Origin of the sequence: Pantoea piersonii (assembly GCF_003612015.1) — a bacterium.
GTDB classification, from domain to species: domain Bacteria; phylum Pseudomonadota; class Gammaproteobacteria; order Enterobacterales; family Enterobacteriaceae; genus Pantoea; species Pantoea piersonii.
This window is the reverse complement of the sequence record NZ_RARB01000001.1, coordinates 225,949-338,765: the sequence shown is the minus strand read 5'-3', so window position 1 is coordinate 338,765 and position 112,817 is coordinate 225,949. Positions and strand designations below refer to the sequence as shown.

The 112,817-nt window shown below is 57.5% G+C and carries 111 protein-coding genes, 8 tRNA genes, 1 pseudogene and 1 other annotated feature (2 of these 121 only partly in view); of the genes and pseudogenes, 74 read left to right on the top strand and 46 right to left on the bottom strand.

Features of this window, described 5'->3' with window-relative positions; translation table 11 throughout:
- The 3 genes from D7S44_RS01670 to nagE form a co-directional block, all read right to left on the bottom strand.
- A protein-coding gene (locus D7S44_RS01670; protein ID WP_120451431.1) for a hypothetical protein crosses the window boundary here: on the bottom strand, positions 1-187 show its start. It extends 209 nt beyond the left edge of the window; 187 of the gene's 396 nt are visible here — the first part of the coding sequence; its start codon is at positions 185-187; the stop codon falls past the left edge of the window.
- A gap of 237 nt (positions 188-424) precedes the next feature.
- Positions 425-2,092, bottom strand: coding sequence for a glutamine--tRNA ligase (gene glnS, locus D7S44_RS01665; RefSeq protein WP_120451429.1), 1,668 nt, complete (start codon positions 2,090-2,092; stop codon positions 425-427).
- Between the two features lie 163 nt (positions 2,093-2,255).
- Positions 2,256-4,286: an N-acetylglucosamine-specific PTS transporter subunit IIBC gene (nagE, locus tag D7S44_RS01660; RefSeq protein ID WP_120451427.1), complete on the bottom strand. Its 2,031-nt coding sequence runs from the start codon at positions 4,284-4,286 to the stop codon at positions 2,256-2,258.
- 331 nt (positions 4,287-4,617) lie between these two features.
- On the opposite strand from nagE, the gene nagB reads away from it, so the two are divergent.
- The 12 genes from nagB (at position 4,618) to D7S44_RS01600 (ending at position 11,470) form a co-directional block, all read left to right on the top strand.
- Positions 4,618-5,418 carry a glucosamine-6-phosphate deaminase gene (nagB, locus tag D7S44_RS01655; protein ID WP_120451426.1) on the top strand — a complete coding sequence of 267 codons (801 nt, stop codon included), beginning with the start codon at positions 4,618-4,620 and terminating at the stop codon, positions 5,416-5,418.
- Between the two features lie 57 nt (positions 5,419-5,475).
- Entirely contained in the window at positions 5,476-6,624 is a 1,149-nt protein-coding gene (nagA, locus tag D7S44_RS01650; protein ID WP_120451424.1) for an N-acetylglucosamine-6-phosphate deacetylase, read from the top strand.
- Between the two features lie 7 nt (positions 6,625-6,631).
- Positions 6,632-7,852 carry a DNA-binding transcriptional regulator NagC gene (gene nagC, locus D7S44_RS01645; RefSeq protein WP_120451422.1) on the top strand — a complete coding sequence of 407 codons (1,221 nt, stop codon included), beginning with the start codon at positions 6,632-6,634 and terminating at the stop codon, positions 7,850-7,852.
- Positions 7,853-7,872: 20 nt separating this feature from the next.
- Positions 7,873-8,625, top strand: coding sequence for an HAD-IIA family hydrolase (locus D7S44_RS01640; RefSeq protein WP_120451421.1), 753 nt, complete (start codon positions 7,873-7,875; stop codon positions 8,623-8,625).
- 298 nt (positions 8,626-8,923) lie between these two features.
- A complete protein-coding gene (gene asnB / locus D7S44_RS01635; protein WP_120451419.1) occupies positions 8,924-10,591 on the top strand; it encodes an asparagine synthase B in 1,668 nt (555 codons plus the stop codon).
- A gap of 215 nt (positions 10,592-10,806) precedes the next feature.
- Positions 10,807-10,883: transfer RNA gene (locus D7S44_RS01630), tRNA-Met, on the top strand.
- A 10-nt stretch (positions 10,884-10,893) separates the two neighbouring features.
- Positions 10,894-10,978, top strand: a tRNA-Leu gene (locus tag D7S44_RS01625).
- A gap of 21 nt (positions 10,979-10,999) precedes the next feature.
- Positions 11,000-11,074, top strand: a tRNA-Gln gene (locus tag D7S44_RS01620).
- A 34-nt stretch (positions 11,075-11,108) separates the two neighbouring features.
- A tRNA-Gln gene (locus D7S44_RS01615) sits at positions 11,109-11,183 on the top strand.
- Between the two features lie 27 nt (positions 11,184-11,210).
- Positions 11,211-11,287, top strand: a tRNA-Met gene (locus D7S44_RS01610).
- Positions 11,288-11,293: 6 nt separating this feature from the next.
- A tRNA-Gln gene (locus tag D7S44_RS01605) sits at positions 11,294-11,368 on the top strand.
- A 27-nt stretch (positions 11,369-11,395) separates the two neighbouring features.
- Positions 11,396-11,470: transfer RNA gene (locus tag D7S44_RS01600), tRNA-Gln, on the top strand.
- 263 nt (positions 11,471-11,733) lie between these two features.
- Here the strand turns inward: D7S44_RS01600 and ubiF are convergent.
- Positions 11,734-12,906, bottom strand: a complete 1,173-nt coding sequence (ubiF, locus tag D7S44_RS01595) for a 3-demethoxyubiquinol 3-hydroxylase (protein WP_120451418.1) — start codon at positions 12,904-12,906, stop codon at positions 11,734-11,736.
- A gap of 239 nt (positions 12,907-13,145) precedes the next feature.
- On the opposite strand from ubiF, the gene miaB reads away from it, so the two are divergent.
- The 9 genes from miaB to D7S44_RS01550 all read left to right on the top strand — a co-directional run bounded on the left by miaB (position 13,146) and on the right by D7S44_RS01550 (position 22,414).
- A complete protein-coding gene (gene miaB / locus D7S44_RS01590; RefSeq protein ID WP_179256419.1) occupies positions 13,146-14,567 on the top strand; it encodes a tRNA (N6-isopentenyl adenosine(37)-C2)-methylthiotransferase MiaB in 1,422 nt (473 codons plus the stop codon).
- 204 nt (positions 14,568-14,771) lie between these two features.
- A complete protein-coding gene (locus D7S44_RS01585) occupies positions 14,772-15,833 on the top strand; it encodes a PhoH family protein (protein WP_120451414.1) in 1,062 nt (353 codons plus the stop codon).
- A complete protein-coding gene (gene ybeY, locus D7S44_RS01580; protein WP_120451412.1) occupies positions 15,830-16,303 on the top strand; it encodes an rRNA maturation RNase YbeY in 474 nt (157 codons plus the stop codon). The genes D7S44_RS01585 and ybeY overlap by 4 nt, the downstream gene beginning before the upstream one ends.
- Before the next feature lie 81 nt (positions 16,304-16,384).
- Positions 16,385-17,266, top strand: a complete 882-nt coding sequence (gene corC, locus D7S44_RS01575) for a CNNM family magnesium/cobalt transport protein CorC (protein WP_120451410.1) — start codon at positions 16,385-16,387, stop codon at positions 17,264-17,266.
- A 4-nt stretch (positions 17,267-17,270) separates the two neighbouring features.
- Positions 17,271-18,794 (top strand): apolipoprotein N-acyltransferase, encoded by a 1,524-nt coding sequence (gene lnt / locus D7S44_RS01570; RefSeq protein WP_120452833.1) that lies wholly within the window; start codon positions 17,271-17,273, stop codon positions 18,792-18,794.
- A gap of 421 nt (positions 18,795-19,215) precedes the next feature.
- Entirely contained in the window at positions 19,216-20,115 is a 900-nt protein-coding gene (locus tag D7S44_RS01565) for a glutamate/aspartate ABC transporter substrate-binding protein (protein ID WP_120451408.1), read from the top strand.
- Between the two features lie 155 nt (positions 20,116-20,270).
- Entirely contained in the window at positions 20,271-21,011 is a 741-nt protein-coding gene (locus D7S44_RS01560) for an amino acid ABC transporter permease (protein WP_120451407.1), read from the top strand.
- Positions 21,011-21,688, top strand: coding sequence for a glutamate/aspartate ABC transporter permease GltK (gene gltK, locus D7S44_RS01555; protein WP_120451405.1), 678 nt, complete (start codon positions 21,011-21,013; stop codon positions 21,686-21,688). Before D7S44_RS01560 ends, gltK begins: the two co-directional genes overlap by 1 nt.
- Positions 21,689-22,414 (top strand): amino acid ABC transporter ATP-binding protein, encoded by a 726-nt coding sequence (locus D7S44_RS01550; RefSeq protein WP_120451403.1) that lies wholly within the window; start codon positions 21,689-21,691, stop codon positions 22,412-22,414.
- Positions 22,415-22,593: 179 nt separating this feature from the next.
- On the opposite strand, the gene D7S44_RS01545 is transcribed toward D7S44_RS01550, so the two are convergent.
- Positions 22,594-23,082, bottom strand: a complete 489-nt coding sequence (locus D7S44_RS01545) for a zinc ribbon-containing protein (RefSeq protein WP_120451401.1) — start codon at positions 23,080-23,082, stop codon at positions 22,594-22,596.
- Positions 23,083-23,306: 224 nt separating this feature from the next.
- On the opposite strand from D7S44_RS01545, the gene leuS reads away from it, so the two are divergent.
- The 13 genes from leuS (at position 23,307) to lipA (ending at position 36,781) form a co-directional block, all read left to right on the top strand.
- Positions 23,307-25,889, top strand: a complete 2,583-nt coding sequence (leuS, locus tag D7S44_RS01540) for a leucine--tRNA ligase (protein ID WP_120451399.1) — start codon at positions 23,307-23,309, stop codon at positions 25,887-25,889.
- 14 nt (positions 25,890-25,903) lie between these two features.
- Positions 25,904-26,497 (top strand): LPS assembly lipoprotein LptE, encoded by a 594-nt coding sequence (gene lptE / locus D7S44_RS01535; RefSeq protein WP_120451397.1) that lies wholly within the window; start codon positions 25,904-25,906, stop codon positions 26,495-26,497.
- On the top strand, positions 26,494-27,525 hold the full coding sequence (holA, locus tag D7S44_RS01530; protein WP_120451395.1) for a DNA polymerase III subunit delta: 1,032 nt from the start codon (positions 26,494-26,496) through the stop codon (positions 27,523-27,525). The genes lptE and holA overlap by 4 nt, the downstream gene beginning before the upstream one ends.
- Positions 27,518-28,162 carry a nicotinate-nucleotide adenylyltransferase gene (gene nadD, locus D7S44_RS01525; protein WP_120451393.1) on the top strand — a complete coding sequence of 215 codons (645 nt, stop codon included), beginning with the start codon at positions 27,518-27,520 and terminating at the stop codon, positions 28,160-28,162. Before holA ends, nadD begins: the two co-directional genes overlap by 8 nt.
- A 119-nt stretch (positions 28,163-28,281) precedes the next feature.
- The gene (gene rsfS / locus D7S44_RS01520; RefSeq protein ID WP_120451391.1) at positions 28,282-28,599 is read left to right on the top strand and encodes a ribosome silencing factor; all 318 of its coding nucleotides are present in this window, start codon (positions 28,282-28,284) and stop codon (positions 28,597-28,599) included.
- A gap of 3 nt (positions 28,600-28,602) precedes the next feature.
- Positions 28,603-29,073 (top strand): 23S rRNA (pseudouridine(1915)-N(3))-methyltransferase RlmH, encoded by a 471-nt coding sequence (gene rlmH, locus D7S44_RS01515; protein WP_033751828.1) that lies wholly within the window; start codon positions 28,603-28,605, stop codon positions 29,071-29,073.
- Positions 29,074-29,107: 34 nt separating this feature from the next.
- Positions 29,108-31,012, top strand: coding sequence for a peptidoglycan DD-transpeptidase MrdA (mrdA, locus tag D7S44_RS01510; protein ID WP_120451389.1), 1,905 nt, complete (start codon positions 29,108-29,110; stop codon positions 31,010-31,012).
- An 8-nt stretch (positions 31,013-31,020) separates the two neighbouring features.
- A complete protein-coding gene (mrdB, locus tag D7S44_RS01505) occupies positions 31,021-32,133 on the top strand; it encodes a peptidoglycan glycosyltransferase MrdB (protein ID WP_048783134.1) in 1,113 nt (370 codons plus the stop codon).
- Positions 32,134-32,143: 10 nt separating this feature from the next.
- A complete protein-coding gene (rlpA, locus tag D7S44_RS01500; protein WP_120451387.1) occupies positions 32,144-33,205 on the top strand; it encodes an endolytic peptidoglycan transglycosylase RlpA in 1,062 nt (353 codons plus the stop codon).
- 124 nt (positions 33,206-33,329) lie between these two features.
- Positions 33,330-34,541, top strand: coding sequence for a D-alanyl-D-alanine carboxypeptidase DacA (gene dacA / locus D7S44_RS01495; protein ID WP_120451386.1), 1,212 nt, complete (start codon positions 33,330-33,332; stop codon positions 34,539-34,541).
- A 100-nt stretch (positions 34,542-34,641) separates the two neighbouring features.
- The gene (ybeD, locus tag D7S44_RS01490) at positions 34,642-34,905 is read left to right on the top strand and encodes a DUF493 family protein YbeD (RefSeq protein WP_033751835.1); all 264 of its coding nucleotides are present in this window, start codon (positions 34,642-34,644) and stop codon (positions 34,903-34,905) included.
- Positions 34,906-34,986: 81 nt separating this feature from the next.
- Positions 34,987-35,646, top strand: coding sequence for a lipoyl(octanoyl) transferase LipB (gene lipB, locus D7S44_RS01485; protein WP_120451384.1), 660 nt, complete (start codon positions 34,987-34,989; stop codon positions 35,644-35,646).
- Positions 35,647-35,815: 169 nt separating this feature from the next.
- Complete coding sequence (gene lipA, locus D7S44_RS01480) at positions 35,816-36,781, top strand: lipoyl synthase (RefSeq protein WP_120451382.1); 966 nt, start codon at positions 35,816-35,818, stop codon at positions 36,779-36,781.
- Positions 36,782-36,887: 106 nt separating this feature from the next.
- Here lipA and tatE read toward each other — a convergent pair whose 3' ends face one another.
- The 3 genes and pseudogenes from tatE to D7S44_RS01465 all read right to left on the bottom strand — a co-directional run bounded on the left by tatE (position 36,888) and on the right by D7S44_RS01465 (position 38,298).
- Positions 36,888-37,091 carry a twin-arginine translocase subunit TatE gene (gene tatE, locus D7S44_RS01475; protein ID WP_033751842.1) on the bottom strand — a complete coding sequence of 68 codons (204 nt, stop codon included), beginning with the start codon at positions 37,089-37,091 and terminating at the stop codon, positions 36,888-36,890.
- 104 nt (positions 37,092-37,195) lie between these two features.
- Positions 37,196-37,444, bottom strand: a pseudogene (locus D7S44_RS01470) (ectoine/hydroxyectoine ABC transporter ATP-binding protein EhuA); the annotation flags it as partial.
- A 59-nt stretch (positions 37,445-37,503) separates the two neighbouring features.
- Positions 37,504-38,298 (bottom strand): deaminated glutathione amidase, encoded by a 795-nt coding sequence (locus tag D7S44_RS01465; protein ID WP_120452831.1) that lies wholly within the window; start codon positions 38,296-38,298, stop codon positions 37,504-37,506.
- Between the two features lie 203 nt (positions 38,299-38,501).
- Here D7S44_RS01465 and D7S44_RS01455 point away from each other — a divergent pair, with 203 nt between their 5' ends.
- Positions 38,502-38,759: a hypothetical protein gene (locus D7S44_RS01455; protein WP_147402078.1), complete on the top strand. Its 258-nt coding sequence runs from the start codon at positions 38,502-38,504 to the stop codon at positions 38,757-38,759.
- Here D7S44_RS01455 and D7S44_RS01450 read toward each other — a convergent pair.
- The 3 genes from D7S44_RS01450 to pagP all read right to left on the bottom strand — a co-directional run bounded on the left by D7S44_RS01450 (position 38,743) and on the right by pagP (position 40,456).
- Positions 38,743-39,168, bottom strand: a complete 426-nt coding sequence (locus D7S44_RS01450; RefSeq protein WP_120451378.1) for a GNAT family N-acetyltransferase — start codon at positions 39,166-39,168, stop codon at positions 38,743-38,745. The two genes, D7S44_RS01455 and D7S44_RS01450, sit on opposite strands and share 17 nt — an antisense overlap.
- Before the next feature lie 355 nt (positions 39,169-39,523).
- Positions 39,524-39,733, bottom strand: a complete 210-nt coding sequence (gene cspE / locus D7S44_RS01445) for a transcription antiterminator/RNA stability regulator CspE (RefSeq protein ID WP_033751857.1) — start codon at positions 39,731-39,733, stop codon at positions 39,524-39,526.
- A gap of 150 nt (positions 39,734-39,883) precedes the next feature.
- The gene (pagP, locus tag D7S44_RS01440; protein ID WP_371315519.1) at positions 39,884-40,456 is read right to left on the bottom strand and encodes a lipid IV(A) palmitoyltransferase PagP; all 573 of its coding nucleotides are present in this window, start codon (positions 40,454-40,456) and stop codon (positions 39,884-39,886) included.
- Between the two features lie 384 nt (positions 40,457-40,840).
- Between pagP and D7S44_RS01435 the strand changes: the two genes are divergently transcribed.
- Positions 40,841-41,053, top strand: coding sequence for an ECs_2282 family putative zinc-binding protein (locus D7S44_RS01435; RefSeq protein WP_120451377.1), 213 nt, complete (start codon positions 40,841-40,843; stop codon positions 41,051-41,053).
- Between the two features lie 17 nt (positions 41,054-41,070).
- On the opposite strand, the gene D7S44_RS24190 is transcribed toward D7S44_RS01435, so the two are convergent.
- Positions 41,071-41,154 carry a small membrane protein YohP gene (locus tag D7S44_RS24190; RefSeq protein WP_019105993.1) on the bottom strand — a complete coding sequence of 28 codons (84 nt, stop codon included), beginning with the start codon at positions 41,152-41,154 and terminating at the stop codon, positions 41,071-41,073.
- A 256-nt stretch (positions 41,155-41,410) separates the two neighbouring features.
- On the opposite strand from D7S44_RS24190, the gene D7S44_RS01430 reads away from it, so the two are divergent.
- Both D7S44_RS01430 and D7S44_RS01425 read left to right on the top strand, forming a co-directional pair.
- Positions 41,411-41,656, top strand: a complete 246-nt coding sequence (locus tag D7S44_RS01430; protein ID WP_120451375.1) for a hypothetical protein — start codon at positions 41,411-41,413, stop codon at positions 41,654-41,656.
- 114 nt (positions 41,657-41,770) lie between these two features.
- Positions 41,771-42,853, top strand: coding sequence for a malate/lactate/ureidoglycolate dehydrogenase (locus D7S44_RS01425; RefSeq protein ID WP_120451373.1), 1,083 nt, complete (start codon positions 41,771-41,773; stop codon positions 42,851-42,853).
- A gap of 35 nt (positions 42,854-42,888) precedes the next feature.
- On the opposite strand, the gene gntT is transcribed toward D7S44_RS01425, so the two are convergent.
- Positions 42,889-44,205 carry a gluconate transporter gene (gene gntT, locus D7S44_RS01420; protein WP_120451372.1) on the bottom strand — a complete coding sequence of 439 codons (1,317 nt, stop codon included), beginning with the start codon at positions 44,203-44,205 and terminating at the stop codon, positions 42,889-42,891.
- Between the two features lie 288 nt (positions 44,206-44,493).
- Between gntT and D7S44_RS01415 the strand changes: the two genes are divergently transcribed.
- A complete protein-coding gene (locus D7S44_RS01415) occupies positions 44,494-45,645 on the top strand; it encodes an iron-containing alcohol dehydrogenase (protein ID WP_120451370.1) in 1,152 nt (383 codons plus the stop codon).
- 25 nt (positions 45,646-45,670) lie between these two features.
- Here the strand turns inward: D7S44_RS01415 and D7S44_RS01410 are convergent, their stop codons facing one another.
- The 5 genes from D7S44_RS01410 to D7S44_RS01390 all read right to left on the bottom strand — a co-directional run bounded on the left by D7S44_RS01410 (position 45,671) and on the right by D7S44_RS01390 (position 51,474).
- Positions 45,671-46,495 carry a Cof-type HAD-IIB family hydrolase gene (locus D7S44_RS01410; protein ID WP_120451368.1) on the bottom strand — a complete coding sequence of 275 codons (825 nt, stop codon included), beginning with the start codon at positions 46,493-46,495 and terminating at the stop codon, positions 45,671-45,673.
- A 160-nt stretch (positions 46,496-46,655) separates the two neighbouring features.
- Positions 46,656-47,123, bottom strand: coding sequence for an RcnB family protein (locus D7S44_RS01405; RefSeq protein WP_120451366.1), 468 nt, complete (start codon positions 47,121-47,123; stop codon positions 46,656-46,658).
- A gap of 833 nt (positions 47,124-47,956) precedes the next feature.
- Positions 47,957-48,658, bottom strand: a complete 702-nt coding sequence (locus D7S44_RS01400) for an EAL domain-containing protein (protein ID WP_120451365.1) — start codon at positions 48,656-48,658, stop codon at positions 47,957-47,959.
- 316 nt (positions 48,659-48,974) lie between these two features.
- The gene (locus D7S44_RS01395) at positions 48,975-50,069 is read right to left on the bottom strand and encodes an ABC transporter substrate-binding protein (RefSeq protein WP_120451364.1); all 1,095 of its coding nucleotides are present in this window, start codon (positions 50,067-50,069) and stop codon (positions 48,975-48,977) included.
- Between the two features lie 109 nt (positions 50,070-50,178).
- A complete protein-coding gene (locus tag D7S44_RS01390; protein WP_120451363.1) occupies positions 50,179-51,474 on the bottom strand; it encodes an HAAAP family serine/threonine permease in 1,296 nt (431 codons plus the stop codon).
- A gap of 360 nt (positions 51,475-51,834) precedes the next feature.
- On the opposite strand from D7S44_RS01390, the gene D7S44_RS01385 reads away from it, so the two are divergent.
- The gene (locus D7S44_RS01385; RefSeq protein WP_120451362.1) at positions 51,835-52,959 is read left to right on the top strand and encodes an AI-2E family transporter; all 1,125 of its coding nucleotides are present in this window, start codon (positions 51,835-51,837) and stop codon (positions 52,957-52,959) included.
- Positions 52,960-53,157: 198 nt separating this feature from the next.
- Here D7S44_RS01385 and D7S44_RS01380 read toward each other — a convergent pair whose 3' ends face one another.
- From D7S44_RS01380 to D7S44_RS01355, 6 genes are all read right to left on the bottom strand, one after another.
- Positions 53,158-53,724, bottom strand: coding sequence for a UPF0149 family protein (locus D7S44_RS01380; RefSeq protein WP_120451361.1), 567 nt, complete (start codon positions 53,722-53,724; stop codon positions 53,158-53,160).
- Positions 53,725-54,191: 467 nt separating this feature from the next.
- Positions 54,192-54,464, bottom strand: coding sequence for a hypothetical protein (locus tag D7S44_RS01375; RefSeq protein WP_126690534.1), 273 nt, complete (start codon positions 54,462-54,464; stop codon positions 54,192-54,194).
- A gap of 101 nt (positions 54,465-54,565) precedes the next feature.
- Positions 54,566-55,711 carry an NADH:flavorubredoxin reductase NorW gene (gene norW, locus D7S44_RS01370; protein ID WP_120451359.1) on the bottom strand — a complete coding sequence of 382 codons (1,146 nt, stop codon included), beginning with the start codon at positions 55,709-55,711 and terminating at the stop codon, positions 54,566-54,568.
- 4 nt (positions 55,712-55,715) lie between these two features.
- Positions 55,716-57,185, bottom strand: coding sequence for an anaerobic nitric oxide reductase flavorubredoxin (norV, locus tag D7S44_RS01365; protein ID WP_120451358.1), 1,470 nt, complete (start codon positions 57,183-57,185; stop codon positions 55,716-55,718).
- A 220-nt stretch (positions 57,186-57,405) separates the two neighbouring features.
- Positions 57,406-57,639 (bottom strand): DUF2526 family protein, encoded by a 234-nt coding sequence (locus D7S44_RS01360; RefSeq protein WP_120451357.1) that lies wholly within the window; start codon positions 57,637-57,639, stop codon positions 57,406-57,408.
- 4 nt (positions 57,640-57,643) lie between these two features.
- The gene (locus tag D7S44_RS01355) at positions 57,644-57,901 is read right to left on the bottom strand and encodes a hypothetical protein (protein WP_120451356.1); all 258 of its coding nucleotides are present in this window, start codon (positions 57,899-57,901) and stop codon (positions 57,644-57,646) included.
- Positions 57,902-58,052: 151 nt separating this feature from the next.
- Here D7S44_RS01355 and norR point away from each other — a divergent pair, with 151 nt between their 5' ends.
- The 7 genes from norR to D7S44_RS01315 all read left to right on the top strand — a co-directional run bounded on the left by norR (position 58,053) and on the right by D7S44_RS01315 (position 66,103).
- Positions 58,053-59,573, top strand: coding sequence for a nitric oxide reductase transcriptional regulator NorR (gene norR / locus D7S44_RS01350; RefSeq protein WP_120451355.1), 1,521 nt, complete (start codon positions 58,053-58,055; stop codon positions 59,571-59,573).
- Between the two features lie 210 nt (positions 59,574-59,783).
- Positions 59,784-60,407 (top strand): pyridoxamine 5'-phosphate oxidase family protein, encoded by a 624-nt coding sequence (locus D7S44_RS01345; RefSeq protein ID WP_120451354.1) that lies wholly within the window; start codon positions 59,784-59,786, stop codon positions 60,405-60,407.
- A gap of 179 nt (positions 60,408-60,586) precedes the next feature.
- A complete protein-coding gene (locus D7S44_RS01340; protein ID WP_158591208.1) occupies positions 60,587-61,765 on the top strand; it encodes a serine hydrolase domain-containing protein in 1,179 nt (392 codons plus the stop codon).
- Entirely contained in the window at positions 61,749-62,663 is a 915-nt protein-coding gene (locus D7S44_RS01335) for an alpha/beta fold hydrolase (RefSeq protein ID WP_120451352.1), read from the top strand. Before D7S44_RS01340 ends, D7S44_RS01335 begins: the two co-directional genes overlap by 17 nt.
- A 658-nt stretch (positions 62,664-63,321) precedes the next feature.
- Positions 63,322-63,834, top strand: a complete 513-nt coding sequence (eco, locus tag D7S44_RS01325; RefSeq protein WP_120451351.1) for a serine protease inhibitor ecotin — start codon at positions 63,322-63,324, stop codon at positions 63,832-63,834.
- 383 nt (positions 63,835-64,217) lie between these two features.
- Complete coding sequence (locus D7S44_RS01320) at positions 64,218-64,997, top strand: MBL fold metallo-hydrolase (protein WP_120451350.1); 780 nt, start codon at positions 64,218-64,220, stop codon at positions 64,995-64,997.
- Positions 64,998-65,122: 125 nt separating this feature from the next.
- Entirely contained in the window at positions 65,123-66,103 is a 981-nt protein-coding gene (locus D7S44_RS01315) for a GlxA family transcriptional regulator (protein WP_120451349.1), read from the top strand.
- Positions 66,104-66,412: 309 nt separating this feature from the next.
- On the opposite strand, the gene D7S44_RS01310 is transcribed toward D7S44_RS01315, so the two are convergent.
- A tRNA-Arg gene (locus D7S44_RS01310) sits at positions 66,413-66,489 on the bottom strand.
- Between the two features lie 181 nt (positions 66,490-66,670).
- Here D7S44_RS01310 and folD point away from each other — a divergent pair.
- Both folD and ybcJ read left to right on the top strand, forming a co-directional pair.
- Positions 66,671-67,537: a bifunctional methylenetetrahydrofolate dehydrogenase/methenyltetrahydrofolate cyclohydrolase FolD gene (gene folD / locus D7S44_RS01305; protein ID WP_120451348.1), complete on the top strand. Its 867-nt coding sequence runs from the start codon at positions 66,671-66,673 to the stop codon at positions 67,535-67,537.
- Positions 67,537-67,749 (top strand): ribosome-associated protein YbcJ, encoded by a 213-nt coding sequence (gene ybcJ, locus D7S44_RS01300; protein ID WP_120451347.1) that lies wholly within the window; start codon positions 67,537-67,539, stop codon positions 67,747-67,749. Before folD ends, ybcJ begins: the two co-directional genes overlap by 1 nt.
- Before the next feature lie 31 nt (positions 67,750-67,780).
- On the opposite strand, the gene D7S44_RS01295 is transcribed toward ybcJ, so the two are convergent.
- Together D7S44_RS01295 and cysS are read right to left on the bottom strand one after the other, a co-directional pair.
- Complete coding sequence (locus D7S44_RS01295; protein ID WP_120451346.1) at positions 67,781-68,878, bottom strand: AAA family ATPase; 1,098 nt, start codon at positions 68,876-68,878, stop codon at positions 67,781-67,783.
- A gap of 58 nt (positions 68,879-68,936) precedes the next feature.
- Positions 68,937-70,322 carry a cysteine--tRNA ligase gene (cysS, locus tag D7S44_RS01290; RefSeq protein WP_120451345.1) on the bottom strand — a complete coding sequence of 462 codons (1,386 nt, stop codon included), beginning with the start codon at positions 70,320-70,322 and terminating at the stop codon, positions 68,937-68,939.
- 216 nt (positions 70,323-70,538) lie between these two features.
- On the opposite strand from cysS, the gene ppiB reads away from it, so the two are divergent.
- From ppiB to purK, 4 genes are all read left to right on the top strand, one after another.
- The gene (gene ppiB, locus D7S44_RS01285; RefSeq protein ID WP_120451344.1) at positions 70,539-71,033 is read left to right on the top strand and encodes a peptidylprolyl isomerase B; all 495 of its coding nucleotides are present in this window, start codon (positions 70,539-70,541) and stop codon (positions 71,031-71,033) included.
- Positions 71,033-71,749: a UDP-2,3-diacylglucosamine diphosphatase gene (gene lpxH / locus D7S44_RS01280; protein WP_120451343.1), complete on the top strand. Its 717-nt coding sequence runs from the start codon at positions 71,033-71,035 to the stop codon at positions 71,747-71,749. The genes ppiB and lpxH overlap by 1 nt, the downstream gene beginning before the upstream one ends.
- A gap of 131 nt (positions 71,750-71,880) precedes the next feature.
- Complete coding sequence (purE, locus tag D7S44_RS01275) at positions 71,881-72,390, top strand: 5-(carboxyamino)imidazole ribonucleotide mutase (RefSeq protein WP_120451342.1); 510 nt, start codon at positions 71,881-71,883, stop codon at positions 72,388-72,390.
- The gene (gene purK / locus D7S44_RS01270; protein ID WP_120451341.1) at positions 72,387-73,451 is read left to right on the top strand and encodes a 5-(carboxyamino)imidazole ribonucleotide synthase; all 1,065 of its coding nucleotides are present in this window, start codon (positions 72,387-72,389) and stop codon (positions 73,449-73,451) included. The genes purE and purK overlap by 4 nt, the downstream gene beginning before the upstream one ends.
- Before the next feature lie 209 nt (positions 73,452-73,660).
- Here the strand turns inward: purK and ybbP are convergent, their stop codons facing one another.
- Positions 73,661-76,078 (bottom strand): putative ABC transporter permease subunit YbbP, encoded by a 2,418-nt coding sequence (ybbP, locus tag D7S44_RS01265; RefSeq protein WP_120451340.1) that lies wholly within the window; start codon positions 76,076-76,078, stop codon positions 73,661-73,663.
- Entirely contained in the window at positions 76,075-76,761 is a 687-nt protein-coding gene (ybbA, locus tag D7S44_RS01260; RefSeq protein ID WP_120451339.1) for a putative ABC transporter ATP-binding protein YbbA, read from the bottom strand. The genes ybbP and ybbA overlap by 4 nt, the downstream gene beginning before the upstream one ends.
- Between ybbA and tesA the strand changes: the two genes are divergently transcribed.
- From tesA to D7S44_RS01235, 5 genes are all read left to right on the top strand, one after another.
- Positions 76,729-77,352 carry a multifunctional acyl-CoA thioesterase I/protease I/lysophospholipase L1 gene (gene tesA, locus D7S44_RS01255; RefSeq protein ID WP_147402077.1) on the top strand — a complete coding sequence of 208 codons (624 nt, stop codon included), beginning with the start codon at positions 76,729-76,731 and terminating at the stop codon, positions 77,350-77,352. The two genes, ybbA and tesA, sit on opposite strands and share 33 nt — an antisense overlap.
- Before the next feature lie 32 nt (positions 77,353-77,384).
- Entirely contained in the window at positions 77,385-78,158 is a 774-nt protein-coding gene (locus D7S44_RS01250) for an SDR family oxidoreductase (RefSeq protein ID WP_120452825.1), read from the top strand.
- A 68-nt stretch (positions 78,159-78,226) separates the two neighbouring features.
- Positions 78,227-79,084 carry a co-chaperone YbbN gene (locus D7S44_RS01245; RefSeq protein ID WP_120451338.1) on the top strand — a complete coding sequence of 286 codons (858 nt, stop codon included), beginning with the start codon at positions 78,227-78,229 and terminating at the stop codon, positions 79,082-79,084.
- A gap of 62 nt (positions 79,085-79,146) precedes the next feature.
- The gene (locus tag D7S44_RS01240; RefSeq protein WP_120451337.1) at positions 79,147-80,061 is read left to right on the top strand and encodes an SPFH domain-containing protein; all 915 of its coding nucleotides are present in this window, start codon (positions 79,147-79,149) and stop codon (positions 80,059-80,061) included.
- Entirely contained in the window at positions 80,061-80,507 is a 447-nt protein-coding gene (locus D7S44_RS01235) for an NfeD family protein (RefSeq protein ID WP_120451336.1), read from the top strand. The genes D7S44_RS01240 and D7S44_RS01235 overlap by 1 nt, the downstream gene beginning before the upstream one ends.
- On the opposite strand, the gene cueR is transcribed toward D7S44_RS01235, so the two are convergent.
- Entirely contained in the window at positions 80,504-80,920 is a 417-nt protein-coding gene (gene cueR, locus D7S44_RS01230; protein ID WP_120451335.1) for a Cu(I)-responsive transcriptional regulator, read from the bottom strand. The two genes, D7S44_RS01235 and cueR, sit on opposite strands and share 4 nt — an antisense overlap.
- 136 nt (positions 80,921-81,056) lie before the next feature.
- Between cueR and copA the strand changes: the two genes are divergently transcribed.
- The 3 genes from copA to ybaK all read left to right on the top strand — a co-directional run bounded on the left by copA (position 81,057) and on the right by ybaK (position 85,089).
- Positions 81,057-83,570, top strand: a complete 2,514-nt coding sequence (gene copA / locus D7S44_RS01225; protein WP_120451334.1) for a copper-exporting P-type ATPase CopA — start codon at positions 81,057-81,059, stop codon at positions 83,568-83,570.
- Positions 83,571-83,638: 68 nt separating this feature from the next.
- Complete coding sequence (locus D7S44_RS01220; protein WP_120451333.1) at positions 83,639-84,439, top strand: TraB/GumN family protein; 801 nt, start codon at positions 83,639-83,641, stop codon at positions 84,437-84,439.
- Positions 84,440-84,609: 170 nt separating this feature from the next.
- Positions 84,610-85,089 (top strand): Cys-tRNA(Pro)/Cys-tRNA(Cys) deacylase YbaK, encoded by a 480-nt coding sequence (ybaK, locus tag D7S44_RS01215; RefSeq protein WP_120451332.1) that lies wholly within the window; start codon positions 84,610-84,612, stop codon positions 85,087-85,089.
- Here ybaK and D7S44_RS01210 read toward each other — a convergent pair.
- Positions 85,086-85,955 (bottom strand): LysR family transcriptional regulator, encoded by an 870-nt coding sequence (locus D7S44_RS01210; protein ID WP_120451331.1) that lies wholly within the window; start codon positions 85,953-85,955, stop codon positions 85,086-85,088. The genes ybaK and D7S44_RS01210 overlap by 4 nt on opposite strands.
- Positions 85,956-86,043: 88 nt before the next feature.
- Here D7S44_RS01210 and D7S44_RS01205 point away from each other — a divergent pair, with 88 nt between their 5' ends.
- Positions 86,044-86,478 (top strand): multidrug/biocide efflux PACE transporter, encoded by a 435-nt coding sequence (locus D7S44_RS01205; protein ID WP_120451330.1) that lies wholly within the window; start codon positions 86,044-86,046, stop codon positions 86,476-86,478.
- Between the two features lie 226 nt (positions 86,479-86,704).
- Here D7S44_RS01205 and ushA read toward each other — a convergent pair whose 3' ends face one another.
- Complete coding sequence (gene ushA, locus D7S44_RS01200; protein WP_120451329.1) at positions 86,705-88,459, bottom strand: bifunctional UDP-sugar hydrolase/5'-nucleotidase UshA; 1,755 nt, start codon at positions 88,457-88,459, stop codon at positions 86,705-86,707.
- 453 nt (positions 88,460-88,912) lie between these two features.
- Here ushA and ybaL point away from each other — a divergent pair, with 453 nt between their 5' ends.
- Entirely contained in the window at positions 88,913-90,601 is a 1,689-nt protein-coding gene (gene ybaL, locus D7S44_RS01195) for a YbaL family putative K(+) efflux transporter (protein ID WP_120451328.1), read from the top strand.
- An 85-nt stretch (positions 90,602-90,686) separates the two neighbouring features.
- Here the strand turns inward: ybaL and D7S44_RS01190 are convergent, their stop codons facing one another.
- The 4 genes from D7S44_RS01190 to D7S44_RS01175 all read right to left on the bottom strand — a co-directional run bounded on the left by D7S44_RS01190 (position 90,687) and on the right by D7S44_RS01175 (position 94,749).
- On the bottom strand, positions 90,687-91,988 hold the full coding sequence (locus D7S44_RS01190) for an inosine/guanosine kinase (protein WP_120451327.1): 1,302 nt from the start codon (positions 91,986-91,988) through the stop codon (positions 90,687-90,689).
- A 56-nt stretch (positions 91,989-92,044) separates the two neighbouring features.
- Positions 92,045-93,004 (bottom strand): ferrochelatase, encoded by a 960-nt coding sequence (gene hemH, locus D7S44_RS01185; RefSeq protein ID WP_120451326.1) that lies wholly within the window; start codon positions 93,002-93,004, stop codon positions 92,045-92,047.
- 111 nt (positions 93,005-93,115) lie between these two features.
- On the bottom strand, positions 93,116-93,760 hold the full coding sequence (gene adk / locus D7S44_RS01180; RefSeq protein WP_120451325.1) for an adenylate kinase: 645 nt from the start codon (positions 93,758-93,760) through the stop codon (positions 93,116-93,118).
- Between the two features lie 143 nt (positions 93,761-93,903).
- Positions 93,904-94,749, bottom strand: coding sequence for a DUF6024 family protein (locus D7S44_RS01175; protein ID WP_120451324.1), 846 nt, complete (start codon positions 94,747-94,749; stop codon positions 93,904-93,906).
- A gap of 182 nt (positions 94,750-94,931) precedes the next feature.
- Between D7S44_RS01175 and D7S44_RS01170 the strand changes: the two genes are divergently transcribed.
- Positions 94,932-95,801: a LysR substrate-binding domain-containing protein gene (locus D7S44_RS01170; RefSeq protein ID WP_120451323.1), complete on the top strand. Its 870-nt coding sequence runs from the start codon at positions 94,932-94,934 to the stop codon at positions 95,799-95,801.
- Between the two features lie 263 nt (positions 95,802-96,064).
- Here the strand turns inward: D7S44_RS01170 and htpG are convergent, their stop codons facing one another.
- The 6 genes from htpG to D7S44_RS01140 all read right to left on the bottom strand — a co-directional run bounded on the left by htpG (position 96,065) and on the right by D7S44_RS01140 (position 102,214).
- On the bottom strand, positions 96,065-97,939 hold the full coding sequence (gene htpG, locus D7S44_RS01165; protein WP_120451322.1) for a molecular chaperone HtpG: 1,875 nt from the start codon (positions 97,937-97,939) through the stop codon (positions 96,065-96,067).
- 98 nt (positions 97,940-98,037) lie between these two features.
- On the bottom strand, positions 98,038-98,643 hold the full coding sequence (gene recR, locus D7S44_RS01160) for a recombination mediator RecR (protein WP_120451321.1): 606 nt from the start codon (positions 98,641-98,643) through the stop codon (positions 98,038-98,040).
- Positions 98,643-98,972, bottom strand: a complete 330-nt coding sequence (locus tag D7S44_RS01155) for a YbaB/EbfC family nucleoid-associated protein (protein ID WP_081139342.1) — start codon at positions 98,970-98,972, stop codon at positions 98,643-98,645. The genes recR and D7S44_RS01155 overlap by 1 nt, the downstream gene beginning before the upstream one ends.
- A 55-nt stretch (positions 98,973-99,027) precedes the next feature.
- Positions 99,028-100,992, bottom strand: coding sequence for a DNA polymerase III subunit gamma/tau (gene dnaX, locus D7S44_RS01150; RefSeq protein WP_120451320.1), 1,965 nt, complete (start codon positions 100,990-100,992; stop codon positions 99,028-99,030).
- Positions 99,616-99,677 (bottom strand) — a sequence feature (DnaX frameshifting element). (Overlaps the previous gene by 62 nt.)
- Positions 100,993-101,131: 139 nt before the next feature.
- A complete protein-coding gene (gene apt, locus D7S44_RS01145) occupies positions 101,132-101,683 on the bottom strand; it encodes an adenine phosphoribosyltransferase (RefSeq protein WP_120451319.1) in 552 nt (183 codons plus the stop codon).
- Positions 101,684-101,824: 141 nt separating this feature from the next.
- Positions 101,825-102,214, bottom strand: coding sequence for a DUF454 family protein (locus tag D7S44_RS01140; protein WP_120451318.1), 390 nt, complete (start codon positions 102,212-102,214; stop codon positions 101,825-101,827).
- Between the two features lie 56 nt (positions 102,215-102,270).
- Between D7S44_RS01140 and priC the strand changes: the two genes are divergently transcribed.
- Genes priC through rsmS form a run of 3 tightly spaced genes read left to right on the top strand, consistent with a single transcriptional unit; the run spans position 102,271 to position 103,239 of the window.
- The gene (gene priC / locus D7S44_RS01135) at positions 102,271-102,792 is read left to right on the top strand and encodes a primosomal replication protein PriC (protein ID WP_120451317.1); all 522 of its coding nucleotides are present in this window, start codon (positions 102,271-102,273) and stop codon (positions 102,790-102,792) included.
- Positions 102,793-102,828: 36 nt separating this feature from the next.
- Positions 102,829-103,074, top strand: coding sequence for a GlsB/YeaQ/YmgE family stress response membrane protein (locus D7S44_RS01130; RefSeq protein ID WP_120451316.1), 246 nt, complete (start codon positions 102,829-102,831; stop codon positions 103,072-103,074).
- A 9-nt stretch (positions 103,075-103,083) separates the two neighbouring features.
- Positions 103,084-103,239 (top strand): pleiotropic regulatory protein RsmS, encoded by a 156-nt coding sequence (gene rsmS, locus D7S44_RS01125; RefSeq protein ID WP_120451315.1) that lies wholly within the window; start codon positions 103,084-103,086, stop codon positions 103,237-103,239.
- Here rsmS and acrR read toward each other — a convergent pair.
- Entirely contained in the window at positions 103,236-103,874 is a 639-nt protein-coding gene (gene acrR, locus D7S44_RS01120; RefSeq protein WP_120451314.1) for a multidrug efflux transporter transcriptional repressor AcrR, read from the bottom strand. The two genes, rsmS and acrR, sit on opposite strands and share 4 nt — an antisense overlap.
- A 142-nt stretch (positions 103,875-104,016) precedes the next feature.
- Here acrR and D7S44_RS01115 point away from each other — a divergent pair, with 142 nt between their 5' ends.
- The 4 genes from D7S44_RS01115 to ykgO all read left to right on the top strand — a co-directional run bounded on the left by D7S44_RS01115 (position 104,017) and on the right by ykgO (position 108,955).
- Positions 104,017-105,219, top strand: a complete 1,203-nt coding sequence (locus tag D7S44_RS01115; protein ID WP_120451313.1) for an efflux RND transporter periplasmic adaptor subunit — start codon at positions 104,017-104,019, stop codon at positions 105,217-105,219.
- Between the two features lie 16 nt (positions 105,220-105,235).
- Entirely contained in the window at positions 105,236-108,391 is a 3,156-nt protein-coding gene (locus tag D7S44_RS01110) for a multidrug efflux RND transporter permease subunit AcrB (protein WP_120451312.1), read from the top strand.
- Between the two features lie 160 nt (positions 108,392-108,551).
- Positions 108,552-108,803 carry a type B 50S ribosomal protein L31 gene (locus D7S44_RS01105; RefSeq protein WP_120451311.1) on the top strand — a complete coding sequence of 84 codons (252 nt, stop codon included), beginning with the start codon at positions 108,552-108,554 and terminating at the stop codon, positions 108,801-108,803.
- Between the two features lie 11 nt (positions 108,804-108,814).
- Positions 108,815-108,955, top strand: coding sequence for a type B 50S ribosomal protein L36 (gene ykgO / locus D7S44_RS01100; RefSeq protein ID WP_071997379.1), 141 nt, complete (start codon positions 108,815-108,817; stop codon positions 108,953-108,955).
- 42 nt (positions 108,956-108,997) lie between these two features.
- On the opposite strand, the gene D7S44_RS01095 is transcribed toward ykgO, so the two are convergent.
- From D7S44_RS01095 to D7S44_RS01085, 3 genes are read right to left on the bottom strand one after another with little or no spacing between them, the layout of a single operon-like run.
- Complete coding sequence (locus tag D7S44_RS01095) at positions 108,998-109,876, bottom strand: metal ABC transporter substrate-binding protein (protein ID WP_120451310.1); 879 nt, start codon at positions 109,874-109,876, stop codon at positions 108,998-109,000.
- Positions 109,877-109,888: 12 nt separating this feature from the next.
- A complete protein-coding gene (locus tag D7S44_RS01090) occupies positions 109,889-110,728 on the bottom strand; it encodes a metal ABC transporter permease (RefSeq protein ID WP_120451309.1) in 840 nt (279 codons plus the stop codon).
- A complete protein-coding gene (locus tag D7S44_RS01085) occupies positions 110,725-111,393 on the bottom strand; it encodes a metal ABC transporter ATP-binding protein (protein WP_371315518.1) in 669 nt (222 codons plus the stop codon). The genes D7S44_RS01090 and D7S44_RS01085 overlap by 4 nt, the downstream gene beginning before the upstream one ends.
- Before the next feature lie 349 nt (positions 111,394-111,742).
- Between D7S44_RS01085 and D7S44_RS01080 the strand changes: the two genes are divergently transcribed.
- The 3 genes from D7S44_RS01080 to D7S44_RS01070 form a co-directional block, all read left to right on the top strand.
- A complete protein-coding gene (locus tag D7S44_RS01080) occupies positions 111,743-112,096 on the top strand; it encodes a hypothetical protein (RefSeq protein WP_120451307.1) in 354 nt (117 codons plus the stop codon).
- 148 nt (positions 112,097-112,244) lie between these two features.
- Complete coding sequence (gene tomB / locus D7S44_RS01075) at positions 112,245-112,622, top strand: Hha toxicity modulator TomB (RefSeq protein WP_120451306.1); 378 nt, start codon at positions 112,245-112,247, stop codon at positions 112,620-112,622.
- A gap of 23 nt (positions 112,623-112,645) precedes the next feature.
- Positions 112,646-112,817 carry the 5' portion of an HHA domain-containing protein gene (locus D7S44_RS01070; protein WP_120451305.1) on the top strand. 47 nt of this gene lie beyond the right edge of the window, so only the first 172 of its 219 coding nucleotides appear in the window; its start codon is at positions 112,646-112,648; the stop codon falls past the right edge of the window.

The window sequence follows — 112,817 nt, the reverse complement described above, 5'->3', positions numbered from 1 at the left end:
ACAGCTCTTCGGTCTGGTTCAGATCGAGCAGCCTGCCCTGCGGCGTCACCATGCGGAAATCGGGATGGAAATGCGACAGCAGCAGATGGAAAGTGTCATCCCCACCTGAAGGCTGGTTAAATATACGTTCGATTAACTGATGTAAAACCACCACGCTGTGTTTTGCTTCCTGACCAAGAGCCGTCATCATTTTTCCTTCTTATTGCCCGCATAGCCTCTTTTAAGAGCGAATAGCCTACCTGAAAAAACGAAATTCACAGCTGGAAACTGATTAATTTTTGTTAACTCAGATAACTCCCAGCGCGGCCTGACAAGAGTTGATTATTTACAACAGCACAAAAAAACGTCTAAGTGCAGATTGCAGTCATAAAAAAGGGCGATTGCTCGCCCTTTAATGATTTTATGATGACGTTGATTTAAAAATCTAATCGCCGATTTTCGCCCAGGTATCACGCAGACCCACGGTGCGGTTAAACACCAGCTGGTTTGGACGTGAGTAGCGGCTGTCGGCGCAGAAATAGCCTTCGCGCTCAAACTGATAAGGCGCTTCCGGGCTGGCATTCTGCAGGCCCGGCTCGACGAATCCCTGACGGATCTCTAAAGAGTTCGGATTGATGGTCGTCAGGAAATCCTCTTCCGCGCCTGGATTCGGCACGCTGAACAGGCGATCGTAGAGTCGGAATTCCGCTGGCAGCGCGTGATCCGCAGAGACCCAGTGGATTACTCCTTTCACCTTGCGGCCATCAGCCGGATCTTTGCTTAAGGTATCGACGTCGCAGGTGCAGTAGATGCAGGTGATATTGCCTTCTTCATCTTTAGCAACGCGTTCGGCGCGGATCACATAAGCATTGCGCAGGCGAACTTCTTTGCCCAGCACCAGGCGCTTGTACTGCTTGTTGGCTTCTTCGCGGAAGTCAGCGCGGTCGATCCAGACCTCACGGCCAAAAGGCACATCGCGAGTGCCCATTTCGGGCTTGTTCGGATGGTTCGGCATAGTGATGATTTCATTATGCCCAGCCGGCAGGTTTTCAATCACCACTTTCAGCGGATCGAGCACCGCCATAGCGCGCGGCGCGTTTTCGTTCAAATCGTCGCGAATGCAGGACTCCAGCGACGCCATCTCCACCACGTTGTCCTGTTTGGTTACGCCAATACGGCGGCAGAACTCGCGGATCGAAGCGGCAGTGTAGCCGCGACGGCGCAGACCAGACACGGTCAGCATGCGCGGATCGTCCCAGCCTTCTACCACGTTTTCGCTGACCAGCTGCGTCAGCTTACGTTTCGACATCACCGCATATTCGAGGTTAAGGCGGGAGAACTCATACTGGCGCGGATGCACCGGAATAGAGATGTTGTCCAGCACCCAGTCATACAGACGGCGGTTATCCTGGAACTCCAGCGTACAGAGCGAATGGGTGATATTTTCCAGCGCATCGGAGATGCAGTGGGTAAAGTCGTACATCGGATAGATGCACCACTTTTTGCCGGTCTGATGATGCTCGGCAAACTTAATGCGGTAGAGCACCGGATCGCGCATTACGATAAAGCTGGAGGCCATATCGATTTTGGCGCGCAGGCAGGCTTTGCCCTCGGCAAACTCGCCGTTGCGCATTTTTTCAAACAGCGCCAGGTTCTCTTCTACGCTGCGATCGCGGTATGGGCTGTTTTTACCCGGCGCGGTCAGGGTGCCGCGATATTCGCGGATCTCTTCCGGCGTCAGTTCGTCAACATAGGCCAGGCCTTTATTGATCAGTTCAACCGCGTAGTGATAAAGCTGATCGAAGTAATCAGAGGAATAGCGAACCTCCCCACTCCACTCAAAGCCCAGCCACCGCACGTCGCGTTTGATGGATTCAACGAACTCCATATCTTCTTTAACCGGGTTGGTATCGTCGAAACGCAGGTTGCACTGACCCTGATAGTCCTGAGCAATGCCGAAGTTCAGGCAGATCGATTTTGCATGGCCAATATGCAGATAGCCATTAGGCTCAGGCGGGAAACGGGTATGCACGCTGTTGTGCTTGCCGCTCGCCAAATCTTCGTCAATGATCTGACGAATAAAGTTAGTTGGGCGGGCTTCAGCCTCACTCATCTCTCAATCCTCAATACGTATAGCGGGTGGTTTGTACCACGAAGTAACGGAGTATGATCCACAAAGCGCCGAAGGGAAACAACCGGTTTGTTAAGGCGATAAAACGAAAAAAGGCAGGAATTGCTTCCTGCCTGCTTTTTTTTACGTCGCCGCGGTTAAGGGCTTAGCCTTTTACCTCATAAAGCGGGGTTTCTCCGGCCACTACCGTGCCGGTCGCCAGCAGCGTCAGACCGACGAAATCCTCGCTATTGCTGACCACGACCGGACTGATCATCGAGCGCGCGTTGGCGTTCAGGAAATCGAGATCCATCTCCAGCACCGGCTGTCCCGCCGACACCATCGCGCCCTCTTCCACCAGCCGGGTAAAGCCTTTGCCACCCAGCGCCACGGTATCGAGACCCATATGCACCACGATCTCCACGCCGCTGCTGGTTTCCAGACAGAAGGCATGATTGGTGTCGAAAATCTTCACTACCGTACCTGCGGCTGGCGCCACCACCACTTTACCCGTCGGTTTGATTGCCAGTCCCTCACCCACCGCCTTGCTGGCGAAGGCTTCGTCAGGCACAGCGTCAAGGGCGACAACGTTGCCGCTTACCGGCGCCAGCAGCGTCGCAATCACCTTACTGTCGCGGTTCAACGCCGCCTGCGGTTTTACTACCGGTGCCGCAGCGGCGGTAGACGCGCCGCCCGCCGATGCGACGGGGCCTTTTGACAGCACCTTTTTCATAGCGGTGGCGATGCTTTCCGCCTGGGTGCCGACAATCACCTGCACGCTCTGTTTGTTCAGGCGAATTACGCCTGACGCGCCCAGATGTTTGGCGACCGATTCATTCACCTGTGACGAGTCTTTCACGTTCAGACGCAGACGGGTGATGCAGGCGTCAATGCCGGTCAGGTTGTCAGAGCCGCCGACTGCGCCGATATAGCGACGCGCCAGCGATTCGGTTGCGCTCTCGCCGTTGTCGGTATTGTCGACGTTGACGTCATAGCCGTCCGTTTCATCGCCCGCTACCGCCAGCTCGCGGCCCGGCGTCATCAGGTTGAATTTCTGAATAGTGAAGCGGAACACCACATAGTAGAGCACAAAGAAGACGATGCCCTGCGGGATCAGCATCCACCAGTGGGTCGCCAGCGGGTTGCGGCTCGACAGCACCATATCCACCAGACCGGCGCTAAAGCCGAAACCGGCGATCCAGTGCATGCTGGCGGCGATAAAGACAGAGATACCGGTCAGCACGGCGTGAATCACATAGAGCACCGGCGCCACGAACATAAAGGAGAACTCCAGCGGCTCGGTAATGCCGGTGAAGAAGGCCGCAAAGGCTGCGGCCAGCATAATGCCGCCTACTTTCGCGCGGTTTTCCGGACGCGCGCAGTGGTAGATCGCCAGCGCCGCGCCGGGCAGGCCGAACATCATAATCGGGAAGAAGCCCGCCTGATAGCGTCCCGTAATACCGACAATGCCGGTGCCGTTAGCGATAGACTGCGCGCCGCCGAGGAACTTAGGAATATCGTTGATACCTGCGACGTCGAACCAGAATACCGAGTTCAGCGCGTGATGCAGACCGACCGGGATAAGCAGACGGTTGAAGAAAGCGTAGACGCCCGCGCCGACGGAACCCAGCTTCTGGATATGTTCGCCGAAGCTCACCAGACCGTTAAAGATCAGCGGCCAGATGTACATCAGAATAAACGCCACGATAATCATCAGGAAAGAGACGAGGATTGGCACCAGTCGTCGACCGCTGAAGAAAGAGAGCGCTTTAGGCAGCTCCACATGGCTGAAGCGGTTATAGACCTCCGCCGACAGGATGCCTACCAGAATGCCGACAAACTGGTTATTGATTTTGCCGAACGCAGCAGGCACCTGATCGACCGGCATCTTCTGAATCATCGCCACCGCTGCGGGCGAGCAGAGCGTCGTCACGACCAGGAAACCGACGAAGCCGGTCAGCGCCGCCGCGCCGTCTTTATCTTTTGATAGACCATACGCCACGCCGATAGCGAACAGCACTGACATATTTTCAATAATCGCCGCGCCTGACTTTATCAGCAGCGCGGCGAGCGCGTTGCTTGCGCCCCAGGCGTCCGGGTCGAGCCAGTAACCGACCCCCATCAATATTGCCGCCGCCGGCAGGGTCGCTACCGGCACCATCAGCGCGCGGCCAACCTTTTGTAAGTAACCTAACATTTGTCCTTTCCCCCTATGAGACCGACTTGTCGCCCTGCGCCGCTTGCTTTTTATTGTCAGCCGCAGGGGTTGAATGACACTACACTTCACGTGCGCAGTGTAATGACAAATTAATTCGTCTCGCAAATTATAAGCGTCTCTTCTGTGATAATTATCACCAAAAAGCACCGATAACCGCGTAGACGTCTGGCGAACGACCCTAACTTATTTTATGATAAAAAATATCAAGACGCAGTGACCGCATAACGAAACCGTCTTCCGCCTACAGCGTAATGATGACCGCAGCGGTTACTGCATCGTCCCCTTTTCTTTTCTCAGAATGAGGTGAAACATGCGACTTATCCCTTTGGCTACCCCTACGCAGGTCGGTAAGTGGGCAGCCCGTCATATCGTTAACCGTATCAATGCCTTTAACCCTACCGCAGACCGCCCCTTCGTTTTAGGTTTGCCGACGGGTGGTACACCGCTGGAAGCTTACAAGCATCTTATTGAGATGCACAAAGCGGGCCAGGTCAGCTTTAAGCATGTCGTCACCTTCAATATGGACGAATATGTCGGCCTGCCGAAAGAGCATCCGGAAAGCTATCACAGCTTTATGTACCGTAACTTTTTCGATCACGTTGATATTCAACCAGAAAATATCAATCTTCTGAATGGCAATGCGCCAGATATTGACGCAGAATGTCGTCAGTATGAAGAGAAGATTCGCGCACTGGGTAAAATCCACCTGTTTATGGGCGGCGTCGGCAATGATGGTCATATCGCCTTCAACGAACCCGCTTCTTCGCTGGCCTCACGCACCCGCATTAAAACGCTGACGCATGACACTCGCATGGCGAATTCGCGCTTCTTTAACGGCGATGTGGATCAGGTGCCAAAATATGCGCTGACCGTTGGCGTCGGCACGCTGCTGGATGCGGAAGAAGTGATGATTCTGGTGACCGGCCATGTTAAAGCGCAGGCGTTGCAGGCCGCTGTCGAAGGCAACGTCAATCATATGTGGACCATCAGCTGTCTGCAGCTGCATGCAAAATCGGTGGTGGTATGCGATGAACCCGCCACCATGGAACTGAAAGTGAAGACCGTCAAATATTTCCGCGAAATGGAAGCGGAAAATATGAAAGGCGTGTAAGACGATGTTGTAAATGCCCGCCGCCTCGCTCTGGCGGGCTCAGCCGGGAGAACCAAGATGTACGCATTAGTAAACGGCCGAATTTATACTGGTCATGAAATTCTGGATAACCACGCGGTGGTTATTGCCGATGGGCTGATCGAACGCGTCTGTCCACGCGATGCGCTGCCCGCTGATATTGCGCAGCGCGACGTTGCAGGCGCGCTGATCGCTCCCGGCTTTATTGATTTACAGCTTAACGGCTGCGGCGGCGTGCAGTTCAATGACGACATCGACGCGCTGAGCGTCGAGACGCTGGAAATCATGCAGCGCGCCAACGAAAAATCGGGCTGCACCAGCTTCCTGCCGACGCTTATCACCAGCAGCGACGAACTGATGAAGCGCGCCATCGACACCATGCGCGCTTACAAACGCAAATATCAGCATCAGGCGCTGGGCCTGCACCTGGAAGGTCCGTGGCTGAATAAGGCCAAGAAAGGCACGCATAATCCCGATTTGATTCGCCTGCCCGACCCGTCGCTGGTGCGTTATTTGTGCGACAACGCCGACGTTATCACCAAGGTGACGCTGGCACCGGAAAACGCTGGCGACGAGGTAATTCGTCAGCTGACGCAGGCGGGCATTATCGTCTCTGCGGGTCACTCCAACGCCACCTATGATGAAGCCAAAGCGGGTTTCCGCGCCGGCGTCACCTTTGCGACCCATCTCTATAACGCCATGCCCGCTTTCGCCGGTCGCGAGCCGGGCCTGATCGGCGCGCTGTTCGATGCGCCCGACGTTTATTGCGGCATCATTGCAGATGGGTTACACGTCCATTACGCTAACGTACGCAATGCCAAACGCATCAAGGGCGATAAGCTGGTGCTGGTTACTGACGCCACCGCGCCCGCAGGCGCCGAAATTGATAAATTCATTTTCGCTGGCAAAACAATATACTATCGCAATGGCCTGTGCGTGGACGAGAACGGAACGCTGAGCGGCTCCGCCATTACCATGATTGAATCAGTACGCAACGCCGTCGAACATGTCGGCATCGCACTGGATGAAGCGCTGCGTATGGCGACGCTCTACCCGGCACAGGCAATGGGCGTGGAAAAACAGCTGGGCACTGTCGAAGCGGGAAAAGTCGCAAACCTGACTGTTTTTACGCGTGATTTCAAAATCACTAAGACGTTTGTCAATGGAGACGACGTCCTGAGCGAGTAAGCACTGAATGACCACTGGCGGCCAGACACAAATAGGAAATGTCGATCTTGTCAAGCAACTCAACAGCGCAGCCGTTTACCGGCTAATCGATCAGCAAGGCCCTATTTCGCGCATTCAGATTGCCGAACTCAGTCAGCTTGCGCCCGCCAGCGTCACTAAAATTACCCGCCAGCTTATCGAGCGCGGCCTGATTAAAGAGGTGGATCAGCAGGCATCCACCGGCGGTCGCCGCGCCATTTCCATCGTTACCGAAACGCGAAATTTTCACGCTATCGGCGTCCGGCTCGGCCGCAATGACGCCACGCTGACGCTCTTCGACCTCAGCGGCAAGTCGCTGGCGCAGGAAGATTATGCGCTGCCGGAGCGAACGCAGGAAACGCTGGAGCACGCGCTGTTTGCCGCTATCGACAGCTTTATTGCGACCCACCAGCGTAAGATCCGCGAACTGATCGCGATCTCGGTGATCCTGCCTGGCCTGGTCGATCCGATAAACGGCGTGATCCGCTATATGCCGCATATCACCGTCAGCCACTGGCCGCTGGTGGCCGGCTTGCAAAATCGCTTTAAAGTTACCAGCTTCGTCGGTCACGATATTCGCAGCCTGGCGCTGGCTGAGCACTACTTTGGTGCAAGCCGCGACTGCGCCGACTCGATCCTGGTGCGACTGCATCGCGGCACCGGTGCGGGCATTATCGCTAACGGCCATATCTTTCTCGGCAGCAACGGCAACGTAGGCGAAATTGGCCATATTCAGGTCGATCCGCTCGGTGAACGCTGCCACTGCGGCAATTTCGGCTGTCTGGAAACCATCGCCGCGAACGGCGCGATTGAAAATCGCGTGCGTCATCTGCTCAGTCAGGGCTACCCTAGCGTTCTGACGCAGGATGCCTGCCAGATCGGGCAAATTTGCAAGGCTGCTAACCAGGGCGATGCGCTGGCCTGCGAAGTCATCGAATATGTCGGGCGTTACCTTGGCAAAGCGATCGCCATTGCGATTAACCTGTTCAACCCGCAAAAAGTGGTACTGGCGGGTGAAATCACCGACGCAGAAAAAGTGCTGTTCCCGGCTATTGAAGGTTGTATTAATACGCAAGCGCTCAACGCCTTCCGCAAAAATTTGCCGGTGGTGCGTTCCGAGCTCGATCATCGTTCAGCGATAGGCGCTTTTGCTCTGGCAAAACGCGCCATGCTTAACGGCATTCTGCTGCAACATCTACTGGAAGAGTAAACGCGAACCGGACTGAACCTATGACGATAAAAAGCGTAATTTGCGATATTGACGGCGTGTTAATGCATGACAACACCGCCGTTCCCGGCGCGAAGGAATTTCTGCAGCGCATCCTGCAAAAAGAGATGCCGCTGGTGGTGCTGACCAACTATCCTTCACAGACCGCGCAGGATCTGGCGAACCGCTTCGCCAACGCCGGCGTCGAGGTACCTGATTCGGTGTTTTATACTTCGGCGATGGCGACCGCCGATTTTCTGCGCCGTCAGGAAGGCAAGAAAGCCTACGTGATTGGCGAAGGCGCGCTGATCCATGAACTCTACAAAGCGGGCTTCACCATCACCGACGTCAATCCTGATTTTGTTATCGTCGGCGAGACGCGCTCCTTCAACTGGGAGATGATGCATAAGGCGGCCTTTTTCGTCGCCAGCGGCGCACGCTTTATCGCCACCAATCCCGATACGCACGCGCGCGGCTTTGTGCCCGCCTGCGGCGCGCTCTGCGCCGGAATCGAAAAAATCTCTGGCCGTCGCCCTTTTTACGTCGGCAAACCCAGTCCGTACATTATGCGTGCCGCGCTGAATAAGATGCAGGCTCACTCCGAAGAGACAGTGATCGTCGGCGATAACCTGCGCACCGATATCCTGGCCGGATTTCAGGCGGGACTGGAGACCGTGCTGGTGCTCTCCGGCGTCTCGACGCTGAGCGATATTGACGCAATGCCCTTCCGTCCCGACTGGATTTACCCTTCTGTGGCCGATATCGACCTGTTTTAAATCTTCTCCCTGCGCCGCCTGCTGTCAGGAGGCGCTCAGCTCTCTCCTTTAAAAACCTTCTCTCACTGCTTATTTTTTGCCCGGCTTTTGGCATCTATTGCCGATCCATCAATGAAAAGCGTAATTAATTAAATATTATTCAAATTTAATGCCTGAGCAACATTCTTTTTATCAGTAAAAAGCGAATATGCTTGCATTGGCCACATGAAATAGCGCATTTTCTTATACATCACGCAGCCGCTGGCTGCCGGACAAGGCAACGATAACATCGCCGACAGGCGAGCTCAGGAGTCAGAATATGTGTTCTATTTTTGGTGTGTTGGATCTGAAAAGCGATCCGGTTGAACTGCGTAAAAAAGCGCTGGAGAGTTCTCGTCTGATGCGTCACCGCGGGCCGGACTGGTCTGGCGTGTATGCCGACGATAAAGCGATCCTCGCGCATGAGCGTCTGTCCATCGTCGACGTCAACAACGGCGCCCAGCCGTTGTACAACGCCGATCGCACCCATGTTCTGGCGGTTAACGGCGAGATCTACAACCATCAGGCGCTGCGCGCCGAGCTGAGCGATCGCTACCAGTTCCAGACCGGCTCCGACTGCGAAGTTATTCTGGCGCTCTACCAGGAAAAAGGGGTCGATTTCCTTGACGAGCTGCAGGGCATGTTCGCGTTTATCCTGTGGGACAGCGAAAAGCAGCAGTATCTGATCGGCCGCGATCATATCGGCATCATCCCGCTCTATATGGGCAACGATGAACATGGCAACCTTTTTGTCGCCTCTGAAATGAAAGCGCTGGTGCCGGTGTGCCGTTCAATTAAAGAGTTCCCCCCGGGAAGCTATCTCTCCAGCACCGACGGCGAGATCCGTCGTTACTGGCAGCGTGACTGGATGGAGTACGCTGCGGTAGAACACAACACCACCGATGCCGCAGGCCTGAAGCATGCGCTGGAAGAGTCGGTGAAAAGCCACCTGATGTCAGACGTGCCTTACGGCGTACTGCTCTCCGGCGGGCTGGACTCCTCGATTATCTCGGCGGTGACCAAACGCTTCGCCGCGAAACGCGTCGAAGATCAGGACAAGAGCGACGCCTGGTGGCCGCAGCTGCACTCTTTCGCGGTCGGTCTGGAAGGATCGCCGGATCTGAAAGCGGCGAAAGCGGTGGCGGAACACCTGGGCACAGTGCACCACGAAATTCACTTTACCGTGCAGGAAGGGCTGGATGCGATTCGTGATGTGATCTATCACATTGAAACCTATGACGTTACTACCATTCGCGCCTCAACGCCTATGTACCTGATGTCGCGTAAAATCAAGGCGATGGGCATCAAGATGGTGCTTTCCGGCGAGGGCGCGGATGAGGTGTTCGGTGGCTATCTCTACTTCCATAAAGCGCCGAACGCCAAAGAGTTTCATGAAGAGAACGTGCGCAAACTGCTGGCGCTGCATATGTACGACTGCGCGCGCGCCAACAAAGCGATGTCCGCCTGGGGCGTGGAAGCGCGCGTGCCCTTCCTCGACAAAAAATTCCTCGACGTGGCGATGCGCATCAACCCGCAGGACAAGATGTGCGGCAGCAACGGCAAGATGGAGAAACACATCCTGCGCGAATGCTTCTCCTCTTATCTGCCGGAAAGCGTCGCCTGGCGTCAGAAAGAGCAGTTCTCTGACGGCGTGGGCTACAGCTGGATCGATACGCTGAAAGAGGTCGCGGCGAAGCAGATAAGCGATCAGCAGCTGGCGACCGCGCACTTCCGCTTCCCGTACAACACGCCGGCATCGAAAGAGGCTTACCTCTATCGCGAAATCTTTGAAGAGCTGTTCCCGCTGCCAAGCGCGGCGGAGTGTGTGCCTGGCGGTCCGTCGGTCGCCTGTTCCTCTGCGAAAGCGATTGAATGGGATGAAGCGTTCAAATCAATGGACGATCCTTCAGGCCGCGCGGTGGGTGTGCATCAGTCCGCTTATAAATAAGCAAAATAAGTGATAATAAAGGGGTCTTGCGGGACCCCTTTTATTTAGCTTTGATGCGGTTACGATCAAAATTTGCCGAATAATTCATCAGCCTGGTTACAAGCCAGACAAACAGGCGCGCGGAGGCGAAAAACGGCAAAAAATGTGTTGACGCTCCAGAGCTCAATACGCATAATGCGCCCCGCAACGCCGATGAAGGTAACGCGTAAAAAGATGGCTACGTAGCTCAGCTGGTTAGAGCACATCACTCATAATGATGGGGTCACAGGTTCAAATCCCGTCGTAGCCACCATCTTTTTTTTGCGGGAGTGGCGAAATTGGTAGACGCACCAGATTTAGGTTCTGGCGCCGCAAGGTGTGCGAGTTCAAGTCTCGCCTCCCGCACCATTTCAGTCTTCGGCAGCCGGATGGGGTATCGCCAAGCGGTAAGGCACCGGTTTTTGATACCGGCATTCCCTGGTTCGAATCCAGGTACCCCAGCCAATCCGATGCACTCTCGTGGATACGAGTCGACAGATGGGATATCGCCAAGCGGTAAGGCACCGGTTTTTGATACCGGCATTCCCTGGTTCGAATCCAGGTATCCCAGCCATCATCGGATGCAGTAAGCAGTACTTTTGGCTACGTAGCTCAGCTGGTTAGAGCACATCACTCATAATGATGGGGTCACAGGTTCAAATCCCGTCGTAGCCACCAAATTATTGGGGTATCGCCAAGCGGTAAGGCACCGGATTCTGATTCCGGCATTCCGAGGTTCGAATCCTCGTACCCCAGCCATACAAAGACAATTTGAACAGACACTATTGGGGTGTCGCCAAGCGGTAAGGCACCGGATTCTGATTCCGGCATTCCGGGGTTCGAATCCCTGCACCCCAGCCAAATTGCACAACAGGCCCGCTTTCGCGGGCCTTGTTGTTTTTGTCGTCTGCTATTTCTTTTCAAACAGCAACGTTGCTGCACACCGGCTAAAGAGTCTCTTCCCAAAAAGCAAAGCGTCCCGCGACAGGGCCGTTGCGGGACGAGCGGTCATGGATGACGAACAGCGGCTTTGCGACCGGGAAGAGACTCTGGCCTAAAGCCACGTACAATCACGGCAGAGGTCTACTATCATCCACTGCCGCTTACACCTTTAAAACCCGCCGCTATAACCCCAGCGCGTACCGCAGCACCTTGCGCTTCAGCGCCCCCGACCGCTCTGCCGCGATCAACCCCAGGTTGCGCGCAAACGTCAGCGGCGGCAGTCGGTTGCTAAAGGCGAAATAGAAGAGATCCATTCCGCCCTGCATCAGCAAATTATCCCGTCGGCGCTGTGACTGATAACGACGCAGCACGTTCTCCGAGGCCCACTCTTGCGCATTGCTGCGCGCCTCTACCAGCACCTCCACCAGCGCGTCCACGTCACGATAGCCAAGGTTGACGCCCTGCCCCGCCAGCGGGTTGATGGTGTGCGCCGCGTCGCCGATCAACGCCAGCCCGGGCAGCACATAACGCTGCGCATGGCGTCGCACCAGCGGAAAGCCACCTGCCGCATGCGCTTTAAAGCGTCCCAGCCGCGCCGGAAACGTCGCGGCGATCTCTTTTTCCAGCTGCGGCATCGGCATCGCCTGTAGCTGGCGAATGCGCGCCGGCGCGTCATACCACACCAGCGAGGCGCGATTGTCATACAGCGGCAGAAACGCGCGCGGACCTTGCGGCGTAAACTGCTGCCAGGTGGAGTCACCTGTCGGATGTTCGCAGGTGACGCTGATAAGCAAACAGGATTGCGCATAGCTCCAGCCCTGAATCCCAATGCCCGCCATCTGCCGCACCTGCGAGTTCGCGCCGTCGGCGCCGACCACCAGCCGCGTATGCAGCGCTTCGCCGTCGCTGAGATCGAGCCGCCAGCCGCCATTCTCCTGTTGCAGGCTGGAGAGCGTCGCGGGACAGCGCAGCTGAATATCGAGCTGCTCCATCCTTTCCCACAGCGCGCGCTGCAGAACGTTATTCTCGACCATAAAGCCCAGCTCCGGCAGACCCAGCGACGCGGCGTCGAAACTGACGTGGGCCGTTTGCCACTCCCAGGTTTCCAGCTTGCGATAGGGCGCGCAGCGCATCGCCTGGACGCGCGGCCAGACGTCGAGCTGCTTCAGTAGCCCTACCGAGGCGCTGCCAATCGCGGAGATACGCACGTCGGGATCGCTGTCGGGGTCAAAAGGCGCAGGCTCCGCGCGCTCCACGACCGCGACGCGAAACTGCTGAAGCGCCAGGCCGCACGCCAGCGCCGCGCCGACCATGCCGCCGCCTACCACCACCACATCAAAGCGGTTATCCTGCATTGCTTATCTCCTTCTGCTCTTTACCCGCCGCGTAAGACGGGATAACTGGCGCAAAGTGTACCGGAAAAACGCCCGGCCGGCAGAAATGCCCGGCAAGGGCGGAGAGAATGGTCAGCGTTCGCGTCTCTTCAGGGTCGCTGTATGCGAAGTATGACGGCGATGCGCTGGTCACAACAGCGTCAAAGCATTACAATACGCGCCCTGCACTTCACTGCACTGAATCAATGGCTAGTTCGACAATGAAAAAACTGCATATCAAAACCTGGGGCTGTCAGATGAATGAGTACGATTCATCCAAGATGGCTGACCTGCTGAACAGTACCCACGGCTACACGCTGACCGAGGATGCTGACGAGGCGGACGTTCTGCTGCTCAACACCTGCTCTATTCGCGAAAAGGCGCAGGAGAAAGTTTTCCATCAGTTAGGCCGCTGGAAAACCTTAAAAGAGCGCAACCCTGATTTGATTATCGGTGTCGGCGGCTGCGTGGCGTCGCAGGAAGGGGAACATATTCGCCAGCGCGCCAGCTACGTGGATATCGTATTCGGCCCGCAAACCCTGCATCGCCTGCCGGAAATGATCAACAGCGTGCGCGGCAGCAAAAGCCCGATCGTGGATATCAGCTTCCCGGAAATCGAAAAATTTGACCGTCTGCCGGAACCCCGTGCGGAAGGCCCGACCGCGTTCGTCTCCATCATGGAAGGCTGCAACAAATACTGCACCTTCTGCGTGGTGCCCTATACGCGCGGCGAAGAAGTGAGTCGTCCATGCGACGATATTCTGCTGGAGATCGCCCAGCTGGCGGCGCAGGGCGTGCGTGAAGTCAACCTGCTGGGCCAGAACGTGAACGCCTATCGCGGCGCGACCTTTGACGGCGAAATCTGCACCTTCGCCGAGCTGCTGCGCCTGGTGGCCGCCATTGACGGCATCGATCGCATTCGCTTTACCACCAGCCATCCGATCGAGTTCACCGACGACATTATCGAAGTGTACCGCGATACGCCGGAGCTGGTGAGCTTCCTGCACCTGCCGGTACAGAGCGGCGCGGACCGCATTCTGACGCTGATGAAACGTGCACATACCGCGCTGGAGTATAAAGCGATTATCCGCAAGCTGCGCGCTGCGCGTCCGGATATCCAGATCAGCTCCGACTTTATCATCGGTTTCCCTGGCGAAACTCAGCAGGACTTCGAACAGACCATGAAGCTGATCGCCGACGTCAACTTCGACATGAGCTTCAGCTTTATCTACTCTGCGCGTCCCGGTACGCCAGCGGCGGACCTGCCGGATGACGTCTCGGAAGAAGAGAAAAAGCAGCGTCTCTATATTCTGCAGGACCGCATCAATCAGCAGGCGATGGCCTGGAGCCGCCGTATGCTTGGCACCGTGCAGCGTATTCTGGTGGAAGGCACCTCGCGTAAAAATGTGATGGAGCTGTCAGGCCGTACCGAGACCAACCGCGTAGTGAACTTCGAAGGTTCGCCGGAGATGATCGGTAAATTTGTCGATGTAGAGATCGTCGACGTCTACACTAACTCACTGCGCGGCAAAGTGGTGCGCACCGAGGATGAGATGGGGCTGCGCATTGTAGAAAGCCCGGCATCGGTTATCGCGCGCACGCGCAAAGAGAACGAAATCGGCGTCGGCACCTTCCAGCCTTGATACGCTTTTCAGTCAGCGGCGGCGCCCACCGCGTCGCCGCTCTTTTCTTCTGTCCTCCCTTGGTTTCTGGACGCGCGACCCAAATATCATTAGCTACGCTTGCGCCCCGGCGACATGCCATAAATAATTTCTTAAAGTGCCGTCGTTAATCAACCCGGCATCAGCACCCATTCTAACTGGCCCTGAGTGACCCAAAGGATTCGTTTGAATATCGAAACTCGTGAAATCACCCTTGAACCGGCTGATAACCGCCGACTGATGAGCCTGTGCGGTCCGTTTGACGACAACGTGAAGCAGCTTGAGCGTCGTCTGGGCATTGAGATCAACCGTCGCGACAATAACTTTAAGCTGGTTGGCCGCGCGCTCTGCGTTAACGCCGCTGAAGATATTCTGCGCACGCTCTATGTCGATACCGCGCCGGTACGCGGCACCATCCCGGATATCGAGCCAGAACAAATTCATCTGGCGATCAAAGAGAGCCGCGTGCTGGAGCAGACCGCCGATAGCGTGCCGGACTACGGCAAAGCCGTACATATCCAGACCAAGCGCGGCGTAATCAAGCCGCGCACGCCGAACCAGGCGCAGTACATTGCCAATATCCTCGACCACGACATCACCTTTGGCGTCGGGCCGGCCGGTACGGGTAAAACCTATCTCGCCGTCGCCGCGGCGGTGGATGCGCTGGAGCGTCAGGAGATTCGCCGTATTCTGCTGACGCGTCCGGCGGTAGAAGCGGGCGAAAAGCTCGGCTTCCTGCCAGGCGATCTGAGCCAGAAGGTCGACCCTTACCTGCGTCCGCTCTATGACGCGCTGTTCGAAATGCTGGGCTTCGAGCGCGTTGAGAAGCTGATGGAGCGCAACGTGATTGAAGTGGCGCCGCTTGCCTATATGCGCGGCCGCACGCTGAACGACGCCTTTATCATTCTTGATGAAAGCCAGAACACCACCATCGAACAGATGAAGATGTTCCTGACGCGTATCGGCTTCAACTCCAAAGCGGTCATCACCGGCGACGTCACGCAGATCGACCTGCCGCGCAGCACCAAATCGGGCCTGCGCCACGCCATTGAAGTGCTCTCGGAAGTCGAGGAGCTGAGCTTCAACTTCTTCCAGAGCGAAGACGTGGTGCGTCACCCGGTGGTAGCGCGCATCGTAACCGCCTATGAAGCCTGGGAAGAAGCGGACCAGAAACGCCGCGACAGGCTGGCGGAAGAGCGGAAACGCGAAGCGCTGGCGGCGCAGAGCGAGGCGCAGGAGAGTAAATGAGCGCGGTAATTCTTGACCTGCAGCTGGCCTGCGAACAGACCGGCGGCCTGCCTGACGAGGCCGCTTTCCAGCGCTGGCTGGAAGCGGCGGTTACCCCTTTTCAGCCAGAAAGCGAAGTCACTATTCGTCTGGTGGACGAGGCGGAGAGCCATGAGCTTAATCTGACTTATCGCGGCAAAGACAAGCCGACCAACGTCCTTTCCTTTCCCTTTGAAGCGCCGCCGGGCATTGAGCTGCCGCTGCTGGGCGACCTGATCATTTGTCGTCAGGTGGTAGAGCAAGAGGCGGAAGAACAAGGGAAAAGCGTCGAGGCTCACTGGGCCCATATGGTGGTGCACGGCACGCTGCATCTGCTCGGTTACGACCATATCGAAGATGACGAAGCCGAAGAGATGGAAGCGCTGGAGAAAGAGATAATGCTTGCTCTTGGTTATCCCGATCCGTACATTTCGGAAAAAGAAGACGCCTGAGCCGCTGGCTCAGATTACCCGGCTGTCGGCGAGGGCGCCGACAGCGACCCACCTCACCAGAGAGATCTGTAAAAAAACGCCATGAGCGACGACCATTCTCAAAACAGCGATGCACCCAGTAGTAAAAAGGGATTTTTTTCCCTGCTTATCAACCAACTTTTTCACGGCGAACCACAAAACCGTGATGAACTACTGGAGCTGATCCGCGACTCCGAGCAAAAAGAGCTGATTGACGAAGATACCCGCGACATGCTCGAAGGGGTGCTGGATATTGCAGAGCAGCGCGTGCGCGACATCATGATCCCGCGTTCGCAGATGATTACCCTGAAGCGCAACCAGTCGCTGGATGAGTGCCTTGACGTGATTATCGAGTCCGCGCATTCGCGTTTCCCGGTTATCAGCGAAGACAAAGACCATGTTGAAGGCATTTTGATGGCGAAAGATCTGCTGCCGTTTATGAGCAGCGAATCAGAGCCGTTCAGCATGGAAAAAGTGCTGCGCCCGGCGGTTGTGGTGCCGGAGAGCAAACGCGTCGATCGCATGCTGAAAGAGTTTCGTTCTCAGCGCTATCATATGGCGATCGTTATCGACGAATTCGGCGGTGTTTCCGGCCTGGTCACTATCGAGGATATCCTTGAGCTGATCGTCGGTGAGATCGAAGATGAGTATGATGACGAAGAAGATCGCGATATCCGTCAGCTGAACCGCCAGACCTATACGGTACGCGCCCTGACCCCGATTGAAGATTTCAACGAGGTGTTCGGCACGCAGTTCAGCGATGAAGAAGTGGACACGATTGGCGGACTGGTCATGCAGGGATTTGGCCATCTTCCCGGACGGGGAGAGAGCATTGACATCGACGGCTATCATTTCAAGGTCGCCATGTCCGACAGTCGTCGCATCATCCAGGTGCATGTAAAAATTCCGGAAAACTCGCCGCTACCCCAACTGGATGACGAATAACTCTATGTCTCTGGCCTCACTTTACCCGCGCCAGCGGGTACGTTTGTTGCTGGCATTGTTGACGGGTGCCCTCGGCACCCTTGCCTTCTCTCCTTATGACTTCTGGCCCGCCGCGCTGCTGTCGCTGGGCGGCCTGCAGCTGCTGACGCTGGATCGTCGCAACGGTCAGGCCACCGCCATCGGCTTTGCCTGGGGCTTCGGCCTGTTCGGCAGCGGCGTAAACTGGGTCTACGTCAGCATCGCCACCTTTGGCGGCATGCCTGGCCCGGTCAACGTATTCCTGGTGATTCTGCTGGCGGCTTATCTGTCGCTCTATCCGGCGCTGTTCGCCAGCGTGCTTAACCGTTTCTGGCCGCGCGCCACGCTGTGGCGCCTGGCGCTGGCGGCGCCCGCTCTGTGGCAACTCAGCGAGTTCCTGCGCGGCTGGGTGCTGACCGGCTTTCCCTGGCTGCAGTTCGGCTACAGCCAGATCGACGGCCCGCTGAAAGGCTTAGCGCCGCTGGCGGGGGTAGAAACGCTGACCTTCCTGCTGATGGCGATTTCCGGCCTGCTGGCTTACGCCATTCGCCAGCGCAATGCAAAGAGCGCCATCGCCGCGCTGCTGCTGCTGGCGCTGCCCTGGCCGCTGCGTTATATCCACTGGACCCAGCCGCAACCGGCGCGCAGCGTCGAGGTCGCGCTGGTACAGGGCAATATTCCGCAGTCGATGAAGTGGGATCCGCAGGAGCTGCTTAACACGCTGCGTGCCTATAACGGCCTGAGCCAGCCGCTGATGGGCAAAGCGCCGTTGATTATCTGGCCAGAGTCGGCGATTACCGATCTGGAAAGCAACCAGCAGCCGTTTTTGCGCTCGCTTGATGGAGAGCTGCGCGAGCGCGGCAGCTCGCTGATCACCGGCATTGTCGACTCCCGTCTGGAGCTGAATCGCTATCACGACTACAACTCGGTTATCGTGCTGGGCGGCGAGACGCCTTACAGCTATCAGAGCAAGAACCGCTACCAGAAAAACCACCTGGTGCCTTTCGGCGAGTTTGTGCCGCTGGAGAGCCTGCTGCGTCCGCTGGCGCCCTTCTTCGATCTGCCGATGTCGTCATTCAGCCGCGGCGATTATCTGCAGCGGCAGCTGAGGGCGGCGGGTTATAACCTCACCAGCGCGATCTGTTATGAAATCGTGCTGGGCGAGCAGGTGCGCGCTAACTTCCATCCTGATACCGATTTCCTGCTGACCGTCTCCAATGACGCCTGGTTCGGTCATTCTATCGGTCCCTGGCAGCACTTTCAGATGGCGCGGATGCGCGCGCTCGAACTGGGTCGCCCGCTGCTGCGCAGCACCAATAACGGCGTCACCGCCGTGGTGAACGCGCAGGGTGAGGTAGAAAAGATCCTGCCGCAGTTTATTCGCGGCGTCCTGCTGGATAAGGTGACGCCGACCACTGGCGAAACTCCTTACGCCCATGCTGGTCTCTGGCCGGTCTGGTTGCTGACGCTGTGCGCTGCGCTGCTGGCGCTGTGGCGCCGCAAGGCCTGACCTGCCGTAGTGGCGGTGAGCGCAGTGCTCGCCGCCCTCCTCTCCTCCGTTTTCCGCTTGTTTTACGCCCTCATCCCCGATTTTCTGCTGCGCCTGTTAACTGGCACGATGCTTGCTATCAGTAACACAGGTTTCCTGTAAGCCAGGCTGACAGGCGGGTTAAACGGGCTGTCCTGCACCATTAAAAGGCAATGCGACGCACCTTTAACGCGCAACGCCAGAAATACGCCTCAATTTGGTGCGGAACACTTCGCAAAAAAAGAAACTTTTTCGTTTCATAACGTTAACAATCCGCTATGTTAGTGAATATTCTTAGCGCGCTGAAGCGGTGAGATAACAAAAAAAGCAGCAGGAAATACACACAACATCACACATCTGCGCAGTTTATATTCTGCGCAACATCTCTTGAAGGAGTTGGACCATGCAGATACGCAAAGTGGCATTATCACTTTTGCTGGCAGGCGTAGCAGCAGCGGGAGCGGCCCAGGCGGAAGATCTCAGCGGCACCCTGAAGAAAATCAGCGACAGTGGCGTCATCGTCGTGGGGCATCGCGAGTCATCTGTTCCTTTTTCTTATTATGACAACCAGCAAAAAGTTGTGGGCTATTCGCAGGCTTACTCCAACGCCATCGTGGACGCCATTAAAGCGAAGCTGAATAAACCGGATCTGCAGGTGAAGATGATCCCCGTCACGTCGCAGAACCGTATTCCGCTGCTGCAGAACGGCACCTACGACTTTGAGTGCGGCTCCACCACCAACAACCTTGAGCGCCAGAAACAGGCGGCGTTCTCCGACACCATTTTCGTTATCGGTACGCGTCTGCTGGTGAAAAAAGGCGGCGACATTAAAGATTTCGACGATCTGAAAGGCAAAACCGTGGTCGTCACCTCCGGCACCACTTCAGAAGTGCTGCTGCATAAGCTGAACGACGAGAAAAAGATGGATATGCGCATCATCAGCGCTAAAGACCATGGCGATTCGTTCCGCACGCTGGAAACCGGTCGCGCCGTCGCCTTTATGATGGATGACGCGCTGCTGGCAGGCGAACGCGCCAAAGCGAAGAAACCAGACAACTGGGAGATCGTCGGCACACCGCAGTCGAAAGAGGCCTATGGCTGTATGCTGCGTAAAGATGATGCCTCATTCAAAACGCTGGTAGACGACACCATCGCTAAAGCGCAGACCTCAGGCGAAGCCGCGAAGTGGTTCGATACCTGGTTCAAGCAGCCGATCCCGCCGAAGAATCTGAACCTGAATTTCGATCTCTCTGCGGATATGCAGACGCTGTTTAAGACGCCGAACGACAAAGCACTTAACTAACAACGACAACAAGGGCGGCCTCGCTGCCCTCTCGATTGCTGAAAACCCGGCGCGGACAGACAAGCTGCTCAGGTCGTTCCCCTGAAGCAGGCCATACAGACGCCGTTCATCAATCTTCAGGGTAGCTTAGCTACCCTTTTTTACCGGAGCTCGTTATGGGTATCGACTGGAACTGGGGCATCTTTCTCGAACAGGCCCCGTTCGGCAACACGACCTACCTTGGCTGGCTGTGGTCCGGATTTCAGGTGACCGTTGCGGTCTCCTGCTGCGCCTGGATTATCGCCTTTCTTGTAGGATCCTTATTCGGCATTTTGCGTACCGTGCCTAACCGTCTGCTTTCGACGATCGGCACCTGTTACGTGGAGCTGTTCCGCAACATTCCACTGATCGTGCAGTTCTTCTTCTGGTATCTGGTGGCGCCAGAGCTGGTTGGGGAAAAGCTCGGCATGTGGTTTAAATCGGAGCTGGATCCCAATATCCAGTTCTTCACCGCGTCCGTAATTTGTCTCGGGCTGTTTACCGCCGCGCGCGTCTGCGAGCAGGTGCGCGCCGCAATCAACTCGCTGCCGAGCGGGCAAAAAAATGCTGGCCTGGCGATGGGCCTGACTCTGCCGCAAACCTATCGCTATGTGCTACTGCCCAACGCCTACCGCGTGATTGTGCCGCCGATGACCTCGGAAATGCTCAACCTGGTGAAAAACTCCGCTATCGCCTCGACGATCGGGCTGGTGGATATGGCGGCGCAGGCGGGCAAGCTGCTCGACTACTCCGCGCACGCCTACGAGTCCTTTACCGCGATTACGCTGGCCTATATCGCCATTAACCTGGTGATCATGATGATTATGAGCCTGGTGGAGCGCAAGGTGCGCCTGCCGGGTAATATGGGAGGGAAATAATGTACGCGTTTGACTGGAGTTCTATTCCTCCCAGCCTGCCCTATCTGCTTAACGGCATGGTGATTACGTTAAAGATCACCGTCACCGCGGTGGTGTTCGGCATTATCTGGGGCACGCTGCTGGCGGTGATGCGTCTGTCGACCTTCAAGCCGATCAGCTGGTTCGCCCGGATCTATGTGAACCTGTTCCGCTCTGTCCCGCTGGTGATGGTGCTGCTGTGGTTCTATCTGGTGGTGCCGAGCTTCCTGCAGCAGGTGCTGGGGCTGTCGCCCAAGACGGATATCCGCCTGATTTCAGCGATGATCGCCTTTTCGCTATTCGAAGCGGCCTACTACTCGGAAATTATTCGCGCCGGTATCCAGAGTATTGCGCGCGGGCAATCCAACGCCGCGCTGGCGCTGGGTATGACGCACTGGCAGTCGATGCAGCTGATTATTCTGCCGCAGGCGTTCCGCGCCATGGTGCCGCTGCTGCTGACGCAGGGCATCGTGCTGTTTCAGGATACCTCGCTGGTTTACGTGCTGAGCCTGGCTGACTTCTTCCGCACCGCGTCGACTATCGGCGAGCGTGACGGCACCCAGGTAGAAATGGTTCTCTTTGCTGGTCTGGTCTATTTCGCGATCAGCCTGAGCGCTTCGCTATTGGTCAGCTATCTAAAAAGAAAAAGGACGGTTTAAATGATTAACCTGAAAAACGTTTCTAAGTGGTATGGTCACTTTCAGGTGCTGACCGACTGCACGACCGAAGTCCAGAAAGGAGAAGTGGTCGTGGTGTGCGGGCCGTCAGGCTCGGGCAAATCGACCCTGATTAAAACCGTTAACGGACTGGAGCCGGTTCAGCAGGGCACCATTCTGGTGAACGGCACCGAAGTGAATAATAAAAAAACCAACCTTGCGCAGCTGCGCAGCAAAGTCGGCATGGTCTTCCAGCATTTCGAACTGTTTCCGCACCTCAGCATTATCGATAATCTGGTGCTGGCGCAGGTAAAAGTGCTGAAGCGTGACAAATCCGCCGCACGGGAAAAAGGCCTGAAGCTGCTGAATCGCGTGGGACTTTCCGCCCATGCGCAGAAGTTTCCCGGCCAGCTGTCGGGCGGCCAGCAGCAGCGCGTAGCCATTGCGCGCGCGCTCTGTATGGACCCTATCGCAATGCTGTTCGACGAACCGACCTCGGCGCTCGATCCGGAAATGATCAATGAAGTGCTCGACGTGATGGTGGAGCTGGCGCAGGAAGGGATGACGATGATGGTGGTGACGCACGAGATGGGCTTTGCCCGCAAGGTGGCGAACCGCGTTATCTTTATGGATGAAGGAAAGATTATCGAAGATACGCGTAAAGATGACTTCTTCAATAATCCGCAGTCGGATCGCGCAAAAGAGTTCCTGGCGAAAATTCTGCACTAAACGTTAGCTCGGACCTGTGGCTCCGTACTCACGCGGGTGACATGGTCCGATCGCAAAGGCGCAAAAAACGGCCTCCCTGCCCGTTCGTCCCGCGACATCGTTGTCGCGGGACGCTTTGATCTTCAGTCCATGCCACCCGCTGTTCAAGACTCCTCAGCGGTCTGAGAGTGTGCCCAGCCTTAAGGTTCAAATGGCTGACGCTGAAACTGATCGTGACCGCACTCAGGACAGCGCGTTAAGGTTTCCGGCGTATAAATCGCACGCGTAAAGTGACACTTCTCGCACACCAGATTGCCCAGTCCTACCACCTCGCCGCTCTGATAAACGCCGTGATGATGCAGGTCCTGAAAGACCTCACGCCACTCCAGCTGGCTTTTGTCGGTAATGTCTGCCAGCTCTTTCCACAAACTCTCGCGGATAACGCGCATAAACAGCGAATCATTGACCTTCTCTGGCTGATGGACCTCCTGATAGCTGCGTGCAAACTCCTCTAAATCGCGTCGAACCGCCGCCAGGGCCTGATCGATCTCGCCCGTCGTCGCGGACTCGCTGGCCATCAACTGCTGACGTCGCGATGACACCAGCGCGTCGATATCCCGATCGCCCTGACGCAAACGCTCCGTCAGCGCGGCCAGGGATTCACGGTAAATTTGCGCCACTTTGTTCATTTTATTCTCCTTTCTGCGCGGGTAAGCCAGCTTTAAGTTTAGCCGCTTTGCGCCGGTTGCCGTGTTGTTTAGGAAAGCGGATCGGAATATGACGGGAGGATGCGGCCTTCCGCGAGAAATCGCCGCAACAGGGCGGTGAAGTGTTGTTGACCGGCAGTCATATGGGTATGCTATGCGGATCTTAAAGTAAGCTAAGCGTTATTCATTAAGGACCACAGGCTGCCATGCAAGAGCAATACCGCCCGGAAGAGATAGAATCCCGCGTCCAGCAACACTGGGACGAAAACCAAACGTTCAAAGTGACCGAAGATGAGAGCAAAGAGAAATATTACTGCCTCTCCATGCTGCCCTATCCTTCCGGCCGCCTACATATGGGCCACGTGCGTAACTACACCATCGGTGATGTGATCGCTCGTTACCAGCGTATGCTTGGCAAAAACGTACTGCAGCCAATTGGCTGGGATGCGTTCGGCCTGCCAGCGGAAGGCGCAGCGGTAAAAAACAACACCGCGCCTGCGCCCTGGACTTACGACAATATCGAATATATGAAGAACCAGCTCAAACTGCTGGGCTTCGGCTATGACTGGAGCCGCGAGCTGGCGACCTGTAAGCCGGAATACTACCGCTGGGAACAGTGGTTCTTCACCAAACTCTATGAAAAAGGCCTGGTTTACAAAAAAACCTCGGCGGTGAACTGGTGCCCGAACGATCAGACGGTGCTGGCGAACGAACAGGTCATTGACGGCTGCTGCTGGCGCTGCGACACCAAAGTTGAGCGTAAAGAGATCCCGCAGTGGTTCGTGAAAATCACCGACTATGCCGATGAACTGCTCAACGACCTCGATACGCTGGAAGAGTGGCCGGAGCAGGTCAAAACCATGCAGCGCAACTGGATTGGCCGCTCTGAAGGCGTCGAGATCACCTTCGACGTCGCTGACAGCGAAGAGAAAGTGACCGTCTATACTACGCGTCCGGATACCTTCCTCGGCGCGACCTACGTCGCAGTCGCCGCGGGCCATCCGCTGGCGCTGCAGGCCGCCATGGGCAACCCGGTGCTGGCTGACTTTATCGCCGAATGCCGCAACACCAAAGTGGCCGAAGCCGATATGGCGACGATGGAGAAAAAAGGCATGGCGACCGGTCTGTTCGCCATTCATCCGCTGACCGGCGACAACGTGCCGGTCTGGGTCGCTAACTTCGTCCTGATGGAGTACGGCACCGGCGCCGTTATGGCGGTACCGGCGCACGATCAGCGCGACTGGGAATTCGCCACCAAATACGATCTGCCGATTAAGCCGGTGGTACTGAACCTGGACGGCAGCGAGCCGGACGTCAGCGCCGCCGCCATGACCGAAAAAGGCACCCTGTTCAATTCTGGCGAATTCAGCGGCCTGAGCCATGAAGCGGGCTTCAACGCCATCGCCGATGCGCTGGCCGCTAAAGGCGTCGGCGTACGTAAGGTCAACTATCGTCTGCGCGACTGGGGCGTATCCCGTCAGCGTTACTGGGGCGCACCGATTCCGATGGTGACCCTGGAAGATGGCACCGTCATGCCGACACCGGAAGATCAGCTGCCGGTGATCCTGCCGGAAGATGTGGTGATGGACGGCATTACCAGCCCGATCAAAGCTGACCCGGAGTGGGCGAAAACCACGGTTAACGGCCAGCCTGCGCTGCGTGAAACCGACACCTTCGACACCTTTATGGAGTCCTCCTGGTACTACGCGCGTTACACCTGCGCCAACTATGATGAAGGCATGCTGGATCCGGCTGCGGCCAACTACTGGCTGCCGGTGGATCAGTATGTAGGCGGTATTGAACACGCCATCATGCACCTGATGTATTTCCGCTTCTATCACAAGCTGCTGCGCGACGCGGGCCTGGTGACCTCCAGTGAACCGGCGAAGCGCCTGCTGTGTCAGGGCATGGTGCTGGCAGATGCGTTCTACTACCTCGGCGCTAACGGCGAGCGTAACTGGGTTTCTCCGGTTGACGTCACCGTCGAGCGCGACGAGAAAGGCCGCATCGTTAAAGCGACCGACAATCAGGGCCGCGAAGTGATTTACGCCGGCATGAGCAAAATGTCGAAGTCGAAAAACAACGGCATCGACCCGCAGCTGATGGTTGAGCGTTACGGCGCAGATACGGTCCGTCTGTTTATGATGTTCGCGTCGCCGGCAGAAATGACGCTGGAGTGGCAGGAGTCAGGCGTTGAAGGCGCTAACCGCTTCCTGAAGCGCGTGTGGAAGCTGGCGTATGAACACACGGCGAAAGGCGCGACGGTCGCGCTGGATCTCAGCAGCCTGAATGACGAGCAGAAAGCGCTGCGTCGCGATCTGCACAAGACCATCGCCAAAGTCTCCGATGACATTGGCCGTCGTCAGACCTTTAACACCGCTATCGCGGCGATTATGGAACTGATGAATAAGCTGGCGCGCGCGCCGCAGGAGAGCGAGCAGGATCGCGCGCTGATGCAGGAAGCGCTGCTGGCCGTTGTTCGTATGCTCTATCCGTTCACTCCGCACGCCAGCTATGTGCTGTGGCAGGAGCTGGGCGGCGAAGGCAGCGTGGATAACGCCGCCTGGCCTGTAGCAGACGAAGCGGCGATGGTGGAAGAGTCGCTGCTGGTGGTTGTACAGGTAAACGGTAAAGTCCGTGGTAAAATTACCGTGGCCGCCGACGCGACGCAGGAGCAGGTTCAGGCGCGCGCTGCCCAGGAGCACCTGGTCGCGAAGTACCTTGACGGCGTCACCATTCGCAAAGTGATTTATGTACCCGGCAAACTGCTTAACCTGGTCGTAGGTTAAGTTCAGGAGGAACTGTGCGACATCTGATTATCAGGCTGTTTGTCCTGCTGGCGGTGATGATTACCGCCGGCTGTGGTTTTCATCCGCGCGGCACCACCCAGGTGCCGACCGAGCTGAAAACGCTGATCCTGGACAGCGGCGACCCTTACGGTCCGCTGGCTCGTACGGTGCGTCAGCAGTTGCGTATCAACAACGTCACTATTGTTGAGGATACGAAACAGAACCGTACCGACATCCCTACGCTGCGCCTTGGCGCGGAAACGCAGGGCCGCGATACCGCCTCGGTGTTTATCAGCGGTACGACGGCGGAATACTCGCTGATGATGAACGTGTCGGCGCAGGTTCTGCTGCCAGGCAAAGGCATCTATCCAATCAGCACCACGGTTTATCGTTCGTTCTTTGATAACCCGAACGCGGCGCTGGCGAAAGATGCCGAGCAGGACATGATCGTGCAGGAGATGCGTCAGCGCGCCGCTGAGCAGCTGGTACGTAAACTGCTGACCGTGCACGCCGCGCAGATGAACCATAAAGAGACGCTGCCTGCGTCGGCCAGCGAACCTGCGGTGCCCGCGCCAGCCTCCTCCTCTTCCGCTACCAGTACGCAATGATCAGGATCTATCCTGAGCAACTTGGCGCGCAGCTCCGCGAGGGGCTGCGCGCTTGCTATTTGTTAGCCGGAAACGAGCCGCTGCTGGTGCAGGAGAGCGCCGACGCGATACGCGCCGCCGCGATCGCGCAGGGATTCGAAGAGCATTTCAGTTTTACGCTTGATGCCCAGACCGACTGGGAAACTCTCTTTGCCAGCTGTCAGGCCCTGAGCCTTTTCGCTCAACGTCAGACGCTGACGCTGCTCTTCCCGGAAAACGGCCCCAACGCCGCCATGGCTGAACAGCTGAATAAGCTGGCGAGCCTGCTGCACAGCGATATCTTGCTGATCTGCCGTCTGGCGAAGCTGACGAAAGCCCAGGAGAATAGCGCCTGGTTTAAGGCACTCTCCGCGCATGGTGTGCTGGTGCCGTGCCAGACGCCGGAGCAGGCGCAGCTGCCGCGCTGGGTGGCAGCGCGCGCCAGAAGCATGAAGCTTTCGGTAGATGACGCGGCGATCCAGCTGCTCTGCTACTGCTATGAAGGCAATCTGCTGGCGCTGGCGCAGGCGCTGGAACGTTTGTCGCTGCTCTGGCCCGACGGCAAGCTTACGCTGCCGCGCGTCGAAGAAGCCGTAAGCGACGCGGCGCACTTTACCCCGTTTCACTGGGTGGATGCGCTGCTGGCGGGCAAAAGCAAGCGCGCGCTGCATATTCTGCATCAGCTGGAAAAAGAGGATAGCGAGCCGGTTATCCTGCTGCGCACGCTGCAGCGCGATATCATGACGTTGCTGCATCTGCAGCGCCATCAGGCACAGCAGCCGTTGCGCGCGTTAATGGACCAGCAGCGCATCTGGCAGAACCGCCGCGCGCTCTTTACCGAGGCGCTGCAGCGCCTGGACGGCGCACGCCTGCAGCGTGCGATTCGCCTGCTGGCGCAAATTGAATTAACCTTAAAGCAGGATTATGGACAGCGCATCTGGCCGCAGCTGGAGACGCTGTCGCTGCTGCTCTGTCATCGCCACTTCCCTGAGAGCTTCGCCAGTGTCTGAACTACACGCCCTGTTCGGTGGCACCTTCGATCCGGTGCACTTCGGCCATTTGCGGCCGGTGGAAGCGCTGGCGCAGCAAACCGGGCTGACGCGCGTGCTGCTGCTGCCGAACAACGTGCCGCCGCATCGCCCGCAGCCGGAAGCGAGCGCGTCGCAGCGCGTCGACATGCTGCGCTGCGCCATCCGCGACAGGCCGCTGTTTGATATCGATACCCGCGAACTGATGCGCGAAACGCCCTCCTGGACAGTGGCGACGCTGGAGGCGCTGCGCGCCGAACGCGGACCGCAGCAGCCACTGGGATTTATTATTGGTCAGGACTCGCTGCTGAACCTCTCAGGCTGGCACCGCTGGCAGGATTTACTGTCGCTCTGCCATCTGCTGGTGTGCAAACGTCCGGGCTATCCGGCCGAAATGGCGTCGCCGGAAATGCAGCGCTGGCTTGATACGCATCTGGCGAGCGAAACAGCCCAGCTGCATCAGCAGCCCGCCGGTTTTATCTGGCTGGCCGATACGCCGCTGGTCGATATCTCCGCCACGGAAATTCGTCAGCGCCGCCGCCAGGGCTTGTCCTGCGATCAACTATTGCCCACATCCGTCATCGATTATATCGATCGCGCAGGCCTCTATCTCAAATAACCGCAAACCGGGCATATATTGCTCGGGCAAAGGCATGCTATACTGCGCGGCTTAATTTTTTGGCTGCCTTATCGGGGCCAGCAGCCGGCCCGCTACTATCCGTATTAAAGGGGAACCTTTTGCAAGGCAAAGCACTCCAAGAGTTCGTTATTGATAAGATTGATGATCTTAAAGGTCAGGATATCGTCGCACTCAACGTCCAGGGTAAATCCAGCATCACCGACTGCATGATCATCTGCACCGGCACCTCGACGCGTCATGTCTCTTCGATCGCCGATCATGTGGTGCAGGAATCGCGCGCCGCAGGCTTGATCCCGCTCGGCGTAGAAGGCAAAAACGCCGCTGACTGGGTGGTGGTCGATCTGGGCGACGTCATTGTGCACGTCATGCAGGAAGAGAGCCGCCAGCTTTATGAGCTGGAAAAACTCTGGAGCTGACGCGTGAAACTGCAGCTTGTGGCCGTTGGCACTAAGATGCCCGACTGGGTGCAAACCGGCTTCACTGAATATCTGCGTCGTTTTCCCAAAGATATGCCGCTGGAGCTGGTAGAAGTCTCTGCGGGAAAACGCGGTAAAAACGCCGATATCAAGCGAATCCTGGAAAAAGAAGGCGAGGCGATGCTGGCCGCAACCGGCAAGGGCAACCGCATCGTCACGCTGGATATCCCAGGTCAGCCGTGGGAAACGCCCCAGCTCGCTCAGCAGCTGGAGCGCTGGAAACAGGACGGCCGCGACGTTAGCCTGTTGATTGGCGGCCCGGAAGGGTTATCGCCCGCCTGCAAAGCCGCAGCTGAGCAGAGCTGGTCGCTTTCTGCGTTGACGCTGCCTCATCCGCTGGTGCGCGTGCTGGTCGCCGAAAGCCTTTATCGCGCCTGGAGCATCACCGCCAATCATCCTTATCATCGTGAATAAACGGTAAGGCAAACCCCGACATTTTAAGTAGCGGATGAAATTACAAAGCAACGCCTTTCGCGATTACAGTGCCGAACAGAAACTCTTTGTCCGTCGGGCATTAATTGCGTTCTTCGGAATTCTGGTGCTTTCCAGCGTGCTGGTGGTCAATCTTTACCACCTGCAGATTCTGCGCTTTGAAGATTACAGTACCCGCTCTAACGAAAACCGCATCAAGCTGGTGCCGGTGGCGCCAAGCCGCGGCATTATCTACGACCGCAACGGCACCGCGCTGGCGCTTAACCGCACCATCTATCAGGCGGAGCTGGTGCCGGAGAAGGTCGATAATCTCAAGCAAACGCTGCAGGATCTGCGCCCGGTGCTTGATATTACCGACGACGATCTCGACGCCTTTGATAAAGAGCGCAAGCGCTCGCGTCGCTTTACCTCTATTCCCGTCAAAGTCGGCCTTAACGATGTGCAGGTAGCGCGCTTCGCCGTCAACCAGTACCGCTTCCCTGGCGTCGAGGTGAAAGGCTATCAGCGTCGCTACTACCCCTACGGCCCTACCCTGACCCACGTCGTTGGCTACGTCTCCAAGATTAACGACCGCGATGTGGCACGCCTCGATAAAGAGGGCAAATGGCCGAACTACGCCGCGACGCACGATATCGGCAAGCTCGGCATCGAAAGCTACTACGAAGATGTGCTGCACGGCATTACCGGCTATGAAGAGGTCGAGGTGAACAACCGCGGCCGCGTGATCCGCCAGCTGCATGAGCAGTCGCCGCAGGCGGGACGTGACATCTGGCTGACCATCGATCTTAAGCTTCAGCAATATATCGAAACGCTGCTGGCCGGCAGCCGCGCCGCGGTCGTGGTCAGCGATCCGCGTACCGGCGAGATCCTGGCGATGGTCTCCACACCCAGTTACGATCCGAATCTTTTTGTCGACGGCATTTCAGGTAAAGATTATCGTGCGCTGCTTAACGACGAAAACCGTCCGCTCTATAACCGCGCCATTCAGGCCTCTTATCCGCCTGCCTCGACGGTGAAACCCTATGTGGCGGTCTCCGCGCTTAGCGCTGGCGTGATCAACCGCAACACCAGCCTGTTCGATCCAGGCTGGTGGCAGCTGCCGGGCTCGGAAAAGCGCTACCGCGACTGGAAAAAATGGGGCCACGGCCGCCTTAACGTGACCAAATCGCTGGAGGAGTCGGCGGACACCTTCTTCTATCAGGTGGCGTACGACATGGGTATCGATCGCCTGTCGGAGTGGATGAACAAATTCGGCTACGGCCACCGCACCGGTATCGATCTGCCACAGGAGAGCGCTGGCAATATGCCGACGCGCGAATGGAAGATGAAACGCTTTAAAAAGCCGTGGTATCAGGGCGACACCATCCCGGTCGGTATCGGCCAGGGCTACTGGACCGCGACGCCGCTGCAGATGAACAAGGCGCTGATGATCCTGATTAACGACGGCGTGATAAAAGTGCCGCACCTGCTACGCGCCACGCGCGAGGGACGCACCATGGTGCCATGGCGTCAGCCGCCGGGCGAGCCGATTGGCGATGTTCACTCCGGCTACTGGGAGATCGCCAAAGACGGCATGTATGGCGTGGCGAACCGCGCCAACGGCACGGCGCATAAAAGCTTTGCCGATGCGCCCTATAAAATCGCTGCCAAATCCGGTACCGCGCAGGTCTTTGGTCTGAAAGAGAACGAAACCTATAACGCGCATAAGATTGCCGAGCGTCTGCGCGATCACAAACTAATGACCGCGTTCGCTCCCTATGATAAACCGCGCGTTGCCGTCACGATGATTCTGGAGAACGGCGGCGCAGGCCCGGCGGTCGGTACGGTGATGAGACAGATTCTCGACCACATTATGCTGGGCGACAACAATACGGCTCTGCCGGACGCGGCTCCTACCCCGCCCGGCTATGAAGGTGAATAACGATGTCGATGAACGATAGTCCGCAGAAAAGATCGATCTGGACGCGTATCCACATCGACCCACTGTTTATGCTGGTGATTCTGGCGCTGCTCGCTTACAGCGCTATTGTGATCTGGAGCGCCAGCGGACAGGATCCGGGCATGATGGAGCGTAAAATCGGCCAGATTGCGATGGGTCTGGTGATGATGCTGGTTCTGGCGCAGGTGCCGCCGCGTGTCTATGAGGGCTGGGCGCCCTATCTCTATATTATCTGTGTGATACTGCTGATTGCGGTAGACGCCTTCGGCCATATCAGTAAAGGGGCGCAGCGCTGGCTCGATCTCGGCGTGGTGCGCTTTCAGCCCTCGGAGATCGCCAAAATCGCCGTGCCGCTGATGGTGGCGCGCTTTATCAACCGCGACGTTTGCCCGCCGACGTTAAAGAATACCGGCATCGCGCTGATCCTGATTTTTATGCCGACGCTGCTGGTCGCGGCGCAGCCGGACCTCGGCACCGCCATTCTGATTGCCGCCTCCGGGCTGTTCGTGCTGTTTCTTTCCGGCATGAGCTGGAAGCTGATTGGCGTGGCGGTGCTGCTGGTGGCGGCCTTTATTCCTGTGCTCTGGTTCTTCCTGATGCATGACTATCAGCGCGACCGCGTGATGATGCTGCTCGATCCCGAAAGCGATCCGCTTGGTGCGGGCTACCATATTATTCAGTCCAAGATCGCCATCGGCTCTGGCGGGCTGCGCGGCAAGGGGTGGCTGCATGGCACCCAGTCGCAGCTGGAGTTTTTGCCGGAGCGCCATACCGACTTTATCTTCGCCGTACTCGCCGAGGAGCTGGGCCTGGTGGGCGTGCTGATCCTGCTGGTGCTCTATCTGCTGCTGATCCTGCGCGGCCTGGTAATCGCCGCGCGCGCCCAGACCACCTTTGGCCGCGTGATGGCGGGCGGATTAATGCTGATTTTGTTCGTTTATGTTTTCGTTAATATCGGCATGGTAAGTGGTATCTTACCGGTGGTTGGCGTCCCCCTGCCGCTGGTCAGCTACGGCGGCTCGGCGCTCATCGTGCTTATGGCGGGATTTGGCATTGTGATGTCGATCCATACTCACAGAAAAATGTTATCTAAAAGCGTTTAAGAGGCTGCACATGCGTAAGGAATGGCCTGCCGTTGCTCTGGCACTACTGGTTTTGACCGCCTGTACTACCACACCGGAATCGCAAAACACCGCGCCGCCGCAACCGGCCTATAATGGCCCGGTAGTGGAAATTCCGGGCGTTGAACCGAAATATGAGCCCATTAATCCCGGCACCAGCCAGGATTACAGCGCGAACGGCAAGTCTTACCGTATCGTCAAAGATCCCTCTAACTTCAGCGAAGTGGGATTAGCCACCTGGTACGGCGACGAGGCACAGGGCAAACGCACCGCAACAGGCGAAAGCTACGATCCCGACGCGCTGAGCGCGGCGCATCCTACGCTGCCGTTGCCCAGCTATGTGCGTGTGACCAATCTCGCCAACGGTCGCCAGATCGTGGTGCGCGTCAACGATCGCGGCCCTTATATGCCGGGACGCATTATCGACCTGTCGCGCGCGGCGGGCGATCGTCTTAATATCACCAACAATACCCGCGTGCGCGTGGATTACATTAAGGTCGCGCCGGACGGCACGCTCTCTGGTCCCGGCACGATCGGCACCACCGTGGCGAAGCAGAGCTATGCTCTGCCCGCCCGGCCCGATCTCGGCGGCAATGGCGTGATGAACGGCGCCAGCGAACCTGCCGCCGCGCCGGTGCCTGCGCAGGATATTCGCGCTGTCGACAACAGCACGCTGCAGGGCGACGGCAATATGGGCGCGCCCGTCCGCAGCAGCGGCTTCCTCGGTGCGCCTCAGCCGCTGCCGAACGGCGTGCTGGAAAGTAGCGAGCCTGCGCCGCAGCCTGTCGCCGCGCCCGCCGCCAGCAGCGCGACCGCACAGCCGGCTGGCAGCTTCGTGGTGCAGGTTGGCGCGATCAACGACGCTGCGCGCGCGCAGCAGATGGCGCAAAGCCTGGGACAGAAGTATGGCGTGCGCGGCACCGTCGAGGATGCCGGTAACAACGTTTATCGCATTCAGCTCGGCAGTTTTAAAAACCGCGCCGACGCCGCTGCGCTGCAGCAGCGCCTGAACGCTAATGGCCAGGCTTCATTTATCACCAGCGCGCGTCGCTGAGCCGCCGCCGCGCTGGACATCTCTGTTAACAACAGAATGCCGAAGCAAGATGCCTGTAAAACAGGCATTTGCTATGATGAGCCACTTTTTTTAACCTTAACTCACGGATGTTGTAGTCCATAACATGAACACGCTGAAACCCTCTCGTTTCCTGAAACGCCTGACAGTGGGATCACTGGTCGCTTTCTCGCTCAGCCACGTAGCCTTTGCTGATGACGTCAACCTCAAAACGATGATCCCGGGCGTGCCGGATATCGATGCCGAAGCCTATGTGCTGATCGACTACAACTCGGGTAAAGTGCTGGCCGAGAAGAACGCTGACGCCCGTCGCGATCCCGCCAGCCTGACCAAAATGATGACCAGCTATGTGATTGGTCAAGCGGTCAAAGCGGGCAAGATCCATCAGGACGATGTCGTTACCGTCGGCAAAGACGCCTGGGCGACCGGTAACCCGGTATTCAAAGGCTCGTCGCTGATGTTCCTGAAGCCTGGCGATCGGGTGCCGGTTTCGCAGCTGACGCGCGGCATCGTGCTGCAGTCCGGCAACGACGCCTGCGTGGCGATGGCGGACTATGTCGCCGGCAGCCAGGACGCCTTTGTCGGCCTGATGAACAACTACGTTAAGGCACTGGGCCTGCAGAACACCCATTTCCAGACGGTGCATGGCCTGGATGCGGACGGACAGTACAGCTCGGCGCGCGATATGGCGCTGATCGGTCAGGCGTTAATCCGCGACGTGCCGGACGAATATTCGGTTTATAAAGAGAAAGAGTTTACCTTTAACAATATCCGCCAGACCAACCGTAACGGTCTGCTGTGGGATACCAGCCTTAACGTAGACGGCATCAAAACCGGCCATACGGAAGCGGCAGGCTATAACATCGTCTCTTCCGCGACCGAAGGCCAGATGCGTCTGATCTCAGCCGTGCTGGGCGGCCGTACCTTTAAAGGACGCGAAGTAGAGAGCAAAAAACTGCTCACCTGGGGTTTCCGCTTCTTTGAAACCGTGGCGCCGCTGAAGGCGGGCAAAGAGTTCGCCTCTGAGCCGGTCTGGTTCGGCAACAGCGATCGCGTACAGCTGGGCGTAGAGAAAGACGCCTACCTGACGATTCCACGCGGCCGTATGAAAGATCTGAAAGCGAGCTATGTGCTGAACAACACTGAACTGCACGCCCCGCTGCAGAAAAACCAGGTCGTGGGCAGCATCAACTTCCAGCTCGACGGCAAAACCGTGGAACAGCGTCCGCTGGTGGTGCTGAACGAAGTGCAGGAAGGCGGTTTCTTCAGCCGTATCATCGATTACATCAAGCTGATGTTCCACCACTGGTTCGGCTAACCGGCCTGGCGGTTGAAAAATCGCCACGTCGTCGCCATAACTACGTTATGATAATGCTCCCGCTTCGGCGGGAGCCTGTTTTTTATGCACCGGAGTCAATATGAAAACCAAACTGAATGAACTGCTCGAATTCCCTACCCCTTTTACCTATAAAGTGATGGGTCTGGCGCAACCGGAGCTGGTTGATCAAGTGGTTGAAGTGGTGCAACGCCATGCGCCCGGCGACTACTCGCCCGACGTAAAGCCAAGCAGCAAAGGCAACTACCACTCGGTGTCGATCACCATTAACGCCACGCATATCGAACAGGTGGAAACCCTGTATGAAGAGCTGGGCAATATCGATATCGTGCGCATGGTGCTGTAAGTGCCGGCGTCGGCAAAGGGTCTTGGTCTTGCCCTTTGCCGACGTTATACTCAGCCTTTCTTCCTTAACCGGACCGCCGTTTTGTCAGCAAATACGCTTCTTATCCGCCAGCTGGGCCAGCGCGACTGGCAACCCGTCTCCGATGCCATGCATCAGTTCACCGATCGCCGTAACAGCGACAGCCGCGACGAAGTCTGGCTGGTAGAGCATCACGCCGTATTTACTCAGGGCCAGGCCGGCAAGGCCGAGCATCTGCTGATGCCGGGCGATATCCCGGTGGTGCAGAGCGATCGCGGCGGCCAGGTGACCTATCACGGCCCGGGTCAGCAGGTGATGTACGTGCTGATTGACGTAAAGCGCCGCAAGATCGGCGTGCGTCAGCTGGTTACCGCGCTGGAAGAGACGGTCATCAGTACGCTGGCGCACTTCGGCGTTGAGGCGCGCGCGCGTCCCGACGCGCCAGGCGTCTATGTCGGTGAAGAGAAAATTTGCTCGCTCGGCCTGCGTATTCGTAAAGGCTGCTCGTTTCACGGCCTGGCGCTCAACGTGGCGATGGATTTAACGCCCTTTCTGCGCATCAATCCCTGCGGCTATGCCGGAATGCGGATGACGCAGCTCAGCGCTTTTCAGCCTGGCGTCACGCCTGAAGACGTACAGCCGCTGCTGGTCGCGGCCTTCGCGCGCCTGCTGGGCTTTACGGAAGTCGAGTGGCTGGCGGCAGAAAACGCGCCGCTGCCTTAACCGCGCATGCGAATTTACAAAATTGTAACTTTTCCCGCCGCACTACGGCTGCTTATGCCAGGCGGAACTGATATAATTTTTGAAATTTTATCAAATAAAGTTGAAAGCTTTACCGCTGGCCTGAAGCCGAAAGCTCTCATTACGCAATCCGACCGGAACCTGCAGACTTATGAGTAAACCAATTCAGATGGAACGCGGCGTCAAGTATCGTGACGCAGATAAAATGGCGCTGATCCCGGTGAAAACCGTCGTGACTGAACGCCAGGAGCTGTTACGCAAGCCCGAATGGATGAAAATCAAGCTGCCTGCGGATTCCAGCCGAATCCAGGGCATCAAAGCGGCGATGCGTAAAAACGGCCTGCACTCCGTATGTGAAGAGGCCTCCTGCCCTAACCTGGCCGAATGCTTCAACCACGGCACCGCGACTTTTATGATCCTCGGCGCTATCTGTACCCGCCGCTGCCCGTTCTGCGATGTGGCGCACGGTCGTCCTAACGCGCCGGACGCTGGCGAGCCGCTGAAGCTGGCCCAGACCATCGCCGATATGGCGCTGCGCTATGTGGTTATCACCTCAGTAGACCGCGACGATCTGCGAGATGGCGGCGCACAGCACTTCGCCGACTGCATTACGGCTATCCGCGAAAAGAGCCCGTCGATTAAAATCGAAACGCTGGTGCCCGATTTCCGTGGTCGTATGGATCGCGCGCTGGAGATCCTCAACGCCACGCCGCCAGACGTCTTCAACCATAATCTGGAGAACGTGCCACGCGTCTACCGTCAGGTACGTCCGGGCGCGAACTATGAGTGGTCGCTGAAGCTGCTGGAGCGTTTTAAAGAAGCGCACCCGGAAATCCCGACTAAATCGGGTCTGATGGTAGGTCTGGGCGAAACCAATGCGGAAATTATCGAAGTCATGCGCGATCTGCGCCGTCACGGCGTCACCATGCTGACGCTGGGCCAGTATCTGCAGCCGAGCCGCCACCATTTGCCGGTTCAGCGTTACGTCAGTCCCGCTGAGTTCGATGAAATGAAAGAAGAAGCGCTGGCGATGGGCTTTACCCATGCCGCATGCGGTCCCTTTGTACGCTCTTCCTACCATGCGGATATGCAGGCGAAAGGCCTGGAAGTGAAATAAACCGGGCGACTTTATCCCGCGCAATAAAAAACCAGACGTTAAAAGGTCTGGTTTTTTTATGTCCGTGAGAAATAAATGGTTACATCTATTCTCTGGCAGTCAGCTTTTACTCTTTATGAGTAACGCGCTCTGCCGGAACATCTTCAGCCGTTGTTTTGGTTGCGGTGGGTTCTTCATCTTTCATGGCTTTTTTGAAGCCTTTGATTGCGGAGCCCAGATCGCCACCCAGTGAACGTAACTTGTTGGTGCCAAAAAGCAGTACGATGAGCGCACCGATGATCAGCAGTTTGGCAATACTGATACCTTCCATACTTTACCTTTCAACCTAAGCGAAAAATGAACAGTGCTATTTACGCGCAGAACGGCGCCAACCTCAACTAGATTCTGTAACAGAGTAAGATCGTATACGCCTTGTTAAAGGAAACGACTCAGAAACGCCTGCGTGCGCGGATGCTGCGGCCGGGCGATTACCTGTTCGGGCGGGCCCTGCTCCACGACTACGCCGCCATCCATAAACACCACCCGATCGGCCGCTTCGCGGGCGAAACCGATCTCATGGGGCACCACGCTCATGGTCAGCCCCTGATCCGCCAGGGTACGCATGGTGGCCAGCACTTCGCCCACCAGCTCCGGGTCGAGCGCTGAAGTCGGCTCGTCGCTCAGGTCAGGCACCAGCAGGCTGGTGGTTGTACTCTTTTCATGATGGTTTCTCTCAGGCGTTGTTATTCTGTTTTAAGTTCCGGGCGGGCAAAGCGGCGGTTCTCCAGAACCGGCAGGACGCTGCGCGCATAGGCGATGCGTTGCGGATCGAGGTCAGCAAAGACCAGCGCGGCCGATTCCGGCGCTTTGGCGATGGCGACGCCAAGCGGATCGATTGTCAGGCTGTTGCCGATGTTGCGCGGGCCGCACTCGCCCACCGCCACCATATAGCAGGTGTTTTCCAGCGCGCGCGCCGTGGTGAGCAGCTCCCAGTGCATCTCTTTCAGCGGGCCTTTCACCCAGGCGGCGGGAAGCACCAGTACCTCGGCGCCGTCCAGCGCCAGACGTCGCGCCAGTTCCGGGAAGCGCACGTCATAGCAGGTCATCAGCCCCACCTTCATGCCTGCCACCTCAATCAGCGGAGGAATAACATGACCGGGATTAACGCGCTGTGACTCCTGCATGGCGAAGGCATCGTACAAATGCAGCTTTTCATAGGCGGCGATAATTTCGCCATTGCGCAGCGCAACCAGCACGTTCAGCGCCTTGTCGCCCTCGGTCGGGACATGAATGCTCATTATGGTGGTGAGTGCGCTACCCTGGCTTTTCGCCAGCAGCTGCGTCAGAAAGGGGCCATCCAGCGGCTGGGCGGCCTTCAGCACCAAATCCGGATCGGCAATATCGCGCGCTAACACCGCTTCCGGCAGCACCAGCAGATCGGCGCCGCCCGCTTCGGCGCGCGCCATCAGATCGAGGCAAACAGCCGCATTTTCCTGCCATTCACGGCTGACCGCAAACTGTCCCATCGCTACTTTCATCATGCTTCCCCCTTACTGGCCGCCAGGAAGATCGCTTCCGGCGTCAGGCGCGTTTTCGTCAGACCCTGCTAATAAAGTTCACCGGCAAAGTCGGCTATCATCTTCTTGTTAATCTCAAATCCGTTCTGATTCCAGCTGGCGGGCAATTCCTGCGCGGTGCGTTACAAATCAGTCAGCAGCCCTGGGGCAGAAAAAAGCAGAAGGTGCTGGCGACACGCGGACTGGATCTGCCGATGCGCGACGGCCTAAGCATTTGCATACCGGTGGCGTCGGAGCAGTATGCCATGATCACCCTGGCGGCGCGGGGCATTGCCGTGTTGCCAGGAGAACGCTGCCGGCTGGGGCCGTTGCAGTTCATCCGCGTCAGCATCGCCTGCCTGCAGGAGACGCAGGTAGAGATGCTGGCCAGCGCGCTGGCTATTGCTGCCGGACGTGAGCTGAGGCTCAGTTCAGACCTTTAATATGGTAGCGCGGCGACTCTACGTAGCCTTCGCGCATGTAAAACTGATTCGCCTTTAAGCGCGATGCGTGACAGTGCACTTCCATACGGTCGCATCCGCGCTGCGCCGCCATCGCTTCGGCGTGCTGTAACAGCTGCTGGCCAACCCCCTTGCTGCGCTCCCCCTCAGCGATACAAAAATAGCTGATGCGGGCGAAGTCACCTGCCAGGGCCAGCTGCGGAATAAAATGCATCGACAGGAATCCCAGCACCTGCGTCCCATGCTCCGCCACCAGCAGCATTTCGTCGGGGTCGCTGCTGAGCTGGGCAAGGCGTTTATCGATAAAGCTCTCGGTACCGCCGTAGCCTAATTCCGCCAACAGCGCGCTGAGCGCAAAGCTGTCTTTCGCCTGTGCCTGACGTATGTTCATCCTGTCTCCTCAAGTAGATAGAACTGCCGCTCTTTTATATAGCGTTGGCGGAAAAAAAGCTGCAAGTAAGGGTTGTTATAATTATGTTACAAGGCTTTTATGTGACTGACGCCGCAGATTTGGTAAGGAGAATAATCTGTCACAGAAGGTTAAGGCTGCGTTAATCTTTCCCTGCGAAGCTGAGCCCCTGAGCCTGATCGAGAGAGAACGTCATGAGAATGATGATACCGAGAAGCCTGGAGGAAGCGATGGCGCTGATACTGGCGCTGGGTAGCGTGGCAGGCGGCTTGTACCGCTTTTTTCAGCCATAAAAAAACCCGCCATGCGGCGGGTTTTTGAAATTCTGACTGTTAACTTACAGGCTGATAACGTTAGCAGCAGATGGGCCTTTGGCGCCTTCGGTGATTTCAAACTCTACGCGCTGACCTTCAGCCAGAGTTTTAAAACCGTTGCTCTGGATAGCAGAGAAGTGTACGAACACGTCTTTGCTGCCATCTTCTGGAGTAATGAAACCGAATCCTTTGGATTCATTAAACCACTTAACGTTACCTTTAATCTTGGACATCTATATTACCTTTACATGAAAAATGGACACTAAACTGTGTCGGCGTCTAGTACAGCAATTGCAGTGACATTTGTCCAGTGAGAATTGATGAAAAAGTGATAAATATCGCCTTTTTTCTCTTCCTCCCGCTTTCCTGCCACCATCAAAAAATCAAAACTGAAACCTCAGCCAGGCGAAGAAGACGTTGCCGTTATTGTAAGTCCCTGGAATATAGGTCATCTGAAAATTCAGCGGGCCATATCCCACCGAAGCCAGCGGCAGCAGCGCGGGGACAGGGATATAATTCCAGTTATGACGCGCCGTCACGCCTGCGGTATAGCCTGCCCCCAGATGGAAGCGCTGATCGCTCAGCGGACGCCAGGTCGCTTCCCAGCCATAGCCGCTAAAGGGCTCCCACTTATTAAACGAATCTTTAAACGCCATCAAATAGAGGCCGTGCCAGTTGCCCTTCTCGTCATAACGGGAGATGCCGCCGCCCGCGCCCCAGGGCCGCTCATTGTAGCGATTGATATGCTCGTCGTCGTAGGTCCAGCGGTTATGCCAGGTGATGGCAGGCAGATAGAAATCTTTATTGTGCGGCTGTTCCCAGGTCTGCTGCACATTATTGCTAAAGGTATTCCAGCCGCTTTCAACGCTCTGCGTCAGGGTCGCGGCATGGAGTGAAAAAGGGAGAGTAAGCGCAGCGCACGTTCCGGCAAAGGCGCTCAAAAAAGACCGGTTCAAAACTGTTTTCCTGTACAAATCGACGGCGGTTTGACCGGCTTGCTCCTTTCAGGTCGCGCGCATCGTGGTTTAATAAAATCCTGTGTCAGGGGCGTAATTATGCTCAACCGAAACCAAACACTGGCAAAACAGCGAGAGAAAACGCTTGTTTGCTGGCACGTCGGCAAAGGCGGTTACCGCTACTTCAACGCTGCTTCAGGCGTTTTCTGGCATCTCGCAGCATGAAAAAGTAACCTTCATTAACAATCACACCATATAACAATTAAAAAGTTAACTAGAAACCCTAAAAGATAACGCGCATTAATTGTTTAGGATTTTTGATAAATAAAAGATAGGGATTTGTTAGAATAGCGCCTGTTCGTTTCAGGCAATGAGAGCATTGATATGGTGATGAAGATTCGCTGCACCGCCTGCGGCAGCGCAAAGTTTACTTTTACCGATGATCCTTCCGCAGAACCGGCGCTTCATGGCGCACGCTGCGCCAGCTGCAACAAGCGCCTGACCGCGCAAGATTTGTTGCCGAATACACCGATTGATCCCATTACGCGCTGTCTGGTTTCGCAGATGAAAAAGAAGGATACGAGCAAGGGCACCTGAGCGGTGCCCGTGTTGATTCAGAAGATTAACTTAAATACGCCAGTCAGCGTCAGTAACCCTACAATGAAGATAATGGCGATAATCCACAAAATTATTTTCATATCCATGTTCCTTTGCCAGTAAAAAACCTTTCAAGATAAGAGTATAGCTTATCGCTGCGTTTTTGCCGGTCGGCTCGCCGCTGCGTCTGGCCCGCGCGCTTTCCAGAAAAGCCCGATCTATTTCTGCGACGTCGGTCGCAGCAGTTGTTTTTTTAACCACTTTACGCTTCGTTTTGATCTTTGCGACCCGCTAAACTTTTAGCGGCAAAGGCAGGCCTCTGCGAGTACCAACGTAAGTCGAGCAAAAGGAGACATTATGAGCATGATTAATACCAGTATGGGACGATATAGCCTTAAAGCGAAAAACGCGGGCGATCATATTAAAGGATCTTTCGCTATCAATGATGAAGGCGGCACGCAGCTCACCATGCAAGAGTTTGATGAGCACTACCTGGATGATGTCGTCAACAACGTGATCTACCCCGTTACCGGCGGTAATCGCGAAATTACGCGCGCGTTGCGTGAGCAAATGGTCAAAGCCGGTTTTGAGCAGCCGCATTAATGCTCGCCTTGGGCCACACTCTGTGGCCCTTCCCTTCTGCTGAACGCTCCCCACTTGCCGTTGCCGTTTTTTGGTCGCAGGATGCGGTTGTACCCATAAAAAGGAGAAACGAAGGTGAGTGAACTCTATCGTATCAATGCCGCGCGGCTGCATCAGTTTGTGCAGGCGATATGGCTGCATGCCGGCAGCGAAGCTGACGAAGCGCGCCTGGTGGCGGATCATCTGGTGGCGGCCAATCTGGCCGGGCACGATTCCCACGGCGTCGGCATGATCCCCAGCTATATGGCCTCGTTCAGTCAGGGACATCTGCAGCTTAATCAGCATCCGGTGCTGGAAAAAGACGCCGGCGCGGTGCTGACCTTTCACGCCCGTTCCGGCTTCGGTCAGGTCGCTGCTTTCGAGGCGATGCAGCAAGGCATTGCGCGGGCGCGTCAGTCAGGCATCGCCGCGGTCGGCCTGCACCATTCTCATCATATTGGCCGAATCGGCCACTGGGCGGAACAGTGCGCGGCGGCAGGCTTTATCTCTTTTCATTTCGTCAATGTGATGGGCGATCCGATGGTGGCGCCGTTTGGCGGCAGCGATCGCCGTTTCGGCACGAACCCGTTCTGCGCCATCTTTCCGCGCCGTAACGCCAGCCCGCTTTTGCTCGATTTCGCTACCAGCGGCATCGCCTTTGGCAAAACGCGTGTCGCCTACAACAAAGGGGTCGACGTCGCGCCTGGCTATCTGATCGATCATCAGGGCAAGCCGACCGCACACCCTGCCGTCATGCATGAAGCGCCCTACGGCTCGCTGCTGCCCTTTGGCCTGCATAAAGGCTATGCGCTGGCGACCCTGTGCGAAATTCTCGGCGGTGCGCTCTCCGGCGGGCGCACGACTCATGACGAAACGGTACTTGCCAGCCATGATGCGATCTATAACTGCATGACCACCATTATCCTTAACCCGGACGCGTTCAACGCGCCGGCGATGCAGGACGAGGCGGAAGCCTTTCTTGAGTGGGTGAAGCGATCGCCGCAGAGCGGCAGCGAGCCGATACAGGTGCCAGGCGAATGGGAAGAGGCGAATCGCGCGCTGCGCGAGCGTGACGGGATCCCGCTGGACGCCAACAGCTGGCAGCAAATTTGCGCGGCAGCGAAACAGGCAGGCATGCCTGAAGAGGAGCTGGCCGCGTTTCGCGCGCTGGCCAGCTAAGGCTATCCGCCGGGCAGCACGCCCGGCGGTTGGTTTTAAATCACATACGACAGCAGCATACAGCCCACCAGACCGCACACAGAAATAATGGTTTCCAGCGCGGACCATGAGCGGATGGTTTCGCCAATCGTCAGGTTAAAATACTCTTTAAACAGCCAGAAGCCGGGATCGTTGACGTGAGAGAAAATAACGCTGCCTGAGCCGACCGCAATAACCATCAGTTCCGGGCTGGCGCCGCTGCTGGCAATCAGCGGCGCGACAATGCCGCCCGCGGTGATCGCCGCCACGGTGGCGGATCCCAGCGCAATGCGCAACACGGCGGCAATTGACCAGGCCATAAAGATCGGCGAGACGTTGCTCTCCTGCATCATTGCGGCAATATATTTATCAACGCCGCTGTCCACCAGCACCTGCTTGAACGCCCCGCCGCCGCCGATAATCAGCAGCATCATAGCGATGATTTTTATCGAGTCGGTAATGGTGCCCATTACCTCATCCATGCTGCGCCCGCGGTTCAGGCCGAAGGTGAAGATCGCGATCAGCACCGCAATCAGCGTCGCCATCACCGGATCGCCAAAAAACTCTGCATAAGGCAGAAGCGCATGTCCTTTCGGCAACGCCATTTCCGCCAGCGCACGCAGCGCCATCAGCACCACTGGCACCAGCGCGGTCCAGACGCTGACGCCGAAGCCCGGCATCTCCTCTTCGCTGAAGGTTTTCGGGTTATAAAGCCCTTCCGGAATGGGTTTATCGATGCTTTTCAGAAAGCGGGCGTAAACCGGTCCGGCAAGGATCACTGTTGGGATGCCGAGCAGCGTGCCCCACAGCAGCGTTTTGCCCATATCGGCGTTGAACAAGGTGGCAATCGCCGTCGGGCCGGGGTGCGGCGGCAGGAAGCCGTGCGTCACTGACAGCGCGGCCGCCATCGGCACGCCGACGAAGAGCAGCGGCACGCGCGCAGACGCGGCGATGCTGAAGACCAGCGGCAGCATCAGCACGAATCCGACTTCATAGAAGAGCGCGAAGCCAACGGTAAAACCGGTCAGCACCAGCGCCCACTGAATATGCTGTTTGCCGAATTTCTCGATCAGCGTCGTAGCGATGCGCTGCGCGCCGCCGCAGTCAGCCAGCAGCTTGCCAAGCATGGCGCCGAATCCCATGATGAGCGCCAGGCTGCCAAGCGTGCCGCCGACGCCGTTTTTGATTGAAAGGATGACTTTATTGACCGGCATGCCCTGCATCATGCCAACCACCAGCGCCACCAGAATCAGCGCGATGAATCCATTGAGTTTGAAGCGAATCATCAGCAGCAGCAGTAACGCCACCCCGATCGCCACAATAAGTAATGGCATAGCTTTTCTCCACCTTACTGACCGGCCAGCGCCAGCAGCATATTGTTATCATGGGTCCGAATCGGACGTTGGGTACGGCATCGAAAAAACGATTAACAACCTGACATAACTGTTACCAGTAACATGTTAAGGGTAACATCCTGTTGAAAGCACCTCCCGCTGAGGTTGAATTTCTGTTTTGCGAAGGTGATCAACTTTTCGTCGCAGCGTTATCAGAAAGTTTGCCGCTGCCGCACTCTGGCTTTTAGATACACTCTGACTTTCCCCTTTTGACTTAAGGATGTTGCGGTGAGTGAGAACCTGAGCGAGCTGTACAGCAATCAACGAACCCTCTCTGGACGCGGAAGCATCAATAAGCTGGTGCCGCTGCTGAGCGCCGATCCACAGCCTACGCTGCTGTTCTGCGGCCGCTCTTTTCTTAACGGGCCGATCTATGCGCGACTGAAAAGCGATTTAAACGATCTTATTATTGGTTATGAAATCGTGGCGCATGAAGCGTCACCGGCTGAGATTGATGCCTGGGTCACACGCTGGCGCGGCCATGTGGACCGCGTGGTGGCAATAGGCGGCGGCAGCGTCATCGATGGCGCCAAAGCCTTCAGCGCCATGATGCAGCATCCGTTGCCCACCGCGCGCTATCTGGAAAAGGTCGGTGATACGCCAGTACAGGCGGCTACGCTGCCGCTGATCGCCGTGCCAACAACGGCTGGCACCGGCAGCGAGGCGACGCAGAACGCGGTAGTGACCGATCAACACGACATCAAGGTTAAGGCTTCGCTGCGCCATCCGGTATTTGTGCCGCAGGTAGCGATTCTCGATGCGGATCTGCTTAAAGGCGCGCCCGATAAGGTACTGGCGACCTGCGGCATCGACGCCTTCACCCATCTGTTTGAAGCCTGGCTCTCAGGCAAGGGCAATCTCTTTACCCGACAGCTGGCGCTGACCGGGCTGAGGCTCTTCGTTCAGGCCTGGCCGGCGCTGAACCGTGATGATGCGCAAGGCGATACGGCGCGCGAAGCGATGATGATGGCCTCCTGGCTCGGCGGCGTCAGCCTTAGCAGTGCGGGTCTGGGCGTTATCCACGGCATCGCGGGCGAGCTGGGCGCGATCAAGCCCTACCACCATGGCGAAGTTTGCGGTCGCCTGCTCTTCCCGTTCCTCGATCTGCTGGCGGAAAGCCGCGATCCACAACAGCAGCAGTTGATGCAGACGCTCCAGCAGGCACTCTTCGCCGAACCGGAAGCCCAGCCGGCGCGTTTCCTGAAAAACTGGCTGCAGCAGCAGGCCATTACCCCTTTCTGGCAGGAACCTCAGACGCTGAGCAATGAGGATGTCGAATGGATTCTGGCGCGCGCCAACAGCAAAAACTCGCTGGTGAATTACAGCCAGCAGGCGATGCGCGCGATGCTTATGCAGGGATGGGACGTGACCTCAGCATAGCGCTAACGGGCAGCTAAGCTGCCCTTTACGCGAATGGCGGTTCGCCCGCCAGCATCTTCTCGATGACCTGCAATACGCCCGCGTCACTGTTGGCGGGCGCGGTATAGCGCGCCGCCTCTTTTACCCGCTGCGGCGCGTTCGCCATGGCGAAACTAAAACCGGACTGTCTTAGCATTTCCAGATCGTTGCCCCCGTCGCCGAACGCCAGCACCTGCTGATGATCAATGCCCCAGCGCTGCGCCAGAATATTCAGGCCGTTGGCTTTGTGATGGCCGGGCACAATCAAATCCACCGAGCCGTGTCCGCTTGAGGTTGCCGCTGCCGCGCCCTCATGCAACCGCTGAATATCTGCCATCAGCGGCTCGACATAATCATCGGACAGGTTAAGCGCGAACTTAAACAGCCGATCGTGGCTGGTCTCATCCAGCGATTGTATTGCCTTCAGGCGATGGCAGTAGTGACGCATCTTCGCCAGCCACTGCTCATCAGCGCCTTCAAAGTAATAGGCGCTTTCGCGGCCGCACAGAATATAGCGCAGCCCTGGATAGTCGCCATTTTGCAGCGTATCGAGCAGCGCATAAACGTCCGGACGGGAAAACTCACCGCAAAACAGTTCCTCTTCGCCATCCAGAATCCAGGCGCCGTTCTCCGCCACAAAGGCGATTTCGCTGGCGATAGTCGGGAAGAAAGATTTCAGCTGGTAGTACTGATTGCCGCTGGCGACGACAAATTTAATGCCGCGCGCTTTCATCTCTTCGTAGCAGCGCATAAAGCGCTGGCGGTCGTACTGCTTTTGGTTATCAAGAAAGGTGCCGTCCATATCAACCGCCACCATTTTTACCGCTGTCATCTCGACTCCTTATCAGGCGAAAGGGAACAGTGTGGAAGCAAAGCATAGCCTGGGGAGCGTGAAAAAAAGAGGAACAGGCGCGTGCGCAGGCAGCCGGTTTTTATGAGGGAGAGGTGGAGAGAAACAAGAACGGGCGGCTTGCGCCGCCCTTGTTACAGGCTTAGTTGAATGCGTTGCCGATAATCAGCGAGGTGATAATGCCCGTGGCGGCGGCAATCAGCACATAGTTGCCGTCGACATAGGACCAGTACTCACCACGCGGCGGCTCCGGCAGGCGGCGCTCGCGCCAGTCATCAACCCGGTAGTGAGGACCGCGATATTCGTGCGGCATCGGATGGCCGCGACGGAAATCATGGCCGTTCCAGGCAAAGTGATCGCGGTCGCGATCTTCATGGCGATCGCCGCGTGGTCCGCCGGCAAAGCGATCGTGCTGCGGGCCGCGATCCGGGCCATGACCTTGCGGGCCACGTCCACGATCGTCGTGACGGTCGCCGTCGCGGCGGTCGCCGTCGTGCTGCTGCCATGGCTGTCCATGATGATCGCCCGGGCCGTCAGCCCAGGAAACCGTAGAAATCAGTGAGCTGCATGCAATAAAAGTCGCGATAACGCGTAATGTTGTTTTTTTCATCATAAACCTCCAGTAGCAACAGCGAGAATCGCGCCGTTGAGATGTACTATCGGCGATATGGGGCCAAACCTGCATCTCCAAAAGTCTTAAAAAACGGTAACTTACAGACTATTACTCCGTTTATCGCTTTCTTAACACTCGGCAGAAATTATGGAGACGAGTGGACCTGGAGACGAGGCATGTCACGCAAATAGCGCAGAGGCAAAATTCGCAGTGTGTTAACGCGTAAAATATACCTGAAAGCAGCGGGTTAAACAGAATGAAAAAGAAATGAAAAACCCGATCGAAACCGATCGGGGGAACAGACATTCCTGACTACCGAATACCGGCTAATCCTTGCCAAATCAAGGAAAAAACTAGAGCTCACAACACCACATCACTAGCGTTGAATGCTAATCTTATCACCCTTTATATTTCTGTCACGGATAATTAACTGAATTAGGATATTTCCTTTTGATTTAACAATCTTTGCGTAGTTATTTTTCAGCGAGAATTAGTGGAACAGCTAAATAATATCACCCTGCTTTGCGTCAATAGTGAAACAGGTCTGGGGTCTGACCAGGCAGGGAAATTAATTAATCTCTCCATTAATTCGCCTGCTAAATATTACGCTACTAAAACAGCAGGCCACACTGACGCCCTTCCGCGCGCCGCCTGGCTGTAGATGCCTAAACCGCAGGCGAAGAAAACCGCGCTCGCAACGTCTTTTTCGCTTTCTTAACGTTTTATCTGGCTTAATCCGCAAAAAATGACGACGCCGGTAATAATAAATTGCGCAACGGTTATTAAGCAGGCGCTACACAGACGCACTTTGCATCACTATATAAAGCGTGTCAGCCTAAATATTGCGGCAGCTCGTCAATCTCCAGCGCGCTAAAATAGTATCCCTGTAGCCCGTAAAGCGGTATATGTTCCAGCGCTGCTAAATCCGCTTTATTCTCTACGCCCTCCACAATTATCTGCGGACAATAGCGCTGAATAATGGTCATTAATACCGGGAAAATGGATTTATCCTTTTGCTCCCAGAAAAAGCGCTTGTCAATTTTCACCGCGTCAAACAGGCCGGTATAGAGCGCTTCCAGGTTGGAAAAACCGGTGCCGAGATCGTCAAGAAAGAAACAGAGGCCGCGTGCCTTAAGCTGCTGCAGCGTTGCGCGCACGTCATGCTCTTGCAGAAAGTCGATATTCTCGGACACTTCCAGCCGAAGCACGCTGGCGATGCTGAGCAGCCATCCCAGCCGCGCCTCCTCCTCCAGCATGCCCACCATATCGCTGTCGATGTTAATACTGATAAATAAGCCACGCTGCTCAAGCAGCGCCACGATCGGCGACAGCGCAGCCAGCTGCTCATACAGCAGTTTGCGCTTCTCGCTGTGCGGCATATTTTCAATCACCATAAAGGGATTACGTGGTTTACCCGCCTCCGAGGTATAGCGCGTCAGGAGTTCAAAACCGATACAGACGCCGCTCTGCGACATCACCGGTTCAAGGATAAATTTTTTACTCAGCGTGGAGGCCAGGGAGTGTGTAGTCATAAACACCTCGGGCAAAGCCCAAACGGCAGCGATCGATTACCTGAAACCTGTCAGAGTTTCTTGCGGCAACCAGTGCTACCCAATTGATCATCTGTTTTTGCACTCCCTGTTGCAGGGTTTATTGCGTCCTCGCGAAATAAACGCGCGCATTTCACCATGTTTTCGGGTTTTGGCAATCTTTTTCGACTGGTGGCGCTGAAGGCGCAAGGAAAATAGCGGAACTAAAAACAGAAAGCGATTTGTATTAAGAGTAGCGAAAGATAGCGCAGTGGGAAGGTAAATTAACCGCGCGTTTTGTCAACGCGCGGCCAGCTGCTCAGGGATAGCTTAAGGTAACGGGCGCGTCCGGCAGTCGGGTAAAGTGGGTCACGATATAGTGAAAATCAGCCGTGGGATCGAGCTGCGTAAAACGCTGCGGATAGAGATCTTTAGCCAGAATTTCCATGCCAATAATGTTGTAAGGATGGTTATAGAAGTGGTGATAAACGCCATAAACCCGACCGTTCTGCACCGGCGCGATCTGCTTCAGCCCGGTGCGGTTCAGCAGGCCACTGAAGGTCGCCGAGACCTGCTGCGCTGTGGTGTGATAACCAAACGGCAGCACCCCTGGATTAGGGCGCTTTGAGCCGGTCATAATATAGACGTCCGGCTTCATTGCGATAATCTTCTCCAGCGATACAAAGCCCGCGTTGCCCGGCAGCAGCGCAGAGCCGATATTTTTACCGCCCACCGCCTCTACCAGTCCGCCCCAGCCGTTGTGGCCGTGAGTGAAGCAGCAGTTATCGCTGTTGCCGGCGATCGGTTCGATAAAGACCGTCGGCTTCTGCGGTACCGGTTTGATAGTGGCATCAAGCTGCTGCAAACGCTGCTGATAGAAGGCGGTATAGTCCCCCGCTTCTTTCTCGCGGTTCAGCACCTTGCCCAGCAGCGCCACGCTGCGCACGGTGTTCTCTTTCGGGTGCAGTTCATAATCGATAAACAGCACCGGAATATTGAGTCCCTTCAGCGTATCCAGCACGCCTGACTGCTGCAGCGCCGATTTCGCGCGCAGCTGGGCGATCATCAGATCCGGTTTCTGCGCCAGCACGCTTTCGAGATTAACCTGCCCCTGATCGTTGAACCCCATATCGACGATGTGGGTCGCCTGCGGCCAGCGCTGCTTCAGCAGATCCCAAGTCTGGGTATCCTGCTTTTTCGGCAGGTTATTCCACGCTACGACGCGCTTAAAGGGATCGTCGCGGTCCAGCAGCGCCAGCGCCAGCACGTCGCGGCCATCCTGCAGGATGACATGCTGCGGCTCATGGTCGAGCCGGATGGCGTTGCCGTCCAGATCGGTTATCTGCAACGGATAAGTGGTTGCGCCGCATGCCGCCGACGTCAGCAGCCCGGCCAGCAGAAGTCCCTTGTTCATCGCTTACTACCTCAGTAACTAATAATTATTCTCAATAAAGTTAGCATGTTGCCGGACGGGAAAGCTATAGCAGCCGCGAAACGGCCCGCGTGTCGCGGGCGCGGCCTTCTTAGCTGAACAGGGAGTAGAAGATAGCGGAGATCGCTACCAGCCCTATTAGCACGACGAAAAGATTACTGAGATGTCCGCTGTATTTGCGCATCGCGGGAACCGTGCGAATGGCGTACATCGGCATCAGAAACAGAATGATTGCGATAACCGGACCGCCCAGGGTCTCAATCATATCGAGAATGCTTGGGTTCCAGCTCGCCACCAGCCAGGTGCTGAGCAGCATAAACAGCGCCGTCGCACGGTTCAGTTTCGCAGGGGCCAGGGTCTTGCCGCGGCTGTGCAGCATTTTATTGACCAGCCCGTTAAAACCTTCACGCGCGCCAAGGTAGTGGCCGAGGAAAGATTTCGTAATGGCGACGATGGCGATCACGGGTCCGAGCCAGGCGATAACCGGTACGTTAAAGTGATTGGCGAGATAGGAGAGAATAGAGATGTTCTGCGCCTTCGCCGCGGCGAGATCTTCAGGCGACAGGCTAAGCACGCAGCTAAAGACAAAAAACATCACCGTCGCCACCATCAGCAGGTGTGAGCAGGCAAGAATGCGTGAGCACTTGCGTTCCGCGCCTTCGCCATACTCCGCGCGTTTCGCCACGGCGAAAGAGGAGATAATCGGCGAGTGGTTAAAGGAGAATACCATCACCGGGATCGCCAGCCACAGCGTCATCCCTGTGCCTTTGCCGCCGCCATCATGGTGCAGTGACAGCGTCTGCAGCGCTGCGCTGTGCCAGTGCGGGATCAGATAAACCGCCAGCAGCATCAGCACCGCGACAAAGGGAAAAACCAGAATACTCATCGCCTTGACGATCATCTGCTCGCCGAAGCGCACAACCGTCATCAGACCGATGATCAAGATCAGCGACAGCAGCACGCGCGGCGGCGAGACCAGCCCCAGCTGGTGTTCGATAAAGCTCTCGACCGTATTGGTGATCGCCACGCTGTACATCAGCAGAATAGGGAAAATGGCGAAAAAGTAGAGCAGCGTAATGATCTTGCCCGCGCCAGCGCCGAAGTGCTCTTCCACTACGTCGGTAATGTCTCCCCCCGCGTTTTTGCCGGAAAGCACAAAACGGGTGAGCGCGCGGTGGGAATAGAAGGTCAGAGGAAACGCAAGAATCGCCATAATGATCAGCGGCAGCAGTCCGCCGACGCCCGCATTGATTGGCAAAAAGAGTACGCCTGCGCCGATAGCGGTGCCGTAGAGCCCCAGCATCCAGGTGGTATCGGATTTGCGCCAGCCGCGTTCTGCTGGCGTCTCTGCGGCGGCCGTAAGGGTGCCGGTTTGCGTGGTTTTCATCTGCCTGTCCTGTCTTTATAACGTCAATGCCATCGACGGTGAGTTTGCATCGATGGCCACATTGTTACGCCGCCCTGCTCCGCGGCAGCGCAGTCAGAAGACGCAACAAAAAAATTCGTTTATCCACAGCAGGAGTAAACGATTGCGCAGGATTTTTACACACCTTAACGACAGGCTTCAACAGCCGTGCGTTGATCGTGCATATTCCAGGCAAATAGCCGTTATCACGACGGCGCTGTGCCTTCGTCCAGGCCAGGCTGGCGGGGAGATTGATATTTTTAAACGAAACCACAGATTGGCATTACAAAGCACGTCGGGCGTTCTATAGTTCATCCGCAACACTTAACCTGAGGTTTATGCATGCGTGTTAAAGGATTAAATATCGGTTTCTTCATCGTGATTCTGGCAATGGTCACCATTGCGTTTTTCGATGTGCTGGCACCCTACTTTTCGCCCATTCTCTGGGCCGCTATTCTGGCAGTGATTTTCGCCCCGCTGAAGGTCTGGCTGCGGCATAAGATGGGCGATCGGAACGGTCTGGCGTCGTTGATTACGCTGCTGATTATCTGTCTGATCGTGTTTACGCCGCTGGCGATTATCGCCTCTTCACTGGTGGTGGAAATCAACGCCGTTTATCTCAAGCTGCAGACCAATTCGGCGCAGTTCCCGGCGGTATTCGCCGATCTGCTGCAGCATCTGCCCGGCTGGCTTCGTAACTTCCTTTCTGAGCATCAGTTGAATAATGCGACGCAGATCCAGCAGAAGCTGTCGACCTTCGCGCTGAAAGGCGGCCAGTATATGGCGGGCAGCGTCTTCCTGATCGGCAAGGGCACGTTTACCTTTACCGTCGGCTTCGGCGTCATGCTCTATTTGCTCTTTTTCCTGTTAAAAGATGGCTCCTATCTGGTGCATTTAATTCTGGAGGCGCTGCCGCTCTCTACTTACGTAAAGCATCATCTCTTTATGAAGTTTGTCGCCGTCTCACGCGCCACGGTGAAAGGCACAGTGGTGGTGGCGCTGGTTCAGGGGGTGCTCGGCGGGCTGGCGTTCTGGTTTGTAGATATCGACGGCAGCCTGCTGTGGGGCGCGCTGATGGCGTTCCTGTCGCTGATCCCTGCCGTGGGCTCGGCGATTATCTGGGTGCCGGCCGCGATATTCTTCTTCGCCACTGGCGCGCTGTGGAAAGGCCTGTTTATCGTCGGCTTCTTCGTAGTGATCGTTGGGCTGGTGGATAATATTCTGCGTCCGCTGCTGGTAGGCAAAGATACCAAAATGCCTGATTACCTGATCCTGATTGCTACCCTGGGCGGCATGGAGATTTACGGCATTAACGGCTTTGTGATTGGTCCGCTAATCGCCGCGCTGTTTATCGCCTGCTGGAACCTGCTGTCAGGCAAGGATAACCGCGACAACGCCGAAGAGATTGACGAAGAGTTTATCGAAGAAGGGAAAAAGCAGTCGGACGAGGCGGCCATCAATCAATAAAGCAGGCCGCGAATAGCGCTTACAGACGACGGCCAATGTCTGCAAGCGGGAGAGATGGCCCGGGGAGCAAAGCGTCCCGCGACAAGGATGTCGCGGGCCGAGCTGGCAGGGATGCCGCTTTTGCGTCTTTGCGATCGGGCTATCTCTCCCGCGCTGGCACCTTGCCAGCGCACTTAGTGCCGTTTATCTTGCCCTGTTTTAGTGAACCGCGTCTGTCTTACCATGCCAGTAGTTGTAAAGGCGCAGCGCCGCAGGCTGAATCGCGTCGGTGCTCTGCAAATAGGCGATTTCATCCATGCCGTCGAGCTTCTCCACCTCGTCGATATCGCCATGCAGCGCAATCGCCTGCAGCGACGGCTGCAGCTCAGCAGGCAGCTCAGGCCACTCAGCCAACGCTACCCCTGTCATGTAGCCGAAACACCACTCTTCCACCACCAGCAGTTCGCGACCATCCATTTCACGGTAGCCGAACAGCGGTTCGAACTGTTCCGGGTAGAGGCTCAGACGCTCGGCGATATCGTTCATCATTCGCGCTGCCAGGGTGTTGAAACGCAGCTCATCCGCAGGATCGTCCCAGTCCGGCGTAGTTTCGCCCCAGATAACCGGCTTCATCGCATCCAGCGCCAGCGGCGACGGGCTGGAGAGCGCGGCGGTGAAAAGGCCGTCCAGCTCGCTGATGTCAATCAAGCCATCTTCGCTGTCATGCTCCATCAACACGTCTTCCATCCACTCGATCTCGTCTGCATTCAGTGGGCCTGTAGCCATGGTAATTCCTCTTGTGGTGTATCGAAGATGTGGGTGGTTCGCGCTGTCAGTCTGACCCACGGTAAAGTTGGATGAGAGACCTGAGTCTCAGCAGGGAATAAGTCTAACTGCGGGTAGTGTGCCTGAGAGGAGACGCGAAGCCAACTGAAGAGTCCAGCGGTAAGGCGCTCGGCTAGCGATAAAAGCGCCGTCTGTTTTCTCAGGCGCGCCTCGGTATGAAGCTGGTCACCAATTTGATCGCAGAAAAAGCCCTCTTCAGGCACCTTTAGCCACCGCTTTTCGCGGTTACAGCCGGTTGCTGTCGGGAATGGAGGCATTTGCGCCAGCCATTAATGCGCCGCACACATTAATGTCCTGAAGCCCTTACTCTACCGTCATGCATCGCCGTTGCAGGCATTTTTACGGCTCTTTCCCGTTTCCATTGCGTGCGCATTAGACCAGGGCTCGCTCAGCGATGCTGAGTGCGGCTATCCCGTGACTTTGATCCCCTCCGCGGGCTCCCAGAGATTCCACATCTGCCAGAAAACATCGGCAACGGCTTCTTTAAGATTTTCCGGACGAAACTGAACGCCGCTGCAGGCGGAGCCGAGCTTTGCCTCGATCCGCGCATCACTCTCGTGGGTGCCGAGGCTCATCGCGAAAAAATCACAGTTCATGCTTAGCCAGATAATTCTGCCGCAGGTACAGGAAGAGGGATTATGAAGCGTAACGCTTGCTGTTGAGGTGTCGGTGCTGTTCATAGTATGACCTTTAAAAAATGGCGCGGCGCAGGCCGGTGATTAACCGGCCTGGCAGCAGGAGGCAACTAAGCCTGGTGCGACCTTCAGGAAGCAAAGCGTCGTTAAGCGGCGCCAGCCAGCTTAATCTCCTTTAGCATGCTAAACGCCATTTGCATGTGATCCTCACTGACGACAAACGCCCGCAGCTCGCCGCTCTCGTCATAGCCTTTAGCGATAATGCCGGTCGGTGAAAAAGTCATTTGCCACTGGTAGGTGGGATTGGCCGGATCGCCCGCCAGATGGAGCGGCATAGCGGGCGTTTTAACCTTGATTAGCATGGCGGGCAGCGTCAGTTTCGCGGAGCGGCCGGTCAGGTTCTTGCCCAGCGTCATCGCCGCCAGCATGGCGGGCTGAAGGTAGGGCATCAGCCTTCCCTGGATTTCCGCGCAGTCGCCCAGCGCGTAGATATCAGGCGCGGAGGTGGCGAGCGTGTCGTCAACCACAATGCCGCGGCGCACCTCGATGCCCGCCTCCTGCGCCAGAGCGAGATCGGGACGCAGGCCGATAGCGCACACAGCGGCATCGAAGCGCCCGCTCTCGCCGTTGCTGAAGCGGACCTCCAGCCCGTCTCGATCGCGAACCAGCCCGCTGATTTCCGTCTGGAAACGAAACTGAACGCCGCTGCGCACTAAACGATTCTGCAAACGACCGCCGATCTCAGGCGGCAGCAGCGCGGAAAGCAGCGTTGCGCTGCGGTCGACGACCGTGACCTGTTTACCGGCGCGATTAAGGTCCATTGCAAGCTCTGTTCCGATCAGCCCGCCGCCGATCATCAGCACTCGCTTCGCGTTGATCAAACTGGCTTCGCATTTCCGGTAAGCCTGCTGACTGTTCAGGGTATAAACCAGATCGCTGCCCTGCACGGCGGGAACGATGGCGCTGGCGCCGGTGGCGAGAACAAGCTTGCCATAGGAGAGATCGCCCGCGCTGGTCTGAACGCAATGCGCCGCTCGATCGATCCCCCTGACAAAAGTAAAAGGATGCAGCATGATGTTCTGGCTTTCCGCCCATTCCGCCGCCGTCTGACGGGTTAAGTCGTCCGCGCGATGGCCCATGCTGAACACATGACTGAGCTCAGGCTTATTATATTCATTGCAGCTGTCAGCGGCGATAATACGAACCGGCACCGCTTTATCCTGCTGACGGATAAATTTAACCAGCTGCCGGGCAGCGAAGCCTGAACCGATAATGACAATATCTGCTGGCACTGGCTTAACCCTCATATGGCTCGAATACGGATTTACCCAGCGCACAGCCGGGACACAGGAAATCCTCCGGCACCGCTTCCCACGCGGTGCCGGGCGCAACCGCCTGAGCGGGTTCACCCTCAGACGGGTCGTAAACCCACTGGCATACCGTACAAATCATTTTCTGACCGCCCGCTTTGTCCGCTTGCGTCATACCGTATCCATCGCTGCTTTCAGGCGTCGCGGCGGCAATAACTGCCGCGGCGCTGTCAACGGAAGGCGCTGCCGAAGGGATGGGAGAAAGCGCCCATTCGCGGGCGATGTTGCGACCATGTTCACGACACGCTTCCAGCGCCGAGAGATCGGGGCGCCATTTGGTTTTCAGGGCGATAGTCATATCGAAACCGGCATCCTGCAGGCGGGTCGCCACGCGATCGACGGCGCCGCCCGTCCAGCCATAGGAGCCAAACGCGGAGGCGCGTTTATTACGGAATTTCAGGCCGGTGATCTCCTCCAGCATGCCCGCCACCTTTGGCATCATCACATTGTTCATGGTAGAGGAGCCGACCAGAATGCCTTTTGAGCGGAAGCAGGAGGTGATGATCTCGTTTTTGTCGTGGGCGGAGACGTTGTAAACCTTAACGGCAACGCGCGGATCCGTTTCCCGGATCCCCTGAGCGATGGCATCCGCCATCATGCGCGTATTGTTCGACATGGCGTCATAAAAGAGCGTGATGCGATCTTCCTGGTAATCGGCGGACCACTTCAGATAAAGCTCAACAATCTGCGCCGGGTTGTCGCGCCATACCACACCGTGGGAGGTGGCGATCATACTTAGCGGCAGATTGAAGCTCAGGATCTCGTTGATCTTCGCCGTCACCAGGCGCGCAAAGGGCGTAAGGATATTTGAGAAGTAGCGCTGACACTGGTCAAACAGCTCGTGCTGGTCGACTTCATCGTTAAACAGGTGCTCATCGCAGTAGTGCTGGCCAAAAGCGTCATTACTGAACAGCACGGCGTCCTGCGTCATATAGGTCATCATGCTGTCCGGCCAGTGCAGCATCGGCGTTTCAACAAAGATCAGTTTTTTGCCGTTGCCGATATCGAGCGAGTCGCCTGTTTTTACTACGTTGAAATTCCATTCGGGATGGTGATGATGGCCGTTAATCGAGTCTACGCCGTTGGCAGTGCAGTAAATCGGCGTGCCTGGGATCAACGCCAGCAGCTCGGCCAGCGCGCCTGCGTGGTCCTCCTCCGCATGGTTGATAATGATGGCGTCGATCGTTTTTAAATCGATCTCTTCGCTAAGATTTTTAACGAAATCGGTGCGGAAACGGAGATCGACGGTATCGATCAAGACATTCTTCTCTTCGCGGATAAGGTAGCTGTTATAGCTGGTGCCGCGCTGCATCTTGTACTCTTTGCCGTGAAAATGCTCAACTTCCCAGTCCCGTTTGCCGACCCAAAAAATATTGTTTTTTACATGAATGTTCATCAGATGCCCTTTTAGCTGAGGTGAATTTCCTTAACCCAGTGCATCTGTCATGCCAGTTTTTAAGTGTTTGATTTTAAAATCAATAATTTATAAGCATTGTTCAAACAACCCTATCAAATATTGTCTCAGTCACAATTAATTGTCTTAAAGACACTACTCAGCACATAAAAAAGCCCGCCGTAGCGGGCTTATCTCGATCAGGGCAGGTTGTGATGCTTCTTTAACTGATAATGCCGCCGCGAGTCAGCCAGTTACGGCGCTGTTCGGCCAGCTCTTTTTTCTCTGTACTGTGCCGGAAAACCGCAGCGCGCAGGCGCTGCTGCTGGGTAAAGCGCTCCTCGCGCGTGAGCCTGCTATCCTCGCTGAGTTCGCACAGCAGCACGTTCATCTCGCGAATAATATTATTCGCGATGGCGGTATCGACCGCTGTCATTACTTCATCCAGATGCGTCATGGTTTCACCCAATCCAGGTATTAAGCTGCTGTAACAGAAGCGAACCGGCAATCAGCAGCGACAAGGGAGTACAGGGAAGATCTAAGTCTACCCAGGCTTTGCGTCCGCCATATTCCGTTTCGAAACGAAGCCGATCTGGAGCGCGCTGGTAACAGGTTAAGTCTGGCCCTCGGCTGCCGCCGAACGCGGCCCAGCGCAGCGCATTCGCGGCGGTATTGATCTGTTGTGCGCTGAGCGCTTTTATCTTTACATGGTCGGACATTTCTGTGCTCCTTAACTTAATTCATTAAGCTAATCAGGCATATGTCGTGCCACTTCTTAACTAATTGATTTGCATCAAGGGAGAAGGCCCATACTGTATTTATAACAATAGTTAATATTGTTATTAAGACATCTATTGTACAGGTGACACTATGGCTCTCTCAGTTGAAACCCTGGCGGCGCTGGCTGTCGATATTCAGAACGGCGTACGTGAGCGTGACCGCTTTATGCGGATGATAAAAAGCATCCACCAGGCGTTAAGCTGTGACGCTACCGCCCTGTTACGCTATGAAAATCAGCAGTTCAGACCTCTGGCTACGGCCGGGCTTGCCCCTGATGTTATGGGCCGCCGGTTTAGCCTTGATGCGCATCCACGGCTGGAAGCGATCGCGCGCGCAGGCGATGTTGTGCGCTTTCCTGCGGATAACGATCTGCCCGATCCCTACGACGGTCTGATCCCCGAACAGGGCGAATTACATGTTCATGCGTGCGTCGGCATGCCGCTCTTTTCGGGGCAGACGCTGATCGGTGCCCTGACCCTGGACGGCATGGACGCGCATCAGTTTGATACTTACAGCGATGAGGAATTGCGCGTCCTTGCCAGCCTGACCGCTGGTGCCCTGAACAACGCCCTGCTGGTTGAGCAGTTAGAAAAGCCGCCCTCCTCCTTTATCCCGCAGCATATGCGGCCAGAAGGGAATGAGGAGATGCAGATTATTGGTGAGTCCGCGCCGCTCGCCCATCTGAAGAGAGAGATCGCCGTTGTCGCCCCCTCTGACCTGAGCGTATTGATCATGGGTGAGACAGGGACCGGCAAGGAACTTATTGCTCAGGCAATCCATCGCCTCTCCCATCGCGCCGCGCAGCCCCTGATTTACCTTAATTGCGCCGCGCTGCCGGAAAGCGTCGCAGAGAGCGAGCTGTTTGGCCACGTCAAAGGCGCTTTCACCGGCGCTATTCACGATCGGCCAGGTAAATTTGAACTGGCGGATAAAGGAACGTTGTTTCTGGATGAGATTGGAGAACTGCCGCTCTCGCTACAGGCTAAACTGCTGCGCGTACTTCAGTATGGCGATCTACAGCGCGTGGGAAAGGATAAAGCTCTGACCGTCAATGTCCGCATCATCGCGGCGACCAACATGGATATGCGCAAAGCAGTTACGGAGGGCAAATTCCGGGCTGACCTTTATCACCGTTTAAGCGTTTTTCCCCTGTTCGTGCCCTCGCTGCAGGAGCGGCGCGACGATATCGTGCTGCTTGCCGGCTATTTCTGTGAAAAGTGCCGGATAAAGTTTGGTTTGACCAGCATCGCCCTTAGCCCGACCACCAGCGCCATGCTTGAAGCAGCAAGCTGGCCCGGAAACGTGCGCGAGCTGGAGCACGCCATCTATCGTGCGGTCATCATCGCGCAGGCGGAGTCACGCAGCGGCGAAATCATTTTGCTGCCTCAGCACTTCAACCTGAAAGGCGAAACGCCCCTTCGTTCAGCGCCGACCGAAACCGCGCCGTCTCTGCCCTTAGCGAGCCTTAGCGAGGCAACCCGTCAGTTTCAATATAAGTACATTAAGCAGGTCTATGAAAGCACCGGGAGAGTCTGGGCCAGAACCGCGCGTCAGCTGGAACTCGATCCGGGAAACCTACATCGTCTGGCCCGCAAACTCGGACTGAAGTAAAGACGCCGTTCGCCGTCAGAACGAAGGATGGTCTCCTTTAACCGGGCTGGCAGCTTCAGGCAGCGAAGCGATGTGCAAGATGCGTTATGCGCAGACCGGGCTTTTGCCTGAGTAAAGCCGACCGCTATTCAGCGGTGCAAGTGCATCCCCACCAGCCGTCATGTATAAAGGTGATGAGCGTATTCCTGAATACAGAAGGCGGTGGAGGATATGGCTGTTGAACAGACATTCATTACGAGTGATGCGGAGCTGGAACGGATTTATGGCGCAGTCGCAAAACCCTCTTTAACCAAGGAGACTGACCATATTCATCCGGCCTACCGCCCTTTTATCGAAGCCTCGCCCTTTGTGGCGCTGGCAACCTCAGGGCCGGGTGGACTCGATGTGTCTCCAAGAGGCGATCCGGCGGGCTTTGTCGTCATTGAAGATGCGAAGACGCTGTTATTGCCCGACAGGCGAGGCAATAACCGCATAGACAGCCTGCGCAATATTCTTCACGATAACCGCGTTGCGCTTCTTTTTCTTATCCCAGGCATTGGCGAAACGCTGCGCGTGAACGGCACGGCGAAGATCACGACGGATCCAGAATTACTCCACAGGTTCGCCGTAAACCATCAACTGCCTAAAACGGTCTTGCGTATTGCGGTCGAAAGCGTTTTTTTTCAGTGTAGCCGCGCCATCATTCGCTCAAAGCTCTGGGATCCCGCCGTACAAATCAAGCGTGACCAGCTCCCCAGCCCAGGCTCTATTCTTCATCAGCTTTCCCGGTCTGAAATTAATGGCGATGCCTATGATCAGGCGCTGCCGGAACGATTAAAAAACACGCTTTACTGATATTACCTGTACCTCGACTACGGTCATAGCCAGGCTCATCAAAAGGCTACAGCGCCTGCAGCCGGTGAGCGACTGGCCTGAGCTGATTACCTGTAATGTCAGGAACAGCCATACTTAAGCCAGTGGCGCGCTGTTCTCTCTCTTTGCGTCATAAATGTCTTTATTCAGAAGGAAGCAAAATGGCTTCACCCGAAAGCGCGTTGCAGGATTTACTTCTTCAGAAAACGCGGACCCGCTTTCCTGCTGTATCTCTGGCCATCGGCAAGGGCAGCCAGATAATATGGCATGAAGCCGCTGGTTATGCTGACGTAGAAAACGGCACCAGAAACACGCCAGAAACGCTTTTCGGCATTGGCAGCATAACGAAAGTCTTTATTGCGGTATTAGCTCTTCAGCTAAATGAAGAGGGTTTGCTGCCTCTCGACACGCCCGTCTCGCGCTGGCTCGACGAAAAGCTTTTATCCCGAATTGCCCATGCCGATACCGTCACCCCCAGACAACTTTTGTCCCATTACGCTGCTATCCCAAGCTGGGAAGATGATCCCGGCTGGATTTCCGATGCGCGCGGAAAGCATCTGAATCCAGAAAGACGCTGGATGCCGCATAAAACCCTTGACTATATCCGGGGCAAAAAAGCGTTAAGCCTGCCAGGCGAGAACTTTCACTATTCAAATACCCACTTCACCTTGCTGGGATTGTTAATTGAGAAAATAACGCAGAACAGCCTGGAAGCAGAGTTGAGCAAAAGAATTCTGGCGCCGCTGTCCCTGAAAAATACCTGTATGGCAGGCGCTTCCCCGGCGAAGAGCGGAAACCTTGCCGGCAAGTATCACCGGCTGGATGCTGCTTTTATACAAAACGCCGGTTTTTCCCCGCATTTTCACCCGGCACCTTATGGCCTGATAAATGTATCTGCCTCCAGCCTCGCTGTTGAATGGGCCGCTGGCGGCATCGTTTCCACTGCGCAAGACATCATGACCTTTATTCTTGCCCTTAAAAACGCGCAGTTGCTTAACCCGCAAAGCATGAAGGCGATGCAGCGCTGGCTCCCGGCTGAAAGTGGCGAAATGGGGTTAAGCCTGTTCAGGATCGAAACAGACTACGGCCCGGCATTAGGGCACGGCGGCAATGTTCTGGGTTTTAGCGCATGCGTATGGTGGTATCAGCACAGCGACTGTGTCGTGGCTATATTGACCAATGCAGGCTCCATGCATGCGGATCCTCAGGCTGACTGCGCAAGTCGCTTTTTCAGAGAGTCTGAGGCAGGAAAACTGGCACAGGAAATAGCCTCGCGCTATGCCGGTGATAGTGACCCTGTCTCAATACATCGAGGAGAAAACCATGAACCCTATAGTTGAACAGGGTGAGTCGCCTTTCATTCCAGGTTTCAGGCTACAGGATATTACCCTTGCTAACGGCATCAGGCTGCGCGTCGCCACGGGCGGCTCGGGCAAGCCGCTGCTGTTGCTTCATGGCCATCCTCAGAACCATATTACCTGGCGTAAGATTGCCCCGCAGCTGGCAGAAAAGTACCGCGTGATCCTGCCCGATCTGCGAGGTTATGGCGACAGCGACAAGCCCACCAGCGACGAGCAGCACCGCCCCTACTCTAAGCGCGTCATGGCGGAAGATATCAGCCTGCTGATCGAGGCGCTGGGCTATAAGCAGGTGGCTTTCGTCGGCCACGATCGTGGAGGTCGGGTTGGCCACCGGCTGGCGCTGGATCACCCCGACAAGGTGAGCTGCTGCGTATTCGTGGATATCGCGCCTACGGCGACCATGTATGCGCTGACCAATAAAGCGTTCGCTACCCGCTATTTCTGGTGGTTTTTTCTGATTCAGCCCTGGCCGCTGCCTGAAACCATGATTGCGAACGATCCCGGTTTTTTCCTGAAAAAACATATCGAAGGGCAGCTAAAAACCGCTGGTGCCACTTCAGAAGCGGTCTTCAACGACTATCTGCGCTGCTATCAGCAGCCAGAGATGATACACGCGGTGTGTGAAGATTACCGCGCCGCCGCCACCCTCGATCTGGAAGACGACGCGGCAGACAGTGAGAAAAGAATCGCTTGCCCGCTACTGCTGCTGTGGGGCGAAAAAGGAACGGTCGGCGAACTCTATGATGTGGTGGCGACGTGGCGTGATAAAGCGCAGCAGGTAACCGGCGAGGCGCTACCCTGCGGGCATTCGCCCCATGAAGAAGTACCAGACATTTTCCTGGAGAGGCTTTGCGCTTTTCTTGATGCGCAGCTCTGATTTGAGTGATTTAAGGCGGTGAAGCTGGATTGTCAGATTTGCGGTGGCCGCCTGCGTCAGTCAGGACCAGCGTCGAATGATATTCAATAAAGTCAGCCTTAAGCGCGCTGTAGCGGTGAATATCGTTATTCTCTGCCAGCGCTGCTGCATATTTTATACGAGCATAACATGCCGCCACCATTGTTTTTTATCCGGTCATCCCGAAACGCCGGAGGTGTTACGATGTGGCGGTTTGTAATCTGATATTGCTAATTTTATTAGCAGCTTAAATCTATAAATTATTTGCCGCCTTTCATTATGGTTTTCTTTAACCTGGCCGCTATTGATTAACAAACAAAGGCTATCGATATCCGTTTCCGGCAAACACACATCTATGCGTCAAACCGTTTGGTATAAATACGTTAAATAAGCGTTTTTCGAACTCTTTTAACGTTTCCTCTAATCATCACCCCTGTGACAGATGACGCTTTTAGGAGGGTTCGCGCACGCAACCCCACACAAAGATAATGTAAACTATTTTTTACACAACCTGGATGCCGCTATCGCTCTTTCGGATGACATTAACCACTAACTTTAAATAAAATCGCAGCGCTTAACGCTAACTTTCACCATTTTGTTAGCTATTGATATTTTTGAAATGGACTCAAGGACACACTTAATGACCAGAAATTCCTCGTGGGCTCTATGTTTGCTGATGTCTGTTGGTTGCCTTTCGGCTAGCGCTTCCACTCAGCAGCAATCTTTGAAAGCTATCGCGCCTTATCCAGAACCGGAAAAAGGTATAAGTCGTCAGGTGATAGAGCTGCCCGAGCTTAAGAATGAGTATTTATATAAAGTCGAGCTGATGATTGGTCAAACATTAGAAGTTGACTGTAATGCTCATCAACTTCTGGGCCAGCTGAAGAGCGAAACAGTCGATGGCTGGGGGTACCCTTATTATGTGTTTGAAACAGCGAAAACATCAGATTCAGGCGTGATGCACGTCTCTACTATGATGGCCTGTCCAGAAGAGAAGAAGGAAAAAAAATTCGTGGGGGCCAGTCTCGGTGCGAATGGCATGTTGAGTTATAACAGTAAGCTACCAGTTGTCGTTTATACTCCCGATAACATTGAGGTTAAATACCGCATCTGGAAAGCAGATGATAAAATTGTTTCCGCAAAAATAAGATAGCTATATTAAAGGCGGTCTGCTTACCAGGGTATAGCGTTCCGATAATAAACAGTATCTCCTTCTGCCCATTATCAGACTTTAAACTGCCTTCCATTGACTAGTTTAAATTTATGCTGCAAACGTCCGCTTTTAGCACAGAGCGGACACTGGCACCAAACACCCCGCCCTCCTCCAACAGAACCGGTCAGGATGACGGGCAGCAGCGTTATCGCGACTGTCCGCCCGATCGCGTTAAGTTGACCTGATTTCATCGACTAATGACCCCGGAGCCTGTCACGGCTTTCTGGCTTCACCTCTTACAGTAAATCCACTCGCAGCCACCTGCTCGCTGACAGGTCGCGGCAGGCTGTGGCTTAAAACCTGACGAATTAATGGAGTAAGAAATGAAGCTAACACAAGTCCGTAATGCCACTCTCGTACTGGAATATGCCGGTAAGACATTCCTTATCGATCCTATGCTGGCAGAGAAAGAGGCCTGGGAAGGTTTTGCGGGAAATGCGCGCCCGCATCTTCGCAACCCCATGGTGGCCCTGCCCGTAGCGGTTGAGAGTTTGCTGGACGTTGATGCTGTGATCCTGACGCACACGCATACTGACCACTGGGACGAGGCAGCACAGCAGGCCGTGCCTAAAGATATGCTTATTTACACGCAGGATGAGAATGATGCGGCACTGATCCGTTCTCAGGGCTTTCTTAATATCCGCGTTTTGAAAGAGGAAAATCATTTCGTGGACGGTCTGACGATTTACAAAACCGACGGCCAGCACGGCAGTAATGAGCTCTACGCCGATGCTGAATGGGGTGCTTTACTGGGGGATGCGTGCGGACTGGTCTTTACGCACCACGGTGAAAAAACGCTTTATATAGCCGGCGATACCGTCTGGGTAAAACCTTATGCAAAAAACCTGCAACGCTTCCAGCCAGACATTGTCGTGCTGAATACCGGCTATGCGGTTAACGATCTCTATGGCCCGATTATCATGGGTAAAGAGGACACGCTGCGCACGCTTAAGATGCTGCCCTCTGCAACCATCGTTGCCTCACATATGGAATCGATTAACCATTGCCTGCTTACCCGTGCGGAGCTGCGTGAGTTTACGCTTGAGCAGGGTATTGAAAGTCAGGTGCTTATTCCGGCAGATGGTGAGACTCTCGCTTTCTGACCGGCCTTGATACCTGAGTAAGGAAAAACGTTATAACGACCGGCTGACGGCCAACGTGGCCGGTTAAAATCAGCCTGTCAGCCACTGGTGCTCTGGTGGCAATCATTGACGGAAAGGTAAACATTATGTCTGCTCTGACAGTTGCCGTGATCGCCACGGCTGGATTCAGCCCGTTTCACTTTTCAGTGCCCTGTATCCTTTTCGGGTCATCAATGCCGGAACCTGATTTGTTCTGCCTCGAAATCTGCGCGGAAAAAGCGGGTATTGTCCAGTCGGATATCGGCCTGTCTATCAATGTAGAGCACGGTCTGGAACGACTTGACGCTGCAGATATTATCATCGTGCCGTACTGGAATAACCCTGATGAAAAACCCTCTCAGGCCCTGCTTGATAAGCTGATAAGCGCCTGGCAGCGCGGTGCGGAAGTGGTGGGCCTCTGTCTGGGCACCTATGTGCTCGCTTACTCGGGCCTGCTCAATGAGCGCCGCGCCGCCACACACTGGGAGTATGAAAAGGACTTTACTGCACGCTTTCCTGCCGTTCACTTGGACAGTAACTCGCTTTATACCAGCGATGAGCGGCTCATCACCTCTGCCGGAACGGCAGCCGGTATTGACTGCTGTCTGAACATTATCCGCGACCATTACGGTTCGGCCGTTGCCAACCGGGTGGCAAGAAGGATGGTTGTTCCTCCTTACCGTGAAGGCGGGCAGGCCCAGTTTATAGAGCGTCCGGTTCCGGGCTCCACACGGGACAGTAAAATGAATGAATTAATGGATTACCTGCGCCGCAATCTGGACAAGCCACACGACCTCGACTCGCTGGCCGGATTTGTCAGCATGAGCCGACGAACGCTGACCCGCCACTTCCTGAAGGCCACGGGAACCACGCTGGGAGACTGGATTAACGCAGAGCGGCTTCAGCGAAGCCAGGAGCTGCTGGAGACGACGGATCACAGTATCGAAAAAGTGTCTGAGATGACCGGATTTCAGTCGCCAGTCTCATTTCGTCAGAGCTTTAAGGCGAGATTCAGCGTCAGCCCCAGCGAATGGCGCCGGGCATTCTGCGGCCCTGAACCGGTTGACCGGGAAGAAAACCTGTCGTAACAGAGATACCCTGCATTTTATCCGCTCCGGCGCCCTGCGCTGCCGCGCAGCACGGCCATTCACGCCGGAAATGGCTATCAGACTCGCCTTTGCTAATATTCTGCTTCAGGGCTGTCAGCGTCGCTTTATCATCACTTTTCCTGCCGGACCAGAAAGGTGTCGGCAACCAGATGATATGCATTTTTGGAAAATCCCGATGCTGTTTTGCTCCCTCTCCTCCGGACAGGAGGAAACCTCAGCAGGCGCTGATTTCGTTACGCTTTTTTAAGGGACCTTACAGACTTCAGAAGGAATTAATGGAAGAGAAAATGGCACGCCCTACAGGATTCGAACCTGTGACCTACGGCTTAGAAGGCCGGTGCTCTATCCAGCTGAGCTAAGGGCGCACGGGGATGGCGAGGATTATACGGCGAGACCTCAACGAGTCAACGCTTTTGGCCGTACGTGCGATGCGTATGCCGAAGAATCAGACAACCGACGACGATTCAGAACCTGACAGCGCGTCACGCTTCTGACAGAATAGGCGCCTTTCCCCGATTTAACACAACACAGTGGATTTCCTCTCTGATGGCAGCAAAAATTATTGACGGTAAAACGATTGCGCAGCAGGTGCGCCTTGAGGTTGCGGAAAAAGTAAAGCAGCGTCTGGCGGCCGGTAAACGTGCGCCGGGTCTGGCAGTCGTTCTGGTGGGTGAAAACCCCGCTTCGCAGATTTATGTCGGCAGCAAACGCCGCGCCTGTGAAGAGGTCGGCTTCGTGTCTCGCTCTTACGATCTGCCTGCAACCACCAGCGAAGCTGAACTGCTGCAGCTGATTGACGATCTCAATAATGATCACGAGATCGACGGCATTCTGGTGCAGCTGCCGCTGCCGGCTGGCATCGACAACGTTAAAGTGCTGGAACGTATTACGCCGGACAAAGATGTTGACGGTTTCCATCCCTACAACGTTGGCCGTCTCTGCCAGCGCGCGCCGACGCTGCGCCCGTGCACGCCGCGCGGCATCGTAACGCTGCTTGAGCGCTACAATATCGACACCTACGGCCTGAACGCTGTGGTCGTTGGCGCATCTAACATCGTGGGCCGTCCAATGAGCATGGAGCTGCTGCTGGCGGGCTGTACCACCACCGTCACGCATCGTTTCACCAAAGATCTGCGTCACCACGTCGAGCACGCCGATCTGCTGGTAGTCGCGGTCGGCAAACCAGGCTTTATTCCGGGCGACTGGATCAAGCCGGGCGCGGTAGTGATCGATGTCGGCATTAACCGACTGGAAAGCGGCAAAGTAGTGGGCGACGTTGATTTCGACGCAGCCTCTGAGCGCGCTTCTTACATCACCCCGGTGCCGGGCGGCGTAGGGCCGATGACGGTCGCCACGCTGATCGAAAACACGCTGCACGCGTGCGAAACTTATCACGATAAAGAGGAAGCATAATGGCGAGCTTTGCACTGGGTAAACACCCTCACGTCGACCTGTGCGATCTGCTGAAGCTGGAAGGCTGGGTAGAGAGCGGCGCGCAGGCGAAAATCGTTATCGCCGACGGCGAAGTGACCGTTGACGGCGCGGTAGAAACCCGCAAGCGTTGTAAAATCGTTGCCGGACAAACCGTCGAGTTCGCCGGACAGCGTATTACTGTCACCGCATAAACCGGGGCGTCCTGCGGGACGCCCCCGCCAGCTACTCCTCCGCAATACGCGTCTCGCCTTCAGTCTGCTCCAGCCGAATATGATTCACCGGCGCGTACTGCGCAATCAGGTGCGCCAGACGCGGCGAATGGCTGGTGATCCAGAGCTGACAAAACTGGCTCGCTTCGGCAATCAGGTGCGCCAGCGCAGGCAGCAAATCCTCATGCAGGCTGTTCTCCGGCTCGTTAAGCGCCATAAACTGCGGCGGCCTTGGGCTGAGCAGCGCCACCACCAGACAGAGAAAACGCAGCGTGCCGTCTGAAAATTCTACGCTGTCGAGCGGACGCAACACGCCGCGTCGCGACATCTGCATCTGAAAGCGGCCGTTCTGTACATCAACGTGAAACACGCTGTCGGGAAACGCCTGCGCGGTCACTGCATAGAGCAGCTCATGATGACCGCGCTCGACGATGGTCGCCCAGGCGGCGGCGAGATTGCTGCCGTCATGCGCCAGCACCGGCGAGCGGACGCCGGTCTGCGGCACGCGGATCGACGATCCCGGCCAGACGGCAAACTCGTGATAGAAACGCCACTGTCGCAGCCGTTCGCGCAGCTGCGACAGTTCAGGATAGCGGTGCGGCTCACCCAGTTGGCCGAACAGCGACTCTTCAGGATGCAGCGTCGCCGGATAGGCCACGCGCTCCCCGTCAACGTTATGCAGAAACGCCGTCTGATTTTGCCGCTGCATAATGCAGGAGGCAGGTCGCCGTCGCTGGCCGCTCAGCCAGATACGCTCCTCTTTGACCAGCGGGTCGAGGTTGAAGAGTGAAGTCTCCAGCGGCTCCGGAAAACCGATATCAAGCTGATAGTCGAGATCGTCCATCTGCGCCGCCAGCGTCAGCCGTTTTGGGTCGTGGCGGCGATCGCCGCGACGCAGGCCGCCCGCCCACATGACTTTCTGAATGCCGCCCTCTTCCGCCAGCGCCGCCGCCAGCCGTCCGCTGGCGGCGTCGTGCAGCAGCTTAACCGCTTTGTAGAGGTTCGATTTGCCGCAGCCGTTCGGGCCGCTAATAACGTTAAGCTGCTGTAGCGACAGCGTCAGCTGGCGCACCGAGCGAAAACCGCGAATCTCAATCTTTTCAACTGGCATAGGTCAAAGAGGTTATCCGCTGTGGCATAAAAAAGGGCGCCAGCGCGCCCTTTTGGTTTTACTTACGACGCCAGGTAGAGCCTTGCGGCCCGTCTTCCACAATCACGCCCAGCTCGTTCAGCTTGTCGCGCGCGATATCAGCCTGCGCCCAGTTTTTCTCTTTACGCGCGTCGGCACGGGCCTGCACCCAGTGCTCGATTTCAGCCACTTCGTCGGCGTTGCTTTGCGCGCCGCTCTGCAGGAACTGCTCAGGATCCTGTTGCAGAATGCCCAGCACGTTGGCGATCTCGCGCAGCTTCGCCGCCAGGCCGTTAGCCGCATCGGCGTTTTCGCTTTTCAGGCGATTGACCTCGCGCGCCATATCGAACAGCACAGAGTAGGCTTCCGGCGTATTGAAGTCATCATCCATCGCTGCGCGGAAGCGTGCGTCGAACGCTTCGCCGCCCGCCGCCGTAGCGTTGCGGTCGGTGTGGCGCAGCGCGGTGTAAAGACGCTCCAGCGCCGCACGCGCCTGGTTCAGGTTCTCTTCGCCATAGTTGAGCTGGCTACGGTAGTGCCCCGACATCAGGAAGTAGCGCACCGTCTCAGCATCGTAGTGCTTCAGCACGTCGCGCACGGTGAAAAAGTTGCCGAGGGATTTCGACATCTTTTCGCGATCCACCATCACCATACCGGAGTGCATCCAGTAGTTAACGTAAGGACCGTCGTGGGCGCAGGTAGACTGCGCGATCTCATTCTCATGATGCGGGAACATCAGATCCGAGCCGCCGCCGTGAATATCGAAGTGTGCGCCAAGCTGTTTGCAGTTCATCGCCGAGCACTCAATATGCCAGCCCGGACGGCCGTTACCCCATGGCGAAGGCCAGGCGGGCTCGTCCGCTTTCGACATTTTCCACAGCACGAAATCCATCGGGTTGCGCTTCACTTCGGCTACTTCCACGCGCGCGCCAGCCTGCAGCTGCTCCAGATCCTGACGCGACAGCACGCCGTAGCTGGCATCGCTCGGCACGTCGAACATCACGTCGCCATTGCCGGCGACATAGGCGTGGCCGCGTGCGATCAAACGCTCTACCAGCTCGATAATCTCAGGAATATGGCGCGTGGCGCGCGGCTCCAGATCCGGCGGCAGAATGCCAAGCGCGGCGAAATCTTTATGCATCTCGCCAATCATGCGATTGGTCAGGGTCTCGATGCTCTCGCCGTTCTCATTGGCGCGCTTGATGATCTTGTCATCAATATCGGTGATGTTGCGCACGTAGTTCAGACGATAGCCGCTGTAGCGCAGGTAGCGGGACACCACGTCGAAGGCCACGAAAGTGCGGCCATGGCCAATATGACAGAGGTCGTACACCGTGATACCGCACACGTACATGCCGATTTCGCCAGCATGAATAGGTTTAAATTCCTCTTTTTGTCGACTCAGGGTGTTATAAATCTTTAGCATTGAACAGTTCCGTTTAGACGAGTGCGGTAAACACTTTTATCAGGTTATTCAGTTATTGTGCCGTATTTTTCGCGCTTGCGCGACGGCAGCGTGCCAACAGCGCCGCGGGCGTGCTGACGCGCCATTGGAATTTATGATATAAGAAGCGTCGACTAAAATGGCCAGCGCGCTTTTGGCGGCCAGACGACTGACGACAACCTTTACAGGACGAGAATGATGGTTACCTTCCAGACCAACCACGGCGACATCGTAATTAAAACCTTCGACGATAAAGCGCCCGCTACCGTGCAAAACTTCCTCGAATACTGCCGTGAAGGTTTTTATGACAACACCATTTTCCACCGTGTTATCAACGGCTTTATGATCCAGGGCGGCGGTTTCGAGCCGGGCATGAAGCAGAAAGACACCAAAGCTGAAATTCGCAACGAAGCGAACAACGGCCTGAAAAACACCCGCGGCACCCTGGCGATGGCGCGTACTTCCGCTCCGCACTCCGCTACTGCGCAGTTCTTTATCAACGTAGCCGACAACGACTTCCTGAACTTCCGTGACGAAAGCCTGCAGGGCTGGGGCTACTGCGTGTTCGCTGAAGTCGTAGAAGGTATGGACGTGGTCGACAAAATCAAAGCGGTCTCTACCGGCCGTAGCGGCATGCACCAGGACGTACCGAAAGATGACGTTGTCATCCAGAAAGTAACCGTCAGCGAGTAATGTCGCGCACCCTGTTTATCGCAGATTTGCATCTGTGTCAGGAAGAACCGGCGATCATCGCCGGTTTTCTGCGTTTTCTGGCGCGTGAAGCGCCGCGCTGCGACGCGCTCTATATCCTTGGCGATCTCTTTGAAGCCTGGATTGGCGATGACGATCCTGACCCGCTGCACCAGCAGGTCGCCGACGCGCTGCGCGCGCTGCCGGTACCGGTCTACTTTATCCATGGCAACCGTGACTTTCTGCTCGGCAAGGCTTACGGCCGCGCCAGCGGCATGACGCTTCTGCCGGAAGAACAGGTGCTGGAGTGCTACGGCCATCGCGTGCTGATCCTGCACGGCGATACCCTCTGTACCGACGACGCAGGCTATCAGCGTTTTCGCGCCAAAGTGCATCAGCGCTGGCTGCAACGTCTTTTTCTCGCCCTGCCCCTGTTTATTCGCCAGCGCATCGCCGCACGCATGCGCGACGGCAGCAAACAGGCGAACCAGCATAAATCTCTCGCCATTATGGACGTCAACGCCGGGGCGGTTGAAGAGACGATGCTGCGCCAGCAGGTGAGCATTATGATCCACGGTCATACCCATCGTCCGGCAATCCACCGCTTCGTTTTAGAGGGCGCGCCTGCCGAACGTGCCGTATTAGGCGCATGGCATGAGCGCGGCTCGATGATCCAGCTCGACGCCAGCGGCATTCGCCTTATCGAATTCGACTTTTAAAACGCCGCGAAACGTGCCGGAATCACGGCGACGCAACCGTTTTCCTTGCGCCTTTCTCATGCTATTCTCTGTGCCCTTCTTTACCTGCCCGACCGGCCAGGTTCGTTTGTTTATTCACAGGAGTTGACCGCATGTCATCCAACGCCGCCCCGGCCCGCATTGCTATTGTAATGGGCTCCAGAAGTGACTGGTCCACCATGCAGTTCGCTGCGGAAATCCTCACCAGCCTGGACGTGCCCTTCCACGTTGAAGTGGTCTCCGCGCACCGCACGCCGGACAAACTGTTCAGCTTCGCCGAAACCGCCGCCGATAACGGCTTTCAGGTGATTATCGCGGGCGCGGGCGGCGCGGCGCATCTGCCGGGCATGCTGGCGGCGAAAACGCTGGTGCCGGTGCTGGGCGTGCCGGTGCAGAGCGCGGCGCTGAGCGGCATCGACAGCCTCTACTCTATCGTCCAGATGCCGCGCGGCATTCCGGTCGGCACCTTAGCCATCGGCAAAGCGGGCGCAGCTAACGCCGGTCTGCTGGCGGCGCAGATTCTGTCGCTTCACGATGCGGCGCTGGCTGCGCGGCTCGGCGAATGGCGCCAGGCGCAGACCGATGAGGTGCTGAATAACCCGGACCCGCGGGAGGACGCATGAAGCCAGTTTGCGTACTGGGCAACGGCCAGCTGGGCCGCATGCTGCGCCAGGCGGGCGAGCCGCTGGGCATCGCCGTCTATCCGGTCGGTCTTGACGCCGAACCTGACGCGCTGCCGATTGCGCAGAGCGTGATCACCGCCGAAATCGAGCGCTGGCCGGAAACCGCGCTGACGCGGGAGCTGGCGGACCACCCCGCCTTTGTGAACCGCGATATTTTTCCGCGTCTGGCGGATCGTCTGACGCAAAAACAGCTGCTCGACCAGCTTAACCTCGCTACCGCGCCCTGGCAGCTGCTGGCGGAGAAGAGCGAGTGGCCACAGGTATTCGCCTCGCTGGGCGAACTGGCGATCGTTAAGCGCCGCACCGGCGGCTATGACGGACGTGGTCAGTGGCGTTTGCGCGCAGATGAAACCGAGGCGCTGCCGGACGAGTGCTACGGCGAGTGCATCGTCGAGCAAGGCATCCATTTTTCAGGCGAGGTGTCGCTGGTCGGCGCGCGCGGTCAGGATGGCCGTACGGTGTTTTATCCGTTGACCCACAACCTGCATCAGGAGGGCATTCTGCGCACCAGCGTCGCCTTCCCGCAGGCGGACCCCACGCAGCAGGCGCAGGCCGAAGCGATGCTCAGCGCAATTATGCATGAGCTGAACTATGTCGGCGTGATGGCGATGGAGTGCTTCGTCACGCCGGAAGGCCTGCTGATCAACGAGCTGGCGCCGCGCGTGCACAACAGCGGGCACTGGACGCAAAACGGCGCCTCCATCAGCCAGTTCGAGCTGCATCTGCGCGCCGTGCTGGGTCTGGCGCTGCCGCAGCCGGTGGTGTTCGCGCCGTCAGTAATGGTGAATCTCATCGGCACGGCGTTAAACCGCGACTGGCTGCAGCAGCCGCTGGTGCATCTGCACTGGTATGACAAAGAGGTGCGTCCGGGCCGCAAGGTCGGCCATCTGAACCTGACCGACAGCGACAGCGCGCGGCTGACGGCGGCGCTAAAGGCGCTGGTGCCAATGCTGCCGCCGGAGTACGCCAGCGGCATCGCCTGGGCTGTGGAGAAGTTCTGACAGCGGGCCTGTCCCGCTGGGGCTGTTAGTGGGGCGCCCGCGTGGGCAATATCGTCCGCTCGCAAAGAGGCAAAAAGCCCTGCCAGTCCACGCGGATACGCACCTTAACCCTGAGGTGCGTATGTCCGGGCCAGTGCGCCTCGTTGTGCCAAACGTCCCAGACGTTTTTGCGCTGGCTGGCTGCGGCTTATCTCAGCCAGCGCAAACTGTCAGGCTGAATCAAAGCGCCGGAACAGCGCCTTGCCGCGCAGCAGCCGCACGCCCAGCCAGCCGCCGCACAGCGACAGCAGCAGCGCGCCGCTGAGCGGCAACGCCAGCCACAGCGTCCAGTCTGGCTGCCACGGGAAATCAAAAATCTTACGCTGCAGCGCCCAGAGCGCCGCCTCCGCGCCCAGCGCCGCCGCCACGCCGGACACCACGCCCAGCAGCGCGAACTCGCACCACAGCGTCGCGCGCAGCAGCTTCTTGCTGGCGCCCAGCGTGCGACAAACCACCAGCTCCTGACGCCGCTGCCGCATCCCGACCTGAATCTGCGCCAGCAGCAGCAGCACGCCGCAGAATGTTACCAGCACCACCATAATCTCCAGCGCCTGGCTCACCTGAGTCAGCACCTGGCCGATCTGCCGCATAATGCTGCCGATATCCAGCAGGCTCAGCGTCGGAAACGCCCGGTTAAGCTGCGCCAGCAAAGCCGGATCGTTATCCAGCCTGAAACTGGTCAGCCAGGTCTGCGGCTGCGCATCCAGCGCGCCGGGCGGGAAGATAAAGAAAAAGTTCGGTCGCAGGCTTTCCCAGTCGACTTTGCGCAGGCTGGTGATTTTCGCGCTGAACGCCTGGGTATCGCCGGTGAAGGTCAGCGTATCGCCCAGCGTCACTCCCAGCCGGTCCGCCAGTTCCTTCTCCATCGACACTTCACCCGGCTTCGGCGGCCAGCTGCCCGCCACCAGCGGATTATGCTCGGGCCGCTCATTCATCCACGTCAGATTCAGCTCGCGGTTCAGGGCGTTATCCAGCTTCGGATCGGCCTCTTTGCCGTTCAGGCTGGTCAGGCGCACCCGCGCAACAGGATAGAAGGTTTCCGGCTTCACCTGATGCGAAGCGAGGAAAGCGCGCACCTGCGGCACCTGATCCTGCGTCATATTGAGCAGAAAATAGTTCGGGCTGTCCGGTGGCAACTGTTGCTGCCAGCGGTCCAGCAGATCGCCACGCATCACCAGCAGCAGCGCCAGCAGCATAAAAGAGAGCGAAAACGCCGCCAGCTGGCTCAGCGTCATGCCCGGCTGACGCAGCAGCCGGTTAATCGCCAGCCGCAGCGCCAGGCTGCGCACCACCAGCCGCCGCAGCAGCAACAGCGCGCCCCAGCCCAGCAGCGCCAGCACAGCCGCCAGCGCCACCACGCCCGCCAGCAGCGCCCACAGCATCTTGCTGCCGCCCACCAGCAACGCCAGCAGCGTAACCACGACCACGCCCATCGCCGGGATATAGCGCTTCAGCGGCCAGATATCAGCGACCGCGTCGCGTCGCAGCACGCGCAGCGGCTGGGTCGCCAGCAGCAGTCGATAGGGACGCAGGCCTACCAGCAGCGAAATCACAAACAGGGAACCGATCGCCCAGAGCCACGGCCAGCCGCTGGCGGGCGGCAGGGCTGCAGGCAGCACCGGCTTCAGCATCTGCATCAACAGCGCCTCGACGCCCAGGCCGAGCGCCCCGCCGCACACGGTCGCCAGCAGCAGCACCGCCAGCCACTGCCCGACGATCAGCCGCCGCAGCGCGCGGCGCGTCGCGCCCAGCGTTTTTAACACCGCCACCAGATCGTAACGGCTGCGGCAGTAGTGGCTCATCGCCACCGCGACGGCGGCGATCGCCAGCATCAGCGTCAGCAAAGCGGAGAGCAGTAAAAACTGCTGGGCGCGCTGCATCGAACGGCCGAGCGCATCTTCAGAATTCTCTACGCTGATCCAGCGCTGATCCGCTTTCAGCTGCGGCTGGATCCAGCTGTCGTAGCGCGCCAGCTGCCGGGGTTCGCCGGCAAACTTATAGCGCCAGGTCAGGCGGCTGCCGGGCTGAATCGCGCCGGTCTTTTGCGCGTCGGCGAGATTAATTAGCAGGCGCGGCGCCATCTGGAAAGGGTTAAAACCGCCGTCCGGCTCCTGAATCACCTCGCCCGCGATGCGCAGGCTGGCGTCGCCAACATCCAGCCTGTCGCCCACCTTCAGGTTGAGCAGCGCCATCAGACGCGGTGCGGCCAGCGCCGTGCCGGGGGCGGGTTTCAGGCCTGGCGGATCGGTCTGCAAATCGCCGAACATCGGATAGCGATTATCCACCGCTTTGACCGCCGCCAGCTGCGGCGACTCACCGGCGAACGTCATGGTCATAAAGCTGAGCTGCCCGCTGACGGCTAACCCCTCTTCCCGCGCCTTCGCCAGCCAGGCGTCAGGAATGGGCGAGCTGCTGCGCAGCGTGCGGTCGCCCGCCATAAAGTCACGGCTCTGCTGGCTTAGCCCTTTCTCCATGCGATCGCCGATCGCGCCAAGCGCCAGCACGCAGGCCACCGCCAGTGTCAGCGCCATCCAGACGATCAGCAGCGAGGGCGAGCGCCACTCGCGCCAGAACCAGCGCCAGATCATCGCTCCTCCCACACTTTGCCGTCGCGCAGCCGCAGACGACGATCGCAGCGCGCCGCCAGCTGTTCGTCATGCGTCACCAGGATCAGCGTGGTGGCGTAGTCGCGGTTGAGCGAAAAAAGCAGATCGGCGATGCGATCGCCGGTCTTACGATCGAGATTGCCGGTGGGCTCATCGGCGAACAGCAGGCCGGGACGGCCGTTAAAGGCGCGCGCCAGCGCCACGCGCTGCTGCTCGCCGCCGGAGAGCTGCGCAGGCAGGTGCGTCAGACGCTCGGCCAGCCCCAGCTGGGTTAACAGTTCGCGCGCCTGTTCGCGGCTCTGGCGGTCGCTCTCGCCGCGCAGCAGCGCGGGCAGCTGCACGTTCTCCAGCGCATTGAGCGTCGGCACCAGCATAAAAGACTGAAAGACAAAGCCGACCTGCGTCGCCCGCAACGCGGCGCGCTGCTCTTCATCCAGCTGATGCAAGGGTTGCCCCAGCAGGTTGACCTCGCCGCTGCTGCCGTCGTCGAGCCCCGCCAGAATGCCCAGCAGCGTCGACTTGCCGGAGCCGGACTCGCCGATCAGCGCGATGGTCTCGGCCCGTTTGACAATGAAGTCAACTCCGGTAAGGATGATCAACTGGTGTTCACCCTGACCGACGGACTTTGTAAGATGATGAACTTCAAGAATGTTTTCCGCTGGCATTATCCTTTCCTGTTTTTCGTTCTTCTGCTGGCATCGCATCTGGCCGCTGCGAACACCTTACTGGTTTTAGGCGACAGCCTGAGCGCCGGCTACCGTATGTCGGCCAGCGCGGCCTGGCCAAGCCTGCTGAACAACCGCTGGCAGCAGCCCAGCGTAGTCAACGCCAGCATCAGCGGCGACACTGCCGCGCAGGGTCTGGCGCGCTTACCGGCGTTATTAAAACAGCATCAGCCGCAGTGGGTGTTAATCGAACTGGGCGGTAATGACGGTCTGCGCGGCTTTCCGCCGCAGGCTATCGAGCAGGATCTGCGTAAAATCATCGACGACGTGAAAGCGGCGAACGCCAGGCCGCTGCTGATGCAAATTCGTCTGCCCGCTAACTACGGGCGGCGTTATACGGAAGCGTTCAGCGGGATCTATCCCAGACTGGCACAGCAGTACAACATTCCTCTGGTGCCCTTTTTTATGGAGCAGGTCTACCTGAAGCCTGAATGGATGCAGCAGGACGGCATCCATCCGAACCCCGATGCGCAGCCCTTTATCGCCGAGCTGATGGCGAAAGAACTGGCCCCTTTAGTTAAGCATGAGTAATCTGCGGCGACGCGCTTTTTATGGGTAAAGATATGCAAAAAACCGTTGTAATTACCGGCTGTTCCAGCGGTATCGGTCGCGTCGCGGCGCAGGATCTGCAGGCGCGCGGCTACCGCGTGATCGCCGCCTGCCGTAAGCCGGAGGATGTGACCCAGATGCGCGCGCTGGGCTTTATCGCCGTTGTGCTGGATCTCGACGACGCACAGAGTATCGATCGCGCGGCTGATGAAATCCTGGCGCTGACGGACAATCGGCTGTTTGCGCTGTTCAACAACGGCGGCTTCGGTCTTTACGGACCGTTGCGCACGCTGTCGCGCCAGCAGCTGGAGCGGCAGTTCTCCACTAATTTTTTCGGCACCCATCAGCTGACGATGCGGCTGCTGCCCGCGCTGGAGGCGAGCGGCGACGCGCGCATCGTCAACACCAGCTCCGTACTGGGACTCATCTCTACTCCTGGCCGCGGTGCCTACGCCGCCAGCAAATATGCGCTGGAGGCCTGGAGCGACGCGCTGCGCCTTGAGGTGCGCCGTAGCGGCGTGCGCGTCAGCCTGATCGAGCCAGGCCCTGTGCAGACCCGCTTTACCGACAACGTGACGCAGGGCGAGCCGGGCAAACCGGTACGCAATCCCGGCATCGCTGCGCGCTTCACCCTGCCGCCGGAAGCGATTTTGCCTAAGCTGCGCCACGCGCTGGAAAGCCCGCACCCGCGGCTGCGCTATCCGGTGACGCTGGTCGCACATGCGATGAGCATCCTGAAACGGCTGTTGCCAGGCTGGATGCTGGATCGCATTTTAAGCAGCCGCTGAGAATTCATCTTGAAGCGGGGACGTCCGGCCCCATATTCTTTATACACTTTCTGCCAAGAGACTTAGTCATGTCACCACAAGCTTCGATTATCGACGTCAACGAATCCAACCTGCACCAGACGCTGGAACACTCCATGCAGATCCCGGTGCTGTTCTATTTCTGGTCGGATCGCAGCCAACATTGCCAGCAGCTGACGCCGCTGCTGGAACGCCTGGCGCAGGAGTACGCCGGTCAGTTTATTCTGGCGAAGCTCGACTGCGACAAAGAACAAATGGTGGCCTCGCAGTTCGGCCTGCGCTCGATTCCGACGGTCTATCTGTTCCAGAACGGCCAGCCGGTCGACGGCTTCCAGGGCCCGCAGCCGGAAGAGGCTATCCGCGCGCTGCTGGAGAAAGTATTGCCGCGCGAAGAGGAACTCAAAGCGCAGCAGGCGCTGGCGCTGATGGATGAAGGCAAGCCGCTGGAGGCGCTGCCGCTGCTGAAAGAGGCCTGGCAGCTCAGCCGTCAGGCGAGCGAAATCGGTTTTCTGCTGGCGGAAGTCTTGATTAGCCTGAACCGCAGCGACGAAGCTGAAGAGGTGCTGGCGAAGGTGCCACTGCAGGATCAGGATACGCGCTATCAGAGCCTGATGGCGCAGATCGATCTGCTGAAGCAGGCGGCGGATACGCCGGAAATCCAGCAGCTGCAGTCGCAGCTGGAGAGCGACCCGACCAATGCGGAACTGGCTGCTAAGCTCTCGTTACAGCTGCATCAGGTAGGACGCAACGAAGAGGCGCTGGAGCTGCTGCTCGGTTTTCTGAAGCGCGATCTGAATGCGGCTGACGGACAGGTGCGTAAAATGCTGCAGGAGATCCTGGCGGCGCTGGGCACTGGCGACGCGCTCGCTGCCCGCTATCGCCGTCAGCTCTACTCGCTGCTCTACTGATTCGGCACCGCTGTATCCGGGCCGAAGCGACTCGGCCCGTAAATTAACAACCGGGAGGTTATATGTTGACAGTGATCCCTGCGCTGATCGTACTGGCGCTTGTAACGGTTTGGGCGGGCGTAAAAATCGTGCCGCAGGGCTATCAGTGGACCGTTGAGCGCTTCGGGCGCTATACCCGCACGCTGCAGCCCGGTCTGAGTCTGGTGGTGCCGTTTATGGATCGTATTGGTCGCAAGATCAATATGATGGAACGCGTGCTGGATATCCCCTCGCAGGAAGTCATCTCCAAAGATAACGCCAATGTCACCATTGACGCCGTCTGCTTTATTCAGGCGGTTGATCCAGCGCGCGCGGCCTATGAAGTCAGCAACCTTGAGCTGGCGATCATCAATCTCACCATGACCAATATCCGTACCGTCCTCGGCGGCATGGAACTGGATGAGATGCTGTCGCAGCGCGATAACATCAATACGCGTTTGCTGCATATCGTCGACGAAGCGACCAACCCCTGGGGCGTGAAAATCACCCGTATTGAAATCCGCGACGTGCGTCCGCCGCAGGAGCTGATTGCCGCCATGAATGCGCAGATGAAGGCAGAGCGTACCAAACGCGCCGACATCCTTGCGGCGGAAGGCGTGCGTCAGGCGGCGATTCTGCGCGCCGAAGGCGACAAGCAGTCGCGCATTCTGAAAGCCGAAGGCGAGCGAACCTCAGCGTTCCTGCAGGCGGAGGCGCGCGAGCGCCAGGCCGAAGCCGAAGCGCGCGCCACCAAAATGGTGTCCGAAGCTATCGCGGCGGGCGATATCCAGGCGGTGAACTACTTTGTGGCGCAGAAATATACCGACGCGCTGCAGAAAATCGGTGAAGCCAGCAACAGCAAGGTGGTTATGATGCCGCTGGACGCCAGCAGCCTGCTGGGATCGGTGGCAGGCATCAGCGAGCTGCTGAAAGGCACGTCTCCAGAGTCGAAACGCTAATGCTACTGGAAATCATCGCCCACCCGCACTGGTTCTGGCTGACGCTTGGCGGCCTGCTGCTGGCGGCGGAAATGCTCGGCACCAGCGGCTATCTGCTGTGGAGCGGCATCGCGGCGGTGCTGGTGGGTCTTGTGGAGTGGCTGGCACCCTTTAGCTGGACGGCCCAGGGCACGCTGTTCGCGCTGCTGACCTTAGTCTGTGTTTACCTCTGGTATCGCTGGATACGCCATCGCGAGCGCCATCAGCAGCCCAACTCTCTTAACCAGCGCGGCAACCAGCTGATCGGCACGCATCTGACGCTGGATGCGCCGCTGATTAACGGCATCGGTCATGTAAAGCTGGGCGACAGTAGCTGGCGCGTACAGGCCGACCAGGATCTGCCTGCTGGCACTCAGGTTATCGTTACGGGCGTAGAGGGCATTACGCTGCACATCACGCCGCGTTAACCGGACTGGCCCGGCGTATGGCCACAGCATCCCGCCAGGTTGTTGATGATGGGACACTCCGCGCTCTCATCGCCAGGGCAGGCGTCGGCCAGCGCCAGCAGCCGCATGCGCATCGCCTGTAGCTCTTCAATATGCGTGGCGATCTCCGCCGCTTTTTGCAGGGTGCGCGCTTTGACGTCGGCGCTGTGGCGCGCCGGATCGTTGAACAGCGTGACCAGCTCGCGGCATTCATCAAGCGTAAAGCCCACCTGTCGCGCCTGACGCAGCAGGTTCAGCTCCTCAAGATGATGAGCGCTGTAGCGACGGTAGCCATTGTCGCTGCGCAGCGGCGGCGTCACCACGCCCTTCTCTTCATAGAAACGGATCGCTTTGCTGGTTAAGCCGGTTTTTTTCGCCACATCGCTGATATTCACTCTGCTCTCTCCTTAAAAACCGATCGCGACTATTGCCTGTAAAAATAGTTTGACCTTCCCCTTGATGGAAGGTTTAGCCTGTATAACGAGTGATAAAAAGCTCGCATTGTTAACTGCAACACAACAGGAGCCCACTATGTCTCACACTATCTCGCTGGCGCTGGAAGGCCTTTCCTGCGGCCACTGCGTCAAACGCGTTAAAGAAGCGCTCGAGCAGCGCGACGATGTCGAACAGGCCAGCGTCACGCAGCAGGAAGCGCAAGTGATCGGCAGCGCCGACGCCGCGTCACTGATCGCCACCGTGGAAGAAGCGGGCTATCACGCCACGCTGAACGGCGACAGCCACCCAAAGCCTGAGCCGTTGACAGCTTCAGAGCCGCCGCCGGAGGCGCTGACAACGGTGGCGGAAACCCAACCGGCACAAGAGAGTGAAAGCGCGCAGTTCCTGCTGATCGAGGGCATGAGCTGCGCCAGCTGCGTCAGCCGGGTGGAAAAGGCGCTGGAAAAAGTGCCCGGCGTTACCCAGGCGCGGGTAAACCTTGGCGAACGCAGCGCGCTGGTCATCGGCGATGCCCCTGCGCAGCAGCTGGTCGAGGCGGTCGACGCGGCGGGCTACCAGGCTCAGGTGGTGCAGGATGAACAGGAGCGACGCGATAAACAGCAAAGCAGCGCGCGTCACGCAATGCGCCGTTTTAGCTGGCAGGCGGCGCTGGCGCTGGCTTTCGGTGCGCCCCTGATGATCTGGGGCATGATCGGCGACAATATGATGCTCAGCGACGCCAACCGCAACCTCTGGCTCGCTATCGGCATCGTGACGCTGTTGATCATGGTGGTCGCTGGCGGCCATTTCTACCGCAGCGCGTGGCGCAGCCTGCGCAACGGCAGCGCCACGATGGACACGCTGGTGGCGCTCGGTACCGCCGCCGCGTGGATCTACTCTTTCAGCGTCGCGCTCTGGCCTGACTTTTTCCCGATGCAGGCGCGCCATCTCTATTTCGAAGCCAGCGTCATGATTATCGGCCTGATTAATCTCGGCCACGCGCTGGAGCAGCGCGCGCGCCAGCGATCCTCTAAAGCACTTGAACGCCTGCTCGATTTGACGCCCGCCCAGGCGCGCCTTGTCAGCGAACAGGGGGAAATGCTGGTGCCGCTCAGCGCGGTGCAGCCGGGTATGAAACTGCGCCTGACCACGGGCGATCGCGTGCCGGTAGATGGCGAAATTGAAGAGGGCGAAGCCTGGCTGGATGAGGCGATGCTGACCGGCGAAGCAGTGCCGCAGGGCAAAGGCGCAGGCGACAAGGTATTTGCCGGGACGCTGGTGCAGGATGGCGCGGTGCGCTTTGTGGCACGTGCTACCGGTCAGCATACCGCGCTGTCGCGCATTATTCATCTGGTGCGTCAGGCGCAGAGTAGCAAGCCCGACGTGGGCCGCCTCGCCGACCGTATCTCGGCGGTATTCGTGCCGGTGGTGGTCGCCATCGCCCTGATCAGCGCCGCGATCTGGTATTTCTTTGGCCCGCAGCCGCAGATCGCCTATACGCTGGTGATCGCTACTACGGTGCTGATTATCGCCTGTCCCTGCGCGCTGGGCCTGGCGACGCCGATGTCGGTTATCGCGGGCGTCGGACGCGCCGCCGAGCTGGGCGTGCTGGTGCGCGACGCCGACGCTCTGCAGCGCGCCAGCCGTATCGATACGCTGGTGTTTGATAAAACCGGTACGCTGACGGCGGGAAGGCCGCAGCTTGACGAAGTATTGACATGGAACGGCTGGTCGCGTGATGCCGTATTGCAGGCGGCGGCGGCGCTGGAGAAAAATGCCAGCCATCCGCTGGCGCAGGCGATTGTCGCGGCGACCGGCGCGACAGCCGATGGTGAGATTGCGCAATTTCGTACAATACGCGGTAAAGGCGTCAGCGGCATACTCGACGGCAGAACGCTGCTGCTGGGTAATGCGGCGCTAATGCAGGATAACCATATCGCTCTGCAAGAGGCGCAGCCGGATATCGAGCGGCTGTCGCGTCAGGGTGCGACGCCGGTGCTGCTGGCGCAGAACGGTGAGCTTGTTGGCCTGATTGCGCTGCGCGATCGGCTGCGTCCTGAGAGCAAAGCGGCGCTGCAGCGGCTGCATCAGGCGGGCTACCGGCTGATGATGCTCACCGGCGACAGAGAGGAGACGGCGCGCGCTATCGCTCAGGAAGCGGGCATCGACGAGGTAATCGCTGGCGTGCTGCCGGAAGCGAAAGCGCAGACCATCGCCGCGCTGCAGCAGCAGGGCCGTCGCGTCGCCATGGTTGGCGACGGCATCAATGACGCGCCGGCGCTGGCGCAGGCGGATGTCGGTATCGCCATGGGCGGCGGCAGCGACGTGGCGGTGGAAACTGCGCCCATAACGCTGATGCGCGCCGATCTCAACAGCGTGGCCGATGCGCTGGCGCTCTCCAGCGCGACGCTGCGCAATATTCGCCAGAACCTGCTGGGCGCGTTTATCTATAACAGCCTGGGCATTCCGCTGGCGGCGGGTGTGCTCTATCCGCTGACCGGCGCGCTGCTCAGCCCGGTCGTCGCAGGCGCGGCGATGGCGCTCTCCTCAATTACCGTCGTCAGTAACGCCAACCGGCTGCTGCGCTTTCGTCCGACGCCGCGACAATAGCCGTTATTGCCCTGTTTTTCAGCGGCGGGAATCGCTAGCATGGCGTTTTGACTGAGTAAGGACAGGGAATGACAGGCAGCATTTGGCGCAGTGTGCACGGGCTGATAAGCCGACTCTTTCCCGCGAGCTATCGCTGGCCCGCCCAGGATATACGGCTGGACGATCGCCTGCTGCACCTGGTCGGCAGCATTCATATGGGCACGCGCGATATGCAGCCGCTGCCCGCGCGTCTGCTGCGGCAGCTACAAAAGTCGGATGCGCTGATTGTCGAGGCGGACATTACCCAGGGCGGCTCGCCCTTTGACGATCTCGACCAGCGTGAGCCGCTTGAGGCTCGTCTGACGTCGGAGGATCGGGATCGTCTTGAGGCGCTGTGCAGCGAACTTCATCTGTCGCTGACGATGTTTGATACCCTGCCCGCCTGGCAAATCGCGCTGATGCTACAGGCGCAGCAGGCGCAGCGGCTTGGATTGCGCCCCGATTACGGCATCGATTTTCAGCTGCTGCAGGCGGCGAAAACGCTGAGCAAACCGGTCATTGAACTGGAGGGCGCAGAGACGCAAATCGCGCTGCTGAAATCTTTGCCGGATGATGGCATGGCACTGCTAAAAGATACGCTAACGCACTGGCATACCAATGCGCGCCTGTTGCAGATGATGGTGAGCTGGTGGCTGGACGCGCCGCCGCGTCAGCCGCGCATTGAACTGCCTTCGACATTTAGCTCAGCGCTCAACGATACGCTGATTGCGCAGCGCAACGCACAGTGGCGCGATCGATTACGGGCGTTGCCGTCCGGGCATTATGTCGTGGCGGTAGGCGCGCTGCATCTCTATGGCGAAGAAAATCTGCCTGAGCTTTTACGGCGGTAAAAAAGAAGGCCGGTATGATTACCGGCCTGTCAAAGAGGAATTTGTTTATCATTTTGGTTATCGCTCAGCCTTTCGGCTGGCGCGGAACTCATTCTCTCGCAAAGCACAAACTTTCGCCACTATTAATTTATTTAATTTAGGAATGAGATTTTTCCTATAAGGATGAATTTATGACGCCTGCTATAAAACTTCTGGAAAAACAAAAGGTCCCTTTCACGCTTCATCCCTATGAGCATGACAGTCAGGAAACCAGTTTTGGCGACGAAGCGGTACGGAAACTTAATCTGGATGCGCGGCAGGTCTATAAAACGCTGCTGGTCGCGCTGAACGGCGATGCGAAACATCTGGCGGTGGCCGTGACGCCGGTTGCCAGCCAGCTCGATCTGAAAAAAGTCGCAAAAGCCTTAGGAGCGAAAAAAGCGGATATGGCCGATCCTCAGCTGGCGCAGCGTGTGACCGGCTATCTGGTGGGCGGCATCAGCCCGCTGGGGCAGAAAAAGCGGCTGCCGACGGTTATCGATAGCTCCGCCGCCGACTTCGCCACTATTTTTGTTTCCGGCGGCAAGCGCGGCCTGGATCTCGAACTGGCGGCGCAGGATCTGGCGCGCCTGCTCGACGCCCCGCTGGCGGATATCGCACGACGCGATTAACTGCGCGGCTGGGCGCAGAGCTGATCGATCATCCAGCGTCCGGCAGGTCCCGGCGGATTGCGTCGCGACCATATCGCCTCCACCGCGATATGCTGCGGCCAGCCCGGCAGCGCCAGCTCCTGCAAAAGGTCATGACCAAACTGCCTTACCAGCCAGCGCGGCAGTATGCTCCAGCCGAACCCCTGCTCCGCCATCTCCAGCAGTAGCAAATAGGTCGGCGCCGACCAGACGCGTCCCGGCGGCACGATCGCTTGCGGCTCAACCCAGGTGTTAAGCCGCAGCTGGCGTACCTGCTCCAGCGCGCTTTCCGTGACGCCGGGCTGCTGCGCCAGCGGATGATCGCGATGTATATAGATGGCCATTTCCGCATTCACCTGCAGCCGCGCGACGGCGATATCGGGCGGCAGAGCAGGCTGCGCGCGCACCACGCCCAGATGAACGCGTCCCGCCTGCAGTAAATCCAGGACGTCGGCATCCTCAGCAATCATGCATTCCAGCTCAATTTCCGGAAAGCGCGCGTCGAACTGCTTCAGCAGTTGCTCATGATGTTCGGTCTGCCAGAAATCTGACACGGCAAAGCTGAGACGCGGCTCGACGCCCTGCGCCAGCCTGATAGCCAGCGCATCCAGCCGCTCGCTGGCGGCGAGGATCTGCTGCACCTGTGCCAGCGCGCCCCGGCCCTGATCGGTCAGGATCGGCTGTCGCCCGCTGCGATCGAACAGTTTGAAACCGAGATCGTCCTCCAGCCCGGCTACCGCCATGCTGATAGTCGACTGGCTTTTGCCGAGCGCACGCGCTGCGGCGGAAAAGGATCCGCTGCTGACGGTCTGCACAAAGGCTTCTAAAGATTCGGGGGAGTAGCGCATTTTCATCCATCGCTTTTATCGATAGGTCATCATTTTATCTTATCACCATGAGGTGCCAGAATGCCCACCTGTCTGATGGAGGTGAATAATGCGTACCCGTTCGCTTAAAGAACGTTTTTTACATGCGCTGGGTTTTGAAACCCTGGCGATCCTGACCGTTTCGCCGCTGGCTGCCTGGGCGATGGATAAGCCGTTGTTTGAGATGGGCGCGCTGGCGCTTATGCTCTCTACCGTCGCGATGCTATGGAACATGATATACAACACCATTTTCGACAGGCTTTGTCCGCCAGGCCAAATCCATCGCGGACTGCTGATCCGCGTCTTGCACGCGCTGCTTTTCGAAGGCGGGTTTATTTTAATTGGCTTGCCGATCGCCGCGTGGATGCTCGGCATCTCGCTGTGGCAGGCTTTTTTGCTGGAAGTGGCGTTTTTCCTCTTTTTCCTGCCCTACACCATGGCGTACAACTGGGCATGGGACCGGCTGCGTCCGCGCTGGTTCGAACGTAACGCCTGCGAGGTGTAGTTTTTTAAACGGCTACGAGGGTAAAGAGTGAGTGGTATGGAGCGAGGCGCAAAGCACCCCGCGACAGGGACGAAAACGCCGGGAGCGTTTGAACAACGCAGCGTCCTGGCCCGGTGACTGGCGCACCTCAAGGATGAGGTGCATATCTACGCGGGCCGAACGAGCTGAATGCGTTGAGCGATGTTGCAATCGGGCCATACCACCCGCTTAGCATCCCGGCAGGCTTTCACGGCGCGTTATGCGCCGTTTCCCGTCCCCAGGGCCAGAGCCACGCCAGAAACATCTGCGGATAGCTTCGCTTGTGGGGTTTATCGCGCGCCTTTTTCTCCGCCTCCGTCAGCCTGTGAATAGCGTCCGTCGGGGCATAGTCGCTGGCTTTCAGCGGCGAGTGAGCTTTAACGTAGTCGCGCAGTACCTCGGCATCGATATTTCCGGCGTTTTGATAGCCAGTATGGGTATCGATACGTGGATAGCCGTCGCCGCCTGCGGCGTTAAAACTGTTGGTCGCCATGCGATAGGTTTTATCCTCCTGCAGCGGCTGACCGTTAATGCGCACATCGCTCACCGTGCTGCCGTCCGTCACCAGGCTGACGTGCGCGAACTGAGCGAAGCCGCCCGCGTCAGGCTTAATATTCGCCACCACATCGAGATATTTTTTCACCTCCGCGCCGGTCATCGTCACTGAAACGACCTGATTGCCGAACGGCTGTACCTGCAGCAGATCGCGCCAGCTTAGCTTGCCCACCGGGAGCGATGCGCGAATGCCGCCGCCGCTCATCACGGCGAAATCCGCCTGAGTATTCGCCATTTGCGCACGTAAAATCAGCTGCCCAAGGTTGGTCTGGGTAAAACGCACCTGCTCGCGCTCGCCGTTAAACTGCCCTACCGTACTGCCGACACTGACGTTCAGGCGCGCCTCGGCCCGCTTCTGATAGGGCATCAGCAGCTTCATCATCGCGGTATTTTTAGGGATCTCCTGCTGATACGTGAGCCAGGTTTCGCTGCCGTCGGCGTTTTTAATCTGATGCTTCAGGTTCACCGGCACCAGCGCGTAGGACTCCAGCGCGACTTCACCGTTGCGCCAGGTAAAATCGCCGCGTCCGACATATTCGCCCCACTTCCCGGCCTGCATAATCCAGACGCCGTTCTGCTTGTCCGGCTGACACGCTGCGCCCGGCTGATACTCTTTGATCAGCACGTTGGCTTTCTCCATGCAAACCGTATCGTGCGAGTGGCCGCCGACAATCATGGAAACGGTGCCGGGCGGCAGGCTGCGCGCCAGGGTGACGTCGCCGGGCGCGTTGCTGCCGTGCTCGCCGTTGTCGTCATAGCCGAGATGGCTCAGTACCACGATAACGTCAGGTTTCTCACCTGCGCGCAGCTCCGCCACCGCTTTTTCCGTTTCGCTGACGGGATCGCGAAACTCGACTTCCCGCAGATAGGCCGGGTTCGCCAGCTTAGCGGTATCGGGCGTAGCCAGGCCCAGCACGGCAATTTTCAGCCCCATACGATTGAAAATCGCCCAGGGCTTAAAGAGACGCTGGCCGGTGTTTTTCTGGTAAAGATTGGCGGCGAGAAAGGGAAAGCGCGCCCAGCTCTCCTGCTTGCGCAGCACGTCAAGCGGATGATCAAACTCATGATTGCCGAGCGCCATGGCGTCATAACCGATCAGGTTCATGCCGCGAATATCGGGCTCGGCATTCAGCTCGTCCGACTCGGGCACGCCGGTGTTGATGTCACCAGCGGAGAGGATCAGCGCGCCGCCGCCCCTGGCCTGTACGTCATAACGCAGCGTATCCATCAGGGTCTTTTGCGCCGCCAGGCCATATTCGCCCTGCGCGTTGTACCAGAAATGCCCGTGTTCATCATTAGTGTGGAGAATGCTAAAGCGGTAAGTGCGATCCGCCTCGGCGGCCTGAGAAAGCGCAGGTGCCAGCGCCAGCAGCGCAAGGCCGGTTGCAGCCCATCGTGGTAACAGCAAAGCCCGTCTCCTTATTGTATGAAGTGCCCGTTCCGGGTGGTATCAGCATGCTGCCCCACTGTGTCGCATATTCCGTTGTTTAACTCAAGACGAAACACCGCTGTCGCTGGTACTAAACTCGTTTTAACACTGATAATCAAAAGAAAGCGGACGCGACAAAACTGATGTAAAGCTGCGCCTGACGACGCTGCTTTGCCTTTTAACGGCATTCCGCGCTGATAAGGGTCATCAGCCGCGCTACTTTTCAGGAAAATAGCGTTATCACCCCCCCGCACTAATCTGCCTCATTGCGGCTTAGATTGAAGAAAAGAGATAAAAAAGGCCATTCGGTTCCTCTTTCCGCTTAATTTCAAAGTTTTTCCTCATCATTTAGCAATTATTTCAGCGAAAGAGCGCTGCTTGCCTTAAACTTCTTTGTTACAGGCAGATACATTTGTACACAAGGAGACAGGCATGCATCACACCACACCGTTGATCACCACTATCGTCGGGGGACTGGTTCTGGCGTTTCTCCTTGGCATGCTCGCCAACCGGCTGCGCATTTCACCGCTGGTCGGCTACCTGCTGGCGGGCGTGCTGGCCGGGCCGTTTACGCCCGGCTTTGTCGCCGATACCAACCTTGCGCCAGAACTGGCGGAGCTGGGCGTCATACTGCTGATGTTCGGCGTTGGCCTGCACTTTTCGCTGAAGGATTTAATGGCGGTAAAGAACATCGCCATTCCTGGCGCCGTGGCGCAAATCGCCGTCGCTACGCTGCTGGGAATGGGACTCTCCGCCTGGCTGGGCTGGTCGCTGATGACGGGTCTGGTTTTTGGTCTTTGTCTCTCCACCGCCAGCACCGTGGTGCTGCTGCGCGCGCTGGAGGAGCGTCAGCTGATTGACAGCCAGCGCGGGCAGATCGCCATCGGCTGGTTGATTGTCGAAGATCTGGTGATGGTGCTGACGCTGGTGCTGCTGCCCGCCATTGCCGGCATGCTGGAACAGGGTAACGCCAGCCCACAGCTGCTGGCATGGGATCTGCTGCTGACCATCGGCAAAGTCGCTGCCTTTATGGTGCTGATGATGGTAGTAGGCCGACGCGTTGTGCCCTGGATCTTGTCGAAAAGCGCCGCGACCGGCTCGCGCGAGCTGTTTACCCTGGCGGTGCTGGCGCTGGCGCTGGGCATCGCCTTTGGCGCAGTAAAGTTTTTCGACGTCTCTTTCGCGCTCGGCGCTTTCTTTGCCGGGATGGTGCTGAATGAGTCAGAGCTGAGCCATCGCGCCGCCCATGACACGCTGCCGCTGCGCGACGCCTTCGCGGTGCTCTTTTTTGTCTCGGTGGGAATGCTGTTCGATCCGATGATCCTGGTAGAGCAGCCGCTGGCCGTGCTGGGCGCGCTGGTGATTGTGGTGCTAGGCAAATCTCTCGCCGCCTGGCTGCTGGTGACGCTGCTGGGCCATTCGCGCCGTACCGCGCTGACCATTTCCGTCAGCCTCGCGCAGATCGGCGAGTTCGCTTTTATTCTCGCCGGACTCGGCATTTCGCTCAATTTGCTCAGCAGCGAGGGGCGCAACCTGGTGCTGGCGGCGGCGATCCTTTCCATTATGCTGAATCCCATCTTGTTCAGCCTGCTGGAACGTTTTCTGGCGAAGAGCGAAAGCCGTCAGGAACAGGCGCAGCAAGAGGCGCCTGAAGAGGAGAAGCAGATCCCGGTAGATATTTGTCACCATGCGGTGATTGTCGGTTATGGCCGGGTCGGCAGCCTGCTGGGCCAGAAGCTGCTGGAGGCGGATGTGCCCTTCGTCGTCGTGGAGAACTCCCGCGCGCGCGTCGAGGCGCTGCGCGAACAAGGCATCAGGGCGGTGCTCGGCAATGCCGTGCGCGCCGAAACCATGGAGCTGGCGCGGCTCGACTGCGCGCGCTGGCTGCTGCTGACCATCCCTAACGGCTACGAGTCGGGCGAGATCGTGACTACCGCGCGCGAAAAGTTTAACGATATTGAGATCATCGCGCGCGCGCACTACGACGAGGAAGTGGAGTACATCATGGCGCGCGGCGCGACGCGCGTCGTCATGGGCGAGCGCGAGATCGCCTCCAGTATGCTGCATATGCTGGAGGCGGAGATCGCTGAACACCCTGTCGTACGTGAGTGCCCCATCTGACCGCCCCGGCTTTCTGTCGGCGCGTCCCGCGCGTCATCTCCAGCGCGGGACGCGTCGCTCATTGCCTTTTGACCTCAGCGGCGGCTTAACGATCCCAGTAGGACTCTTCCAGGCTGTCTTCACGCTCCGGCAGGCCGCGCGTCAGGCGCGGCGAATGCTGGTTCAGCACCTGATAGCTGACGCGGTTGGCATATTTGCACACCTGCGCCAGCGACGAGTAAGTCAGGTACTCGCGCGCATGCTTGCTGGAATTGGGCACTTTCTGCCGGTGGTAGTTGTTCGCCGTGATGTCATGCAGCAGCGCCGCCAGCGCGCCGTCGCCTGCGCCGTTGGTGTTCATGATCTTCTCAGGTCCGCCCATATAAGGCGCGATATGCGAGAAGATGCGCAGCGGCTGCTCGCACTCCTGCTGGCGCATGGCGCGGCTGAATTCATACTGGTTGAATTCCGCGATCGCTCCCGGCAGCAACGGATGATTGGTTTTGCGCTTGAATTCATCTTCGGTATAGCCCGCCATATAGAGTCCGGTCGGACCGGCGGTGCAGAGCACCAGGTCAACCCACTCCAGCGCCATATCGGCCGCGCGCAGCGGATCCGATTCGCCGGTGAGCGCCAGCGCTTCCTCTTCGTTCATCGCCACGATAGTGACGTGATCGCGCAGGAAATCGCGCCAGAACTGCGGGTTATCGCCGATAACATATTTGGTGCCCAGCGTAAGCACCACCGGCACGTTGTGGCGCTTCGCATATTCAATCGCCTGTAGCGTGGCCTGCGGCATCGGCTCCCCTTCGCTACAGCGCACCAGATAAGAGGTAAGCACCAGCGCCGACGCGCCGGCAATCACCGCTTCGGGAATACTCTCGGCGCGTAGCTGATTCATCTGCCCTGGGCTGATAGCGAAGGTGCGCTCGCCCTGCTCGCCAATCAGCGTAAAGCAGCGGCCAATGGCGCCGTCGACGCCCTGCAGATAGTTAAGATCCATTCGGCTGGAGGTATTGCAGAGATAGCGATAGGCGTAGCCGCCGATCTGAATATTGTTGCACATCACGCCGAGCAGCACCGATCGATCGTCAGCCAGCACGGAATAGTTGTGCAGCGTATTGCCGATAGTGCCGCCGGCAAACTGGTGGCTAATCAGATTATCGCGCATCAGCTCGTGATAGAGCGCCTCGGCAACGTCGTCGGCGATCACTAAAGAGTGTCCGGCGCTCAGGCCATAGCGCACCAGAAAAGCGTCATCGACTTTAGCTTCGATATCGACCAGCGTCTGGTCGATTCCCACGACCCAGCTGCCCTCTTCCACCTCCTGCGAGGCGGCATGCAGTAACGGATCGCGAGCGCTAACGGGAAAATAGTGTTTGGATTTACGTTTGCCGGGAAATTTCATGATGGGTGCCGTCAGAAAAACAGGCGGAGGATGATAGCACATTCTCCGCCGCGGCTTTAACGACGCGCGTTGACCAGCTGCACCATCATGTCGATGTGGGCCGCATCCGCATTCAGCGCCGGGATATATTCGAACTTCTCGCCGCCGCCGTGCAGGAAGAATTCGCGGTTCTGTTCGCTGATCTCTTCCAGCGTCTCCAGGCAGTCCGCAGCAAAGCCCGGGCTCATCACCTGCACATGCTTAACGCCCTTCTTCGCCAGCCCCTGCATGGTTTCGTCAGTGTAGGGCTGCAGCCAGGGTTCGCGGCCAAAACGCGACTGGAAGGTCATCATAATTTGATCGTCGCGCAGGCCCAGCGCCTGCTGCAGCAGCGCCGTGGTGTCGGCGCAGCGCAGCGGGTAGTCGTCGCCCTCTCTGGCGAAGCGCTGCGGAATGCCGTGATAGGAGAGCACCAGCAGATCTGGCTGACCGTGCGCCGCGAAAGAGCGCTCTACCGAGGCTTTCAGCGCGGCGATATAGGCCGGATGCTCGGCATAGTCGCGAATAAAGTGGATATCCGGCATAGTCCGCGCCGTTTTAAACGCGTTGTACAAACCGTCCCAGACGGCCGCGACGGTTGAGCAGGAGAACTGCGGATAGAGCGGCAGCACGATCATGCGCGTGACGCCCTGCGCCATCAGGCTATCTACTGCGCTCTGCAGGCTGGGGTTGCCATAGCTCATGCCCAGTTCGACCGGTATATCAACGCGCGCCGCCAGCGCTTCGCGCTGCTGCTTGCTGTAAACCATCAGCGGCGAACCGCCCTCCATCCAGACGGAGGCGTAAAGCTTCGATACGCGAGGCGAGCGAAACGGCAGAACGACGCCATTGAGGATCGGCCACCAGAGCCAGCGCGGCGTATCCACGACGCGGGGATCGCTGAGAAACTGTTTCAAATAGCGCTTTACAGCAGCTGTAGTGGGCGCGTCTGGCGTACCGAGATTAACCAGTAACACGCCGGGCTTGTCTTGCCTCATTGTTATTCCTTGATAGCGAAGATGCGTGAAAACAGGAGGAATTGTAGCGGAAACCGGGGAAGGGAAAAGCAATTACTGCAAAAGGGGCTGGCACTGCCAGCCCCAGAGGCGTTAGCCGAGAATGCGCGCCAGCTGCTTGCTGACGTCGGCGACCGGCTGGGTGCCGTCGATTTTGTGATAAGCGGTGTTGCCCGCTTCCGCTTCTTTGCTGTAGTAGGCGATCAGCGGCGCAGTCAGCTGATGGTATTCCACCAGGCGCTTACGCACGGTCTCTTCCTGATCGTCTTTACGCGTGGTCAGCTCTTCGCCGGTGACGTCATCATGACCTTCCACTTTCGGCGGATTATATTTAACGTGATAAACGCGGCCTGACGGCGCATGTACGCGGCGGCCAACGATGCGATCGACGATCAGCTCGTCCGGCACGGCGAATTCCAGCACGTAGTCAATTTTAATGCCGGCCTCTTTCATCGCGTCTGCCTGCGGGATGGTGCGTGGGAAACCATCCAGCAGAAAACCATTTTTGCAGTCTTCCTGCGCGATACGCTCTTTTACCAGCGCGATAACCAGCTCGTCAGTTACCAGTTTACCGGCGTCCATAATGGCTTTCGCCTGGTTGCCGAGCTCGGTGCCGGCTTTAACCGCCGCACGCAACATATCGCCCGTGGAGATTTGCGGGATGCCATATTTCTCCATGATGAACTGAGCCTGAGTGCCCTTACCTGCGCCCGGAGCACCGAGCAGAATAATACGCATTGCGTAAATCCCCTTGCGAATCGCATTGATCAATCTAGAAGGCGAAGACCATACCATTATGACCCGCTCACCACAAGAAAGGCGCGGGCGCCTTCCCGGCGACGGTAGCCCGTTTCTCCATAAAAGGCGGCGGACAGGCGCGGCTACGCCTTTTTTTCAGATTTGCCGCCGGGGCTAGACAGCGCCTGAACCCGTCTGCCGATCTGCGGCGTCAGGTTGGACTGCTTTCGCCCGCTGCCGCGCTGGCTGGCGCGCACCAGCAGATACCCCTGCTGCGGCCAGAGCTCCAGATCGCTGGCGGGCGTCAGCGCGGCCAGCAGCGTCTGCGGCAGCGCGAAGCTGGCGAAGGGCACGCCTGGCGTATGGGTGGAGGTGAGCAGCACCGGCGCGTTAAGGCTGATCGCGTTGACGCTGGCATGGTTATAAGGGCGCCAGCTTTGCTCTCTGATACGGGCCAGCGCGGCAAACACCGGCGCATCCAGCGGCAAACCCTGCTCGAACAGGCGCAGCTCGCTGCGCACCAGCGTGCTGAAGTCGGCGGTGCGCAGCGCTACCAGCACCAGACCGTTCGGCAGATCGGCATGCCGATCGAGGCGCGCGACAAAGAGCCTGGCGTGCGCCATCACTTCCTCATGCAGTACGCTGGCGAAGCTTTCGCTGACGTCGACCACTCCCTGATGCTGGCACTCATGCAGCGATCGCACTCGCCCATGCGGCAGTTCCACGTGCGCGACGAAATTGATATTCCCGGCCATCAGCGGCACCGCAGGCAATACATTCAGCTCCGTAACGGGAAAGTGCGTGGCGTAGCGCGTCTGATTGCGCGCCTGCTCCTGCCGCAGGAAAAGCTGAGAAAGCAGGATGCGCGCCACGTGCAGCGACGGGGCGAAGAACACATCATACTGATCCAGCCGGTAATGCCGTGACAACAGGGTACGTAACCGGTCTCGCGCCTCGGAAGGTCGGTCGGCCCAGGGATGAAATGCCATCGCGTCGTGGTTCTCTTTTTATCTTTCGGGTGATGGCGGGTGTCGCGGTAACGCCAGACCACGCATAGCTTTGCCTGCGAGTCAACCCGCCATAATCAGCGGGCAAGGTTAGGGGAATGCGGCTGGACTTTAAAATGATATAAACTGACAATCCCTGTTAGGTTTTTACACAGGGGACGAGTATGACCCGGCTACCTCCGCTAAGGGCGCTGCACCATTTTCACCAGGCGGCGTTACACAGCAGCTTTAGCGTGGCGGCCGAAAGCCTGCACGTGACTCACAGCGCCGTGAGCCATCAGATTCGCCAGCTGGAGAGCTGGATGGGCAAGCCGCTTTTTGTGCGCACCAACGGACGCGTTAAATTAACCTCACACGGCGAGCGTTTGCTGCTCAGCTGTCAAAAAGCCTTTAGCGAACTTTCCACCACCTGCGCCAGCATTCGCACCGGCATGCGTCACCATCTGAATGTCTCCTGCGCCCCAAGTTTTCTGTCGCAGTGGCTGATTCCGCGCATCAGCACCTTTTATCAGCGCTATCCCGATATTGAAATTCACTTTCAGGGGCAGCTGGAGCTGAGTCAGCTGCGCAGCGAACATGTCGACGTCTTGATCCTCAGCTATGAGCAGCCGCCCGAGGGCGATATCGACGCCACGCTGATCGGCGATGATTATCTTGGGCCGCTCTGCGCGCCCCTGTTCGCTCCGCGCTTCCGCAGCGTGCAGGATCTCGCCGCCCTTCCTTTACTGCACGCTGATACGCGCCTGCACGCCTGGGCGGAGTGGTCGAAAAGCGCCGAGGTACGCGGCAATTTCTGGTCGGGAAAACATTTTGACAACCTGACGCTCGGCATTCAGGCGGCGAAAAACGGGCTGGGCGTGATTGTGGCGCCGCGTCTGCTGGTGCGCAAAGAGCTTGAAGAGGGGTCGCTGATCGCGCCGCTCGGCTTTGTCCGCGTCGATCGCGCGACCTGGATGATGACGAAGGAGTCGCGACGCAACGACGGCGAGATTACGCTGTTCCGCGACTGGCTGCGCGAGGCGGCGCAGCAATAAAGCGTGTTTAGAAAGTGAATCATTCGTGCAAGGGTGCAGAGTCTGCGCCGAAATAGCGCATGGTCAGAGGTGACGTAAAGGCAGGTCATCGACTTCAGGAGCGGGGCATTACCCGGGGAGCGAAGCGTCCCGCGACAAGGATATCGTGGGCCGGGCTGGCACAGATGCCGCTTTTTGCGTCCTGGCGTTCGGGCCATGCCGTTCGCGACAGTCCCGTTTGAGCAAAAAACGGCCGGTGTTTTACCGGCCGTTGTGTTAACTCATTACGCCGTCAGCAGCTGATTCATACGGCGGATAAACTGGTTAGGATCGTCCAGCGTGCCACGCTCGGCCAGCAGCGCCTGATCCAGCAGCAGCTCGATCCACTCGCCGAAGCGCGTTTCATCCTGCGTGTCTGCCACGCGTTTCACCAGCTGGTGGTCCGGGTTGATCTCGAAAATATACTTCACTTCCGGCACCGCCTGGCCCGCCGCGGCGAACAGCTTCGCCATCTGGGTGCTCATTTCATTGGCGTCGGTGGTGACGATGGCTGGCGTATCGGTCAGACGATGCGTCAGACGCACCTCTTTCACGCGGTCGCCCAGCAGCGTTTTCACGCGCTCCACGAACGGCTCCAGCGCCTTCTCCGCCTCTTTCTGCTCTTCGCTCTCTTCATCCGCCAGCTTGCTCAGCGACTCGTCCGCTTTGCTGACTGACTGGAACGCCTTGCCGTCGAACTCGGTAAGGTAGCTCATCATCCACTCGTCAATGCGATCGGAAAGCAGCAGTACCTCGATGCCTTTCTTGCGGAACAGCTCCAGATGCGGGCTGCTCTTCGCGGCGGCGTAGCTGTCGGCGGTGATGTAGTAGATCTTCTCCTGACCTTCCACCATGCGGCTGACGTACGCTTCCAGCGACACATTCTGATCGGCGCTGTCGTTGTGCGTAGAGGCGAAACGCAGCAGCTTAGCGATCGCTTCCTGGTTGACGCTGTCTTCCGCCGGCCCCTCTTTCAGAACCAGACCAAACTCTTTCCAGAAGGTCTGGTATTTTTCAGCGTCATCTTTAGCCAGCTTCTCCAGCATCTGCAGCGTGCGTTTCGTCAGCGCAGCGCGCAGGGTCTGAGTAACGCGGCTGTCCTGCAGGATCTCGCGCGACACGTTCAGCGGCAGATCGTTGGAGTCGATCAGGCCACGCACGAAGCGCAGGTAGTTCGGCATAAACTGCTCGGCGTCATCCATAATAAAGACGCGCTGCACATAGAGCTTCAGCCCGTGCTTATGGTCGCGGTTCCACATATCGAACGGCGCGCGTGACGGGATATAGAGCAGGCTGGTGTACTCCTGCTTGCCCTCGACGCGGTTGTGGCTCCAGATAGCGGGATCGCTGAAGTCGTGCGCGATATGCTTATAGAACTCGTTGTACTCTTCGTCGCTGATCTCAGACTTGTTGCGCGTCCACAGCGCCTGGGCTTTGTTAATTTTCTCCCAGGTGGTGGTGTCGTTCTCTTCATCTTTGCTTTCTATTTCCACCGGCAGCGCGATGTGATCGGAGTATTTACCGATAATGCTGCGCACGCGCCAGGCGTCGAGGAACTCATCTTCGCCTTCACGCAGGTGCAGCGTGATTTCAGTGCCGCGATCGGCTTTGGTGATATCGGCGATGGTATATTCGCCTTCGCCCGCCGACTCCCAGAACACGCCCTCATCTGCCGCCGCGCCTGCTGCACGGGTACGGACCGAGACCTTGTCCGCCACGATAAACGCGGAGTAAAAGCCCACGCCGAACTGACCGATCAGCTGGCTGTCTTTCGCCTGGTCTGAACCCAGGGACTCGAGGAAAGATTTAGTGCCGGATTTAGCGATGGTGCCCAGGTTCTCAATCACCTCATCGCGACGCATGCCGATACCGTTGTCCGACAGCGTCAGGGTGCGCTTGTCCTTATCAACAGAGAGACGCACGCGCAGTTCGCCGTCGCCTTCATAGAGGCTGGCGTCCGACAGCGCGCGGAAGCGCAGCTTATCGGCGGCGTCCGAGGCGTTGGAAATCAGCTCGCGCAGGAAAATCTCTTTGTTTGAATAGAGGGAATGGATCATCAGGTGCAGAAGCTGTTTTACCTCTGACTGAAAGCCACGCGTCTCTTGTCCTTTCATGGTCATTGTTACCTCAACGGAATCAGGTTGAACGAACGTTGAGGTTGATGTGGGGATGGTGCGGAAAATTTCAAGCCGACGTCGTTAACGACGTCGGCAAGCGTTCAGAAAGTAATCTTGTGACGTCCAGCCAGCGAGTGCGACAGCGTCGTGCCGTCTACCATCTCCAGCTCGCCGCCTACCGGCACGCCGTGAGCGATGCGGCTGGCGTCAACGCCGTACTGGCCGCACAGCTCGGCGATATAGTTGGCCGTCGCTTCGCCTTCAACCGTGGGGTTGGTGGCGAGGATCACCTCTTTCAGGGTTTCTTTCTCCAGCCGCTGCTCAAGACGATCTAACCCGATATCCTGCGGGCCGATGCCGTCCAGCGGGGAAAGATGGCCCATCAGGACAAAGTAGCGTCCGGCGAACTGACCGGTCTGCTCAATGGCGTGAATATCAGCCGGGCTCTCCACCACGCAGATTTGCCCGTTTTGCTGACGCCGCGGATTGGCGCAGATGGTGCAAATTTCCTGCTCGGTGAAGGTGCGGCAGTCGGCGCAGTGGCCGATTTCAGACATTGCGCGCGTAAGCGCCTGCGCCAGCCGCATGCCACCGCTGCGATCGCGCTGCAGCAGCTGAAACGCCATGCGCTGCGCCGACTTCGGCCCAACGCCGGGCAGGCAGCGCAGCGCCTCCATCAGAGATTCAAGCAGTGGACTGGTTTGCATCAGAACGGCATCTTAAAGCCGGGCGGCAGCTGCATGCCGGCGGAAACAGAGGCCATTTTCTCTTTCTGCGTTTCGTCGATACGGCGAGCGGCATCGTTGAATGCAGCGGCGACCAGATCTTCCAGCATATCTTTGTCATCTTCCAGCAGGCTGGGATCGATCTCCACGCGACGGCAGTTGTGCGCGCCGTTGATGGTCACTTTCACCAGGCCTGCGCCCGATTCGCCGGTGACTTCCAGCGCGGCGATCTCTTCCTGGACTTTGGCCATTTTGTCTTGCATTTGCTGGGCCTGCTTCATCAGGTTGCCCAGTCCGCCTTTACCAAACATAGTTTTCTCTCTCAGCTGAGGCCGCATCGCTATCCATGAGACAGCGGCAGCGTGGTCAAACGGGTCGGATACTCTCTTCATCCAGATCGGCGTCGAAGAACCGGCGCAGCGTCTGAATGTGCGTATCGCTAATGATAGACTGGCGCGCCTGCGCCAGCTTCTCTTCGTAAATGGCCTGCCGCCACTCGAGTGGCGTCAATACCGCAGGATTATCATCTTCAATGATAGTCAGTTCAACTGGTTGTCCAGCGGCGTCGCTCAGCGCGGCGGCAAGCACCTGCTGCGCTGACGCGGAATTCAGATGGCGCTGAGTGGAGCGCAGATGCAGACAAACGCCCTGCTCCGTGCTCTCTTTCCAGGCGTTCAGCGCCAGCTGCTGCACCAGTTTGGGCAGCGGCAGCGCGGCGATTTCCGCCGCCCAGGCGTCACGCTGCTGCGCTTCTTCCATCAGGCGCGCCGCCAGCTCAGGGGTTTTCTCATGCTCAAGCGCCGAACGCAAGGCTTTTGGCGTCGCTACCGGTTCGGGCGCCGCTTCGACCTGGGTTTGTGCTTTCCAGCGGTACGCCTCTTTTTTTGCCGGCGCCGTCTCACGCGGACGCGCCTGCGCGCGTTCGGTGACGGATGCCAGGCGCTCCAGCGCGGAGTTGGCCGGCCGCGTCAGAGACGCTGCCGGCTCACTCTTTTTTGGTTTGCTGGCCCCCTGGCGCAGCAGCTGTGTGCGCGCCTGCAGGAGCTGGCTGGTGGTATCGGAGAACGAGCCGTCCGGCGCGGCGGCCGGCGGTGCGGCAACCGGCGGCGCAATGGGTTCCGGCGGTGGCGCGGGTGGCGCCATCTGCGGCTGTGCGGCGGCGGTCTGCGGCGACGGCGCAGCAACTGGCTGCGGCTCCGCCTGCGGCGTCATCGCCGGGCGCGCGACCGGCTCGGCAATTGCCGTTTGCGGATGAAAAGCCAGCGCGCGCAGCAGCGCCATCTCGACGCCCATGCGGCGATCGGGCGCCAGCGGCAGATCCTTGCGCCCCATCAGCAGCGTCTGATAGTAGAGCTGAACGTCGGCGGGCGGCACGACGCGCGCCAGTTCGCGCAGACGCGGTGCGTGGCTCTCCTCTTCATCATTGATCGAGCCGGGCAGCAGCTGCACCATGGCGATACGGTGCAGCAGACGCAGCATCTCTACCAGCAGCGCTTCCCACTCCACGCCGCGCGACGCGGCCTGGTTGAGCAGCGTCATAACCTGTTCGCCGCTGCCCTCCACGAGCGCCTCAATCAGACCCAGCGGCTGCTCGTCGTCCAGCGTGCCGAGCATCTGGCTGACAATAGTGCCGCTGACTATGCCCTGCCCCATCGCGATCGCCTGATCGGTCAGGCTGAGCGCGTCGCGCATGCTGCCGTCGGCGGCGCGCGCCAGCAGCTGCAGCGCGCGCGGTTCGCTCTCGATCTGCTCCTGCTGCAGCACATAGTCGAGCTGTTTGCGGATCAGTTCGACATCCAGCGCCTTGAGATGAAACTGCAGGCAGCGGGAGAGGATGGTTACCGGCAGCTTTTGCGGATCGGTGGTGGCAAGCAGAAATTTAACGTGCGAAGGCGGCTCTTCGAGCGTTTTCAGCAGCGCGTTAAAACTGTGGCGCGACAACATATGCACTTCGTCGATCAGATAGACCTTAAAGCGGCCGCGCGCGGGCGCATACTGCACGTTGTCCAGCAGATCGCGCGTATCTTCGACTTTCGTGCGCGACGCGGCGTCGATCTCGATCAGATCGACGAAGCGGCCCTGTTCAATCTCGCGACAGTTGTCGCACTGGCCGCACGGCGTGGCGGTGATGCCGGTTTCGCAGTTAAGCCCCTTCGCCAGCAGGCGCGCAATGGTAGTTTTACCTACGCCGCGCGTGCCGGAGAAGAGATAAGCATGATGGAGACGTCCCAGTGACAGTCCATTCGCCAGCGCGGTCAGGACATGTTCCTGACCGACAACGTCAGCAAATGCCTGGGGACGCCATTTTCGCGCAAGTACCTGATAGCTCATGTGGATTCGATCACTGGATGTGGTTGGAAAGATGAGCGCAGACGCGCTGCAACCCCTGTATATCGTTGCAGTAGTTTAACAGCGACGAGGGGCATTGCCTATCACTTGCTGGCCTCGCGCACGGCGAGGCCATCGTCACTCAGTGACCCGGGAAGTTGACCAGGCTGTAGCAGTTGATGCCCAGCGCTTTAAGGCGGGATTCGCCGGTCAGATCGAAGAGGTTGATCACAAAGGCAGCATCTTTAACTTCGCCGCCTGCACGGCGGATCAGCTTGACTGTGGCTTCGATGGTGCCGCCGGTTGCCAGCAGATCGTCCACCACCAGCACGACGTCGCCAGGCTTAATGGCGTCTTTGTGCAGCTCGAGCGCATCGGTGCCATATTCCAGCTCATAGGATTCGCTGAAGGTTTCGCGCGGCAGTTTGCCAGGCTTACGCACCGGCACGAAGCCGACGCCTAACGCCAGAGCAACAGGCGCGCCAAACAAAAAGCCGCGCGCTTCGGTTCCGACGACTTTGGTAATGCCTTGATCGCGGTAGCGCTCAACAAACAGCGCGATAGTCGCGGCGTAGGCTTTGGGATCTTCCAGCAGGCTAGTGACGTCGCGGAAGAGGATCCCGGGTTTCGGGTAATCCGGAATGCTTTTGATGCTCTCTTTAATGAATTCAAGCTGCTGCGCAGTTGCGGTCATAATGTTACGCCTGGTAAAAACTTTATATCGCGCAGCTTCCATAGCGTCAGATTCCAAAATGAATCAGACGCAGAGAGTAAAAAAAGGGAAGCCACGCACGAAGATGCCCAAATCTAAGCAAATGGTCGGCTAAATGCAACCTTATCGCGGCGGCGCGCGATCGTCGGGCGATTCCGCCTTCACAGGAATTCGCCACATCATCAGCAGCAAGACGCAGAGCATTACGCCAAGAAAAACCCGTACCCACAGAATTTTCACCATCCAGAGCGACACGCCGAAGGTCACCAGCATCAGCGCAATGGCGCGCCCTTTCGCGCCCGGCGGCATAGCGCGGTGCCGCTGCCAGTGGCGCAGATAGCGGCCGAACGGCGAACGCCACAGCAGCCAGTGATGAAAGCGCGGCGAGGATCGGGCGAAACACCAGGCGGCCAGCAGCACAAATGGCGTGGTCGGTAATAATGGTAATACAATGCCCAGCGCGCCAAGTATGATAGCCAGCCAGCCGAGAGTCAGAAGTAAAATACGTTGCATAGCGTTGCCTGGATCCTTTGCCTCCGCGCTACGTTAGCACAGATAAGGAAAAGATGATGACGGACGCCACCACACAACAGCGTCTCACCGCCTGCCTGGCGGCGCTTAAGGCGCAGATCGCCCGTCACCCCGACGGACGCTGCCGTACGCCGCGCTTCGACAGGCAGCTGTTTATCACCACCGGCACGCGGCTGGCCGATTATCTGCAGGAGATCGAACGTAATCTGCAGCTGCTCTGCGCCTCCGCGAATGCGCAAGAGCGCGTCTGGCTGGCGGAGAAGCTGGTGAATCAAATCGCCGCCCTGCAGCGCGAAGCCAGCACGCAGCAGCTGCGTCCGCGGCGTGAACGGCCCGTCGCGTCGCCGCGCCAGCAGAAGCTGGAAGAGTACCGCGAATATGAAAGGCGGCTACAGGCGATGATCGACCAGCGCGAACAGCGGCTGGCGCTGGCGGAGAGCCTGGCGACGCAGCAGCAGCTCAAACAGGATCTTGAGGTGCTGGAAGGCCGTATGGCGCGCTGTCGTCAGGCGATTCATGCGGTGAGCTGGGCGCTTTCGCTGCGCGGCGACGCCATCTGACGCCTATACTTAGCGCCACCTGTTCAGGAGCCTGAAATGGGAATCGTAGCCTGGATTATCACTGGCGTGGTCGCGGGCTGGCTGAAGCGGCGGTTTTTCCCCGGTCGGCCCGGCGGTCTCGCCGCCACGCTGGTGCTGGCGGTTATCGGCGCGCTGGTCGGCGGCTATATCGCCAGCTACTTTGGGCTGGGCTCGCTGGCGACGCTTCATCCCGGCGCGCTCGGCATCGCGCTGGTCGGCGCGTTAACGATGATGCTGGTCGCGGCGAAACTGCGCATATGAGGAGTCACTATGTCACTGGAAAACGCACCTGACGAAATAAAACTGGCGGTGGATTTGATTCAGCTGCTGGAAGAGAACCAGTTGCCAGCCGACACCGTGCTGGCGGCGCTGGCGATTGTGCAGCGCGACTTTGAGAAGAAACGCGCCGCGGAACAGCGGGCCTAAGGTGAGGCCGTCAAGGTTGGGCTCAGGCGCAGCATATCGATAAACGCCTCGACGATTTGCGGCGCGGTCGCCGCCAGGTCGAAACTCTCCGGCGTAAACAGCCAGCTTTCCATCATACCGTTGACGTAGCCCCGCAGCAGCAGCGCCGCCTGGCGGGTATTGAGCGTGACGGGTAATTGTCCTGCCTCAATACACTCTTTCAAAACGTCTTCTATTTTGTCATAACATTCCGACAGTAAACTTTGCTGCATAATTTGCAGCGCAGCCATTTCGCCAACGAATTCGCACTTATGGAAAATGATCTCCATCAGCGCGCGGCGTTGCGGATCCTTTGCTGTCGCTTCAAAGATATAGATTAGCATTGCGCGTAAGACAGAAAGTGGATCGCCGGGGTATTTTGTCTGATACTCAAGTTCCACATCATCAAGCCCAGCGTCGGTGCGCAGCCAGATCTCGTGTAACACATCGGCTTTATTTTTAAAGTGCCAGTAGATCGCGCCCCGCGTCACGCCAGCCGCCGCCGCAATATCCGCAAGAGAAGTGGCGGAAACACCCTGGCAGGAGAAGAGTGCAAGGGCGGCATCAAGAATTTGGTGACGCGTTTCAAGCGCTTGGGCTTTGGTTTTTCGTGCCATAGGGAGCTTTTTTTACAAACTGGCAAGTTTACATACATTTATGAATGTATGTACCATAGCACGACCCGGGTTTTAGCGCAGCAATGGGTTTATCGGTTTGTGATCCATTGATCAATTGATATCGGACACTAGAGGTTTATTTATGAATAAAAACAGAGGATTAGCGCCTCTGGCGGCCGTCCTGATGCTTTCAGGCAGCTTTGTGTTAACAGGATGTGATGATAATAAATCCCAGCAAGCCGCCCAGCAACATCCGCCGGAAGTGGGCGTTGTCACCCTTAAAAGCGAACCCCTGAAGATCACCACCGAGCTGCCGGGTCGTACCTCCGCCTATCGCGTGGCTGAAGTGCGCCCTCAGGTTTCCGGTATCATTCTGAAACGTAACTTCGTGGAAGGCAGTGACATCAAAGCGGGCGAATCGCTTTATCAGATCGATCCTGCAACCTACCAGGCGAGCTACGACAGCGCGAAAGGCGATCTGGCGCAGGCGGAAGCCAACGCGCGCATCGCGCAGTTAACGGTTAATCGTTACAAGCCGCTGCTCGGAACGAAATATATCAGCCAGCAGGATTACGATAACGCCGTCGCCACCGCCGCGCAAAACGCCGCCGCCGTGCAGGTCGCTAAGGCGAATGTCGAAACCGCCCGCATTAACCTTGCCTACACTAAAGTGACCTCGCCTATCAGCGGCCGTATCGGCAAATCGTCCGTGACTGAAGGCGCGCTGGTGCAGAGTGCGCAGACCACCGCGCTGGCCACTGTGCAGCAGCTCGACCCGATGTATGTCGATGTAACCCAGTCCAGCGACGAGTTTATGCGCCTGCGCGCAGAACTGGAGTCTGGCCAGCTGAAGCAGGTCGACGGCAAGGCTAGCGTAACCGTACTGATGCAGGACGGCAGCGAATCGCCGCAGAAAGGTACGCTGGAGTTCTCTGACGTAACGGTTGACGAGACCACTGGCTCTATCACTCTGCGTGCCATCGTGCCGAACCCGGATCACCGTCTGCTGCCGGGCATGTTCGTCCGCGCACGTCTGGAAGAAGGCACCAATCCGAATGCGCTGCTGGTTCCGCAGCAGGCTGTAGCGCGCACCCCGACCGGTCAGGCGACCGTGATGGTGGTTGGCGCGGACAACAAGGTTGAGGTACGCAATGTCAATGCCGCGCAGGCGATCGGCGACAAATGGCTGGTGACCTCTGGTTTGAAAGAGGGTGAACGTGTTATCAGCGTCGGCATTCAGCGCGCGAAGCCAGGCGCCCAGGTGACGCCGCAGGAAGTCTCTGCCGAGCAAAAATCTGACGCGAATGCGCAATCTCAGACCCAGTCTGAAAAATCTTCGTCTTAACAGGAGCCGTTGATACATGGCTAAGTTCTTTATCGATCGCCCCATCTTTGCGTGGGTAATCGCCATCATCGTGATGCTGGCGGGTGCGCTATCGATTCTCAAACTGCCGATCGAGCAATATCCCAACGTTGCTCCGCCGGCCGTACAGATTCGTGCCGCTTATCCAGGCGCGGATGCGAAAACGCTGCAGGATTCCGTGACGCAGGTTATCGAACAGAATATGAACGGTATTGATGGGCTGATGTACTTCTCATCAAACAGTGATTCTTCCGGTAACCTGCAGCTGACCCTGAGTTTCGAATCCGGCACCGATCCCGATATCGCGCAGGTCCAGGTGCAGAACAAACTGCAGCTGGCGATGCCGCTGCTGCCGCAGGAAGTGCAGCAGCAGGGTATTCAGGTGCAGAAATCCTCCAGCAGCTTCCTGATGGTGGCGGGTTTCGTCAGCGATAATGGCTCCATGACGCAGAACGATATCGCAGACTTCGTCGCATCGAATATCAAGGACCCCATTAGCCGTACCTCCGGCGTGGGCGATACCCAGATCTTCGGTGCGCAGTATGCGATGCGTATCTGGATGGATCCGGCCAAGCTGAATAACTATCAGCTGACGCCAGTCGACGTCATCAGCGCCATCAACACGCAGAACGCCCAGGTAGCGGCGGGTCAGCTGGGCGGCGCGCCTGCCGCGCCGAATCAGCAGCTTAACGCCTCGATCATCGCCCAGACGCGTCTGACCTCCACCGACGAATTCGGCAAAATTCTGCTGAAGGTCAATACCGACGGTTCGCAGGTGCGCCTGCGCGACGTGGCGAAAATCGAGCTGGGCGGCGAGAACTACGAGGTCGTTGCGCGCTTTAACGGCAAACCGGCATCCGGTATCGGTATCAAACTGGCGACCGGCGCCAACGCGCTGGATACCGCTAACGCGGTGAAGGCGGAGCTGGGCAAGCTGCAGTCCACCTTCCCGGCTGGCCTGAAAGTCGTTTACCCTTATGACACCACGCCGTTCGTTAAGATCTCGATCTTCGAAGTGGTTAAAACTCTGTTTGAAGCGATCGTACTGGTGTTCCTGGTTATGTATCTCTTCCTGCAGAACTTCCGCGCCACGCTGATTCCAACTATCGCGGTGCCGGTGGTACTGCTTGGCACCTTCGCCATCATCAGCGCCTTCGGTTACTCGATAAACACGCTGACAATGTTCGGGATGGTGCTCGCCATCGGCCTGCTGGTGGATGACGCCATCGTGGTGGTGGAGAACGTCGAGCGCGTAATGGGCGAAGAGGGGCTGCCGCCGAAAGAGGCGACGCGCCGCTCGATGGAGCAGATTCAGGGCGCGCTGGTCGGTATCGCGCTGGTGCTGTCGGCGGTATTTATCCCGATGGCCTTCTTCGGCGGCTCAACCGGCGTCATCTATCGTCAGTTCTCCATCACTATCGTCTCCGCTATGGCGCTTTCGGTGCTGGTGGCGTTGATCCTGACGCCCGCGCTCTGCGCCACCCTGCTGAAGCCGATCCAGAAAGGCGAGCATGGCAAAACCAAAGGTTTCTTCGGCTGGTTTAACCGCCTGTTCGACAAGAGCACCAGCCACTACGTCGACAGCGTCGGTCATATCGTGCGCAGCACCGGCCGTTACCTGGTGATCTATCTGGTGATCGTAGTGGGTATGGCCTATCTGTTCCTGCGCCTCCCCTCTTCGTTCCTGCCGGAAGAAGATCAGGGTCTGCTGCTTGCTCAGGCGCAGCTGCCTGCGGGCGCGACGCAAGAGCGTACGCAGAAGGTGCTGGATCAGGTGACGGATTACTTCCTGAATAAAGAGAAGGACAGCGTGCAGTCGGTGTTTACCGTTAACGGCTTCGGCTTCTCCGGCCGCGGTCAGAACACCGGTATCGCCTTCGTCAGTCTGAAACCCTGGGATGAACGCAGCAGCAGCAATCTGAAGGTACCGGCTATTGCCGGCCGCGCCATGGCGGCGCTGGGCCAGATTAAAGATGCGATGGTGTTCCCGTTCAACCTGCCGGCGATTATCGAACTGGGTAACGCCACCGGCTTCGACTTTGAACTGATCGACCAGAACAACCTCGGCCATGAAAAACTGACCGAAGCGCGTAATCAGCTGCTGGGTATGGTGGCGCAGCACGCCGATACGCTGGTAGGCGTGCGTCCTAACGGTCTGGAAGATACGCCGCAGTACAAGCTGACTATCGATCAGGAAAAAGCGCAGGCGCTGGGCGTGTCGCTGTCTGATATCAATACCACGCTGGGTGCGGCCTGGGGCGGCTCTTACGTTAATGACTTTATCGATCGCGGTCGTGTGAAGAAGGTCTACGTGATGGGCCAGGCCAAAGACCGTATGCTGCCTGACGACATCAGCAAGTGGTACGTGCGCAACAGCAGCGGCAACATGGTTCCCTTCTCGGCCTTCTCGTCGGCGAAGTGGCAGTATGGTTCGCCGCGTCTGGAACGCTATAACGGCCTGCCGTCAATGGAGATTCTGGGCCAGGCTGCGCCAGGCAAAAGCTCCGGCGACGCCATGAACCTGATGGAACAGCTGGCGGCGAAACTGCCTGCGGGCATCGGGTATGACTGGACCGGCATGTCCTATCAGGAACGCCTCTCCGGCAACCAGGCTCCTGCGCTCTATGCTATCTCGCTGATTGTGGTCTTCCTCTGTCTGGCGGCGCTTTATGAGAGCTGGTCAATTCCGTTCTCGGTAATGCTGGTGGTGCCGCTCGGTGTTATCGGCGCGCTGATCTTTACCACGCTGCGCGGACTGAGTAATGACGTTTACTTTGTGGTGGGTCTGCTGACCACCGTCGGCCTGTCGGCGAAGAACGCCATTCTGATCGTCGAATTCGCTAAGGATTTGATGGAGAAAGAGGGCAAAGGTCTGGTAGAAGCGACGCTGGAGGCGTGCCGTATGCGTCTGCGTCCTATCCTGATGACCTCGCTGGCCTTTATTCTCGGCGTGTTGCCGCTGGCGATCAGCACCGGCGCGGGCTCCGGCGCGCAGAACGCCGTCGGTACTGGCGTAATGGGCGGCATGGTCACGGCGACCGCGCTGGCAATCTTCTTCGTTCCGGTGTTCTTCGTGGTGGTACGTCGCCGCTTCAGCAAGAACAAATCGGAGCTGGAAAAAGGTCACCCGACCGAACAAAGCCATCAGCATTAATCTGATGCTGACTCACAAAAGGCCGCGCAAGCGGCCTTTTTTATGGGTTCCGCACCCGCTTCCCTTTTCACTCTTCCCGTTCAACCATTTATCAGAGTTGCATTCCGAATTGATGCGCGCCATAATAATGTTACTTTATAACATAACATTTGGAGGCGTTATGAAACCGAATATCCATCCTGCTTACCGCCCGGTCGTCTTCCATGACACTACCGTCGATCAATATTTCAAAGTCGGCTCCACCATTAAAACGGAGCGCACCATCGAGTTTGAAGGCGAAACCCTGCCCTATGTGACGCTGGATGTCTCTTCCGCTTCCCACGTCTATTACACCGGCAAGCAGAAAGAGTTTACTAAAGAAGGCAGCGCCGCTCGCTTCAACCAGCGCTTCGGTCGCTTTCTTAAAAAATAGAGGCGTAACAGATGCAGGTATTAAGCTCGCTGGCGTCAGCAAAGAAGCGCCACAAGGATTGTAAGATCGTTCGTCGTCACGGACGTGTGTTTGTGATTTGCAAATCGAATCCGCGCTTTAAGGCGGTGCAGGGAAGAAAGAAAAAACGTTAGGATGTGTCGTGATAGCTGGCCGGGGCTCTCCCCGGCCTTTTTTTATTTCATACTGCGGATCATGGCATCTACGTTATGACGGAATGCCGCGACATAGGTCGGCGCCGGGCCGGAAGGTTGTGACAGCGCTTCCGGATAGAGTTCGCCGCCCGGCTGAGCCTTCGTTGCGCTGGCGATCTGCTTCACCAGGCGCGGGTCGGTCTGATTCTCAATAAAATAGGTATGGATATGTTCGGCCTGTAGCTGCTTTATCAGGCTCCCCACCTCGCTGGCGCTGGCCTCCGCTTCGGTAGAAAAGCCCACCGGCGCAAGAAAGGTTACGCCGTAGCGCTGGCCGAAGTAGCCAAACGCATCGTGGCTGGTCAGCACCTTGCGCTTCGCCGCAGGTACCGTCGCGAAGGACGTTTTCGCCCAGCTGTCCAGCGCCTGCAGCTTCTGAATATAATTTTCGCCACTGCGTCGAATAGCGTCGGCATCCTGCGGGTCAGCTTTAATCAAGGCGTTCATCACGTTGGTGGCGTAGATAACGCCGTTATACATGCTGTTCCATGCATGGGGGTCGGTGACGGTTTTGCCCTCTTCCTCCATACTGCGCGTCGAAACGCCGCGCGAGGCGACCACCGGTTCGCCTTTATAGCCAGAGGCGCTGACCAGACGATCCATCCATCCTTCAAGGCCAAGGCCGCTGACGAATACGATATCTGCTTTAGCCAGCGCCTGGCTGTCCTGCGGCGTGGGTTCAAAGGTGTGAGGATCGCCGTTCGGCCCCACCAGCGATTTCACATTGACATGCTCGCCGCCGACCTGTTTCACAATGTCCGCCAGTACGGTAAAGCTTGCGACGGCATTAACGGTTTTCGCCATGGATAACGGGCTGATCAGCAGCGCGCCGATCGCCAGACTTAATGGTAACTTCTTCATAAATACCCCTGTTTAATGGCGGCGCAAAATGCCGCCGCATGGCCCTGCCAGAATGGAAAGAAAAAATATCAGCGCGGCGCTCAGCACCACCGCCGGGCCCGCCGGCAGCGAGTAGCGCCAGGAGAGCATAAGCCCGATAACGGCTGAAGCTATCGCCAGCACCATGGCGACGGCCAGCATCCATGCCAGATGCCGGCTCCAGAATCGGGCGCTGGCGGCGGGCAGCATCATCAGCCCGACCGACATCAGCGTGCCGAGCACCTGAAAGCCCGCCACCAGATTCAGCACCACCAGCATCAGAAAAAGGCCGTGCACCAGCGGCGCGCTCCATTTGCCCTGAGCGCGCAGAAAATCGGGATCGAAAGCGTCAATCACCAGCGGTCGGTAAATAACCGCAAGCATCAGCAGGGTAAAGGCGGCGATGCCGCCTACCAGCAGCAGCGCCGGGTTATCCACCGCCAGCAGCGAACCGAACAAGACATGCAGCAGATCGACGCTGGAGCCGCGCAGCGACACCAGCGTGACGCCAAGCGCCAGCGAACCCAGGTAGAAACCGGCAAAGCTGGCATCCTCTTTCAGCGGCGTATAGCGACTGACCGCACCAGAGAGCAGCGCGACCGCCAGCCCGGCGATCAGCCCGCCGACGCCCATCGCCACCAGCGATAAGCCAGAAATCAGGTAGCCGATAGCCGCGCCGGGCAAAACCGCGTGAGACAACGCATCGCCAATCAGGCTCATCCGACGCAGCGACAAAAAGACGCCGAGCGGCGTAGCGCTGACGGCCAGCGCCACGCAGGCGATCAGCGCGCGGCGCATAAAGCCGAATTCGATAAAAGGCTGAATCAGTATCATGACGCCAGGTTCCGTAACGAGACTGACGCCTCAGCAGCAAGTCGGCCCGAGTCGTCGTCCATTGACAGCACGTCGCTGAAGTAGCGCTCGACCAGCGGTCGATCGTGCAATACCACCAGCAGCGTTGTGCCCGCCTGCTGCTGCCGCTGCAGGATTGACATCAGCAGCGTCACCGTTTTGCTATCAATGCCGTTAAAAGGTTCATCCAGCAGCCACAGCGGACTGCGCTGCATTAACAGCCGGGCGAAAAGCACGCGCTGCAGCTGACCGCCTGACAGCGTGGCAGGCTGCGCCTCGGCGAAGTCGCGCATCTGTACCGCATCCAGCGCCTCGTCGATCTCGCGCCGCATGGCGCGATTGATACCACCGAACCAGCCGCAGCGCGGCCAGCAGCCCATCGACACCAGTTCGAAAACCGTTAAGGGAAAGCGCGTTTCCAGCTCGCTGCGCTGCGGCATCCAGCCGATGGCCTTGCGGGGAAGTTGCAGTTCGCACTTTCCGGCCACCGGTTTGATGAGTCCGGCAATGGTTTTCAGCAGCGTAGACTTACCGCTGCCGTTGGCGCCGATCAGCGCCGTCATACTTCCAGACGTTAATTCAGCATTAATGACTGGCGTCACCGCTCTGTTCTGATAACCCGCCTGGAGTTGAATAAAACGCATCACGAGACGATTCCCCACGCTATTGCCAGCGCCAGCAGGACGATAATCCCCAACGCGATGGCTAATCTTCCTGCCAGCGAAAGCAGCATTCCACTCTGACTCATCATTAACTCATTATGTTATAACATAACGTTACTCTATCGTATCTTTCTGCTGTCGCGCGTGAGGAATATGTTTCAAAAGGTATCAGTATTCGCTGGCGGCCTGACGATACGTCCCGCCATTTATCTGATTCAATGAGGAAAAAAGCTTTACGAATAATAACAATAGGTTTTGTCGTTAACAGATGAGTTGCAAAGAGGTTGCACAAGCCTAATGATCGGTTTATCACTCTACTGAACCGGTAAACGTTATGTCACTGCAGCTTGAAAGCAATATCAACCCGGATAACCCAGACGTCCCAGAATTAAAGGCGTTTATCCAACGGAATATTCCCAAAATAGCGCAACCCCTGGCAGGCGATCTGCAATGGTATTCACCACACGCTCAGTTAGTTCCTGAGAGTTTTAAAATAAAGTCTGTTGAAAAGTTAGCCAGCAATCGTTTTAAAATGCTTTATCAATTCGATGGACATATATTTAGTCCTTGCCTGGATTTAAATGAGACTTTTACCAGGGAAGAACAGGTTCTGTTTCATGTTTTTCCCGGCAGACTTGAGTTTGAGCTGATTGAGAACCAGCAACCCTCACCCGCTGACGAATTGTAATATTTGGTAATTGAGGTGAGCAAAACTAATGATTGTGATTTATATTTAATGTAACCCTAGCTCTGACCGCTATTCATAATCGCTTCCTGGCCGCTTAACCTTAACTCGCCGCATTGCGGTATCTGTGCAAGCTATGGAGGGGAAAAAGATGGACGAGTACTCACCGAAACGGCATGATATTGCCCAGCTTAAATTCCTGTGTGAGAACCTGTTTGATGAAAGTATGGCGACGCTAACCGACAGCCATCACGGCTGGGTTAACGACCCGACTTCAGAGAACAATTTACAGCTTAATGATTTGATTGAGCACATTGCTTCTTTCACGATGAATTACAAAATAAAGCATGCTGAAGATGAAGATCTGATAACGCAAATCGACGACTATCTTGACGATACCTTTATGTTATTCACTAATTACGGTATCAATGCGCAAGATCTGAATCGGTGGCAGCGTTCCGCCCGGCGCTTATTTAATCTTTTTAGCGAAGAGTGCGCTTACCTTCAGCAACCCAGCCACTCCATTTAGGTAAACATGAGACCGGTTTATTTATGAACGATAAAACTCTGACTAAAACTGATTATTTGATGCGGCTGAGACGTTGCCGCTCGATCGATACGCTTGAACGCGTGATTGAAAAGAATAAGTATGAATTATCCGATGATGAACTGGCGGTATTCTACTCTGCCGCCGATCATCGTCTGGCTGAACTGACGATGAATA

Bases quoted from the DNA above. Each gene is read 5' to 3' on its own strand.
- nagE (WP_120451427.1), bottom strand. From the start codon at position 4,286: ATGTTAGGTTACTTACAAAAGGTTGGCCGCGCGCTGATGGTGCCGGTA.
- tatE (WP_033751842.1), bottom strand. From the start codon at position 37,091: ATGGAAGGTATCAGTATTGCCAAACTGCTGATCATCGGTGCGCTCATC.
- D7S44_RS01320 (WP_120451350.1), top strand. From the start codon at position 64,218: ATGAAGCTAACACAAGTCCGTAATGCCACTCTCGTACTGGAATATGCC.
- D7S44_RS01080 (WP_120451307.1), top strand. From the start codon at position 111,743: ATGTCACTGCAGCTTGAAAGCAATATCAACCCGGATAACCCAGACGTC.
- D7S44_RS01435 (WP_120451377.1), top strand. From the start codon at position 40,841: ATGGTGATGAAGATTCGCTGCACCGCCTGCGGCAGCGCAAAGTTTACT.
- asnB (WP_120451419.1), top strand. From the start codon at position 8,924: ATGTGTTCTATTTTTGGTGTGTTGGATCTGAAAAGCGATCCGGTTGAA.
- D7S44_RS01405 (WP_120451366.1), bottom strand. From the start codon at position 47,123: ATGAAAAAAACAACATTACGCGTTATCGCGACTTTTATTGCATGCAGC.
- apt (WP_120451319.1), bottom strand. From the start codon at position 101,683: ATGACCGCAACTGCGCAGCAGCTTGAATTCATTAAAGAGAGCATCAAA.
- D7S44_RS01410 (WP_120451368.1), bottom strand. From the start codon at position 46,495: ATGACAGCGGTAAAAATGGTGGCGGTTGATATGGACGGCACCTTTCTT.
- norR (WP_120451355.1), top strand. From the start codon at position 58,053: ATGGCTCTCTCAGTTGAAACCCTGGCGGCGCTGGCTGTCGATATTCAG.
- leuS (WP_120451399.1), top strand. From the start codon at position 23,307: ATGCAAGAGCAATACCGCCCGGAAGAGATAGAATCCCGCGTCCAGCAA.
- D7S44_RS01250 (WP_120452825.1), top strand. From the start codon at position 77,385: ATGCAAAAAACCGTTGTAATTACCGGCTGTTCCAGCGGTATCGGTCGC.
- rsmS (WP_120451315.1), top strand. From the start codon at position 103,084: ATGTCACTGGAAAACGCACCTGACGAAATAAAACTGGCGGTGGATTTG.
- tomB (WP_120451306.1), top strand. From the start codon at position 112,245: ATGGACGAGTACTCACCGAAACGGCATGATATTGCCCAGCTTAAATTC.
- D7S44_RS01190 (WP_120451327.1), bottom strand. From the start codon at position 91,988: ATGAAATTTCCCGGCAAACGTAAATCCAAACACTATTTTCCCGTTAGC.
- eco (WP_120451351.1), top strand. From the start codon at position 63,322: ATGACCAGAAATTCCTCGTGGGCTCTATGTTTGCTGATGTCTGTTGGT.
- D7S44_RS01105 (WP_120451311.1), top strand. From the start codon at position 108,552: ATGAAACCGAATATCCATCCTGCTTACCGCCCGGTCGTCTTCCATGAC.
- D7S44_RS01640 (WP_120451421.1), top strand. From the start codon at position 7,873: ATGACGATAAAAAGCGTAATTTGCGATATTGACGGCGTGTTAATGCAT.
- norV (WP_120451358.1), bottom strand. From the start codon at position 57,185: ATGAACATTCATGTAAAAAACAATATTTTTTGGGTCGGCAAACGGGAC.
- gltK (WP_120451405.1), top strand. From the start codon at position 21,011: ATGTACGCGTTTGACTGGAGTTCTATTCCTCCCAGCCTGCCCTATCTG.
- D7S44_RS01450 (WP_120451378.1), bottom strand. From the start codon at position 39,168: ATGAACATACGTCAGGCACAGGCGAAAGACAGCTTTGCGCTCAGCGCG.
- corC (WP_120451410.1), top strand. From the start codon at position 16,385: ATGAGCGACGACCATTCTCAAAACAGCGATGCACCCAGTAGTAAAAAG.
- D7S44_RS01155 (WP_081139342.1), bottom strand. From the start codon at position 98,972: ATGTTTGGTAAAGGCGGACTGGGCAACCTGATGAAGCAGGCCCAGCAA.
- D7S44_RS01095 (WP_120451310.1), bottom strand. From the start codon at position 109,876: ATGAAGAAGTTACCATTAAGTCTGGCGATCGGCGCGCTGCTGATCAGC.
- D7S44_RS01235 (WP_120451336.1), top strand. From the start codon at position 80,061: ATGCTACTGGAAATCATCGCCCACCCGCACTGGTTCTGGCTGACGCTT.
- glnS (WP_120451429.1), bottom strand. From the start codon at position 2,092: ATGAGTGAGGCTGAAGCCCGCCCAACTAACTTTATTCGTCAGATCATT.
- D7S44_RS01335 (WP_120451352.1), top strand. From the start codon at position 61,749: ATGAACCCTATAGTTGAACAGGGTGAGTCGCCTTTCATTCCAGGTTTC.
- dacA (WP_120451386.1), top strand. From the start codon at position 33,330: ATGAACACGCTGAAACCCTCTCGTTTCCTGAAACGCCTGACAGTGGGA.
- D7S44_RS01205 (WP_120451330.1), top strand. From the start codon at position 86,044: ATGCGTACCCGTTCGCTTAAAGAACGTTTTTTACATGCGCTGGGTTTT.
- D7S44_RS01090 (WP_120451309.1), bottom strand. From the start codon at position 110,728: ATGATACTGATTCAGCCTTTTATCGAATTCGGCTTTATGCGCCGCGCG.
- lnt (WP_120452833.1), top strand. From the start codon at position 17,271: ATGTCTCTGGCCTCACTTTACCCGCGCCAGCGGGTACGTTTGTTGCTG.
- acrR (WP_120451314.1), bottom strand. From the start codon at position 103,874: ATGGCACGAAAAACCAAAGCCCAAGCGCTTGAAACGCGTCACCAAATT.
- D7S44_RS01175 (WP_120451324.1), bottom strand. From the start codon at position 94,749: ATGGCATTTCATCCCTGGGCCGACCGACCTTCCGAGGCGCGAGACCGG.
- D7S44_RS01245 (WP_120451338.1), top strand. From the start codon at position 78,227: ATGTCACCACAAGCTTCGATTATCGACGTCAACGAATCCAACCTGCAC.
- D7S44_RS01390 (WP_120451363.1), bottom strand. From the start codon at position 51,474: ATGAAAACCACGCAAACCGGCACCCTTACGGCCGCCGCAGAGACGCCA.
- miaB (WP_179256419.1), top strand. From the start codon at position 13,146: ATGAAAAAACTGCATATCAAAACCTGGGGCTGTCAGATGAATGAGTAC.
- gntT (WP_120451372.1), bottom strand. From the start codon at position 44,205: ATGCCATTACTTATTGTGGCGATCGGGGTGGCGTTACTGCTGCTGCTG.
- D7S44_RS01375 (WP_126690534.1), bottom strand. From the start codon at position 54,464: ATGAACAGCACCGACACCTCAACAGCAAGCGTTACGCTTCATAATCCC.
- ykgO (WP_071997379.1), top strand. From the start codon at position 108,815: ATGCAGGTATTAAGCTCGCTGGCGTCAGCAAAGAAGCGCCACAAGGAT.
- ybeD (WP_033751835.1), top strand. From the start codon at position 34,642: ATGAAAACCAAACTGAATGAACTGCTCGAATTCCCTACCCCTTTTACC.
- D7S44_RS01550 (WP_120451403.1), top strand. From the start codon at position 21,689: ATGATTAACCTGAAAAACGTTTCTAAGTGGTATGGTCACTTTCAGGTG.
- D7S44_RS24190 (WP_019105993.1), bottom strand. From the start codon at position 41,154: ATGAAAATAATTTTGTGGATTATCGCCATTATCTTCATTGTAGGGTTA.
- cysS (WP_120451345.1), bottom strand. From the start codon at position 70,322: ATGCTAAAGATTTATAACACCCTGAGTCGACAAAAAGAGGAATTTAAA.
- nagC (WP_120451422.1), top strand. From the start codon at position 6,632: ATGACCACTGGCGGCCAGACACAAATAGGAAATGTCGATCTTGTCAAG.
- D7S44_RS01465 (WP_120452831.1), bottom strand. From the start codon at position 38,298: ATGAAAGTAGCGATGGGACAGTTTGCGGTCAGCCGTGAATGGCAGGAA.
- D7S44_RS01360 (WP_120451357.1), bottom strand. From the start codon at position 57,639: ATGACGCATCTGGATGAAGTAATGACAGCGGTCGATACCGCCATCGCG.
- D7S44_RS01560 (WP_120451407.1), top strand. From the start codon at position 20,271: ATGGGTATCGACTGGAACTGGGGCATCTTTCTCGAACAGGCCCCGTTC.
- recR (WP_120451321.1), bottom strand. From the start codon at position 98,643: ATGCAAACCAGTCCACTGCTTGAATCTCTGATGGAGGCGCTGCGCTGC.
- tesA (WP_147402077.1), top strand. From the start codon at position 76,729: ATGATGAACTTCAAGAATGTTTTCCGCTGGCATTATCCTTTCCTGTTT.
- htpG (WP_120451322.1), bottom strand. From the start codon at position 97,939: ATGACCATGAAAGGACAAGAGACGCGTGGCTTTCAGTCAGAGGTAAAA.
- D7S44_RS01140 (WP_120451318.1), bottom strand. From the start codon at position 102,214: ATGCAACGTATTTTACTTCTGACTCTCGGCTGGCTGGCTATCATACTT.
- lipA (WP_120451382.1), top strand. From the start codon at position 35,816: ATGAGTAAACCAATTCAGATGGAACGCGGCGTCAAGTATCGTGACGCA.
- D7S44_RS01170 (WP_120451323.1), top strand. From the start codon at position 94,932: ATGACCCGGCTACCTCCGCTAAGGGCGCTGCACCATTTTCACCAGGCG.
- ubiF (WP_120451418.1), bottom strand. From the start codon at position 12,906: ATGCAGGATAACCGCTTTGATGTGGTGGTGGTAGGCGGCGGCATGGTC.
- nagB (WP_120451426.1), top strand. From the start codon at position 4,618: ATGCGACTTATCCCTTTGGCTACCCCTACGCAGGTCGGTAAGTGGGCA.
- lpxH (WP_120451343.1), top strand. From the start codon at position 71,033: ATGTCGCGCACCCTGTTTATCGCAGATTTGCATCTGTGTCAGGAAGAA.
- D7S44_RS01430 (WP_120451375.1), top strand. From the start codon at position 41,411: ATGAGCATGATTAATACCAGTATGGGACGATATAGCCTTAAAGCGAAA.
- D7S44_RS01355 (WP_120451356.1), bottom strand. From the start codon at position 57,901: ATGTCCGACCATGTAAAGATAAAAGCGCTCAGCGCACAACAGATCAAT.
- D7S44_RS01395 (WP_120451364.1), bottom strand. From the start codon at position 50,069: ATGAACAAGGGACTTCTGCTGGCCGGGCTGCTGACGTCGGCGGCATGC.
- folD (WP_120451348.1), top strand. From the start codon at position 66,671: ATGGCAGCAAAAATTATTGACGGTAAAACGATTGCGCAGCAGGTGCGC.
- rlpA (WP_120451387.1), top strand. From the start codon at position 32,144: ATGCGTAAGGAATGGCCTGCCGTTGCTCTGGCACTACTGGTTTTGACC.
- D7S44_RS01210 (WP_120451331.1), bottom strand. From the start codon at position 85,955: ATGCGCTACTCCCCCGAATCTTTAGAAGCCTTTGTGCAGACCGTCAGC.
- mrdA (WP_120451389.1), top strand. From the start codon at position 29,108: ATGAAATTACAAAGCAACGCCTTTCGCGATTACAGTGCCGAACAGAAA.
- ybaK (WP_120451332.1), top strand. From the start codon at position 84,610: ATGACGCCTGCTATAAAACTTCTGGAAAAACAAAAGGTCCCTTTCACG.
- D7S44_RS01345 (WP_120451354.1), top strand. From the start codon at position 59,784: ATGGCTGTTGAACAGACATTCATTACGAGTGATGCGGAGCTGGAACGG.
- D7S44_RS01130 (WP_120451316.1), top strand. From the start codon at position 102,829: ATGGGAATCGTAGCCTGGATTATCACTGGCGTGGTCGCGGGCTGGCTG.
- D7S44_RS01115 (WP_120451313.1), top strand. From the start codon at position 104,017: ATGAATAAAAACAGAGGATTAGCGCCTCTGGCGGCCGTCCTGATGCTT.
- D7S44_RS01545 (WP_120451401.1), bottom strand. From the start codon at position 23,082: ATGAACAAAGTGGCGCAAATTTACCGTGAATCCCTGGCCGCGCTGACG.
- ybcJ (WP_120451347.1), top strand. From the start codon at position 67,537: ATGGCGAGCTTTGCACTGGGTAAACACCCTCACGTCGACCTGTGCGAT.
- D7S44_RS01385 (WP_120451362.1), top strand. From the start codon at position 51,835: ATGCGTGTTAAAGGATTAAATATCGGTTTCTTCATCGTGATTCTGGCA.
- hemH (WP_120451326.1), bottom strand. From the start codon at position 93,004: ATGAGGCAAGACAAGCCCGGCGTGTTACTGGTTAATCTCGGTACGCCA.
- priC (WP_120451317.1), top strand. From the start codon at position 102,271: ATGACGGACGCCACCACACAACAGCGTCTCACCGCCTGCCTGGCGGCG.
- D7S44_RS01380 (WP_120451361.1), bottom strand. From the start codon at position 53,724: ATGGCTACAGGCCCACTGAATGCAGACGAGATCGAGTGGATGGAAGAC.
- nagA (WP_120451424.1), top strand. From the start codon at position 5,476: ATGTACGCATTAGTAAACGGCCGAATTTATACTGGTCATGAAATTCTG.
- D7S44_RS01220 (WP_120451333.1), top strand. From the start codon at position 83,639: ATGACAGGCAGCATTTGGCGCAGTGTGCACGGGCTGATAAGCCGACTC.
- D7S44_RS01295 (WP_120451346.1), bottom strand. From the start codon at position 68,878: ATGCCAGTTGAAAAGATTGAGATTCGCGGTTTTCGCTCGGTGCGCCAG.
- cspE (WP_033751857.1), bottom strand. From the start codon at position 39,733: ATGTCCAAGATTAAAGGTAACGTTAAGTGGTTTAATGAATCCAAAGGA.
- ybbP (WP_120451340.1), bottom strand. From the start codon at position 76,078: ATGATCTGGCGCTGGTTCTGGCGCGAGTGGCGCTCGCCCTCGCTGCTG.
- dnaX (WP_120451320.1), bottom strand. From the start codon at position 100,992: ATGAGCTATCAGGTACTTGCGCGAAAATGGCGTCCCCAGGCATTTGCT.
- D7S44_RS01400 (WP_120451365.1), bottom strand. From the start codon at position 48,658: ATGACTACACACTCCCTGGCCTCCACGCTGAGTAAAAAATTTATCCTT.
- D7S44_RS01315 (WP_120451349.1), top strand. From the start codon at position 65,123: ATGTCTGCTCTGACAGTTGCCGTGATCGCCACGGCTGGATTCAGCCCG.
- ybeY (WP_120451412.1), top strand. From the start codon at position 15,830: ATGAGCGCGGTAATTCTTGACCTGCAGCTGGCCTGCGAACAGACCGGC.
- ybbA (WP_120451339.1), bottom strand. From the start codon at position 76,761: ATGCCAGCGGAAAACATTCTTGAAGTTCATCATCTTACAAAGTCCGTC.
- purK (WP_120451341.1), top strand. From the start codon at position 72,387: ATGAAGCCAGTTTGCGTACTGGGCAACGGCCAGCTGGGCCGCATGCTG.
- D7S44_RS01240 (WP_120451337.1), top strand. From the start codon at position 79,147: ATGTTGACAGTGATCCCTGCGCTGATCGTACTGGCGCTTGTAACGGTT.
- D7S44_RS01565 (WP_120451408.1), top strand. From the start codon at position 19,216: ATGCAGATACGCAAAGTGGCATTATCACTTTTGCTGGCAGGCGTAGCA.
- purE (WP_120451342.1), top strand. From the start codon at position 71,881: ATGTCATCCAACGCCGCCCCGGCCCGCATTGCTATTGTAATGGGCTCC.
- copA (WP_120451334.1), top strand. From the start codon at position 81,057: ATGTCTCACACTATCTCGCTGGCGCTGGAAGGCCTTTCCTGCGGCCAC.
- D7S44_RS01110 (WP_120451312.1), top strand. From the start codon at position 105,236: ATGGCTAAGTTCTTTATCGATCGCCCCATCTTTGCGTGGGTAATCGCC.
- D7S44_RS01340 (WP_158591208.1), top strand. From the start codon at position 60,587: ATGGCTTCACCCGAAAGCGCGTTGCAGGATTTACTTCTTCAGAAAACG.
- ybaL (WP_120451328.1), top strand. From the start codon at position 88,913: ATGCATCACACCACACCGTTGATCACCACTATCGTCGGGGGACTGGTT.
- ppiB (WP_120451344.1), top strand. From the start codon at position 70,539: ATGGTTACCTTCCAGACCAACCACGGCGACATCGTAATTAAAACCTTC.
- mrdB (WP_048783134.1), top strand. From the start codon at position 31,021: ATGAACGATAGTCCGCAGAAAAGATCGATCTGGACGCGTATCCACATC.
- holA (WP_120451395.1), top strand. From the start codon at position 26,494: ATGATCAGGATCTATCCTGAGCAACTTGGCGCGCAGCTCCGCGAGGGG.
- adk (WP_120451325.1), bottom strand. From the start codon at position 93,760: ATGCGTATTATTCTGCTCGGTGCTCCGGGCGCAGGTAAGGGCACTCAG.